Annotated in this window: 109 protein-coding genes, 1 tRNA gene and 3 rRNA genes (2 of these 113 running past the window's edge); 54 read left to right on the plus strand and 59 right to left on the minus strand. The window is 67.6% G+C overall.

Annotation, left to right across the window (positions count from 1 at the left end):
* A protein-coding gene (locus tag GV007_RS14010; RefSeq protein WP_236558505.1) for a phage regulatory protein/antirepressor Ant crosses the window boundary here: on the minus strand, positions 1 to 124 show its 5' end (the start). Its footprint begins 644 nt before the window's first position; only the first 124 of its 768 coding nucleotides appear in the window; it begins with the start codon at positions 122 to 124; the stop codon falls past the left edge of the window.
* A complete protein-coding gene (locus GV007_RS19415; protein WP_328809484.1) occupies positions 121 to 513 on the minus strand; it encodes a helix-turn-helix domain-containing protein in 393 nt (130 codons plus the stop codon). The genes GV007_RS14010 and GV007_RS19415 overlap by 4 nt, the downstream gene beginning before the upstream one ends.
* On the opposite strand from GV007_RS19415, the gene GV007_RS14020 reads away from it, so the two are divergent.
* The 5 genes from GV007_RS14020 (at position 470) to GV007_RS14040 (ending at position 4,062) form a co-directional block, all read left to right on the plus strand.
* The gene (locus tag GV007_RS14020) at positions 470 to 955 is read left to right on the plus strand and encodes a helix-turn-helix domain-containing protein (RefSeq protein WP_160073499.1); all 486 of its coding nucleotides are present in this window, start codon (positions 470 to 472) and stop codon (positions 953 to 955) included. The genes GV007_RS19415 and GV007_RS14020 overlap by 44 nt on opposite strands.
* A 28-nt stretch (positions 956 to 983) precedes the next feature.
* A complete protein-coding gene (locus tag GV007_RS14025; RefSeq protein WP_160073501.1) occupies positions 984 to 1,406 on the plus strand; it encodes an ImmA/IrrE family metallo-endopeptidase in 423 nt (140 codons plus the stop codon).
* A complete protein-coding gene (locus GV007_RS14030) occupies positions 1,360 to 2,463 on the plus strand; it encodes a site-specific integrase (protein WP_160073503.1) in 1,104 nt (367 codons plus the stop codon). The genes GV007_RS14025 and GV007_RS14030 overlap by 47 nt, the downstream gene beginning before the upstream one ends.
* Positions 2,464 to 2,616: 153 nt before the next feature.
* A complete protein-coding gene (locus GV007_RS14035) occupies positions 2,617 to 3,159 on the plus strand; it encodes a DinB family protein (protein WP_160073505.1) in 543 nt (180 codons plus the stop codon).
* A 75-nt stretch (positions 3,160 to 3,234) separates the two neighbouring features.
* Positions 3,235 to 4,062: an SDR family NAD(P)-dependent oxidoreductase gene (locus GV007_RS14040; RefSeq protein ID WP_236558506.1), complete on the plus strand. Its 828-nt coding sequence runs from the start codon at positions 3,235 to 3,237 to the stop codon at positions 4,060 to 4,062.
* Between the two features lie 59 nt (positions 4,063 to 4,121).
* Here GV007_RS14040 and GV007_RS14045 read toward each other — a convergent pair whose 3' ends face one another.
* Positions 4,122 to 5,156 carry an NADPH:quinone reductase gene (locus tag GV007_RS14045; RefSeq protein ID WP_160073507.1) on the minus strand — a complete coding sequence of 345 codons (1,035 nt, stop codon included), beginning with the start codon at positions 5,154 to 5,156 and terminating at the stop codon, positions 4,122 to 4,124.
* Positions 5,157 to 5,328: 172 nt separating this feature from the next.
* Between GV007_RS14045 and GV007_RS14050 the strand changes: the two genes are divergently transcribed.
* On the plus strand, positions 5,329 to 5,682 hold the full coding sequence (locus GV007_RS14050) for an MmcQ/YjbR family DNA-binding protein (RefSeq protein WP_160073509.1): 354 nt from the start codon (positions 5,329 to 5,331) through the stop codon (positions 5,680 to 5,682).
* Between the two features lie 95 nt (positions 5,683 to 5,777).
* A complete protein-coding gene (locus GV007_RS14055) occupies positions 5,778 to 5,921 on the plus strand; it encodes a hypothetical protein (protein WP_160073511.1) in 144 nt (47 codons plus the stop codon).
* A gap of 73 nt (positions 5,922 to 5,994) precedes the next feature.
* On the opposite strand, the gene GV007_RS14060 is transcribed toward GV007_RS14055, so the two are convergent.
* Positions 5,995 to 7,368, minus strand: a complete 1,374-nt coding sequence (locus GV007_RS14060; protein ID WP_160073513.1) for a hypothetical protein — start codon at positions 7,366 to 7,368, stop codon at positions 5,995 to 5,997.
* Between the two features lie 75 nt (positions 7,369 to 7,443).
* On the minus strand, positions 7,444 to 8,769 hold the full coding sequence (locus tag GV007_RS14065; protein ID WP_160073515.1) for a GNAT family N-acetyltransferase: 1,326 nt from the start codon (positions 8,767 to 8,769) through the stop codon (positions 7,444 to 7,446).
* Positions 8,770 to 8,849: 80 nt separating this feature from the next.
* Here GV007_RS14065 and GV007_RS14070 point away from each other — a divergent pair, with 80 nt between their 5' ends.
* A complete protein-coding gene (locus GV007_RS14070; protein ID WP_160073517.1) occupies positions 8,850 to 9,275 on the plus strand; it encodes an ArsR/SmtB family transcription factor in 426 nt (141 codons plus the stop codon).
* Complete coding sequence (locus GV007_RS14075) at positions 9,268 to 10,500, plus strand: MFS transporter (RefSeq protein WP_160073519.1); 1,233 nt, start codon at positions 9,268 to 9,270, stop codon at positions 10,498 to 10,500. The genes GV007_RS14070 and GV007_RS14075 overlap by 8 nt, the downstream gene beginning before the upstream one ends.
* On the opposite strand, the gene GV007_RS14080 is transcribed toward GV007_RS14075, so the two are convergent.
* From GV007_RS14080 to GV007_RS14120, 9 genes are all read right to left on the minus strand, one after another.
* Positions 10,491 to 12,404, minus strand: a complete 1,914-nt coding sequence (locus GV007_RS14080) for an FAD/NAD(P)-binding protein (RefSeq protein ID WP_160073521.1) — start codon at positions 12,402 to 12,404, stop codon at positions 10,491 to 10,493. The two genes, GV007_RS14075 and GV007_RS14080, sit on opposite strands and share 10 nt — an antisense overlap.
* Positions 12,404 to 13,189, minus strand: a complete 786-nt coding sequence (locus tag GV007_RS14085) for an ABC transporter ATP-binding protein (RefSeq protein ID WP_104241856.1) — start codon at positions 13,187 to 13,189, stop codon at positions 12,404 to 12,406. The genes GV007_RS14080 and GV007_RS14085 overlap by 1 nt, the downstream gene beginning before the upstream one ends.
* Positions 13,186 to 14,286, minus strand: a complete 1,101-nt coding sequence (locus GV007_RS14090) for a FecCD family ABC transporter permease (protein WP_160073523.1) — start codon at positions 14,284 to 14,286, stop codon at positions 13,186 to 13,188. Before GV007_RS14090 ends, GV007_RS14085 begins: the two co-directional genes overlap by 4 nt.
* Complete coding sequence (locus GV007_RS14095) at positions 14,286 to 15,359, minus strand: ABC transporter substrate-binding protein (RefSeq protein WP_160073525.1); 1,074 nt, start codon at positions 15,357 to 15,359, stop codon at positions 14,286 to 14,288. The genes GV007_RS14090 and GV007_RS14095 overlap by 1 nt, the downstream gene beginning before the upstream one ends.
* Positions 15,360 to 15,421: 62 nt before the next feature.
* A complete protein-coding gene (locus tag GV007_RS19265) occupies positions 15,422 to 16,567 on the minus strand; it encodes a peroxidase-related enzyme (protein ID WP_236558507.1) in 1,146 nt (381 codons plus the stop codon).
* A gap of 150 nt (positions 16,568 to 16,717) precedes the next feature.
* Positions 16,718 to 17,368, minus strand: a complete 651-nt coding sequence (locus GV007_RS14105) for a GNAT family N-acetyltransferase (RefSeq protein WP_328809487.1) — start codon at positions 17,366 to 17,368, stop codon at positions 16,718 to 16,720.
* Between the two features lie 10 nt (positions 17,369 to 17,378).
* Complete coding sequence (locus tag GV007_RS14110) at positions 17,379 to 17,834, minus strand: DoxX family protein (RefSeq protein ID WP_160073546.1); 456 nt, start codon at positions 17,832 to 17,834, stop codon at positions 17,379 to 17,381.
* 6 nt (positions 17,835 to 17,840) lie between these two features.
* Complete coding sequence (locus GV007_RS14115) at positions 17,841 to 18,425, minus strand: HdeD family acid-resistance protein (protein ID WP_160073548.1); 585 nt, start codon at positions 18,423 to 18,425, stop codon at positions 17,841 to 17,843.
* Between the two features lie 72 nt (positions 18,426 to 18,497).
* Positions 18,498 to 19,217, minus strand: coding sequence for a metal ABC transporter ATP-binding protein (locus GV007_RS14120; protein WP_160073550.1), 720 nt, complete (start codon positions 19,215 to 19,217; stop codon positions 18,498 to 18,500).
* Between the two features lie 37 nt (positions 19,218 to 19,254).
* Here GV007_RS14120 and aztB point away from each other — a divergent pair, with 37 nt between their 5' ends.
* From aztB to GV007_RS14145, 5 genes are all read left to right on the plus strand, one after another.
* Positions 19,255 to 20,148, plus strand: coding sequence for a zinc ABC transporter permease AztB (aztB, locus tag GV007_RS14125; protein ID WP_160073552.1), 894 nt, complete (start codon positions 19,255 to 19,257; stop codon positions 20,146 to 20,148).
* On the plus strand, positions 20,130 to 21,449 hold the full coding sequence (locus GV007_RS14130) for a hypothetical protein (protein ID WP_160073554.1): 1,320 nt from the start codon (positions 20,130 to 20,132) through the stop codon (positions 21,447 to 21,449). Before aztB ends, GV007_RS14130 begins: the two co-directional genes overlap by 19 nt.
* A gap of 2 nt (positions 21,450 to 21,451) precedes the next feature.
* On the plus strand, positions 21,452 to 22,393 hold the full coding sequence (gene aztC, locus GV007_RS14135) for a zinc ABC transporter substrate-binding protein AztC (RefSeq protein ID WP_160073556.1): 942 nt from the start codon (positions 21,452 to 21,454) through the stop codon (positions 22,391 to 22,393).
* Positions 22,394 to 22,453: 60 nt separating this feature from the next.
* A complete protein-coding gene (gene aztD, locus GV007_RS14140; RefSeq protein ID WP_160073558.1) occupies positions 22,454 to 23,635 on the plus strand; it encodes a zinc metallochaperone AztD in 1,182 nt (393 codons plus the stop codon).
* Positions 23,636 to 23,819: 184 nt separating this feature from the next.
* On the plus strand, positions 23,820 to 24,488 hold the full coding sequence (locus GV007_RS14145) for an AIM24 family protein (protein WP_160073560.1): 669 nt from the start codon (positions 23,820 to 23,822) through the stop codon (positions 24,486 to 24,488).
* Between the two features lie 163 nt (positions 24,489 to 24,651).
* On the opposite strand, the gene GV007_RS14150 is transcribed toward GV007_RS14145, so the two are convergent.
* Positions 24,652 to 26,442: a helicase HerA-like domain-containing protein gene (locus GV007_RS14150; protein ID WP_160073562.1), complete on the minus strand. Its 1,791-nt coding sequence runs from the start codon at positions 26,440 to 26,442 to the stop codon at positions 24,652 to 24,654.
* A 33-nt stretch (positions 26,443 to 26,475) separates the two neighbouring features.
* Here GV007_RS14150 and GV007_RS14155 point away from each other — a divergent pair, with 33 nt between their 5' ends.
* Positions 26,476 to 26,931 (plus strand): type II toxin-antitoxin system RatA family toxin, encoded by a 456-nt coding sequence (locus tag GV007_RS14155; RefSeq protein ID WP_160073564.1) that lies wholly within the window; start codon positions 26,476 to 26,478, stop codon positions 26,929 to 26,931.
* Between the two features lie 66 nt (positions 26,932 to 26,997).
* Here the strand turns inward: GV007_RS14155 and GV007_RS14160 are convergent, their stop codons facing one another.
* From GV007_RS14160 to GV007_RS14180, 5 genes are all read right to left on the minus strand, one after another.
* On the minus strand, positions 26,998 to 27,492 hold the full coding sequence (locus GV007_RS14160) for an HNH endonuclease (protein WP_104241887.1): 495 nt from the start codon (positions 27,490 to 27,492) through the stop codon (positions 26,998 to 27,000).
* Positions 27,493 to 27,827: 335 nt separating this feature from the next.
* Positions 27,828 to 28,856, minus strand: a complete 1,029-nt coding sequence (locus GV007_RS14165) for a C40 family peptidase (protein WP_160073566.1) — start codon at positions 28,854 to 28,856, stop codon at positions 27,828 to 27,830.
* Between the two features lie 196 nt (positions 28,857 to 29,052).
* Positions 29,053 to 30,225, minus strand: a complete 1,173-nt coding sequence (locus GV007_RS14170) for an NlpC/P60 family protein (RefSeq protein ID WP_160073568.1) — start codon at positions 30,223 to 30,225, stop codon at positions 29,053 to 29,055.
* Positions 30,226 to 30,405: 180 nt separating this feature from the next.
* A complete protein-coding gene (locus GV007_RS19270) occupies positions 30,406 to 31,518 on the minus strand; it encodes a C40 family peptidase (protein WP_228503333.1) in 1,113 nt (370 codons plus the stop codon).
* Between the two features lie 276 nt (positions 31,519 to 31,794).
* Positions 31,795 to 32,532, minus strand: coding sequence for a metal-dependent transcriptional regulator (locus GV007_RS14180; protein WP_104241893.1), 738 nt, complete (start codon positions 32,530 to 32,532; stop codon positions 31,795 to 31,797).
* 76 nt (positions 32,533 to 32,608) lie between these two features.
* On the opposite strand from GV007_RS14180, the gene serC reads away from it, so the two are divergent.
* Positions 32,609 to 33,724 carry a phosphoserine transaminase gene (gene serC, locus GV007_RS14185; RefSeq protein WP_160073570.1) on the plus strand — a complete coding sequence of 372 codons (1,116 nt, stop codon included), beginning with the start codon at positions 32,609 to 32,611 and terminating at the stop codon, positions 33,722 to 33,724.
* 225 nt (positions 33,725 to 33,949) lie between these two features.
* Here the strand turns inward: serC and GV007_RS14190 are convergent, their stop codons facing one another.
* Both GV007_RS14190 and GV007_RS14195 read right to left on the minus strand, forming a co-directional pair.
* Positions 33,950 to 35,200 carry a DUF3027 domain-containing protein gene (locus tag GV007_RS14190; protein WP_160073572.1) on the minus strand — a complete coding sequence of 417 codons (1,251 nt, stop codon included), beginning with the start codon at positions 35,198 to 35,200 and terminating at the stop codon, positions 33,950 to 33,952.
* Positions 35,200 to 35,583, minus strand: coding sequence for a cold-shock protein (locus GV007_RS14195; RefSeq protein WP_104241897.1), 384 nt, complete (start codon positions 35,581 to 35,583; stop codon positions 35,200 to 35,202). Before GV007_RS14195 ends, GV007_RS14190 begins: the two co-directional genes overlap by 1 nt.
* A 142-nt stretch (positions 35,584 to 35,725) precedes the next feature.
* On the opposite strand from GV007_RS14195, the gene GV007_RS14200 reads away from it, so the two are divergent.
* From GV007_RS14200 to GV007_RS14220, 5 genes are all read left to right on the plus strand, one after another.
* Positions 35,726 to 35,995 carry a hypothetical protein gene (locus GV007_RS14200; RefSeq protein WP_104241898.1) on the plus strand — a complete coding sequence of 90 codons (270 nt, stop codon included), beginning with the start codon at positions 35,726 to 35,728 and terminating at the stop codon, positions 35,993 to 35,995.
* Between the two features lie 95 nt (positions 35,996 to 36,090).
* Positions 36,091 to 37,680 (plus strand): helicase-associated domain-containing protein, encoded by a 1,590-nt coding sequence (locus tag GV007_RS14205; RefSeq protein ID WP_160073574.1) that lies wholly within the window; start codon positions 36,091 to 36,093, stop codon positions 37,678 to 37,680.
* Between the two features lie 60 nt (positions 37,681 to 37,740).
* Entirely contained in the window at positions 37,741 to 39,387 is a 1,647-nt protein-coding gene (locus GV007_RS14210) for a DNA repair helicase XPB (RefSeq protein WP_160073576.1), read from the plus strand.
* 61 nt (positions 39,388 to 39,448) lie between these two features.
* On the plus strand, positions 39,449 to 39,925 hold the full coding sequence (locus tag GV007_RS14215; RefSeq protein WP_160073578.1) for a hypothetical protein: 477 nt from the start codon (positions 39,449 to 39,451) through the stop codon (positions 39,923 to 39,925).
* Positions 39,912 to 40,355, plus strand: a complete 444-nt coding sequence (locus tag GV007_RS14220) for a MerR family transcriptional regulator (RefSeq protein ID WP_160073580.1) — start codon at positions 39,912 to 39,914, stop codon at positions 40,353 to 40,355. The genes GV007_RS14215 and GV007_RS14220 overlap by 14 nt, the downstream gene beginning before the upstream one ends.
* Here the strand turns inward: GV007_RS14220 and GV007_RS14225 are convergent.
* Complete coding sequence (locus GV007_RS14225) at positions 40,321 to 41,136, minus strand: methyltransferase domain-containing protein (protein WP_160073582.1); 816 nt, start codon at positions 41,134 to 41,136, stop codon at positions 40,321 to 40,323. The two genes, GV007_RS14220 and GV007_RS14225, sit on opposite strands and share 35 nt — an antisense overlap.
* Before the next feature lie 128 nt (positions 41,137 to 41,264).
* On the opposite strand from GV007_RS14225, the gene GV007_RS14230 reads away from it, so the two are divergent.
* The 3 genes from GV007_RS14230 (at position 41,265) to GV007_RS14240 (ending at position 44,111) form a co-directional block, all read left to right on the plus strand.
* Positions 41,265 to 41,963: a response regulator transcription factor gene (locus GV007_RS14230; RefSeq protein WP_068479813.1), complete on the plus strand. Its 699-nt coding sequence runs from the start codon at positions 41,265 to 41,267 to the stop codon at positions 41,961 to 41,963.
* 38 nt (positions 41,964 to 42,001) lie between these two features.
* The gene (locus GV007_RS14235; RefSeq protein WP_160073584.1) at positions 42,002 to 43,738 is read left to right on the plus strand and encodes a sensor histidine kinase; all 1,737 of its coding nucleotides are present in this window, start codon (positions 42,002 to 42,004) and stop codon (positions 43,736 to 43,738) included.
* A gap of 82 nt (positions 43,739 to 43,820) precedes the next feature.
* Positions 43,821 to 44,111 (plus strand): WXG100 family type VII secretion target, encoded by a 291-nt coding sequence (locus GV007_RS14240; RefSeq protein ID WP_104299345.1) that lies wholly within the window; start codon positions 43,821 to 43,823, stop codon positions 44,109 to 44,111.
* A 130-nt stretch (positions 44,112 to 44,241) separates the two neighbouring features.
* Here GV007_RS14240 and groL read toward each other — a convergent pair whose 3' ends face one another.
* From groL to GV007_RS14260, 4 genes are all read right to left on the minus strand, one after another.
* Positions 44,242 to 45,861: a chaperonin GroEL gene (groL, locus tag GV007_RS14245; RefSeq protein WP_068479821.1), complete on the minus strand. Its 1,620-nt coding sequence runs from the start codon at positions 45,859 to 45,861 to the stop codon at positions 44,242 to 44,244.
* 213 nt (positions 45,862 to 46,074) lie between these two features.
* On the minus strand, positions 46,075 to 46,290 hold the full coding sequence (locus GV007_RS14250; RefSeq protein WP_068479823.1) for a cold-shock protein: 216 nt from the start codon (positions 46,288 to 46,290) through the stop codon (positions 46,075 to 46,077).
* Positions 46,291 to 46,522: 232 nt separating this feature from the next.
* Positions 46,523 to 47,074 (minus strand): LytR C-terminal domain-containing protein, encoded by a 552-nt coding sequence (locus GV007_RS14255; RefSeq protein ID WP_160073586.1) that lies wholly within the window; start codon positions 47,072 to 47,074, stop codon positions 46,523 to 46,525.
* 4 nt (positions 47,075 to 47,078) lie between these two features.
* Complete coding sequence (locus tag GV007_RS14260; protein WP_160073588.1) at positions 47,079 to 47,372, minus strand: DUF3263 domain-containing protein; 294 nt, start codon at positions 47,370 to 47,372, stop codon at positions 47,079 to 47,081.
* A 105-nt stretch (positions 47,373 to 47,477) separates the two neighbouring features.
* On the opposite strand from GV007_RS14260, the gene msrB reads away from it, so the two are divergent.
* The 5 genes from msrB (at position 47,478) to GV007_RS14285 (ending at position 51,392) form a co-directional block, all read left to right on the plus strand.
* Entirely contained in the window at positions 47,478 to 47,894 is a 417-nt protein-coding gene (gene msrB, locus GV007_RS14265) for a peptide-methionine (R)-S-oxide reductase MsrB (protein ID WP_104241916.1), read from the plus strand.
* A gap of 80 nt (positions 47,895 to 47,974) precedes the next feature.
* Positions 47,975 to 48,050: transfer RNA gene (locus GV007_RS14270), tRNA-Thr, on the plus strand.
* 73 nt (positions 48,051 to 48,123) lie between these two features.
* Positions 48,124 to 49,176: a permease gene (locus tag GV007_RS14275; RefSeq protein WP_104241918.1), complete on the plus strand. Its 1,053-nt coding sequence runs from the start codon at positions 48,124 to 48,126 to the stop codon at positions 49,174 to 49,176.
* On the plus strand, positions 49,169 to 49,996 hold the full coding sequence (locus tag GV007_RS14280) for a TIGR03943 family putative permease subunit (RefSeq protein WP_160073590.1): 828 nt from the start codon (positions 49,169 to 49,171) through the stop codon (positions 49,994 to 49,996). The genes GV007_RS14275 and GV007_RS14280 overlap by 8 nt, the downstream gene beginning before the upstream one ends.
* On the plus strand, positions 49,986 to 51,392 hold the full coding sequence (locus tag GV007_RS14285) for a hypothetical protein (protein ID WP_160073592.1): 1,407 nt from the start codon (positions 49,986 to 49,988) through the stop codon (positions 51,390 to 51,392). Before GV007_RS14280 ends, GV007_RS14285 begins: the two co-directional genes overlap by 11 nt.
* A 116-nt stretch (positions 51,393 to 51,508) precedes the next feature.
* Here the strand turns inward: GV007_RS14285 and rlmB are convergent, their stop codons facing one another.
* The 3 genes from rlmB to GV007_RS14300 form a co-directional block, all read right to left on the minus strand.
* Positions 51,509 to 52,504, minus strand: a complete 996-nt coding sequence (gene rlmB, locus GV007_RS14290; RefSeq protein WP_104241924.1) for a 23S rRNA (guanosine(2251)-2'-O)-methyltransferase RlmB — start codon at positions 52,502 to 52,504, stop codon at positions 51,509 to 51,511.
* Positions 52,501 to 53,925: a cysteine--tRNA ligase gene (gene cysS, locus GV007_RS14295; protein ID WP_160073594.1), complete on the minus strand. Its 1,425-nt coding sequence runs from the start codon at positions 53,923 to 53,925 to the stop codon at positions 52,501 to 52,503. The genes rlmB and cysS overlap by 4 nt, the downstream gene beginning before the upstream one ends.
* 131 nt (positions 53,926 to 54,056) lie before the next feature.
* A complete protein-coding gene (locus GV007_RS14300) occupies positions 54,057 to 54,539 on the minus strand; it encodes a CarD family transcriptional regulator (protein ID WP_104332326.1) in 483 nt (160 codons plus the stop codon).
* A 177-nt stretch (positions 54,540 to 54,716) separates the two neighbouring features.
* On the opposite strand from GV007_RS14300, the gene GV007_RS14305 reads away from it, so the two are divergent.
* Complete coding sequence (locus GV007_RS14305; RefSeq protein WP_160073596.1) at positions 54,717 to 55,319, plus strand: DNA modification methylase; 603 nt, start codon at positions 54,717 to 54,719, stop codon at positions 55,317 to 55,319.
* 81 nt (positions 55,320 to 55,400) lie between these two features.
* Here GV007_RS14305 and GV007_RS14310 read toward each other — a convergent pair whose 3' ends face one another.
* Both GV007_RS14310 and GV007_RS14315 read right to left on the minus strand, forming a co-directional pair.
* The gene (locus GV007_RS14310) at positions 55,401 to 56,084 is read right to left on the minus strand and encodes a response regulator transcription factor (protein ID WP_068479999.1); all 684 of its coding nucleotides are present in this window, start codon (positions 56,082 to 56,084) and stop codon (positions 55,401 to 55,403) included.
* A 97-nt stretch (positions 56,085 to 56,181) separates the two neighbouring features.
* On the minus strand, positions 56,182 to 57,354 hold the full coding sequence (locus GV007_RS14315; RefSeq protein ID WP_160073598.1) for a sensor histidine kinase: 1,173 nt from the start codon (positions 57,352 to 57,354) through the stop codon (positions 56,182 to 56,184).
* Positions 57,355 to 57,527: 173 nt separating this feature from the next.
* Here GV007_RS14315 and phoU point away from each other — a divergent pair, with 173 nt between their 5' ends.
* Positions 57,528 to 58,229 (plus strand): phosphate signaling complex protein PhoU, encoded by a 702-nt coding sequence (gene phoU, locus GV007_RS14320; RefSeq protein ID WP_104332329.1) that lies wholly within the window; start codon positions 57,528 to 57,530, stop codon positions 58,227 to 58,229.
* 156 nt (positions 58,230 to 58,385) lie between these two features.
* Here the strand turns inward: phoU and GV007_RS14325 are convergent, their stop codons facing one another.
* Positions 58,386 to 59,135, minus strand: a complete 750-nt coding sequence (locus tag GV007_RS14325) for a phosphoglyceromutase (protein WP_104241936.1) — start codon at positions 59,133 to 59,135, stop codon at positions 58,386 to 58,388.
* Between the two features lie 72 nt (positions 59,136 to 59,207).
* On the opposite strand from GV007_RS14325, the gene GV007_RS14330 reads away from it, so the two are divergent.
* Positions 59,208 to 60,020, plus strand: coding sequence for a class I SAM-dependent methyltransferase (locus GV007_RS14330; RefSeq protein ID WP_160073600.1), 813 nt, complete (start codon positions 59,208 to 59,210; stop codon positions 60,018 to 60,020).
* Positions 60,021 to 60,048: 28 nt separating this feature from the next.
* On the opposite strand, the gene GV007_RS14335 is transcribed toward GV007_RS14330, so the two are convergent.
* From GV007_RS14335 to GV007_RS19275, 4 genes are all read right to left on the minus strand, one after another.
* Positions 60,049 to 61,119: an FUSC family protein gene (locus tag GV007_RS14335; protein WP_160073602.1), complete on the minus strand. Its 1,071-nt coding sequence runs from the start codon at positions 61,117 to 61,119 to the stop codon at positions 60,049 to 60,051.
* A gap of 2 nt (positions 61,120 to 61,121) precedes the next feature.
* Positions 61,122 to 62,327 carry a CAF17-like 4Fe-4S cluster assembly/insertion protein YgfZ gene (gene ygfZ / locus GV007_RS14340; protein ID WP_160073604.1) on the minus strand — a complete coding sequence of 402 codons (1,206 nt, stop codon included), beginning with the start codon at positions 62,325 to 62,327 and terminating at the stop codon, positions 61,122 to 61,124.
* Positions 62,320 to 62,931, minus strand: coding sequence for an FABP family protein (locus tag GV007_RS14345; RefSeq protein ID WP_104242161.1), 612 nt, complete (start codon positions 62,929 to 62,931; stop codon positions 62,320 to 62,322). Before GV007_RS14345 ends, ygfZ begins: the two co-directional genes overlap by 8 nt.
* A gap of 215 nt (positions 62,932 to 63,146) precedes the next feature.
* Complete coding sequence (locus tag GV007_RS19275) at positions 63,147 to 63,437, minus strand: hypothetical protein (RefSeq protein ID WP_228496617.1); 291 nt, start codon at positions 63,435 to 63,437, stop codon at positions 63,147 to 63,149.
* An 81-nt stretch (positions 63,438 to 63,518) separates the two neighbouring features.
* Here GV007_RS19275 and GV007_RS19280 point away from each other — a divergent pair, with 81 nt between their 5' ends.
* From GV007_RS19280 to pstB, 9 genes are all read left to right on the plus strand, one after another.
* Entirely contained in the window at positions 63,519 to 64,238 is a 720-nt protein-coding gene (locus GV007_RS19280; RefSeq protein ID WP_228496618.1) for a winged helix family transcriptional regulator, read from the plus strand.
* A gap of 8 nt (positions 64,239 to 64,246) precedes the next feature.
* Positions 64,247 to 65,110 carry a mycothiol synthase gene (gene mshD, locus GV007_RS14355; RefSeq protein WP_160073608.1) on the plus strand — a complete coding sequence of 288 codons (864 nt, stop codon included), beginning with the start codon at positions 64,247 to 64,249 and terminating at the stop codon, positions 65,108 to 65,110.
* A 127-nt stretch (positions 65,111 to 65,237) separates the two neighbouring features.
* Positions 65,238 to 67,367, plus strand: coding sequence for an RNA degradosome polyphosphate kinase (locus tag GV007_RS14360; RefSeq protein ID WP_228496619.1), 2,130 nt, complete (start codon positions 65,238 to 65,240; stop codon positions 67,365 to 67,367).
* 4 nt (positions 67,368 to 67,371) lie between these two features.
* On the plus strand, positions 67,372 to 68,331 hold the full coding sequence (locus tag GV007_RS14365; protein WP_160073610.1) for an NUDIX hydrolase: 960 nt from the start codon (positions 67,372 to 67,374) through the stop codon (positions 68,329 to 68,331).
* Between the two features lie 146 nt (positions 68,332 to 68,477).
* Positions 68,478 to 69,560 (plus strand): phosphate ABC transporter substrate-binding protein PstS, encoded by a 1,083-nt coding sequence (locus tag GV007_RS14370; RefSeq protein WP_160073612.1) that lies wholly within the window; start codon positions 68,478 to 68,480, stop codon positions 69,558 to 69,560.
* 149 nt (positions 69,561 to 69,709) lie between these two features.
* Complete coding sequence (locus GV007_RS14375) at positions 69,710 to 70,807, plus strand: phosphate ABC transporter substrate-binding protein PstS (RefSeq protein ID WP_160073614.1); 1,098 nt, start codon at positions 69,710 to 69,712, stop codon at positions 70,805 to 70,807.
* 124 nt (positions 70,808 to 70,931) lie between these two features.
* A complete protein-coding gene (gene pstC / locus GV007_RS14380; protein ID WP_104241953.1) occupies positions 70,932 to 71,921 on the plus strand; it encodes a phosphate ABC transporter permease subunit PstC in 990 nt (329 codons plus the stop codon).
* The gene (gene pstA / locus GV007_RS14385; protein ID WP_104241955.1) at positions 71,921 to 73,033 is read left to right on the plus strand and encodes a phosphate ABC transporter permease PstA; all 1,113 of its coding nucleotides are present in this window, start codon (positions 71,921 to 71,923) and stop codon (positions 73,031 to 73,033) included. The genes pstC and pstA overlap by 1 nt, the downstream gene beginning before the upstream one ends.
* Before the next feature lie 47 nt (positions 73,034 to 73,080).
* Positions 73,081 to 73,860, plus strand: coding sequence for a phosphate ABC transporter ATP-binding protein PstB (pstB, locus tag GV007_RS14390; protein WP_104241957.1), 780 nt, complete (start codon positions 73,081 to 73,083; stop codon positions 73,858 to 73,860).
* Between the two features lie 714 nt (positions 73,861 to 74,574).
* Here the strand turns inward: pstB and rrf are convergent.
* The 6 genes from rrf to GV007_RS14420 form a co-directional block, all read right to left on the minus strand.
* Positions 74,575 to 74,691: ribosomal RNA gene (rrf, locus tag GV007_RS14395) — 5S ribosomal RNA — on the minus strand.
* Positions 74,692 to 74,821: 130 nt separating this feature from the next.
* A 23S ribosomal RNA gene (locus GV007_RS14400) occupies positions 74,822 to 77,935 on the minus strand.
* 417 nt (positions 77,936 to 78,352) lie between these two features.
* A 16S ribosomal RNA gene (locus GV007_RS14405) occupies positions 78,353 to 79,872 on the minus strand.
* The 16S, 23S and 5S rRNA genes sit together here, the layout of an rRNA operon.
* A 257-nt stretch (positions 79,873 to 80,129) precedes the next feature.
* The gene (locus GV007_RS14410; RefSeq protein ID WP_160073616.1) at positions 80,130 to 82,631 is read right to left on the minus strand and encodes a glycoside hydrolase family 65 protein; all 2,502 of its coding nucleotides are present in this window, start codon (positions 82,629 to 82,631) and stop codon (positions 80,130 to 80,132) included.
* Positions 82,628 to 83,404 carry an HAD family hydrolase gene (locus GV007_RS14415; protein WP_104242832.1) on the minus strand — a complete coding sequence of 259 codons (777 nt, stop codon included), beginning with the start codon at positions 83,402 to 83,404 and terminating at the stop codon, positions 82,628 to 82,630. The genes GV007_RS14410 and GV007_RS14415 overlap by 4 nt, the downstream gene beginning before the upstream one ends.
* Positions 83,405 to 83,570: 166 nt before the next feature.
* Complete coding sequence (locus GV007_RS14420; RefSeq protein ID WP_236558508.1) at positions 83,571 to 84,212, minus strand: helix-turn-helix domain-containing protein; 642 nt, start codon at positions 84,210 to 84,212, stop codon at positions 83,571 to 83,573.
* A 58-nt stretch (positions 84,213 to 84,270) separates the two neighbouring features.
* Between GV007_RS14420 and GV007_RS14425 the strand changes: the two genes are divergently transcribed.
* The gene (locus tag GV007_RS14425; RefSeq protein ID WP_160073618.1) at positions 84,271 to 85,209 is read left to right on the plus strand and encodes an NAD(P)/FAD-dependent oxidoreductase; all 939 of its coding nucleotides are present in this window, start codon (positions 84,271 to 84,273) and stop codon (positions 85,207 to 85,209) included.
* Here the strand turns inward: GV007_RS14425 and GV007_RS14430 are convergent.
* The gene (locus GV007_RS14430) at positions 85,206 to 85,871 is read right to left on the minus strand and encodes a GntR family transcriptional regulator (RefSeq protein ID WP_160073620.1); all 666 of its coding nucleotides are present in this window, start codon (positions 85,869 to 85,871) and stop codon (positions 85,206 to 85,208) included. The two genes, GV007_RS14425 and GV007_RS14430, sit on opposite strands and share 4 nt — an antisense overlap.
* Before the next feature lie 341 nt (positions 85,872 to 86,212).
* Between GV007_RS14430 and GV007_RS14435 the strand changes: the two genes are divergently transcribed.
* From GV007_RS14435 to GV007_RS14445, 3 genes are all read left to right on the plus strand, one after another.
* Positions 86,213 to 87,247, plus strand: a complete 1,035-nt coding sequence (locus GV007_RS14435; protein WP_160073622.1) for an LLM class flavin-dependent oxidoreductase — start codon at positions 86,213 to 86,215, stop codon at positions 87,245 to 87,247.
* A gap of 153 nt (positions 87,248 to 87,400) precedes the next feature.
* Positions 87,401 to 88,870, plus strand: coding sequence for an NAD-dependent succinate-semialdehyde dehydrogenase (locus tag GV007_RS14440; protein WP_160073624.1), 1,470 nt, complete (start codon positions 87,401 to 87,403; stop codon positions 88,868 to 88,870).
* Between the two features lie 565 nt (positions 88,871 to 89,435).
* Positions 89,436 to 90,533 carry a hypothetical protein gene (locus GV007_RS14445; protein WP_160073626.1) on the plus strand — a complete coding sequence of 366 codons (1,098 nt, stop codon included), beginning with the start codon at positions 89,436 to 89,438 and terminating at the stop codon, positions 90,531 to 90,533.
* A gap of 402 nt (positions 90,534 to 90,935) precedes the next feature.
* Here GV007_RS14445 and ectB read toward each other — a convergent pair whose 3' ends face one another.
* The gene (gene ectB, locus GV007_RS14450) at positions 90,936 to 92,261 is read right to left on the minus strand and encodes a diaminobutyrate--2-oxoglutarate transaminase (protein WP_160073628.1); all 1,326 of its coding nucleotides are present in this window, start codon (positions 92,259 to 92,261) and stop codon (positions 90,936 to 90,938) included.
* Between the two features lie 202 nt (positions 92,262 to 92,463).
* Here ectB and GV007_RS14455 point away from each other — a divergent pair, with 202 nt between their 5' ends.
* The gene (locus tag GV007_RS14455) at positions 92,464 to 92,796 is read left to right on the plus strand and encodes a nuclear transport factor 2 family protein (protein WP_160073630.1); all 333 of its coding nucleotides are present in this window, start codon (positions 92,464 to 92,466) and stop codon (positions 92,794 to 92,796) included.
* 47 nt (positions 92,797 to 92,843) lie between these two features.
* Here the strand turns inward: GV007_RS14455 and GV007_RS14460 are convergent, their stop codons facing one another.
* Together GV007_RS14460 and GV007_RS14465 are read right to left on the minus strand one after the other, a co-directional pair.
* The gene (locus GV007_RS14460; RefSeq protein ID WP_160073632.1) at positions 92,844 to 93,629 is read right to left on the minus strand and encodes a hypothetical protein; all 786 of its coding nucleotides are present in this window, start codon (positions 93,627 to 93,629) and stop codon (positions 92,844 to 92,846) included.
* 347 nt (positions 93,630 to 93,976) lie between these two features.
* Positions 93,977 to 94,612, minus strand: a complete 636-nt coding sequence (locus tag GV007_RS14465; protein ID WP_160073634.1) for a DUF937 domain-containing protein — start codon at positions 94,610 to 94,612, stop codon at positions 93,977 to 93,979.
* A gap of 216 nt (positions 94,613 to 94,828) precedes the next feature.
* Here GV007_RS14465 and GV007_RS14470 point away from each other — a divergent pair, with 216 nt between their 5' ends.
* The 3 genes from GV007_RS14470 to GV007_RS14480 all read left to right on the plus strand — a co-directional run bounded on the left by GV007_RS14470 (position 94,829) and on the right by GV007_RS14480 (position 98,312).
* Positions 94,829 to 96,262 (plus strand): NAD(P)/FAD-dependent oxidoreductase, encoded by a 1,434-nt coding sequence (locus GV007_RS14470; protein WP_160073636.1) that lies wholly within the window; start codon positions 94,829 to 94,831, stop codon positions 96,260 to 96,262.
* Complete coding sequence (locus GV007_RS14475; protein ID WP_236558509.1) at positions 96,259 to 96,660, plus strand: cupin domain-containing protein; 402 nt, start codon at positions 96,259 to 96,261, stop codon at positions 96,658 to 96,660. Before GV007_RS14470 ends, GV007_RS14475 begins: the two co-directional genes overlap by 4 nt.
* Before the next feature lie 683 nt (positions 96,661 to 97,343).
* Positions 97,344 to 98,312 (plus strand): hypothetical protein, encoded by a 969-nt coding sequence (locus GV007_RS14480; RefSeq protein WP_160073638.1) that lies wholly within the window; start codon positions 97,344 to 97,346, stop codon positions 98,310 to 98,312.
* Between the two features lie 97 nt (positions 98,313 to 98,409).
* Here the strand turns inward: GV007_RS14480 and GV007_RS14485 are convergent, their stop codons facing one another.
* From GV007_RS14485 to GV007_RS14500, 4 genes are all read right to left on the minus strand, one after another.
* Positions 98,410 to 99,504, minus strand: coding sequence for a hypothetical protein (locus GV007_RS14485; protein ID WP_160073640.1), 1,095 nt, complete (start codon positions 99,502 to 99,504; stop codon positions 98,410 to 98,412).
* Between the two features lie 61 nt (positions 99,505 to 99,565).
* Complete coding sequence (locus GV007_RS14490; RefSeq protein WP_104244715.1) at positions 99,566 to 99,910, minus strand: hypothetical protein; 345 nt, start codon at positions 99,908 to 99,910, stop codon at positions 99,566 to 99,568.
* The gene (locus tag GV007_RS14495; protein ID WP_104244717.1) at positions 99,907 to 101,094 is read right to left on the minus strand and encodes an ATP/GTP-binding protein; all 1,188 of its coding nucleotides are present in this window, start codon (positions 101,092 to 101,094) and stop codon (positions 99,907 to 99,909) included. The genes GV007_RS14490 and GV007_RS14495 overlap by 4 nt, the downstream gene beginning before the upstream one ends.
* A 71-nt stretch (positions 101,095 to 101,165) precedes the next feature.
* Complete coding sequence (locus GV007_RS14500; RefSeq protein ID WP_160073642.1) at positions 101,166 to 102,596, minus strand: DUF2130 domain-containing protein; 1,431 nt, start codon at positions 102,594 to 102,596, stop codon at positions 101,166 to 101,168.
* A gap of 137 nt (positions 102,597 to 102,733) precedes the next feature.
* Here GV007_RS14500 and GV007_RS14505 point away from each other — a divergent pair, with 137 nt between their 5' ends.
* Positions 102,734 to 102,925, plus strand: a complete 192-nt coding sequence (locus tag GV007_RS14505; RefSeq protein ID WP_160073644.1) for a glycine zipper family protein — start codon at positions 102,734 to 102,736, stop codon at positions 102,923 to 102,925.
* Positions 102,926 to 102,931: 6 nt separating this feature from the next.
* On the opposite strand, the gene GV007_RS14510 is transcribed toward GV007_RS14505, so the two are convergent.
* From GV007_RS14510 to GV007_RS14520, 3 genes are read right to left on the minus strand one after another with little or no spacing between them, the layout of a single operon-like run.
* Positions 102,932 to 103,207, minus strand: coding sequence for a DUF1905 domain-containing protein (locus tag GV007_RS14510; protein WP_160073646.1), 276 nt, complete (start codon positions 103,205 to 103,207; stop codon positions 102,932 to 102,934).
* A gap of 23 nt (positions 103,208 to 103,230) precedes the next feature.
* Entirely contained in the window at positions 103,231 to 103,830 is a 600-nt protein-coding gene (locus tag GV007_RS14515; RefSeq protein WP_160073648.1) for an NAD(P)H-dependent oxidoreductase, read from the minus strand.
* Positions 103,831 to 103,864: 34 nt separating this feature from the next.
* Complete coding sequence (locus GV007_RS14520; protein ID WP_160073650.1) at positions 103,865 to 104,854, minus strand: helix-turn-helix transcriptional regulator; 990 nt, start codon at positions 104,852 to 104,854, stop codon at positions 103,865 to 103,867.
* Positions 104,855 to 104,964: 110 nt separating this feature from the next.
* Between GV007_RS14520 and GV007_RS14525 the strand changes: the two genes are divergently transcribed.
* Positions 104,965 to 105,426, plus strand: coding sequence for a VOC family protein (locus GV007_RS14525; RefSeq protein ID WP_160073652.1), 462 nt, complete (start codon positions 104,965 to 104,967; stop codon positions 105,424 to 105,426).
* A gap of 27 nt (positions 105,427 to 105,453) precedes the next feature.
* On the opposite strand, the gene GV007_RS14530 is transcribed toward GV007_RS14525, so the two are convergent.
* The 3 genes from GV007_RS14530 to GV007_RS14540 form a co-directional block, all read right to left on the minus strand.
* Positions 105,454 to 106,119 carry a hypothetical protein gene (locus GV007_RS14530; RefSeq protein WP_160073654.1) on the minus strand — a complete coding sequence of 222 codons (666 nt, stop codon included), beginning with the start codon at positions 106,117 to 106,119 and terminating at the stop codon, positions 105,454 to 105,456.
* A 137-nt stretch (positions 106,120 to 106,256) separates the two neighbouring features.
* Positions 106,257 to 106,922, minus strand: a complete 666-nt coding sequence (locus tag GV007_RS14535; RefSeq protein ID WP_160073656.1) for a VOC family protein — start codon at positions 106,920 to 106,922, stop codon at positions 106,257 to 106,259.
* Between the two features lie 28 nt (positions 106,923 to 106,950).
* Positions 106,951 to 107,409, minus strand: coding sequence for an Lrp/AsnC family transcriptional regulator (locus GV007_RS14540; RefSeq protein ID WP_104244735.1), 459 nt, complete (start codon positions 107,407 to 107,409; stop codon positions 106,951 to 106,953).
* Positions 107,410 to 107,530: 121 nt separating this feature from the next.
* On the opposite strand from GV007_RS14540, the gene GV007_RS14545 reads away from it, so the two are divergent.
* Positions 107,531 to 107,899 (plus strand): nuclear transport factor 2 family protein, encoded by a 369-nt coding sequence (locus GV007_RS14545; protein WP_160073658.1) that lies wholly within the window; start codon positions 107,531 to 107,533, stop codon positions 107,897 to 107,899.
* Here the strand turns inward: GV007_RS14545 and GV007_RS14550 are convergent.
* Positions 107,896 to 109,401 (minus strand): MFS transporter, encoded by a 1,506-nt coding sequence (locus tag GV007_RS14550; protein ID WP_328809495.1) that lies wholly within the window; start codon positions 109,399 to 109,401, stop codon positions 107,896 to 107,898. The genes GV007_RS14545 and GV007_RS14550 overlap by 4 nt on opposite strands.
* Before the next feature lie 142 nt (positions 109,402 to 109,543).
* Between GV007_RS14550 and GV007_RS14555 the strand changes: the two genes are divergently transcribed.
* Positions 109,544 to 110,521, plus strand: a complete 978-nt coding sequence (locus GV007_RS14555) for a helix-turn-helix transcriptional regulator (RefSeq protein ID WP_160073660.1) — start codon at positions 109,544 to 109,546, stop codon at positions 110,519 to 110,521.
* Positions 110,522 to 110,532: 11 nt separating this feature from the next.
* Here GV007_RS14555 and GV007_RS14560 read toward each other — a convergent pair whose 3' ends face one another.
* Positions 110,533 to 111,123, minus strand: a complete 591-nt coding sequence (locus tag GV007_RS14560; RefSeq protein WP_160073662.1) for a hypothetical protein — start codon at positions 111,121 to 111,123, stop codon at positions 110,533 to 110,535.
* Positions 111,124 to 111,491: 368 nt separating this feature from the next.
* Between GV007_RS14560 and GV007_RS14565 the strand changes: the two genes are divergently transcribed.
* Positions 111,492 to 111,786: the 5' portion of a GreA/GreB family elongation factor gene (locus GV007_RS14565; protein WP_236558510.1), read on the plus strand. The gene runs 101 nt beyond the window's last position; 295 of the gene's 396 nt are visible here — the first part of the coding sequence; the start codon lies at positions 111,492 to 111,494; its stop codon lies off the right edge, out of view.

Raw genomic sequence — 111,786 nt, forward strand, 5'->3', positions numbered from 1 at the left:
AGTCAGCGCGGTTGTTGTCGACGAGTTGGAGCACGGCGCGGTGTTCGACGCCTGCGCCTTCCGCGAGAGCCTGAGACGTGACGACGAGCTCGCCGTCACGTCGGGTGATGTCGAGCGTGCTCATGCCGCCATCTCCTCTCCGAAGAAGACCGACGCCTTGACGCCCAGAACGTCCGCGAGTCGAAAGATCTCGTCGACGGTGAAGGCGTTGAGGCCGCGGAGCTTGCGTGAGAGCGCCGACTGGCTGATGCCAAGCTGCTGCTCGATGGACGAACGGGAGATGTCACTGCGAGCCATGCATGCACGAACTTCTGCGGCTACCCGAGAGCGGCGTGCTATCACTCCCGAGGCTGGGGAAGCATGTCCCTGGAGGTTGATTACGTTCTTCATGTGCAGAACGCTAGGTCTCACGTGAGGCATTGTCAACGTGGAGTACCCAAATATGCAGAAGTGATCTAATGTTGTCCACATGAAGAACGGAAAGGCCGCCAACGCGCGCCTCATCGGCCCCATGACGGAAGCTGTCGCGAGCGAGCTGCGCGCCGAGCTTGGCCGCCAGAAACGAAGCGCTAAGAGCCTCGCGGAGTCCGCCGGGTTGACGCGCTCGACCTTGCACAAGACACTCAACGCGCAGCGCGCTATCGATGTTGACGACCTCTTCCACCTGGCCGACTTGCTGAACGTGAGTCCGAGCGAGCTATTCGAGAGAGCTGAGGTTCAGGCCCGCAGGCACCTGGACGACGGTCTCTTCCTCGCCGAGCGACTCGGCGTCACACAGGAGGAACTCGACGCCGCGCAGGAGGAGAACAACGCCTACCTCAAGCCCGACGAGTCCCTCGAGGACCTGATCGAAACCGTGACGCCGACCCCAGTGATCGACTTCCCACAGCACGAGCGGAAGTGGGCCGCCCACGGCCCTGACGTCGGTGGCGAGATTGACCCCGACACGGTCTGATGTCGGTGGTCGGTCGCATACTCGCCGCATGGCGAGATGGGACCCCTACCAGCAGGCGAGACGCCTCAAGATCGAAGTCGAGCACGTCGACGACGAACTCGACGGTGATCTCGGACGCTGGTACCCGCACGAACGGAAGATCGAACTCACCACCGGCCTCCTGCACCGCACGGAGAGGTCCGTGCTCGCCCACGAGCTCGCGCACGCAATGCTCGGACACCCAGCCGGCGACGACCCCAAGCGGGAGCGCCAAGCGGACCGGTGGGCGGCGCTGCGCCTCATTGACCACGACGAGCTCCTCGAGGCTGAGGTCGCTTCCCCGGACCCTGGTCAGTGGTGCGTGGACCTCGAAGTCACCCCGCGGCTACTCCACGTCGCTATGCACATCTACAAGGGACGACACCATGGCCACCATCTCCAAGTACACGACCGACGTCGGGCTGCGCTATAGGGTCCGCTATCGGAAGCCGGACGGCAAGCAGACCGACAAGCGCGGGTTTCGCACGAAGAAGGAAGCCGAGGCGTTCGCGAACACCGTCGAGGTGTCGAAGCTGCGCGGAGAGTTCGTCACCGAGGCGGCAGGGCGGGTCACGGTCGGCGAGCTCTGGCCGCGGTGGATCGCCACGAAGCAGGGCATGAAGGAGTCGTACAAGCGCACCCTCAACGTCGCGTACTCGACGCACGTCGAAGCGAAGTGGGGTGCCGTGCCGGTCGGCAAGGTGAAGCGCTCCGAGGTGCGCGAGTGGGTGCACGGCATGGCGAAGTCGGCGAGCGTCTCGCGCCGCGCGCACGGGATCCTCGCCGGGATCCTGGACCTCGCCGTCGACGACAAGGCGGTGCACGCGAACGTCGCTCGAGGCATCCCACTGCCGCGCAAGGTACGGCAGAAGCACGCCTACCTCACCGTCCCGCAGCTGGCGACCCTCGCCTCTCACGCGAAGGCCAACGCCGGCATGGTGTGGTTCCTCGGCACGACCGGCTTGCGGTGGGGTGAGGCGGTCGCGCTGCGTGGCAAGCATGTCGACCGCGAGCGGCGCCGCATTCGCGTGGAGGTGTCGGCGACGATGGTCGGTTCGACGCTCGTCCCGGACACCCCGAAGGGTGGTGTCGCTCGTGACGTGCCCGTGACGAAGTTCGCGCTCGAACGCGTCCCCAAGGCGCTCCCGGAGGCGGTCCTGCTGCCGGTGCCGAGCACGGGCCGTATGCGCACGTACTCCCCCGGCTCCGAGTCCTGGTTCTCCGGCGCGCTCACCCGAGCCCAGGCGGAGGATCCGAAGATCCCCGACCTCGTCATCCATGACCTGCGCCACACCGCGGCGTCCATCGCGATCTCGTCGGGCGCGAACGTGAAGGCCGTGCAGCGGATGCTCGGGCACACGTCCGCAGCGATGACTCTTGACGTCTACAGCGACCTCTTCGAGGCGGATCTCGACGCGGTGGCGGATGCGATCGAGGCGAAGCTCGCTGCAGAGTGTGGGCAGAATGTGGGCACTGGGGCTGCGTCCTAGCCTCTGAGGCCCCGTCTCGCTTGCTATTCCGGGGCAGTCCGTTCGGAACCCCGTAGGGTTCGAGTCCCTCCAGGGGCACTGTTCATTCCGTGCGGCAGTCTGCGCACCTGGCAGACCCGCGGATCGCCGGATGCCGGTGCCTAGACTCGAACGATGACGACGATCTTCGACGCGCAGAACCGCCCCGAGCCGCCCCTCGGCGAGGACGAGTGGTCGACGCTCAACGGCTTCCTCGAATTCCACCGGGCGACGCTCGCCTGGAAGCTCTCGGGCCTCGGCTCGGCCGAGCTGTCGAGCACGCTGCCGCCGAGCAGCATGACGCTCGGGGGCCTCGTCAAGCACCTCACCTACGTGGAGGACGACTGGTTCGGGGTTGTCCTCTTCGGAGAGGAGCAGCGCGAGCCGTGGGCTTCCGTCGACTGGACGAAGACCCCGGACTGGGAGTGGGACGCCGCGAGCGCGCAGGAGCCAGCCGAGCTGATCGCCGAGTGGGAGGCGTCGGTTGCACGCGCGCGAGCCGCTGCGGAGCGTGCGTTCCGCGACGGGGGCCTCGCCTACCCTGCCGCGAAGGGATTCTCGGACGGCCGGATCCCCCGCCTCCGGTGGATTCTCATCCACATGGTCGAGGAGTACTCCAGGCACAACGGCCACGCCGACCTGCTACGCGAGGCGATCGACGGGAGCGTCGGCGAGTAACGGGCCCGGCGCCGCGGCCCGGCTCGTGCTGCGTCGATACACCGTCCGGGGAGGATCATCGCCTAGCGTCGAGCTATGAGCACAGCGCAGACCTGGCTGATCACTGGCGCGAACCGCGGACTCGGACGCGCCCTGACGCTCGCCGCACTGGCCGCGTCGCACAACGTCGTCGCAACGGTGCGCGGCGAGCACTCACTCCCGGAGCACGACAGGCTGCTGGTCCTCCCCCTCGACGTCCGGGACCGAACGCCGGCCTTCGACGTCATCGAACGGGCCTCCTCGCACTTCGGCGCGGTCGACGTTCTCGTCAACAACGCCGGGTACGGCCTCATCGGCGCGGCGGAGGAGGTCACTGAGCCGGAAGCTCGCAGCATCATCGACACCGACCTCCTCGGACCGCTCTGGCTCAGCCAGGCGGTGCTGCCCGGGATGCGGGCACGTGGCGCCGGGCACATCGTGCAGATCTCGACGGTCGGCGCGGTCGGCACCGTGCCGACGCTCGGCCTCTACAACGCGGCCAAGTGGGGGCTCGAAGGCTTCAGCGAAGCGCTTGCAGCCGAAGTCGCCGGCTTCGGCATCCGCGCGACGATCGTGCAGCCGGGCGAGCTCGGCACCGACTGGGCCGGAGGCAGCATGCAGTTCAGCACGCCCAACGGCGCCTACGACGACCTGCGCACGCAGCTCTTCGGAACGCCGAGCGTCCCCTGGCCTGCGCCGCCGGCCGGCGTCGAGCCGAGCGGCACCTCCCCCGCGTCCGCGGCGGAGGCGATCCTCTCGCACGTCGGCGACCCCGGCGACACTCGACTGCGTGTGCTCATCGGCGACGACGCACCACCCCAGGTGCACGCCGCCCTGACCGCCCGCCTCGACGACTACGGCAAGGACGCTCGCTTCCCCCAGTGAGATTCGGCCCCACCGCAGCGATAGCTGAGGTGGGGCCGACGTCACTGCAACCGCTGCGATCAGGCGTGCTCGTCCGCGACGCGGATGAGCACCTTCCCCACAGCTCCACCCTCGACCGCGTCGTGCGCCTGGGCCGTCTCCTCGAGCGGGAACCACGTGATGGGCAGGCCAGCCGGCTCCCCTACGGGGAGCGCGCCGTCGACGAGCGCCGCCGTCACGTCCTCGGCCGCCGCGTGCAGCGCATCCGGGCCCACCGTGTAGAGCAGCAGCCCCTGCCAGCGGACGTTCTTCGCGAAGCTCGCGATGATGGGCACGGTGAAGTCGTCGCCGTTGTTGTTCGCGTAGTAGGCGATGCTGCCGTGGTTGGCGATGACCTCGACGTCGAGCGCCGCGTTCTGCGTGGGTGAGACCTCGACGATGTGGTCGACCCCGTTCGGAGCCAGTTCCTTGATGCGCTCGGCCAGCGAGGCGTCCGGGTAGCGGACCACGTGGTGCGCCCCGGCTGCGAGGGCCAGCGCTTCCTTCTCGTCGCTGCTCACCGACGTGATCACCGTCGCACCTGCCCACGCCGAGAGCTGGATGGCCGCGTGACCGACAGCTCCGGCGCCGCCGTGCACCAGCACCGTGCGGCCCGCGAGCGCCTCGGGCGAGAGACGGGCGGGGCCGTGCTCGTGCACCGTGAGCGCGCGGTGCGCCGTCATGGCGGGCACGCCGAGGCTCGCGGCGACGTCGAAGTCGATGCCCTCGGGCAGGCGCACGACACGGTCGGCCGGCAGCACCGAGAACTCCTGTGCCGTGCCCGTCGGCCGGTTGTGCGCCGCGAGGTACACCCAGACACGGTCGCCGACGGCGAGCGTGTCCACGCCTTCACCGAGGGCATCGACGACGCCCGCACCGTCCTGGTTCGGGACGACCTCCGGGAAGCCGAGCAGACTGCCCGCGCCACCGCCGTCGCGGGCCTTCCAATCGGTGGGATTCACGCCGGAGGCGACGACCCTCACGCGGACTTCGCCTGGGCCAGGCTGCGCGACCTCGCGCTCGACCTGGGAGAGGACGCTGGACGGACCGGTGGCTGAGTAGACGATTGCCTTCATACCCGGGTCCAGCGAGTGGGCGCCCCTCGCTATTCCCTCCCTGGCGCGTCCAAGGCGATGGCGGGCATCCTGGGCCACCGCCCACAGCACGGCCTGCTCGCTCGGGCGGCGACGCCGTCTCGTTCCGACAACGACCGGGCACGGGACGGCCGGACGGTGGCACGATGGCGTCATGAGCAGCGACGACGATGTGCGACGGCTGGCGCTCCGCCTCCCGGAGACCTCGGAGCGCACCGCGTACGGCACCCCGGCGTTCTACGTCGGCACGAAGATGTTCGCGCGCATCCACGACGAGCCCGGGGTGCTCGTCTGCTGGCGCGCCGACCTCGGCGAGCGCGAGGCGCTGCTCCAGGGCGAGCCGTCGGCGTTCTTCACCACACCCCACTACGACGGCCACCCGAGCGTGCTCGTGCAGCTTGCGAACATCACCCCGCCGAGGCTCGGCGAACTGCTCCAGGAGGCGTGGGAGGCCAGAGCCACCAAGCGCATCCTGCACGATGCGCGACCCTCAACCGAGCGGGACTAACCGACCTGGGGCACGCACCAACAGCCGAGGCGCGCAGGCGTCCGACGGGCCGCGTCGTGCCAGCCTGGGCAGCGCGTCCGCTCTATGATCAGCGGATGGTCAAGGTCATTGCAGTCATCCGTCCAGTAGCCAGCGAGACGATCGAGGCTGAAGCCGACTCCTACGAGGCGGCGAAGGCGAAGATCGAGGCGATGGTCCCTGAGGGCTACGAGCTGCTCTCCGTGCGCTCCGCCAAGTAGCGAGCGTCGCGGCGATCAACGACGGCCGGCGGGTGCCGCCGCAGCGAGGGCCCAACCCGGGGTGCCGGAGCCGCTAGTCGAACATCCCGTCGAGCAGCCCGCCGATCATGAGGCCGCCGAGCACACCGCCCACGACGTCGCCCATGTCTCCGCCGCGTCGGCCGCCGCGACCACCGTAGCCACCCTGGTAGCCGCCGCCCCGCGGCTGGCCCCACTCGTCGTATCCCTGCTGCTGCTGCGGACGTGACTGGTCGATGTCGCGCTGCGCGAGCTGCAGCGCCTCGCTCGCGAGCGAACCCGCCCGGCGCGCCAGCGCGAGCGCCTGCTCGCGTTCGTCCTCACCGCCCCGAAAGCTCACGAGCTCGTTGCGGATGCGCTCCGCCTCAGCCAGCCGGGTTCGCGGCGCCGAGCCGATCCAGCCCCGGTGGCCGGAGATGACGTCGTTGGCGACGGCGATCTGCCGGTCCGCGTCGTCGATGGCGGTCACGACCTGAGTCTGCGACGGGATAGGCCGCGCGGCCCTGTCCCTGGCCTTGGCGATCGCCTCGTCGAGCCCCGTGTTCGCGGCGCGGAGCCTCGAGAGCGACGCAAACGGGTCGGTTCGCTCGCCCGCGGGAGGGAGCGCGGCGAGCGCATCGGTGAGCCGTTTTGCCGCTTCCTCGACCTCCTGGCTGCGTGGCACGTCCCTCGCCGCGACGAGATCGCCCCTCGAGTCCGCGATCACGGCTGCGAGCGTCGATTCGGCGCGCAGCGCCTCGATCTCGTAGTTCTCGACGGCGTCAAGCAGCGTGTGCACGCGGCGCACGGCCTCCGTGGACGCCTCGAGGGCAAGCCGCGACTGCTCGTTCTGCCCGGCCTCGCGGCGGCGCAACGACACGTCGGCGCTGTGCTCCGCGAAGGTCAGGAGCTGGGCCGCCTCGGCGGGGTTGTCGCCCACCTGGTGCAGCGCGGCGTCCGAGTAGCGAAGCGCAAGCCGATCGATGCTGGCCTGTGCGTCGGGGATGCGCGCGCGCAGCCGCTCCGAGTCCCGCTTGACGCCATCGAGCACGGCGGGCGTCTGCCGCACCACCGCGACGTCCTCCTCGAGCACCGAGGACTTCTCCTCGAGCAGCCCCATCGCCCACTCGCAGATCTGCACGATCCGCGCGTTCCTGGTGCGCAGCTCGTCTGGCGTGTCCGGGATGTCATCGACGTTCAGCTGGTTCAGGTGGAACGCCTCGCCCATGTACTTGCGCACGTTGACGAGCGTGTCCTTCAGGTCCTGTGTCGCGCCGGAGCCCAGTTCGGCCTCCGCGAACGAGAGCTCGTCGTTCATGAGCCGGATGCGCTCATCGGCGTCGACGAGCGCAACACCCGCCTTCATCGCCAGGTCCTTGTCGTGGGCGTCGATCTCGGCCTGCTGCGCTTGCTTCGCGCGGCGAGCGCGCCCCCAGAATCCAGATGCCATGTCGCAGATTCTAGTTGCGCGCCGCCCCGCCAAGCTGGCGATGTTCACCGTCGGCGGAGCGGCGCACCGCGGAGCTCAGTACCAGATGCCCGGCGAGGGCTCCGGAGAGACCCGCAGCACGCGTCCCGCGAGCTCCGCCGCCCCGTCGCTCAGCTCGTGCAGGGAGCCTGCTGCGCGGAGCGCGGCGGGCGATACGCCGCCGAGGACAAGCGACCCGAGCGCGTCCACGCGCAGGCGCACGGCTGCCGAACCCTCGGGCAGGGCATCGACCGGCTCCGCCGTCCCAACGCCATCCGCATCGACCGTGAGCACGAACGAGCCGCCCGCGAAGCCGAGCGCATCCTCGATCTCGAGTCCGAGCACGCCGGGCGACGAATACCGTCGCGCGTCCAGCACGGCCTTCGTGTCGAGGATGCGCAGCCACTGGTGGTCGGAGGTCGTGACGGTCGCGGCCCGCTGGTCGCCGAGCATCCACCTGATGGGCTCGTCGATGGCGAGCTGCTCCGCCTTGACGGTCGCGACGAGATCGGCCTCGAGGAAGAAGCGCCACAGCGCGGCGTAGGCGTCGTCGCTGACGGCGCGGAGGAACTCGACGTTCAGCGTGTGGCTCGCGTAGTCGTGGTCGCCGCCCTCGAGCTTGAACAGCGCTGCCCCCTCGAGGTCACCGGCCTCCGAGGTGTAGGTGATGGCGCGGAGCTTTTTGCCATCGCCGTCCTCGTCGTGCACCGTTCCCGCGAGGCGGGGCCACATGCCGTCCCAGCCCTCGATCTCCCCGACCCTGGCCACCCTGACGCGGTCGAAGAGGCCGCCGATCTGCTCGGCCCACTTCTCCCGCCCCACGTAGTCGACGCGACCGCCCGGGGTCGGGCCGGCCCAGCGGACGCGGCGCGTGTCGATGCTGAAGCTCGCGGCGAAGGTCGCGGGCCCGAACCCGAACCGGCCGTAGATCGTCGACTCCGACACCGTGAGGGCCGCGAGCGGGAGGCCGAGGGCGACGGCCGTGCGCAGCTCCCCCTCGAGCAGGTTCCTGGCGATCCCGCGGCGGCGGCGAGCCTGGGAGACGGTCACCGAGCTGATCGCCCAGCTGGTCAATTGGCTTCCGCCCGGCAGCGTGAGGTCGGCGGGCCACGAGCTCACCGTGGCGATGGGTTCGTCCGCAAGAGGCGCCGAGTCGTCCCAGACGCCCGTCGTGCGGCGGTAGCCCAGAGAGGCGCGCATCCCCTCGAGCTGCTTCTCGCTCGGTTCGGCGGCGAGGAATCCGCGGAGGTCTGCTCGCGCCCATGCGTTGAAGGTGGCCGCGTCATCGGTATCGAGCGTCTCGTAGCGCAGGCCCGACTCGGCGAGCTTCGCCTGAGAGGTCGGATCGATGGGATGGCGCGCGAAGTCGTCGGCTGCAGTCATGCATCCAGGGTAGGGGCCAGGACAGCGCCGCGCTGGGCGCGACCTCGACACGACTCGCCCAACTATGCCATTATCTGCGTATGCATGCAGATACGCAGGAAGACGGCACGGGCTCACTCGGACACATCGAGCTCGACAACCCGACCGTCGAGCTCGCCGCCGAGGTCTTCGGCATGCTCGCCGACGCGACGCGCGTGCGCATCGTGCTCGTCCTCGACGACGGGGAGCACTCCGTGAACGACATCGCCGAGGCCGTCGGCAAGACGCCGGCGAGCGTCTCGCAGCACCTCGCCAAGCTGCGCCTCGCCCGCATCGTCGCGACCAGGCAGGAAGGCACACGCGTCTTCTACCGGCTCATCAACGGGCACGCAAAGCGACTCGTCGCCGACGCGCTGTTCCAGGCAGAGCACTCCGTCGCCGGGGTCGGCGGGACCGACGCCATCCCGCCCCACCACCGGCGAGACCCGCAGCCGGGTCGCGAGCTGCACGGAGACGTCGATGCGTGAGGTCCTCGCCAACCGCGCGTTCCGAAGGCTCTTCTCCGCCCAGGTCATCGCGCTCGTCGGCACGGGACTGCTCACGGTCGCGCTCGGCCTCCTCGCGTTCGACCTAGCGGGTGGCGACGCGGGCATCGTGCTCGGCACCGCACTGACGATCAAGATGATCGCCTACGTCGTGGTGTCCCCCGTCATGGCGGCAGTCACGAGCCGGTGGTCTCGACGCCGCGTCCTCATCTCGGCTGACCTCATCCGCGCCCTCATCGCACTCGGCCTCCCCTTCGTGGGCGAGGTCTGGCAGGTCTACGTGCTCGTCTTCGTCCTGCAGGCAGCGTCCGCGACCTTCACGCCAACCTTCCAGGCCGTCATCCCAGATGTGCTCCCGGATGAGCGCCTCTACACGCGGGCCCTCTCGCTCTCGCGCCTCGCCTACGACCTCGAGGCGCTCGTGAGCCCGCTGCTCGCGGCCCTGCTGCTCACCGTCGTCAGCTCCAACTCGCTGTTCGTCGGGACCGTCCTCGGCTTCGTCATCTCGGCGACGCTCGTCGGCACGACGACGTTCCCCACCCGCACGCTCGCAGCACCGAGCCCCTTCATCTCCCGGCTGACCTCCGGGCTGCGGGTCTTCTGGCGCACGCGCGACCTCAGGGCCCTTCTGGCCCTGAACCTGGCAGTGGCGGCCGGCACGGCCATGGTGATCGTGAACTCGGTCGTCTTCGTGCAGGCGCAGCTCGGGCGAGCGCAGTCGGACCTCGCGATCCTGCTCGCCTCCTACGGAGCCGGCTCCTTGCTCGTGGCGCTCGCGCTGCCGCGGGTGCTCGATCGCGTCTCCGACCGCCGAGTCATGCTTGCCGGCGCTGCCCTCATCCCGATCGGCCTTCTTGCGATGGCGGGCGTGCTCTCGACCGATGCAGCGTGGTCCTGGCCACTCGCCCTCCCCGTGTGGGGGCTGCTCGGCGCCGCGACCTCACTGATCCTGACGCCTTCCTCGAGGCTCCTCCGGAGGGCGGCAGCTGGCGAGCAGCGACCCGCGGTCTTCGCGGCCCAGTTCTCGCTCTCACACGCCTGCTTCATGCTCTGCTACCCGATCGCTGGCCTCGCGGGCGCGCAGCTCGGTCTCGCGCCGACGGGCCTGATCCTCGGCGCCGTGGCCCTCCTCGCCGTCATCGTGGCCGGACTGATGTGGGCACCTCAGGGCGCTCGCGAGCCAGCCCCGGACCGCGTTCAGCTCTGACGCTGCTTGCTCGCGAGCCGGACGATCTGCCTCGCGGCGACGTCAGCACCGGCGAGCAGCGGTGAGGGCTTGCGCGGCGTCGCTCCGATCGCGCTGCCCGGCTGCGTGCTGAGTGCCGGGATGCCGAGGACAACCACTCGATCGTCGACGGAGCCGTCGCGGCGCACGAGGTTGAGGCCGGGCTTCCCCTCCTCCAGGCTCGCACCCGTGGCCTCCATGCTGTCCGTCTCGACGGCCGCTCCGTCTCGCGCTCGTCTCGCATGCACTCGAGCGCGTCCGGAGTCCAGCAGCGCGCGCAGCAGCGGGTCGTCGGTCGCCGGCACCTTCCCCTTGGACATGCGGGGTTCGATGAGCGCGCGGGCGCGCACCTCGATGCCCGTGATCGCGGAGCGGGCGACGAACTCGCCGGCCTCGACATCGAGAGATACCGCCGTCTCAGGTCCGGTCAGCCGGAGCAAGCCCGCGTCGATGAGCGCGAGCACCTCACGAGTCCGCCCAGACGGTGGGCCGGATGCGAGGAACAGCCCGTCCGCGTTGAACCAGCCTTCGAAGTCGGTGACAGCCGAGCGGCCCTCGAGAACGCCGCTCACGGCAAGTCGTGCCGCCTGGCCCCGCAGAGCCCCCATCGCGCGGTTGACTGCGGCGCGAGGATGCTCGTCCGGCGAGGACATCGACCCGAGCTCGCTCTCGACGAGCTGCTCGACCTGACGCCGCCAGCGCTCGGGGCTCACCTGCTGTCCCCGCGTCGGGCGTCGCAGCGAGTCGATCGTGAACGCGTGGGCGCCGTCGTCGGCACGCTGATCGATGGATGCCGTGAGGACGTCGTCGATGGCGCTGACGCTCTCGGCATCGTCGAGGGCAGCAAGGGCCTCCGGGAGCGAGACGGTGAGGGCGTGAGGCGCCCAGCCCGAGAGCGCGGCGAGGTACGCAACAGCGAACTCGCGCGCGATGGATGGCCAGACGTCGCCTCGGAAGTCCAACGACTCCGGCTCGGCCGCGGCGAGCGCCCTGAACCAGTCTGGATTCGCCGTGCGCGCCACGAACGGCGACGCCTCAGCCCAGCCGTCCGCCTTCGCGCGGTACGGCACACCGCGGCGCGAACCGGCGTGGAGGATGGGCTCGTCTCCGGACGGCAGGTAGCGCAGCCGCCCTCGCGTATCGTCGGCGACGGGCTCGAACCGTCCGCCGCGCCCCGACGTGAGCACGGCGACGACGTCGAAGAAGTTCGCGCCGAGGCCGCGGACGATGACCTCCTCGCCCGCTGGCACCGCGCTCCAGTCCTGCTCGGCCGGCATCCCCGGGGCGATGTAGACGAGGCCAAGCTCTCGCGCTGCCCGCTCGAAGCGCTGCGTCTCGTCGCTCGGCAGGGTCTGCACCATGCCCTGGGCGAGCACGACGATCGGCGCCCGCAGCTCGGTGCCGTCGGCGAGCACAACGGTCCGTGCGTCTGGCCCGTCGTCGCGCACATCCACCGCGGTTCCCTGGATGCGGTCGAGCTCCACGTACCCGCTCGCTTCGGCCGCTGCCAGCTGCTCGCGGAAGTAGACCCCCTGCAGCCGCCGGGAGGGGAAGCTGCCGGGGCGCACCGCGCGCGCCTCCTCGAGGACCCACGGCATGGGGTGCTCGCCGCGGTCGACGATCGCGGCCGCCCAGTCGACGAGGTCAGGGCCCGGTACGATCGGCCCGGTCATCCTGGTCGACTCGTCAGCGTGGATGGTCGTCGAGCCGGAGGTCGTGTTGTTGAGGAACTCTGCCGGCTGGTCGATGCGCCAGGTCGCTCCGGCCCCCACGTCGATCGCGTCGACGATCGCTGTGCGAATGCGCGCGCCCGGGCGGCGCGCCACCACTCTGAGGACCGTGGCGACGGCGCGCGGACCGCCCCCGACGATGACGGCGTCGAACATCAGATGCGGTACTCCAGGTCGTCCTCGACGACCGGCCGCACCTCGACGAAGCCCTCGCGCTCCTCGACGGTCACGCGCAGCCCGTAGACCTGCTTGAGGGTGTCCTCCTGCAGCGCCTCAGCTGGCGTTCCGCTCTTGATGATCGTGCCCTGGTCGAGCATGACGATCTGGTCGCAGAAGCGGCCGGCATGGTTGAGGTCGTGGATCGCGATGAGGGCCGTGATGCCCTTCGTGCGGGTGATGCGACGCACGATCTGCAGCGTCTCGATCTGGTAGCGCAGGTCGAGCGCGCTCGTCGGCTCGTCGAGCAGGAGCACCTTCGGGTCCTGCGCGAGGGCCCTGGCCACGAGCACACGCTGCGCCTGGCCTCCGGAGAGCTCCGACATGTTCCTGTCCACGAGAGAGTCGAGGTTCAGGAGCGTGATGGCGTCCTGGACGTGCCGCCAGTCCTCGGCGCCTGGCGCCATCCCGTAGTGGGGCGTGCGACCGAGCAGCACCGCTTCCCGCACCGTGAGGTCGAAGGGCGCCTCTCCGGACTGCGGCACGTAGGCCACCGTTCGCGCGTGCTCGCGCCTGCCGAGGCCGAGCACGTCGGTGCCGTCGAACGTGACGGTCCCCACGCTCGGCTTGTGCACGCGCGCGATGATCTTCGTGAGCGTCGACTTGCCGGAGCCGTTCGGTCCGAGCAGCGCGCAGAAGGTGCCGTCCTGCACTTCGAGGCTCACGCCCTTCAGCACCTTGTGCTTGCCGTAGGCGAACTCGATGCCGTCGATCGTCAGGCTCATTTGAGGGCCGTCTTCCTCGTGAGGATGAGCTGGATGAAGATGGGCGCGCCGATGAAGGCGACCACGATGCCGACGGGGATGACGGCGGGTGCCAGGATCGTGCGCCCGACGGTGTCGGCGACGAGCAGCAGCAGCCCTCCCGTGAGCACCGAGAACGGGATGAGGTAGCGGTGATCCGCACCGATGATGAGGCGTGCGATGTGCGGGCCGACGAGTCCCACGAAGCCGATCACGCCGCAGAAGCTGACGATGACGGCGGCGAGCACGACCGCGACGACGATGAGTCCGACGCGGAGCGCCTGCACGTTGACGCCGAGGCTCTTGGCGGCGTCGTCGCCCGCGAAGGCGACGGCGTTGAGGTCCTTGGCGAACCACAGCACGAAGGGAATCGTGGCGAGGACGAGGATGCCGACCGTCTGCACGTCGCCCCACGTCGCGTCGTTCACGGAGCCGAAGGTCCAGCGCACGATGGCCTGCAGCGTGTTCTCGTTGGCCGTGAACTGGAGCGCCGCGGTGAGCGCCTCGAAGAGCTGCGTGATGGCGATGCCGAGGAGCAGGAGCGTGGCGATGGCCATGCCCTTGGCGGAGGCGAGCCCGAGCACAAGCGCCGATACGGCGAGCGAGACGACCAGCGCGCTCGCGATGATCGCCCACGAGGGCAGCGTCGTGCCACCCGCGATGGTGATCGCGAGGGCGGCGCCGAACGCGGCCGCCGGCGAGACGCCGAGCGTGAAGGGGCTCACGAGCGGGTTCCTGAGGAGCCCCTGCATGAGGACACCCGAGAGGGAGAGTCCTGCGCCGGCGGCGAAGGCCAGCAGCACGCGTGGGAGGCGCAGCTCGGTGACGATGGAGAACTTCTGCGCGAAGTCGTTCTCGAGCGTCCCGCCGAAGATCGAAAGGGTGACGGCCTTCCACACGTCGCCGAAGGTCACTCCGGCCGTGCCGATGGTGACGGCGGCGATGACGGCGAGGGTGCTCACGACCACGCCGCCGATGATGGCGAGCCGCTTGACGTTCGCGCGCTTGCGCTCGCTCGAGGCGACCGCGTTCTGCTCGCCCGGGGTATCGGTGCCGGTCTTCGGCGTCGTGATGGCCACTACGCGCCCGCCTGGTACTGCTGGATGTACTCGCTGGCGCCGGGGAAGTCGGTCTGCTGGAAGTCGACGACCCAGCGCTCGAGGAACTCGTCGGGGTTCACGTCGGCGAACTCCTCCGGGTGCAGCCACTTGGCGAGGTAGAGGGCGCCGATGGACTTCGCGACGGCACTGGTCGCCCAGCCGTTGGCGAGGTACACCTCCCCGTCCTGGATGGCGGTGATGTTCGACCAGCCGGGTCGGGACGTGATCTCGGCACCGAGGGTGTCGAAGCGCTCCTGGCCGGTCGGCGTCGCGCTCGGCTCGAACTCGTGGACGATGACGGCCGGGTTGCGGGTGACGACCTCGGCAGGGTCGACCGTGATCTCCTCCTGCTCGTCGCCGCCGCCTGCGGCGTTCTCGAAGACGTTCGTGCCGCCTGCCGCCTCGATGATGGCGTGGAAGCCGGATCCGGGCAGCACCGTCAGGTACGGGTCGACCGTCTCCCAGTACACGGGCACGGGCTCGACGCCCTCGGTGCGCTCGGCGACGACATCGAGGATCTCGTTCGAGAAGTCGGTGACGGCGCTTGCTCCCTCTTCCTTCTGGAAGACCTGGCCGAGGAGGGTGACGGTCTCGTCGAACACCGCGTAGTCCCAGGCGGTCGCGACGACGACGGGGATGCCGAACGACTCGAGCTGCTCGGCGGCCTCCTGCCATACGGCGTTGCGGGGCATGATGACGACGTCGGGGTCGAGCTCCGCGACCGCCTCGTAGTTGATCTGGTCGAGGCCCTCGGCGATGACGTCGCCCTCGTCGACAGGGAGGTACGGGAGGCGGTTGATGGATGCGCGGTCGACGCCCACGACCGTGTCGCCGGCTCCGATCGCCCGCACGAACTCGTTGCCGTAGCTGTTGAGCACCACGGCCCGCTCGACGGGTCCGTTGATCGTGACCTCGCGGTCCTGATCGTCGACGACGGTGATGGTCTCGGCGTCGGCTCCGCCCTCAGGGGTCACGGTGCCGCAGCCGGCGAGGAGCAGGGTGCTGGCGACGAGGGCCGCGATGGCGGCGGGCAGTCGGCGTGAGATGGGCATATCGGTACCTCTCGGTGGCAGGTCGTGCAGAACGTTCAGGGGCGGCGCAGTGGCGCGGATGCTCAGCTGCTGGCAGCTGCGGCGGGCCAGTTCGGCTCGCCGAGGCTCAGCATGAGCCGGTTCGCCCAAGCGAAGAACGCCGTCGACCCAACGAGGTCGAACAGCTCGGCGTCGTCGAGGCCGAGCGCGCGCAGCTCGTCGATCTGCGCAGGCGTGGCGCTCGGGCGCAGCGTCGACAGGCTCGCGGCGAAGCGGATGATGGCGCTCCAGCGTTCGTCCTGCCCGTCGCTGAGCGCGTCGAGCGAGGTCGGCTGCCAGTCGGCGTCGCGAGCGAGACCCGCGTCCAGCACGCGCTGCACGTCGTCGTGCCTCTTCGACTGGAAGGTCGCCTTCCTGGAGTGCACCGAGGCGCAGTAGATGCAGTCGTTGACCCTGCTGGCGACGGCCGCGGCGAGCTCCCGCTCGGCGCGAGGCAGCCCGCCCTTGCCGAGGAACACGGCGTTGTCGATGGCGCTGCGGGCCTTCAGCACCGCAGGCACCCGGGACAGGAGCCGGAAGTAGACGCTGTTGGTGGTCGCCTTCGCGGCGAACGAGTCGACCTGCTCGGCCGTCAGCTCCGCCTCGTCGGGGGCGGCCACCCACGGCGACCACTCGAGCTGCTCCTGCGTGTACTCGGTCGGCTTCGCCAGTCCGGCGATGGTGCGACCCGAGAGGTCCTTGGACCGACCGGCGGCGACCGTGGCGCGGGCAGGCGCATCCACCCGCTCCGGCGCGGTCCCGGCGAGCAGCGCGTCGCCGTCCAGCATGCGTGCCAGGTAGCTCTCGAAGGCCACGAGCTGGCTCAGCAGCACGATCTCGTCCGGAGTGACCCCTGCGACCGGCAGCACGTGCTGGTCTTCGTGGGTGGCCAGCGCGGGCGACACGGTGATGAGGTCCACGTGCTCCACGAGCGCGCGCAGCTTCGCATCGGCGGGCAGCTCGTCGCCGAGCAGTCGAGCATCGGCGCCCTGCGCCAGATGCCAGTCGGAGAGCTGCGCGTTGCCCTGCCAGCGCGCGACCGTCCTGGCGAAGCCGTGGAGCAGGGCGGGCTCGATCACCTGCGGGCTCTCGTAGAGCGCCGTGTAGGCGGCGAGCGTCTGCTCGACCACCTCGGGTTTCGCGGCCCTCAACGAGGCGATCGACTCGGGAACGGTCGGGGAGATGCGCACGTGGGAATCCTCAGCAGTCGAGATCGGGGAAATCAGATACCAACCTGCCATCCCGTGCGACGCCCCGCGGAATCGCGTTACCCCGCGTGAACTCCCCCGCCGAGGCGCAGCCCGGTCGAGCGGGTCCCGAGCTCGGCCGCACGCCTGGTCTCAGGCGAGGCCGAGGTCCGGTCGCGTGAGGTCCGGCTGCCGCGGTCCCGCCAGGGAGGCGGTGCGCGGGATGAGCTCGATGTCGGGGACCGGGTCGAGCGTCAGCCGCGCGTGCGTCTCGACGTCGAACCGCTGCTTCCCATAGCGGAGCTTCTGCCGCTCGATGCCCTCGGGCCTGAACCCGGCACGACTCGCGACGCGGCAGGACGCCGCGTTCCCGGTCCGGTGGCCGAGCTCAAGGCGGAAGAGGCCGAGCTCCGTGAACGCCAGGTCCGCGATCGTCGCGAGGCCGCGCGTCGCGAGGCCCCTGCCGCGAGCACCCTTCGCCAGCCAGTAGTAGGCCCACCCGGTCTGGTGCACGTGCTCGATGTTGCTCAGCCCGACGTTTCCGACCGCAATGCCATCGACGATGATCGCCAGGTCGTGCTTCGCGGTGCCGGAGACGAGATGCTGCGCCATGTAGGAGACGAAGTCGAGCTCTGTCGAGGGCACACCTCCCGGGAACTGCGCGGCGAGGTCGGGCGACGTTCGCATGGCATTCGCAAGTGCAGGGGCATCGTCGGCCACCCATGGTCGGAGGTGTGCATCCACCCCTGCAGTGTCGCACTCGCAGATGTGCTGGACCTTGTCCTGCGACACGACACGACACACGCGTGCGCCGCTACTTCACTCGGCGGCGCCAGGCTCCGGTCGAGTACAGCGACCACGCGATGAGCACGGGCTGGAAGAAGAGACGCAGGAAGCGCTTCTTGTCGGTGTCTAGCCCGAACGCGTCGCGGCGACGCGCGAACTGCGCGAGGTTGCCCGGGAAGACGGCTGTGAAGAATCCGGCTGCGATCCAGCCCACCGTCGGACGGGCTGCGCGGCGCGCGAACAGGAGCGACAGGCCGAGCGCGATCTCGGCGACGCCGGAGGCGAGCACAACCTGATCGGTCGTGAGGGGCGTGTGCTTTGTCACCGATTTCGGCACCTGCGCCGTGAACTCCTCGCGGGCAACGGTGAGGTGCGTGACCCCCGCGAAGACGAGGAAGCCGCCGAGCAGGATGCGCGTGAAGGTGCGCAGGCGCGACGAGGGCGCGTCGTCGACGAGACGGATCTCGGTGGTGGTGGTTGCCATGTCGGGTCAGGCCTTCTTCGCGTGCTTGCCGAAGCGGTACGCCATGACGAGCTGCGTGATCCCGCCGATGACGAGGATGATCGCCACGATCCACAGCGCGACGACGACGACGCCGGCAGGCCAGAGGAGGATGAGGAGGCCGGCGACGATGCTGAGCACGCCGGAGAGGATCGCGAACCCGCGGGACTGGCCGGGGGATCCATCCGCGAGCGCCGCGATGCCCTCGATGATCCAGGTGATCGCGATGAGGATGCCGAGCGCGTCGATGAGTGCCACGGGCTGGACGAGGGCGATGATGCCACCCGCGATGAGCAGCAGTCCGACGACGCCGTTGAAGACCCGCCAGCCGGTGGGGACGCCCTTGGAGACGATGGCGCGGATGAGGCGCAGGGCGCCCGAGAAGATGAAGAACAGCCCGAAGATCCAGGCGATGGCCGTGAGGGCCTTGATGGGGAAGGCGAGCGCCACGATGCCGAGGATGATCGCCACGGCTCCGCCGATGCCGAAGATCCAGCGCAGCGTGCTCACCTGCCTCTGGCTGAGGAGACTCGGGTCGAGGTTGAAACGCACGATGGGGGTGGACTGGCTCATTGCGGGCTCCTTCGACGGGGATGCGCCTTGCACGGCGCCGACGCTCCTCGTCCGGAGAGCGAGGGGTAGTCGTCATCCTAGTGATGAAGCGCTTCGCGCAGTCATCCGCGATTCCCCGGGGATCACGTGTCCGTCGCGGAGCGCGACGACGGCGTCCGCCGCTGCGATCTCTCCGGCGTCATGGCTGGCGACGACGATGGTCTTGCCCTGTTCGGCGAGCGCGGCGAGGCACGCCGCGATGCGTGCACTGGATTCCGCGTCGACCCCTGCGGTCGGCTCGTCGAAGAGCAGCGCCTCCGTGTCCTGCGCGATGCCCTGAGCGACGAGGGCCCGCTGCCGCTGCCCGCCGGAGAGCTGGCTGAGGAGTCGTCCGCGAAGCTCGCCGAGGCCGAGCTGCTCGATGGCGGCGTCGACGAGCTCGGCGTCGCGAACGCGGGCCCGCGCGCCTCGCCCCCAGTGCCAGCTCGAGGCGCTCGGCCGGCCTCCCGTTCTGCCCCAGCGGCCCATCGCGACGGCGGCGCCGACCGTCAGGGGGAAAGCCTCGGGCAGCCGAGCATGCTGGGGCACGTAGGCCACGCTGCCGGGCCTGGCGTCGAAGTCGTGCCATTCGAGGGTCCCCGAGGTGAGCGGGGTGGTCCCGGCGAGCACGCCGAGGAGCGTGCTCTTGCCTGAGCCGTTGTGCCCGACGATGACGGTGATCGCGGAGCGTCTGACCTCGAGCGAGACGTCGGACAGTGCGGCGTGTGCGTCGTAGCGGACAGTGGCGTTCGCGAGCGTGATGAGGGCAGCCATGCACGTCACACTATCGGTAATGAGAAGCGTTTTCATTATGCTACGGTCCTTCCTCGTGCCCTTCCTCACCGATCCCCTCGAAGCGAGCTTCTTCGCCAGAGCCCTCCTCGGCGGCTCCCTCGCCGCCGTGCTGTGCGCCTGCGTCGGCACCTGGGTGGTCCTGCGTGGCATGGCCTTCCTCGGCGAGGCGCTCGCCCACGGCATCCTGCCGGGCGTCGCCGTCTCAGTCCTCCTCGGCCTCCCGCCGGTCGCCGGCGCGTCCGTCTCGGCCGCCGTCATGGCCGTCGGCGTGCGCACCCTCACGAAGCGGACACGGCTCTCCAACGACACGGCCATCGGCATCCTCTTCGTCGGGATGCTCGCGCTCGGCATCGCGATCGTGTCCAGGTCGGGGAGCTTCGCCGTCGACGTCACGGCGATGCTGTTCGGCGATGTGCTCGCGATCGGGCCAGGCGAGCTCTGGCTCATCGCTGCGGCGCTCGCGCTCGCCGCCGTCGGACTCGCCCTCTGCCACCGGCCCTTCACCGCGCTCGCCTTCGACGAGCGCAAGGCGTTCACGCTCGGGCTGCGGCCAGAGCGCGCGAGCCTCGCCCTCATCGCCCTCGTGGCGGTCGCGGTCATCGCCTCCTACCAGACCATCGGAACGCTCCTCGTGACCGCCCTCCTTCTCGCTCCCCCGGCCGCCGCATCCCTCAGCCGGAAGAGCGTCGTCGGCATCATGACGCTCGGCAGCGCGATCGGCATCGCCTCCGTCGTGGTCGGCCTCTACGCCTCGTGGCATCTCGCCATCGCCGCTGGTCCTGCCATCGCGCTGACCGCCGTCATCTCCGTCGGCGTCGCCTCGGTGCTGCGTGCACCGCGCTCCAGCCGCACCCTCCCCCGATCCACCGCTCCAGCAGAAAGCGACCAGTCTTGCCCCGCACACGCCTGATCTCCCCGCTCCCCCGAGTCTCCGCCCGAGGACTCGCGCCACGCGCATCCCTCGCCCTCGTCGGCATGCTCACCCTCGCCGGATGCACGTCACCGTCGCCGGGCCCCGAGACCGCACCGCCCGCGAGCGCGCCGACCACCGAAGAGCAGGCTCACGGCTTCGTGGCGGGTGCCGAAGAGCTCGCCGAAGCCCAGACGAGCATCGGCAGCATCGGCGCGGACGGCGCCGTGAGCGTCCTGAACCTGCTGACCGGCGAGAGCACCGCACTCGATGCCGTGGCGCCCGCGTCGTGGGCCGTCAGCGACGGCCGGTTCATCTTCTCGGGCGCCGACGCCGCCGATGGGAAGACGGAGATCATCGACACCGGGGTGTGGACGGTGCCCCACGGGGATCACGTCCACTACTACCGTGCGACTCCTGGCCTCGTCGGCGAACTCACCGAGACGGGAGCTGCGCGGGTCTCCTCGAACGAGGGCATCGCCGCCCTGAGCTTCGAGACCTCCGGCACGACGGTGGTGCTCGACCGGCACGCCCTCGGCCAGGGTGAGACCGTCGAGCTCACTCGCATCGAGTCGGCGGCCCACTCCGCCGCGGCCGCGCCGGTGGGCGACGCCGTGGTCGCGAGCAGCGTCGCGTCGGCGGGTGCCTCCCCCGTCCTCACCGCCTACTCGTCTGACGGCACGAAGCTCGGCGAGGGAGTCGACTGCCCTGGGCTGAGCGATGTGCAGCAGACGAGCCTCGGCGCGACGTTCGCCTGCGCGGATGGGCTCGTGTTCGCCGCGGCCGCCGAGGGCGAGGACACGGCTGCCGCACCGTCGATCACGAAGGTCGCCTACCCGGACGCCGCGTCCGCAGACACGGCTGGAACCGCAGCACCCGGCCAGGCAACCTCGCTCGACAGCCGACCCCACCGCCCGGCCGTGGCCGGTCCCGCTGGAGACGTCGGCATCTGGCTCGCCTCCTCCCGCTCGCAGGAGGTGACCTTCCTGCCAACAACACGCCCCATCCTGACGGCCGTGGCCGTCGGCGACGACAGCGACCGAGTCGTCGCCGTGGACGACGAGGGGACCCTGCTGGTCATCGATGGTGAGAGCGGCGAGGTGACCGGGTCGCAGGCTGAGCTGATCGGCGCTCCGGAGACCGCCTCGGGCATCCATCTCTCCGTCGACACGAGCCGCGCCTACCTGAGCACGCCGGCCTCCGCCGAGCTGCACGAGATCGACTACAAGGACGGCGCGCGCGTCGCCCGCACCCTCGAGCTGCCGACGGCCCCTGCCTTCGCCTTCGAGACGGGAAACTGAGCATGCGCGCATCGATCGCCTCACACTTCACACGCACCGGACTCGGCGTCCTCGCCTCGCTCGCGCTCGCGGCAGGCCTCGTGTCCTGCAGCACGAGCGCAGCAGATGACCGACCCGAGATCGTCGTCACCACCAACATCCTCGGCGACGTGGTCACCGAGCTCGTCGGCGACCAGGCGAGCGTCGTCACCCTCATGAAGCCCGGCGCCGACCCGCACTCCTTCAGCCTCACCGCCCAGGAAGCCGCCTCGATCGAGAACGCCGACTTCGTCGTCTCCAACGGACTCGGACTGGAAGAGGGCGTCGCGCAGCATCTCGAACAGGTCGATGCGGCCGGCATCCCGCACTTCGTGGCAAGCGACGCCTTCGAGCCCCTCTCCTACACGGAAGGCGACGCGGAAGGCATGGACGATCCGCACTTCTGGACCGACCCCGCCCGGATGTCCGCGGTCGTCGACGCGCTCGGCACCCGACTCGCGACCGACCTCGACGGGCTCGACGCGGCGGCCCTCGACGCCTCCGTCGCCGCCTACGAGAGCGAGCTCGACGAACTCGACGAGTGGATGCAGGGCGAGTTCGACACCATCCCGAGCGAGTCGAAGAGCCTTGTCACCAACCACCACGTGTTCGGCTACCTCGCCCAGCGCTTCGGCTTCACGGTCGTCGGCACCGTGATCCCTGGCGGGACCACGCTCGCGGCGCCAAGCGCCGCCGACTTCGCCGAGCTCAGCGCCGACATCACCGCCGCCCGCGTGCCCACGATCTTCGCCGACTCCTCCAGCCCCGACGACCTCGCCCGCGCTCTCGCGGACGAGGCCGGCATCGACGTCCGCGTCGAGCAGCTCTTCACCGAGTCGCTCACCCCCGCGGGCGGCGGCGCAGAGACCTACCTCGAGATGATGCGCGCCAACACGGAGCGCATCACCACCGGCCTCACCTCGTAGCCCGCTCGACAGCGAGCCCCAACACCCCAAGTAGCAAGCCCGAACACAGAAAGAGTCTCCATGACCCTCGCCTCCCCCACCAGGACCCGCGGCGCCATCGCCGTGACGGCCCTCGGCATCCTCGCCCTCACCGGCTGCACCCAGACCGGTCCCGCCGCGACGGGAGAAGCTGCGGCGACCCCCGGCGCAGCGGCCACCGCCCAACGCGTGACGCTCACGTACGACGGCGGGCTCGTCGTCCTCGACGCGACGACCCTCGAGGTCGTCGGCGACGTCCCCATCGACGGGTTCACCCGCGTCAACCCCGTCGGCGATGGCCGCAACGTGCTCGTCACGACCGACGCCGGCTTCCAGGTACTCGACACTCAGGAGCCGGCGCTCACAGGCGTCACCTTCGAAGGCTCGAAGGCGGGCCACGCGGTCGCGCACGCCGGCAAGACGGTGCTGTTCTTCGACGGCAGCGGCGACTCCGTGATCTTCGACACGGATGCGCTCCTCGACGACAGCACGAAGCTGCCGGAGACCGAGACGGTTGCGAGCGACGCCGCCCACCACGGCGTCTCGATCGAGCTCTCGGACGGCACCTTCGTCACGACGCTGAGCGACCGCACCGGCATCGTCGCGACCGACGCCGACGGCACCGAGCTCGCTCGCTCCACCGACTGCCCCGGCGTGCACGGCGAAGGCACGGTGAAGGACGAGGTCGTGGTCGTGGGCTGCGAGAACGGCGCGCTCGCCTACTCGGACGGCACGATCACGAAGCTGTCCTCGCCGGACGAGTTCGGTCGCATCGGCAACATGCTGACGACCGAGGACTCGGCCATCGCCCTCGGCGACTACAAGACCGACCCGGACGCCGAGGGCTACCTCCTGCAGGCCTTCGCGCTCGTCGACACGACGAGCGGCAAGATCTCGATCACCGAGCTGCCCGATGGCGTCGGCTACACGTTCCGCGACCTCGCCCGCGGCTCCGACAACGAGGCGATCATCCTCGGCTCCGACGGCTCGCTGCACCTCTTCTCAGAGGAGAACGGCTCGCCCATCACCTCGATCCCCGTGATCGACGCGTGGGAGGGGCCGGCCGAATGGCAGGACGCACACCCCGCGCTCAAGGTGCAGGACGGCGTCGCCTACGTCACCGACCCGGCGACGAGCACGGTCCACGCCGTCAACCTGGAGACCGAGGAGATCACGACCTCCGCGACGCTCCCCGGCGCACCCAACGAGATCGCGTTGAGCTAACAGGCCGAGCAAACCGCGAGGCCCCGGCACTACAGCACGAGCCTGAACGGCTCCAGTGGCGCATGGGGAGCACTCCCCATGCGCCACGCCAGCGAACGGCAATAGGATGCCGAACAGCGGGGCCACGGGCCCTGCGAATACAGCCATCGGACGTCCGAGAAACCACAGATCAGGGAGACTCAGCATGCGCAGCGAGCTATTCGCGGAAGCGAACCGGGAGAGCCAGAGCACCGAGCGTTGGGTGCTGCAATCGAAGAAGATGCTCCGCGTCGGCTTCGGACCTGAGGTTCTCGCAGCCAAGGGCGCGATGGTCGCCTACCAGGGCCAGTTCGAGTTCAAGCACGAGGGCTCAGGCGGCCTCGGCAAGTTCATGAAGAAGATGGTCTCCGGCGAGGGCGGCTCGCTCATGCGCGTCGGGGGGCAGGGTGAGGTGTTCTTCGCCCGCCAGGCCGCTGACGTCTTCACACTGGTCCTCGAAGGTGAGGGCATCACCATCAACACCGCCAACCTGCTCGCCTTCGACGCGAACCTGCAGTGGGACATCAAGATGCTCGCGAACGCGGGCATGATGACGGGCGGCCTCTTCAACCTCGAGGTCGGTGGCCACGGCACCGTGGCCGTCTCGAGCGACGGCCCACCTATGGTCCTCGACTGCTCGGTGCAGCCGACCTTCGTCGACCCCCAGGCTGCGATCTGCTGGTCGCAGAACCTGCAGCCGACCATCAAGAACGACTTCAAGATGGGCTCGCTCATCGGCCGCGGCTCCGGCGAGTCGTTCCAGCTCGCGTTCCACGGGCCCGGCTTCGTCGTCGTGCAGCCGAGCGAGGGTGTCCCCATCGTCGCCACGGCCTGAGGGCGTCACGCCGGTTCCGCCCTCAAAGGCGGGACCGAGTTCGCTGTGGATGTCGGCTCGAGTGCGCTCAGCTAGCGACCAGACCGCAGCCTGAGGCGGGTGGCGGATCGAAGAGATCCGTCACCCGCCTTCGTCGTACTCCGCCTGGGTCTCGCCCGCCGAGCTAGCGGCGCTTCTTGAAGAGCGTGCCGAACACGCCGCGCACCACCTCGCGGACGATCGTCTGGCCGGTCCGGGACCCGAGCATGTCGCTCACGACGTTGCCACTGCCCGCATCCGGCCGTGACCTGGTGGTCGTGCGAGTCTGCGTGCGCGAGCGGGCCGCCTTCTCCGCGCGCTCCCGCTCCTTCGCGTCCTTCGCCGCCTGCTTCTCCGCTTCGATCGCCGCGGCCTCGGCCCGTTCACGCTCCGCCGCGGCGTTCATCTTGGCCGTCAGCACCTCGTGCGCCGACTGCGGATCGAGCACCTGCGAGTAGCGCGGGTACAGCGACGACGAGGCGACGAGCTGGCGGAGGCCGTCCTCCGGCGTCGGCGACATGGAGGCCTGCGGGGCGCGGAGGCGAGTCCACGCCACCGGCGACGGGGCGCCCTTCTCGTTCATGACGGTGACGATCGCCTCGCCCGTCGCGAGCTGCGTGAGCACTTCCTCGAGGTCGTACCCGCTCTTCGGGTAGGTGCGCACGGTCTGGCGCAGCGCGGTCGCGTCGTCGGGGGTATGCGCACGCAGCTGGTGCTGGATGCGCGAGCCGAGCTGCGCGAGCACGTCGTCAGGAACGTCCTTCGGCGTCTGCGTGACGAAGAAGATTCCGACCCCCTTGGAGCGGATGAGCCGCACCGTCTGCGTGATCTGCTCGATGAACGCCTTGGAGGCGCCCGAGAACAGGAGGTGCGCCTCATCGAAGAAGAAGACCAGCTTCGGCTTGTCGAGGTCCCCGACCTCGGGCAGCTCGTTGAACAGGTCGGCGAGCAGCCACATGAGGAACGTCGAGAAGAGCGCGGGGTTGCTGGCGACGCCGGGCAGCTCGAGGAGGCTGACGACGCCGCGCCCCTCGTTCGTCACCCGCAGGAACTCGCGGGTGTCGATCTCGGTCTCTCCGAAGAAGATGTCGGCGCCCTGCTCCGAGAAGTTCACGAGCTCGCGCAGGATGACACCTGCCGTCTGCTTCGAGAGCCCGCCGATCCCCTCGAGTTCAAGCTTGCCCTCGGTGCTCGTGAGGTACTGCAGCACGGTCCGCAGGTCGGAGAGGTCGACGAGCGCAAGGCCCTGCTCGTCGGCGAAATGGAAGACGAGGCCGAGGCTCGACTCCTGCGTCTTGTTGAGCCCCAGCACCTTCGAGAGCATGAGCGGCCCGAAGCTCGAGACGGTCGCTCGGATGGGGACGCCGATGCCTCGCCCGCCGAGCGAGAACACCTCGGTGGGTGCGGCCGCCGGAACCCAGTCCTGCCCGATGCCCTTCGTACGCGCCAGGAGCTTGTCGCTCGACTCGCCTGGCGTCGCGATCCCGGAGAGGTCGCCCTTGATATCGGCCGCGAACACGGGCACGCCGGCGGCGGAGAGCTGCTCGGCGAGCACCTGCAGGGTCTTCGTCTTGCCAGTGCCCGTTGCGCCGGCGACGAGGCCGTGACGGTTGGTCATGGCGAGCGGGATACGCACGGGAACGTCTGCGAGCGCCTCACCGTTGACGATCGCTCCGATCTCGAGCGCGGCGCCCTCGAACGCGTAGCCGGCGCGAACCGTCTCGAGCTGCTGCGCGTCCAACGGGCCGGCGGACTCGGCGGGAGCTGGCGGCTCGGCCTGCGCCGCGGGCAATGCCGGGTCGGGCGCTCCGGCCGGGTCTGTCTGCGCGGCAGTCGCGCTCTCGGTCTTCGCTTCGGCCTCGGCGGCCGCGAGCGCAGCTGTGGCCTCCTCGAGGGCTCTGCGTGCGGCTTCGATACGGGCGTCGGCATCAGTCATGGCACCAGGCTAGTCACTCCTAGACTTGGTGCCATGCCTCAGTTGGAAGCGTCCGTGGTCGTGCCCCTCTCCGTCGAAGCGGCCTTCGCGCTCGCGCACACCGTCGGCGAGGCTCGGAGCTGGGATCCGGGCGTCATCCGCAGCGAGTTCATCCGCGGCGCCGCGGCACCCGTCTCCGGAGCGCACTTCTTCACGAAGACCCCGGGAGGGCGGCGCATGATCCTCGAGCTTCGAGTGGTGCACGCCCCGCTCGTGAGCTCCGCCGAGATGGTGAAGGGGCCGGCATGGCTGACCTCGTTCGGCGAGGGCTGGCGATTCGAGGCCGTCGAGGGCGGCACGAAGGCCACGTGGAAGTTCACGTACAAGCTCGCGTCGCCCGTCTTCGCGTCCACGCTCGGAGCCGCCACCAAGCCAGCATTCGACCGCGAGCTGCACCAGCGTGCCGCTGCGTTCAAGGAGAGGGCAGTGGAGCTCTCGGAAACCGGCTAGGAGAGCCTGACAGCAGATCGCGCGATCCAGGACGAGCGGAGCAGGCGAGACGCTGTCAGAAACGTGCTACGCGGCGGGGAGGTACGCCGCCCACTCGGGCAGCTCTCGTTCGACGCTCCGCGGCGACCAGCCGGTTGCCCGTGGGGGTCTCGGTGTGAGGCGAAGCCGCCACCCCATCTCCCCCGGCGTCTTGTCGCCCTTGACGTTGTTGCACCTGAGGCAGCAGGCGACGAGGTTCTCCCAGCTGTCGCGCCCGCCCCTCGACCGCGGCAGGATGTGATCGATCGTGTTCGCGAAGCCATCGCAGTAGCCGCAGCGGTTCGCGTCCCTGCGCAGCACGCCCTTGCGACTCACCGGCTGCATGCGAGCCATGGGAACGCGCACGTACCTGGTCAGCAGGATGACGCGCGGCCGCTCCCAGACACCGCTTGAGGCCAGCACCGGGTGGTCCTCATCGACGTCGATGACACTGGCCTTGCCGTGCAGCACGAGCACGAGTGCCCTCCTGTCGGAGACCACCCCGAGCGGTTCGTAGCCTGCGTTCAGGACGAGGGTTCGCATGCTGGACCTGCTTTCGCATCCGTACGAAAAAAGGGCACCGCCCGGATCGGCGGCACCCTTGAATCGAGTAGGTAGATGGACGGACGAGACTCGTCGGCCTGTATTCGAACGGTCTGACAGGCTTCACCGCTCTGGTAGACGTCGAGGGCTGAGCACGCGCGCGCATCCTTGGCGTGGATGCCGCTGCGTGCCCTCATTGACGCTCCCGAGTGTCGTCGATCTGGCAACAGCGTAGACCACGGATGCAGAATGCGGGAGGGGCAGCTTTCCCTGTTCACCGGCCAGAAAGACCGAAGACAGGGAGCTGCCCCTCCCGCATGTGGGAGACGCGTCGCTCAGAGGCGGACGAAGTAGTAGCTTCCGCCAGCGTCGAGGCCACCGAGCTCGACCATGCGGCCCTCGGTGGGAGCGTCGATCATCTGGCCGTTGCCGGCGTAGATGCCGACGTGGAAGTTCGGGAAGATGACGAGGTCACCCGGCTGCGGGTCGGAGACGCGTGTGCCCGCCGCCGCCTGTGCGCTGACGCCGTGTGCCACGTCGATGCCGTGGAGGCCGAACACGTACTTCACGAGACCCGAGCAGTCGAAGCCGTCTGGGGTGGCCCCGCCGAACACGTACGGCGAGACGCCGATGAACTGCGATGCGGTCTCGACGACGCTCGAGCCGGCGACGCTCTGGCCGGCGGAGCTGCTCGCGCCGCTCGTGTCGGCTGCGGCGGCGTCTGCGGTTGCAGTGGGTTCTGGCGTCGCGACGGCGGCGACCTGATCCGCACTCATGCTCACGACCGCGGTCTCCGTGCGATCGGTCACGGTCTCCGGTGCCGCGACGGCGGGGGTGGCATCGGCGACGGCGTCGGCGATGGCCGCTTCGACGCTCGCCTGCTCGGTCTGCGCATCTACGTTGGTGTCACCCGATGCGGCCACTGCGTTCGAGAGGCTGGCTTCGCTGGCGGGCGCAGGCGCTGCCATGGTGCTCGGCACGACGGCTCCGACCGCGGTGACCGCGGCGAGCGAGGCGGCTGCGGCCAGTGTTCCGGCGACGCGGCGGCGGACGACGAGCTGCCTGGGGCGTGGAGCGCGAACCGTCATGGCCCGCTCCCCGGTGAAGGCCGCGGGCACGCTGGGCGCCTCGACTTCGGTCGCCGCGGTCGCGACTCGATCTGCGGGGACTACGGAGAGGAGCGAGGTCATCGCGTTTCGCTCGATACGGCCCGTCTCTTCGGGCTGCAGCAGGACGGGGGCTTGGGTGCCGGCGACGGAGGCGAGCGCGACTGCGCTCAGCGACTGCGTGGCGTCTGCGACTGGGCGCACACCGGTCTGGCGTTCGATGGCGCGGGCCTCGCGACGAGTCAGCGTGGTGCTCATGGATTTCCTTCGGGTGGAGCTGAGCACCCGTTGGTGCCCTGGACTTCCACGAGCGTAACCGTTTATAACGAAAATGTCACGCTCAGGTCACAGTCAGGTCGCAAATCATCACATTTTGATCACAACGACAGAACGCCGCGCGCAGCAGAAGCTGCGCGCGGCGTTGCAGGTCAGAAGGAGCCGGAGCTCGAGATGCCTAGTTGAAGGTGTAGTACACCGGGTTGCCCCACCAGATGGAGCGGTACTGGACGACCTTGCCGCCGTACCCGGGAGAGTCGATGACCATGCCGTCGCCGGCGTAGATGCCGATGTGCGCGCCTGGCTGCACGACGAGGTCACCCGGCTGCGGGTTCGAGGTCTGGCGTGCGCCAGCGATCTGGTTGCTGACGGACCCCGAGAGCGAGATGCCCTGCGTCGCGTAGACCGCCTTGGTGAGGTCGGTGCAGGCCGGGAAGTAGGACCCGACGTAGCTGTGCGCCGCCGCGATGAGGCTCGAGGTGTCGACATTGCCGGACCCAGCACTCGGTGCCGCGGACCCCGAAGACGAGGACGAGGACGTCTGGCTGCTCGTGCTGCCACCGGAGGACGTGTTGCTCGAGGTCGACGAGCTCGACTCCGCAGGAGCCTGGGTCTCCTCTGGCGTCGGAGTTGGCGTCGGCGTCTCGGCGACGGCAGCGAGATCATCGCTGGAGATCGAGACGACCGTGGAGTCCGTGCGGTCGACGGCAACCTCAGGTGCAGCGACGAGGGCCACTTCTTCCACGGCGGCTTCCTCGGCAGCTGGCACTGGGTCTGATGTGGGTGCCGTCGCGGCAGCGTCTGGCGACGTGGCTGCAACCAGGTTGGCCTGGGACTGCACCTCGCTCTGCCCGTCTGCGACGGCCGCTGGGACGACCATCCCGGCAGTCGCGGCCGCAGCGACGGTTGCCGCAGCGGCGAAGCTGGCGGCGGTGCGACGGCGGGTCCGCGCGACGAGGGCGGCCGGCTTTGCGGCGCGGATGCTTACGGAGCGCCCGGTGAAGGCCTCGGAGATGTCCGTGACGGCGGCGGGCTCAGAGTGCTCGATGAGCCCCTGCGACTCCGAGGTCGCGTCGGCCGCGAGCTGCGAGAACGGCAGGACCGAGACGAGGGCGCCTTGGCCGTTTCGCTCGATGCGAGCCGTGTCATGCACCGAGGGCGCAGAGGCGACGGCAGGAGTGGAGGCGGCGGAGGCGATCTCGGCGACGGAGGCCTCGATGACGGGGGCAGAGACCCCGGCCACGGCCGACGTGACGACGGGACGGACTCCGGTCTGCCGCTCGATCGCGCGGGCTTCGCGGCGGGTCAGCACGGTGGTGCTGTCCGTACGCGGCGTGCTCGATGTGCTCAAGACTTCTCCTCGGTGCTTTCGAACACCGTTGGAACCGGCATCCTCGACGCGTCCGAGCCTACACAAAGGTCACGGAATTGTCACGGTCAGATCACAAATGGATGCATGAGCGGTCACGCCGGAGTAACGACGAAACGCGCCCAGCCGAAGCTGAGCGCGTTTGTCGAGGTGGTTCGTTCCTTAGCGGAGCGACACGTAGTAGGGGCTGCCCCACGAGATCGAGCGGTACTGCACGGAGCGTCCGCCGTAGCCCGGGTCATCGATGACCATGCCGTTGCCGGCGTAGATGCCGATGTGCTCGCCCGGCCAGACGACGAGGTCGCCGGGCTGCGGGTTGGAGGTGGGCGTGCCCATTGCCGCCTGAGCGGAGACGCCACGCGGCAGCGAGATGCCAACTGCTGCGTAGGCGGCCTGGGTGAGCAGGTCGCACGAGCCGAAGTAGCTGCCGACGTAGCTCATGGCCGCGGCGGAGACGCTCGACGAGTCGACGCTCTGTCCGCCGGTCGATGCGGTGTTGGTCTTGCCCGAGGTGCTGCCGCCGGTCGACGTCGTGCCGCCCGTGGAGGCGCTCGAGTCTGCTGTTGCCGTGGGCTCAGGCGTTGCGACGACCTCGGCGACCTGGTCGCTCGAGAGGGTCACGACGCTGGTCTCGGTGCGGTCGACCGCAACCTCTGGAGCGGCGACGAGGTCGACGGAGGCCTGCTCGACAACTTCTTCTGCCGGAGCCTCAGCGGTTGCGTCGGCCTCAGCCGCCGGCGCCTCGGTCTCGACCGTGGTGGCGGCGAGGAGGTTGGCCTGCGCCTGGCTGGCGTTGTTACCATCGGCGACTGCCGCCGGCACGACGACGCCCGCCGTGGCGATGGCCGCGACGGTTGCTGCAGCGGCGAAGCCACCAGCCGTGCGGCGACGCTGACGAGCGACGAGCGACGCCGGCTTCGCAGCGCGGATGCTCACGGAGCGGCCCGTGAACGCCTCGGGGATGTCGATGACCTCTGCGAGCTGCTCGACGGCTTCATCGCCGGCGACCTGCGGGAGCGCAGTGGTCGTGGGGAGCACCGACACAAGTGCGCCGAGCTCGTTGCGCTGGATGTGCGCGGTGTCGTGCACGAAGGATGCTGACGCAGAGGGCGTCGGCACGGATGCCGAGTTGATCTCTGCGACCGAAGCCTCGATCACCGGCGCGGACACACCCGCGACACCGACAGTCGCCACTGGGCGCTGGCCCGTGCGGCGCTCGATCTCACGAGCCTGGCGTCGCGTCAGCGGTGCCGTGGCGTTCGTCAAGTTTTCCAAGTCGTTCCTCCAGCGCCTGACTCCTGGGAGCCGATCCCGCTCTTGCCTGTTACCAGGGGGAGCTAGGTCGAGGAGCGGGATACGGCGCCTCGGCCTGCCAGCTATGCAGACTGCATAGCTCATGACTCGGACAACACTAGTGGAAAAGCTGTGAATTGTCACGCTTCGGTGTCAGAACCCTAACGCCGAGGTAACGAACCCTGAGTTTCCGGGAAAGTCAGGCGCTTGAAGGCCCGCAGAATGCGGAGGAGATCTTCAGCTGGCCGTGACCAGATCTCAGCCTAGCGCACCTTCGGGGCTCAGGATCGCATCCACGTACACGTGCTCGGCGGTTTCGAGCGACACCTCGACGCCGATGCCGCCAGAAGCAGGCAGCAGGCCGATCCACGCGCCGCGGCGCTGCAGGGTGACCTCGGTGCCAGGAAGCACACCAGCCTCGCGGAGGAGCGTGAGCGTCTGGAGGTCGGACTGGACGGGCTCGCCGAGGCGACGCACCTTCGCGAGCACGGGCTCCGTGGAGGTGGCTCCGCGCGCAGACTCCTCGAGGAGCGCCGAGACGCTCACGACGCCGGCGAGGAACTCCTCGGCAGGCTCGGCGCCGAACTCGACGAGTCCCGGGATCGGCGTGCCGTACGGCGATTCGCTGGGGCGGCCGAGCATCTCGAAGATCCGCTGTTCAGCCTCGTCGCTCATGACGTGCTCCCAGCGGCAGGCCTCTTCGTGCACCTGGGCGAGGTCGAGACCGATGACGTTGGCAAGGAGGCCTTCGGCGATGCGGTGCTTGCGCAGCACGCGCGTCGCCTTGGCGCGCCCGTCGGTCGTGAGCACGAGCCTGCGGTCACCTGCGACCGAGACGAGTCCGTCGCGCTCCATGCGCGCGATCGTCTGCGACACCGTGGGACCCGAGTGGCCGAGCCGCTCAGAGATGCGAGCTCGAAGCGGGGTGATGCCCTCTTCCTCGAGGTCGAGAATGGTGCGGAGATACATCTCCGTGGTGTCCACCAGATTGGTCACGCCCCGCCACCCTCCGTTGCATTGGTCCGCCAAGCCTAGCGGCGAGCGAGCCCGCTTGCGCGCATAGGCTTGCAGCATGCCTGACATTCGCATCCCGACAGAGTTCATTCCGCTCGACGGCCGATTCGGCTGCGGCCCGTCGGTTGTACGGCCCGCGCAGATCGACCATCTCGTCGCAGGAGCCACCAGCATCCTCGGCACCTCCCACCGCCAAGCACCCGTCAAGGACCTCGTGGGCCGCGTGCGCGCGGGCCTCTCCTCGCTCTACCGTCTCCCCGACGGCTACGAGGTGCTGCTCGGCAACGGCGGGTCCACGGCATTCTGGGATTCCGCGGCCTTCGGCCTCATCTCGGAGCGGGCGCAGAACCTGACCTTCGGCGAGTTCGGCGGGAAGTTCGCCAAGGCAGCAGCTGCCCCGTGGCTCACGGCCCCGGACGTGCGCTCCGCCGAGCCGGGCACGATCGCCTCACCGGAGGCAGTCGCCGGCATCGATGTGTACGCGTGGCCGCACAACGAGACCTCGACGGGAGCCATGGCCCCCATCCGTCGCGTCCACGGCGATGAGGGCGCCCTGACGGTCATCGACGCGACCAGTGCCGCGGGCGGCGTCGACATCGACATCAGCGAGACCGACGTGTACTACTTCGCCCCGCAGAAGAACTTCGGCGCCGACGGTGGCCTCTGGCTCGCGATCGCATCCCCGGCTGCGATCGAGCGGATCGAGCGCATCGCCGCCTCAGAGCGGTACATCCCCGACTTCCTGAAGCTCAGCCACGTCGTCGAGAACTCGCGCAAGAACCAGACGCTCAACACGCCAGCCATCTCGACGCTGCTCCTCCTCGAGGCGCAGCTCGACTGGATCAACGGCAACGGCGGAATCGCCTGGGCAGACAACCGCACCCGGACCTCCTCCGGCATCATCTACGACTGGGCGGAGGCCTCCGAGTACGCGACTCCGTTCGTCGCGAACCCAGCAGAGCGCTCGCAGGTGGTCACGACGATCGACTTCGACGAGAAGGTGGATGCAGCTGCCGTCGCGGCAGCGCTGCGCGCCAACGCCATCGTCGACACCGAGCCGTACCGGAAGCTCGGCCGCAACCAGCTGCGGGTCGCGACGTTCACGTCGGTCGACCCGGATGACGTGCGCCGCCTCACGGGCGCGATCGACTACGTCGTCGAGCACCTGGGCTGATCCCAGCGGGCACCCCACCCCGATCGAAGCGCAGACGAGAGGAGCGTCACCAGCAGCTGCTGGTGACGCTCCTCTCGTCTGTCTTGCGTGCTTTGCGTGTCTTGCTTGTCTTGCTTCGCGATCCAGCGTGCCGGGTTTCCGCGCGAGCCGAGAGCTGACTTGTGGACGCTTCCGGTGGGCTATGACGACCACAACTCGGCCCTCGGCCACCGGACATCCGACGGATTAGCTCTGAGCGTCGCCTTCCGGCGCCGACACCTCGGAGTCGGGCTCGAAGTCGACCCCGTCGAAGACGTCGTCCATGTCGTCGGCGAACTCGCGGATATCGGCGGCCTCACCGAACTCGGCGGCCTCCTGCGCTGGGAGCTCGTCCTCGCTGCGAGGGACCACGACAACCCGGCGGCGCTTGCCGCGTGAGCTGCTCTTCTCTGGCTGCACGTCGTCCGCGAGCGCGGCAGGTGTCTTGGCGGCCCGCTTTGCCTTCGGCGCGCTCGGCTCCGGAGCAACGTCGTCGCTCCCGACCGCGCCCGCCTTGGGCTCCTGGCCCGAGGCATCGTCGGCAGCGGATTCGCCGTCGACGGCCTTGCCCGCCTTCTTGCGCTTCCGACGCTCGGGCTTCTTCGGGGCTGCCTCGTCATCGGCGTCGCCGTGTGCGTCCGGAGTCGTCTCCTCCGCGACGGCGTCAGGCTTCGCCTGGTCGACGCGCTTGCGGCGCGACCGCTTGGGCTTCTCGGCGGGCGGCGTCTCCGTTTCAGTCACGTCGACGGATGCTTCGCCGACAGCCGTGTCGCTCGGAGTGCCGTCGGTCTCGGCGTCGGGCTTCGACTTCTTGGCCGACTTCTCCTTCTTGCGCTTCTTCTTCTTGGGCTTCTCGGCTTCCGCAGCTTCGTCGGCGGCAGGCTCTGAGCCAGCACCTGCTGCGACGTGCTCACTCGCGGGCACCTGAGCCGACTCGTCGTCCGCAGAGCCGTCTGCGGACGACTCGGCCTCGGTCGCACCGTCTGCGCCGATGCGACGTCGTGTCCGCGTGCGCCGGATGCGCTTGCTCGACTTGGGCGCAGCCTCCGCGCCCGCGGCCTCTGCGTTCTCGCCGTCGACGTCAACGACCTCGCCGGCCTCGAGCAGCTGCGCCGCTTCGTAATCGGCGAGCCGATCGGACCACGGCACCCACGAAGGTGCCAGCAGGGCCCCGTCGCCGGGCAGCAGCTCGGCCTCGAGGACCGTCGGCTCCGCCTGGTCGACAAGGCGGACGAGGGAGACATTCCATCGCCAGTCCGGGTAGCCAGGCAGACGGGTCGTGTACTGGAGCGTGTAGACGCCCTCGTCCTCCTCGGGGACGACGGCGACGAGCTCGCCGAGCTCGGAGGCCGGCGTCACGTCCAGCAGAGCCGACCAGGCCAGCCTCCGCGAAGACTCGAGCTCGACGGCATCAAGGGCGACCCCGAGCGGGGCTGCAAGCACGGCCTCGTTCGTCATCAGGCGTCCAGGTCGTCCGCGACGCGACGGAGCATCGCTGCGATCTTCGCGCCCTGCGGCTTCTCGGGGTAGCGACCGCGACGCATCGCGCCGCCAACGGAGTCGAGCAGCTTCACGAGGTCCTCGATGATGACTGCCATGTCATCAGGCGACTTGCGCTGGATGCGCGCGACGCTGGGCGGGGCCTCGAGGACGCGGACCGACAGCGCCTGCGCACCGCGTCGTCCGTCGGCGATGCCGAACTCGAGCTTCGTTCCCGGGCGCACCGACGAGGTTCCTGCTGGCAGCGCTGTCGCGTGCAGGAAGATCTCCTGACCGTCGTCGGCCGCAATGAAGCCGAATCCCTTGTCCTCGTCGTAGAACTTCACCTTGCCGGTGGGCATGGCCATCTCCTTGTTCGGCGCACGAAGCACCAGATCGAACTTTCACAGGCGGGGCGGCGAACTTCGCTTCCCCTGGTCGGCCGCGGCGTGCGGCTGATCCGAACCAGTCTACGGTGGCGCGCATGTCGATTAGTCTGGTTCGGTGACCTCTTCCAACGGCGCCCCCATCGCGAAGGGCGAACGCATCCTCGCTTTCATGTCCCTCGGCATCGCGGCGATCTCCTTCATCGCGCTGCTCGTGCTGCTCGCGACGCCACTCCTCGGCATCGAGGTCGACGCGAGCAACCCGATCTGGCCGACGCTGCTGTTCGTCACCTACATCGGCTTCCCCGTCGCGTTCCTCCTCATCCTGTCGCTCATCATCTGGCGCGTCGTCGCGAACCGACGCTCGCGGGGCAGGTCCGAGAGCTGATAGACGCCTCCCCGAGCGCGCTGCGGATCCTCCAACTCCTCCGCAGCCTGGATCGCACCGACCTCGCCAGCCTCGCCGCCTGGCGCAGGCTGTCGATGCGCGGCTCGAGCGGCGCCATGGACATCGCCGAGGCGCTCGCAGAAGAGAGCGCCCTGAGCGAAGCCGTCGCGCGGCTCGGCTGGCGAGACGCCTCGCGCCTCGCCGCAGGTTCACCGCAGGCGCTGCAGACGGCTCGGCTGCGCGGCCTCGCTGTCGGAACGCGGGAGGCGCCCGAGCTTCTCTCGACCACCGCGACCGCATTGTCCGAGCTCCTCGCAGCGTCACCCGACGCCGCCGAGTTCGATGCGTCGAGCCTCGCACCGCTCCCCCAGGCCACCGAGCGCGCCCACAGCGCCGCGCAGCTCGCGGCCGACGCGATCGCCTCCCTCGACCTCGCCCCACGCGCCTACCGCGACGGACGAGGCGGACTCCAGCTGGGCGCGACGACGGTCCGTCGCATCGCGGCAGAGCTGCACACCGAGCAGGCGGTGCTGTCGCCCCTCTTCGAGTGGATGCTGGACCTCGGCCTCTGCAGCCCGGTCTCCGACGCCATGCGCCCCACCTCGCTCGGGCGCGTGTTCCGCCTCAGCGCCCCGCTATCGCGGTGGCGCCAGCTCGCCGACTGCTGGCTCGCGGAGCTCCGCGTCGCAGACAGGACGGGCCTGCTCGTTGACGCGAAGTCGCACGCGACGCCGCAGACAGAGCTGCTCGGAATCACCGTCGAGGGCCAGCTCAGCCAGCTCGGCCTCCTGCTCGCGCAGGATGACCTCGACGGCGCGGCTGACCTCCTCGAAGCCTCCCTGCCAGACGAGGTCCCCGGCGTCTACCTCCAGCCCGATCTCTCGATCATCGCGCCTGGCCCGCTCGCCCCCGCCGACGAGCAGGAACTACAGTCGGTCGCATCCCTCGAGCGACGCGGCCTGGCCTCGAGCTACCGGCTCTCCGAGGCGTCGGTCACGCACGCGCTCGGCACCGGACTCTCGATCGACGAGATCAAGGCCACGCTCACTCGGCTCTCGCTCACCGGCATCCCCCAGCCCGTCGAGTACCTGCTCCGCGAGGCCTCGAACCGGCACGGCCGGGTGCGAGTTCGCGAGCACCCCGTCCGCCCCGGCACCATCGTGACGAGTCAGGACCCGGCACTCATGGATGCGCTGAGGGTCGACGCAGCCGTCGCGCCGCTCGGGCTTCGCCAGTCCGGAGAAGGCGCGCTCGTCTCCTCTGCATCGCGCGACACGGTCGTGCTCATGCTGCTCGACGCGCGCTACCCGGCAAGCGCAGAGAACGCAACGGGCCAGCTCGTGCCGCTCCGCCCCCGGGAGACCGCCCCGGCACGAGACCAGCGTCCGAGCGAGGCCGCGCTGAGGTTCGCGGACGCCCTCCACGACGAGGCCACACGCCTGGACGCGGGAGACGACGCGCAGACGTGGGTGCAGCGTCAGCTCGAGGTAGCTCGACGCGCGAAGAGTGAGGTCACGGTGCGCGTCGACCTGGGAGGCGGCAAGGAGACCACGCTGCGCCTCGTGCCGATGAGCGTCGCGGCGGGTCGCCTCCGAGCGAGGGACCTCGCGGCCGACGTCGAACGGACCCTCCCGATCCGCGCGATCCTCGAGGTGCAGCTCTCCGAGGCGCCGGAAGACCACTAGCGCTGCGAGAAGTCGCCGACACCGCTGACGCGCAGGACCTGGCGGGTATGATTGACCGCTATGGCACTTGGACCGTTGATCGTACAGAGCGACAGAACTGTCCTGCTCGAAGTGGCGCATCCCGACGCCGACGCCGCACGCCACGCGTTGGCGGTCTTCGCCGAACTCGAGCGAGCACCGGAGCACATCCACACGTATCGCATCACGCGGCTCGGTCTCTGGAACGCCCGCGCGGCCGGCCACGAGGCGGACGAGATGCTCGACGTCCTCGAGCGCTTCGCGAAGTTCCCCGTCCCCGCCTCCGTCTCCGGTGAGATCCGCGAGACCGTCGCCCGCTACGGCAAGCTCGTGATCTCCCGTGATGAGGAGGGCGAGCTGGTCGTCTCGAGCGACGACCCGGCCGTGCTCCTCCAGATCTCCAGGGCCAAGCACGTCGCACCGCTCCTCGAGGGGCCGACCGGCGAGTCCGGATTCCGCGTGCAGGCCTGGGCCAGAGGTGAGCTCAAGCAGCAGCTCGTGAAGCTCGGCTGGCCCGCGGAGGACCTCGCGGGGTACACGCCGGGCACGCCGCATGCCATCGAGCTCGACGAGTCCGAATGGCAGCTGCGCGATTACCAGCGGTCGGCCGTCGACCACTTCTTCAAGGGCGGGTCCGGGGTCGTCGTGCTCCCCTGCGGCGCTGGCAAGACGCTCGTGGGCGCCGGTGCCATGGCGACCGCGTCGACGAGCACGCTCATCCTCGTCACGAACACCGTATCCGCACGGCAGTGGCGCGACGAGCTGCTCCGCCGCACCACGCTCACGGAAGACGAGATCGGCGAGTACTCGGGCGAGGTCAAGGAGATCAAGCCCGTCACGATCGCGACCTACCAGATCCTCACCGCGCGCCGGAAGGGCGTCTACACGCACCTCTCGCTGCTCGACGCCCTCGACTGGGGCCTCATCGTCTACGACGAGGTGCATCTGCTGCCCGCCCCCGTCTTCAAGCTGACGGCTGAGCTGCAAGCCCGACGACGGCTGGGCCTCACGGCGACCCTCGTGCGAGAAGATGGCCGCGAGGGTGACGTCTTCAGCCTCATCGGCCCCAAGCGCTTCGACGCTCCGTGGAAGGACATCGAGGCGCAGGGGTACATCTCGCCCGCCAAGTGCTACGAAGTCCGGGTCGACCTGCCGTACGAGACGCGCATGGAGTACGCGGCCGCGAGCGACGACGAGCGCTACCGCATCGCCGCGACGGCGCCGGCGAAGCACGAGCTCGTCAAGGCCCTCATCCGCAAGCATCGAGGCGAGAACATCCTCGTCATCGCCCAGTACCTCGATCAGATCGACAGCATCGCCGAAGAGCTCGGAGTGCCGAAGCTCACGGGCCAGACGCCCGTCGCGGAGCGCGAAGAGCTCTTCCAGGCGTTCAGGGAGGGGCGGGAGAAGGTGCTCGTCGTCTCGAAGGTCGCCAACTTCTCGGTCGATCTGCCGGATGCGTCCGTCGCCGTGCAGATCTCCGGCTCGTACGGTTCACGGCAGGAAGAGGCGCAGCGCCTCGGCCGGCTGCTGCGCCCGAGCTCGAGCGGCGTGACCGCGTCGTTCTACACGCTCGTCTCGCGAGAGACCGTCGACCAGGACTTCGCGCAGAACCGGCAGCGCTTCCTCGCGGAGCAGGGGTACTCCTACGAGATCCTCGACGCCGACGCGATCCTCGAACCGGCCTAGCTCGACTCCGGCAGTTCTCCGGCTTGACTCTGCACCACGGTGCAGGGTCCACGCTGGCGTCATGCAACACACGAAGCACAGCCGACTCGCCCAGGCGCACGGCCTCATCCGCCTGTCCGCCATCTACGACCTCATCGTCACGATCGGGTTCGCCTTCCTACCGACCGCGTCCCTGATCTTCGTCGGGCTGCAGGCCCTGCACGCCGAGCTCGGACTCAGCGGCGAGCTCCCCTCCGCGAGCTCTTCTTCGACCATGATGTTCGTGAACCTGATGGGCAGCGTCGTGACGGCGTGGGCGCTCTTCCGGATCTTCCGTCCGTCCCTCGCGGCGGGAGCTGCGGACACGCTCGCACGAGTGCTGTTCTCGCTCGCGATGATCACGGCGCTGGCCCAGGGCGCGAGCCCGCTCATCGTGGTCATGCTGGCTCTCGAAATCGCCTGGGGCGTCGCACAGGCAGCCGTCCTCGTCCGAGCGCGACCACGTCCGGCTCCGGCAGCTGCGGCCCAGCCCGTAGTCTCCTCAGATGCGCATCGCTGAGCTCGCCGAGCGGGCAGACGTCAAGGTCTCCACCGTCCGCTTCTACGAGCGGCGTGGGGTGCTCGACAGCCCGCCCCGCACGCCGGGTGGCTACCGCGACTACGACGACCGGGCACTCACCCGTCTGCGCTTCCTGCGCCGTGGCCAGGAACTCGGGTTCACGCTCCGAGAGCTCACCGACTTCGTGCTGCTCTCGGCGGATGCACGGGCGGGGACCGCCCAGCCGGAAGCCGTGCAGCGCGCCGCGAACGACAAGCTCCTCGAGATCGACAGCCGCATCCGCGACCTGGACCGGACGCGCGCCGCCATCGTCGGGCTCCTCGCCGCTCCGTGCCTCGACCCGACGGCCGAGTGCCCGATCGTCGACGCGCTCGGCCGCGAACCGCGACCGGAGGTCACACGCGGGCGAGGAGCTCCACGTGCGTCATGACGAACTCGGCGTCCTCGTCGTCCGCCCACTCCGACCAGGCATCGGCGATGCGCTGAAGGTCGCCTGACGACGCGATCCCCCGTGCCCGCGCATCCTCGGCGAACCGCGACCTCGTGGCGCGTTCCGCCCACGTCGACCCCCACCAGGCGCGCTCCTCCGGTGTCGTGAAGATCCAAGCACTCGCCGAGAGACGAACATCCTCCAGCCCCGCCGAGCGTGCCCAGCGCCGCAGGATCCTGCCCGCGTTGGGCTCCCCGTCGTTCGAGCGCGCGACCTTGTCGTACACGGCGAGCCAGTGGTCGAGTTCCGGAAGCTGCGGCGACCACACGCACGTTCCGTAGTCGACGTCGCGCACCGCGACCAGTCCACCCGGCTTCGTCACGCGGCGCATCTCCCGCAGCGCCGCGACCGGGTCGGAGAGGTGCTGCAGCACCTGATGTGCGTGCACCACGTCGAACTCGCCATCGGCGAAGTCGAGCGCGTAGACATCGCCGAGCAGGAACTCCGACTGCGTGTCCCCCGCCTCGAGTGCGGAGGCACGAGCCACCTCGAGGGGCTCATCTACGACCTCGATGCCGACCACGCGGCCGGCGGTGCCGACCCGCCGGGCGAGATCCAGGGTGATCGAGCCCGGCCCGCAGCCGACATCTAGCACGTGCATGCCCGCTCGCAGCTCCGGGAGGAGGTAGCCGGCGGAGTTCTCGGCCGTGCGCCGCCCGTGCGAGCGGAGCACGCTCGCGTGGTGGCCATGGGTGTACCTCGGGGCTGCGGAGTCGTCCATGTCGGCACAGTAGCGCACCGCGCGGGCCCGGACCCGCGTGAGGACGACCCAGAAGATTAGCGCATCCGCGCTGCCGCGACACCGCGCGCCGTCAGACTTCACTCAGACGGCGTCAAGATACTTAGTCCATGACTGATGGCCCCAAGATTCTCGTTGTTGACGACGAGCCAAACATCCGCGAACTCCTGTCGACCAGCCTGCGCTTCGCAGGGTTCATGGTGCGTGCCGTCGGCAACGGCGCCGCCGCGATCTCCGCTGTCATCGAGGAGGAGCCCGACCTCATCGTCCTGGACGTCATGCTCCCCGACATGAACGGCTTCGGCGTCACGAAGCGCCTCCGCGCATCTGGCTACACGAGCCCCATCCTGTTCCTCACCGCCAAGGACGACACCGACGACAAGATCGAGGGCCTCAACGCGGGTGGCGACGACTACGTCACCAAGCCGTTCAGCCTCGACGAGATCGTCGCCCGCATCAAGGCCATCCTCCGCCGCACCATGCAGGCCGAGGAGGAGGCGGTCATCCGCACGGGCGAGCTCACGATGGATCAGGACACCCACGAGGTGTTCATCGGCGACGAGCCGATCGAGCTCTCCCCCACCGAGTTCAAGCTGCTGCGCTACCTCATGCTCAACCCCAATCGGGTGCTCTCAAAGGCGCAGATCCTCGACCACGTCTGGGAGTACGACTTCAACGGCGACGCCGGCATCGTCGAGTCCTACATCTCCTACCTGCGCCGCAAGCTCGACCAGTTCACCGAGGAGCCGCTCATCCAGACCAAGCGCGGCTTCGGCTACATGCTGAAGGTCTCCGGGGCCAAGGCATAGCAGAGGTGACCAAGCCTGACCACGAGGGGAAGTAGGCGGTGCCGTTCAGGGCATGGCGCTGGGATCGGCTCTCGCTCCGCAACAAGCTGACGATCGTCAACATCACCCTGCTGACGTTCGGCATCGTCGTCGCCGGAATCGGCACGACGCTGCTGCTGCGGCCGACGCTCGTCTCGCAGACCGACTCGCAGTTGAGCGTGTACGCGAGTGACCCGACCCAGTTCCTCGCCGCCGACCCCTCGTCAAGGCTCATCACCTACGACGCGATCCGCATCGCGCCGTCCACGATCTACGTGGCCGTCCTCGATGCGGACGGCAAGGTCGTCGTCGACAACTGGGGACAGTGGCAGCGGCCGCAGGCGATCGCGCCCGAGGTGCCAGCAGATGCCGCGGTCCGCGGCAGCCAGAGCCTGTTCGACATGGAGGACCCACTCGGGGCGACCTGGCGAACCATCACCGTGCCAGAGGGAGAATACGCCGCCGATCAGGTGCGGGGCACGCTGCTCATCGCGGCCCCGCTGACGAGCGTCAACGCGACGATGGTGAACTTCCTCGCCATCTTCTTCGGCTTCGGGCTGACAGTCGTCATCTTCGGCGCGGCCCTCACGAGAGTGCTCGTCTCCGCGACGCTGCTCCCCCTGAGGCAGGTCGAGGCCACGGCCATGCAGTTCGCGTCTGGCGACTACTCCCAGCGCCTGCCCGCAGGCACCCCGAACACCGAGGTGGGGCGCCTCTCTCGGTCGCTCAACACCATGCTCGTCCGCATCGATCACGCCTTCGACGAGCGGACCCGCACCATCGCGCAGATGCGCCGTTTCGTCGGCGACGCGAGCCACGAGCTTCGCACGCCGCTCGTCACGGTCCGCGGATACGCCGAGCTCTACCGCATGGGCGCGCTCAACGATCCCGAGAAGGTCGGCCAGGCGATGGAGCGGATCGAGAAGGAGGCGCTCCGCATGGGGGGCCTCGTCGAGGACCTCCTGCAGCTCGCTCGACTCGACGAGACGCGTGAGCTCGTCAAGGACGTCATCGACCTCGAGCCGATTGCCGAGGACGCGGCGATGGACGCCCACGCAACCGCCAAGGACCGCGTTGTGCGGGCCCTACCCGTGAACATCATCCAGGAGCCCCGCGACGACGCGGAGCCCCTCGGATCCGAGACGACCGGTGAGCTTCCTGTCGCGGTCGATGAGGACGCCGTCTCGACCGAGGAACCGGCCAGCGCTCCGGAAGGTGCGGCCGCTAAGCGCGCGCTGTGGCGACGGCGCCCGCTACCGCGTCCAGCGCTGCGAGGCTTCCCCATCAGACGCAAGGGCTCCGAGCCGAGTGAGATCGAGTCCGCCGGCTCCGACGAAGACCTGGGGGACGTGCCCGCCATGGTGCACGCGAACGAGGACAAGGTCCGGCAGGCGATCTCCAACCTGCTCGGCAACGCCATGCGGTACACGCCGGAGGGCTCTCCCCTCGAAGTCGGAGTGACGGTGGACCTGCCGAACCAGCTCGCCATCGTCGATATCATCGACCACGGTGAGGGCATCCCCCCGCAGATCCGGCAGAAGATCTTCGAACGGTTCTGGCGCGCGGACACCTCCCGCGCACGCGAGACCGGCGGTTCCGGGCTCGGCCTCTCGATCGTCTCGGCGATCATGAAGGCGCACGATGGCGAGGTCGACGTGCTCGAGACTCCCGGAGGCGGGGCGACGTTCCGCCTCAAGTTCCCGCTGCTCATCTCAGCACCTGTGGATAGCCCGCTCTCCACAGCCCCGAACACCTGATCCCTCGCTCGCTGTTCCCTCTCTTAGCCTTCTCGCGAGGTGCCGCCGGAACCACCCGGCGGCCGGAGAAGGGGGAACACCCATGGCCGTCTACATGGTCGACAGCGAGCAGCTGCAGCTCGCCGTCACGAACACGCAGTCGTCGATCGGACGAGTGCAGGCAGAGGTCGCCGCGCTGCTCGGCAACCTGACCGCACTCGAGGGATCGTGGAGCGGGGAAGCCGCAGCAGCCTTCCAGGGTCTGGTGCAGCAGTGGCGCTCGACGCAGGCTCAGGTGGAGTCGAGCATCTCTGCCATCAATAGCGCCCTGGGCAGCGCAAGCGCCAGCTACGGCACCGTGGAAGGCGACGTTCGACGGCTCTTCAGCGTCTGACCGGCACTGCTCTCGGCGGCCTGGCCTGGCCTGGCCTGTAGCTCGACCGATCTCGACGAGGAGCGAGGCGGAAACGACGAAGCGGGCGGCTCCGTGAGGAGCCGCCCGCCTGTTGTCGTGCGCGTGGTGCTTAGAAGTCCATTCCAGCGCCCGGGTCCATCGCCGGTGCGCCAGCCTTCTCGGGCTTGTCGGCGACGACGACCTCGGTCGTGAGGAAGAGACCAGCGATCGAAGCTGCGTTGAGCAGCGCGGAGCGCGTGACCTTCACCGGGTCGAGCACTCCAGCCTCGATGAGGTTGACGTACTCGCCGGTTGCGGCGTTGAGGCCCCAGCCGTCTTCGAGTCCAGCGACCTTCTCGGCGACGACGCCGGGCTCGAGGCCAGCGTTCGTCGCGATCTGCTTGAGCGGTGCGAGGATGCCGACCTTGACGATGTTGACGCCGGTCGCTTCGTCGCCCTTGAGCTCGAGCTTGTCGAGAACGCGTGCGCCAGCCTGGATGAGGGCGACGCCACCACCGGCGACGATGCCCTCTTCGACGGCAGCCTTCGCGTTGCGGACTGCGTCCTCGATGCGGTGCTTGCGCTCCTTGAGCTCGACCTCGGTCGCAGCTCCGGCCTTGATGACGGCGACGCCACCGGCGAGCTTCGCGAGGCGCTCCTGGAGCTTCTCGCGGTCGTAGTCGCTGTCGCTGTTCTCGATCTCGGCGCGGATCTGTGCAACGCGGCCGGCGATCTGCTCGGGCGAGCCAGCGCCCTCGACGATCGTCGTCTCGTCCTTCGTCACGACGACCTTGCGGGCCGTGCCGAGGAGGTCGAGCGTCGTGTTCTCGAGCTTGAGGCCGACTTCCTCGCTGATGACCTGTCCACCGGTGAGGATGGCGATGTCCTGCAGCTGGGCCTTGCGGCGGTCGCCGAAGCCGGGAGCCTTGACGGCAACCGACTTGAAGATGCCGCGGACCTTGTTGACGATGAGCGTCGCGAGAGCTTCGCCCTCGACGTCCTCGGCGATGATGAGGAGCTGCTTGCCGGCCTGGATGACCTTGTCGACAACAGGAAGGAGGTCCTTGATGTTGGAGATCTTGCCGTTGACGATCAGGATGTAGGCGTCCTCGAAGACGGCTTCCTGGCGCTCGGGGTCGGTCACGAAGTACTGCGAGAGGTAGCCCTTGTCGAAGCGCATGCCCTCGGTCAGCTCGAGCGTGGTGCCGAACGTGTTCGACTCCTCGACGGTGACGACGCCTTCCTTGCCGACCTTGTCGATCGCCTCGGCGATGATCTCGCCGATCTGGGCGTCAGCAGCCGAGATCGATGCGGTGGCAGCGATCTGCTCCTTGGTCTCGACCTCCTTGGCGGATGCGAGCAGCTCGGCGACGACGGCCTCGACAGCCTTCTCGATGCCGCGCTTGAGCGAGATCGGGTCTGCTCCTGCTGCGACGTTGCGGAGGCCCTCGCGGACGAGCGCCTGAGCGAGGACGGTGGCCGTCGTCGTGCCGTCACCGGCGACGTCGTCGGTCTTCTTCGCGACCTCCTTGACGAGCTCGGCACCGATCTTCTCGAACGGGTCGTCCAGCTCGATCTCCTTGGCGATGGACACGCCGTCGTTCGTGATCGTGGGCGCGCCCCACTTCTTCTCGAGCACGACATTGCGGCCGCGTGGGCCGAGCGTGACCTTCACCGCGTCGGCGAGCGTGTTCAGTCCACGCTCAAGCCCGCGACGGGCCTCTTCGTCAAAAGCAATGATCTTCGACATATGTGTACTGCGTCCTTTCCGGACGTGGTTCGTGAGGTTCGTGGTTGGCACTCGAACGAGGCGAGTGCAAGTCCATATTGGCACTCGGCCCTGTCGAGTGCAAGCCGCCCCGACGCCTTCTCGCTGCGGGCGAACGAGGACGGGAGATCCCGCGCCTGGCACGGAAAACGACGCCGACCCCCAGAGGGGGTCGACGCCGCTTGTCGTCGAGGATCAGAGTGCGCGGACGGACTCCGCCTGGGGGCCCTTGTCGCCGGCCCCGATCTCGAATTCGACCTTCTGTCCCTCTTCGAGAACGCGGTAGCCCTGCATCTCGATGGCCTTGTAGTGCACGAACACATCCTGTGCAGCAGCGCCGTCGAGCGCGTCCACAGTGATGAAGCCGTAGCCCTTGTCAGCGTTGAACCACTTCACGGTTCCGTTCGCCATGTTTGTCTCCATTGCTCAGTAGTACTCGCCAGCACCAGCCGGCGGAGCCCTGCATGCGTGCGAGGGGGACGAACGATGGTGCCCAGGACTCGAGCAAGATACTAGGTCGCGACCTGTTGAGCGTGGAAGCCGAAAACCGTGATCACGTCACCTGGCGACGTTTTGTTTCCAGATGTTCACATTCGTGGAACACAAGGCGCGCATTCCCCGGTGAAAGCCCGGGGCTTTTGCCCTACCCGGCGAGGTCGAGCCCGACGATGACCACGATCGTGCCAGCGGCAGCGACGTTCGGATCCAGCACCGCGGTGCCCCCGCCGAGCGACTGCACGAGCGCCAGGGCAGCAGCCTCCTGAGCGGGGTCATTGTAGGAGACGGTGGTCGTCGCGTAGTCGGAGGTCGGTGCATCCGCCGTCTCCGTCACATTCCAGCCAGCGGCAGCGAGCTCGGTGGTCGTTCCACCGGCGACGCCAGCCAGCTCGGTGCCGTTGAGCACGCGGACGGCGACGTTCGGGTCGAGCTGCGGCACGACCTCGGCCGGCGCTTCCTCGACCGGGGCAGCCTCGGCCGGCGTCTCGCTGGTCTCAGGCTCGGCGGACGGGCTGAACGAGACGGCGCCATTGATGATCTGCATGGCGACCGCCGCGACGGCGACGATGACGACGACGGCCAGCAGGCCCCAGAGCCACGAGGCGAGCTTGGCGAGACGGGTTCGGGGCGCACGATGCGCGCCGCGCCTGTCGAGGCCGGGTGGGATGTCGTCGAAGCGATCCTTGGGGTAATTCACGTGTCTACCGAATCCGTCCTGAGGTGGGAGAGGCGCTGGACATGCGCTGCTCGCGCCGCAGCTGGCGCTCATCCGCCCGCCGCTCGCGCGCACGCCGCAGGCGGCCGACGAGCATCGGCTGATGAGCGAGCGCAGCTGGTGTCTCGATGAGCGTAGCGAGATTTCGGTAGTACTGCGTCGTCGACCAGCCGAAGCGATCCCTGATCGCCGCCGCCTTCGCTGCGTTCTGCCGCGGATTCAGGTCTTCGAAATCCAGCAGGGCGCGCTCGAGGTCGCTGAGCTCCACGTCCCGTTCCATGGAGGAAGTGTACGAGCAAGGCTCACGGACTGGACTCACGCAACGCGCGTATGCTCGTTCCTCCCTGACCGCTCCCAGCGGTCTCGTCGATCTCCAGGAGGCACGGTGTCCTACGCCGTCAACAAGCCCGATTCCGAGTGGCGCGCTGAGCTCACGCCGCAGGAGTACCACGTGCTGCGCGAGGCAGGCACTGAGCGGGCCTACACGGGAGAGCTCCTTGAGGAGGGACGCGCCGGACTGTACACCTGCCGTGCATGCGGCTCCGAGCTCTTCAAGGCCGGAACGAAGTTCGACTCCGGATGCGGGTGGCCGAGCTTCTACGAGTCGGTCCGCCCCGACGCAGTCCAGCTGCTCGAGGACCGCTCGCTCGGCATGGTGCGCACCGAGGTGCGCTGCGCGAACTGCGGGTCCCACCTCGGGCACGTCTTCCCCGACGGCTTCGGCACCCCGACGGGCGACCGCTACTGCATGAACTCGCTCTCGCTCTCCTTCACACCGGACGACGAGACGCCCTCCGAGTAGGGAGAGCATCACCCGAGTGGCCATGCGGTGCGCACCTCGCGCACCGCATGGCTATGATGGTGCCGCTGCGATTGCAGCAGGCCGACTTAGCTCAGCTGGTAGAGCACCGCTCTTGTAAAGCGGATGTCGCGAGTTCGAACCTCGCAGTCGGCTCCAGAATCCTCACCGCCCCGCGCGAGTCCCTCGTTGCCTCCGTGTTCCGAAAGCGGCCCGAACTATACTCGGCTGGATGCACGAGCACACGACTGCGCAGCGCGCACCGCGCCCTCAGCGCACGACCGCAAGTCGCGGTGTGCTCGGACTGACCATCGGCGCAGGCCTGATCCTCACGCTCATCGCGATCAGGACGTTCACGGCTTCGCTCGACGACGCACCGGCCCTCGGCCCGATCAGCGACTTCGTGACGCTCTCTTTGAGCGTCGTCATCGAGTCCATGCCGTTCATCGTGCTCGGCATCCTGCTCTCGATCGTCGTCCAGCATTGGCTCCCGCCGGGCTTCCTGATGCGCATCCTGCCGCAGAGCCCCTGGCTCCGCCGCGCCGTGATCTCCCTGTTCGGCATCGCTCTGCCCGTCTGCGAATGCGGCAACGTGCCCCTCGCCCGCGGCCTCGTGCTCCGAGGCTTCACCCCAGCAGAGTCGATCACGTTCCTGCTCGCGGCGCCCATCCTGAACCCCATCACGATCGTCACGACGTACCAGGCATTCGGCTGGGACCACGGGATCCTGGCGGCCCGTATCATCGGCGGCTTCGTCATCGCCAACGTCATCGGCTTCCTGTTCAGCCGCCACCCGAGACCGCAGGAGCTGCTCACGCCGAGCTTCGCCGCCACCTGCGAGCTGGAAGCGAAGCACGGGCACGGGGGCCGCTCCGGCGTCCGCGACCGCTTGCGGGCGAGCGCGTCGATGTTCGGCGCCGAGACCTCCACGATGCTCCCCGCGCTCTTCATCGGCTCCGCCATCGCGGGGGCCATCCAGGTCGGCGTCTCGCGCGATCTCCTCACGACGCTCGGCGAGCATCCCGTGCTCTCGGTGCTCGTGCTCATGACGCTCGGCTTCGTCATCTCGATCTGCGCGAACGTCGACGCGTTCTTCGCGCTGTCATTCGTCGGGACGTTCATGCCCGGCGGGATCGTGGCCTTCCTCGTGATGGGGCCCATGATCGACGTCAAGATGCTCGCGCTCATGCGCACGACCTACACGAGCGCGGTCCTCGCGCGCATCACCCTCATCGTCGCGCTGTCGGCCTTCACCCTCGGACTCGGAGTGAACCTCATTGCTTGAACGACTGCTCTCCAGATGGCGCGGGGTCGCGCTCACGCTCTTCACCGTCGTCGCGACGGTCTGGCTCTCCATGACGGGCGGGCTCTCGCTCTACATCCACCCCCGCTACTTCGTGTTCACCTCGATCATGGCCGTCATCGGCGGCATCCTCGCGATCGCGGCCATCGCCGTGACGCCGGGTCGCGACGACCACGACCACGACCACGACCACTCGCATGAGTCGGATGCCCTCGGCACGTCGACCACACGGAGAGGCAACCGCCGCCCGCGGCTCGGCGCACGTCAGCGCATCGCCGTGATCGCCTCGACGACCGTCACGCTCGTCGTCGTCGCGACGGCGTTCGTTGCGCTCATCATCGCGCCGCCGGTGACGCTGAGCTCCGCAGCGGTCGAGAACCGCTCCCTCAACGCCAACGCGCAGACCGTGGACTCCCCGATCTCGGAGGGCGAGACGCTCCGGGGCCGCGACACCAGCTCCTTCACCGTCAAGGACTGGGCCGCGATGCTCCGCCAGGGCGACGGAGAGCAGCAGGTGCTCGGCGAGCGCGCGAAGCTCGTCGGTTTCGTGACCGAGGACCCGGACGCACCGGATGCCTTCATCCTGGCGCGCTTCGTCGTGAACTGCTGCGCGATCGACGCAGCCCCGGTCGGTGTCGCCGTGCACCAGCCCGGTTGGCAGGGCACCTACCCCGTCGATTCCTGGGTCGAGGTCGACGGCGCGTTCGTCACGAACCCCAGCGCGTCCAGCGCCGAGCGTGTCGCGCTCATGCCGACGACCATCACCGCGATCGACCAGCCGAGCGATCCCTATGTCTACTGATCTCGCCTCGGGCGGACGCCGCTTCCGGAGGACGTTCATCCTGGCGGTGATCGTGCTCGCCCTGCTCGCCGCTGGGCTCGCCGTCGGCAACATCCTGCAGGGCCCGCGAGTCGCGTCGACGGCGGTCAACGCCATCGGCACGGTCGAGCAGCAGGGCACCCGCCTCGTGCTGACACCCAACCAGCGCCTCCGCGAGATCGACCCCGCGCAGGTCGTCCTCGAACCAGCCGCCGCCTACAGCCTCACGGAGGAGAACGGCACGATCACGGTGACGTTCGAGCAGCTGCTCGCCTATGACACGAACTACACCCTCACGGTGGCGGATGCCGTGAGTTCCTCGACGGGCGTCGCGTCGACCCTCGAGACCGAGTTCACGACCCCGCCCCTCGAGGTGTCGACGCTCGTTCGCGGGGCGATCTCGACCAGCGGGACACTCGAGGACCGCGTCATCGAGACGAACGTCTCCGGCGGGGGTGAGCCGAGCATCCTGTTCAGCGCCCCGCGCATCCAGGAGTACGCCCTCACTGACGCGTTCGTCGCGGTCATCGAACAGGACTCCGCCGGCCTCGGCACGGTCGGCGTCGCACCTCGCGCTGAGCCCGGGCCGGCTGTCCCGCTGAACGTGGACGCGACTGGGAGCTTCTCGAGCCTCGCCGCCGACGCGGCGAGCGGCCTCATCGGCTTCGTCATCGACGGTGTGCACGCTGACGGGCAGACCGAGCTGGTGCGCTCGCTGTTCGTCTTCGACACGAGCGACACGTCGTTCCGGCCCACGCAGGTGGCCGGAACGGACGGCACCCCGCTGATGGTCTCGACGTGGGCGTTCGCGCCGCGCACGGGGGCCCTCATCGCGCAGACCCTCGACGAGCAGCTGTACCTCGTGAACGTGCTCGCCGGCACTCCAGCCGAGCCGATCGGCCAGGCGCAGCACTTCCATGGCTTCGTTCCCGGCACGGCCACCGCGGTAACCTCGGGTGTCGGCGGCTACACCCTCTTCGATCTGAGCTCGGGGACCGCCGAGCAGCTCACCCCAGCGCCGATGACGCTCAGCGAGACGCAGTACCTCACGCAGACGAGCGTGCTCGACCCGGAGGGAACCCAGATCTCGGCGGTCGCGGATGCGGCTGCCGGGCTCGCCGACGTCACTGTCGAGTTCGCCGACGGCGACGGCCAGCGGACGCTCTTCGATCCGGGCGACAGCGGCGAGTGGCTGCGCGACATCTGCGTCTCCCCCAACGGCCAGTACCTCGCCGTCGAGACTGGCCTCGGCGCGCAGGGGCCGGACGGCTACGCTGTGCTTCCCGGCATGAAGCAGTCGACGACCACCGTCATCGACATCGCCACGGGCGAGGAGCTGCGCCGTCTCACCGGCTTCCTGACCTCCTGGTGCCGCTGACCCACCTCCACGACGATGGGCCTCAGACACGACATGGGCCCGAGACACGACATGGGCCCGAGATACGACGATGGGCCCCACCCGCAGGTGAGGCCCATCTGATCGCAGTGAGGCGCCTACTTGGCGGCGCGCTTGGCAGCCCGCAGCTTCGAGACCTCGTACATCGTGATGCTCGTCGCGATGCCCGCGTTGAGGGATTCCGTCGCCCCGTCGATCGGGATGGAGACGATCGCGTCGCAGTGCTCGGTGACGAGCCTCGAGAGGCCCTTGCCCTCGCTGCCGACGACGACGAGGAGCGGAGAGGTCGCGAGCTCGAGCGACGGCAGCGAGACGTCGCCGTCGCCGTCGAGGCCGATGACGAAGACGCCGGCCTTCTTGTACGCCTTGATGGTCGCCGTCAGGTTCGAGGCCATGGAGACGGGCAGACGCGCTGCGGCGCCGGCAGAGGTCTTCCACGCGGAAGCCGTCATGCCGACCGAGCGTCGCTGCGGCACGATGATGCCATCGCCGCCGAACGCCGCCACGGAACGCACGATGGCGCCGAGGTTGCGAGGGTCCGTGATGCCGTCGAGCGCGACGAACAGCGGGTTCCGGCGACGCTGGATGGCGCGGTCGAGCTCCTCCATCGGGTCGGCGTACGTGTACGCGGGCACCTTGATGATGACGCCCTGGTGGACCGCGTCGCGCCCCGCCATGCGGTCGAGCTCGGGACGCATGACCTCGAGGATCGGGATCTTGCGCTCGGTGGCGATCTTGAAGATCTCCTTGACGCGCTCATCCATCTCACCGCGCGCGGCGACGTAGAGCGTCGTCGCGGGGATGCCGGCGCGCAGGGCTTCGACCACCGAGTTGCGCCCAGTCACGAGTTCCGTGCTGTCGTCGGTCCGCGCCCGGCGAGGGGCACCGCCCTCGCGCTGCGCCGGACGCGGCTTGGAGCCACCTCGGGCGGCTTCCAGGCGTTCCTTCGCGGCCTTGCGCTTGCCGGCCACGTGCCAGGAACGGTCCTCGGCGCGCGGCGTGTTGCCGCGGCCTTCGAGGGACTTGCGGCCGTTGCCGCCCGTGCCCTTCGTGGGGCCCTTCTTGCTGCGGTTGCCGCGCGAATTCGTGCTCATGCCTTCTCCAACGTCCAGAAGCTGCCGTTCGGCGAGTCTTCAATCTGCACGCCGGCTGCTGCCAGCGTGTCTCGAATCTGATCTGCGCGGGCGAAGTCCTTCGCACCGCGGGCCTGCTTGCGCTCCACGAGCAGCGAGTCGATGAGCGCAGCGAGGGCCGTGTCGCCGGCCGCATCCGCTCCCCCGCTCCACTGCTCAGCGCGTGGGTTGATGCCGAGGATGTCGAGCATCGAGGTGACCTCGCGTGCTGCTCGGGCCGCCGCATCCGCTGCGCCCGTGTCGAACGCCTGGTTGCCGGCGGTCACCGTCTCGTGCAGCGACGCTATGGCCTGCGGGACCGCGAAATCGTCGTTCATCGCGGCGACGAAAGCAGCGGGGAGGCCGTCGAGTCCCCCAGCGCCTGCCGTCTCTGCGGGAACCAGGAGGCCGGCACGCTCCGCACGCTCGAGGAACGACTCGATGCGCGCGAACGACGCGGCCGCCTCCTCGAGCGAGGTGTCGCCGATCTCGATGGTCGAGCGGTAGTGCGCCGACCCGAGGAAGTAGCGGACCACGACGGGGCGAGCGGAGGACAGGAGGTCGAGTGCCGAGACCGTGTTGCCGATCGACTTGGACATCTTCTGCCCTGCCACCGAGACGAGGCCGTTGTGCACCCAGGTGCGCGCGAACTCGAGGCCCGCGGCGCGCGACTGCGCCAGCTCGTTCTCATGGTGGGGGAAGCGGAGGTCACGGCCGCCGCCGTGGATGTCGAAGGTCGGCCCGAGGTACTTGGTCGACATCGCCGAGCACTCGATGTGCCAGCCCGGCCGACCCGAGCCCCAGGGCGACGCCCAGGCGGCCGACTCCGGCTCACCGGGTTTGCGCCCCTTCCAGAGCGCGAAGTCGGCGGCGCTGCGCTTGCCGCGACTCGGCGCCTCGCCCTCGGCCATGTCCTCGGGGCGCTGGTGCGTGAGCTCGCCGTAGCTCGGCCAGCTGCCGGTATCGAACCACACGTCGCCGCTCTCGTCGGCGGCCGGATACGCGTGGCCGCGCTCGATGAGCAGCGCGATGAGCTCCTGCATCTCAGGGATGGACCCCGTCGCGCGAGGCTCGTACGTGGGTGAGCGAATGCCGAGCGCCGCATAGGCGGCATTGAACTCGCGTTCCACGCGGTACGCGAGCGCCCACCACGGCTCGCCCGCTGTCGCTCCCGCGAGAGTCTTGTCATCGATGTCGGTGACGTTGCGCACGAGCGTCACCCGGAGGCCACTCGCCTCGAACCACGACCGGAACTGGTCGTAGACGAGCGCCGAACGCAGGTGACCAGCGTGGGGCGCTGACTGCACCGTCGGCCCGCAGACGTACATCGAGACCTCGCCTGGCACCATCGGCGTGAAGTCGCCGAGTGCTTGCGTCTGCGTGTCGTAGATGCGCTGATTCACTGCACCAGCATACGCGTCAGGGCCGCGCGGACGAATGGACGTCCGCGCGGCCCTGACGGCGAAGCGCATGGTGTGCGTCGAACGGCCCTCACGAGCCGGAGAGCCAACCGGAGAGCAGACCGGAGTGCTGACTAGGAAGCGAGGACCTTGTCGAGGACGTCGCCGGCCTTGTCCTCGTCGGTCTTCTCCGCGAGTGCGAGCTCCGAGACGAGGATCTGCCTGGCCTTCGCGAGCATTCGCTTCTCACCCGCAGACAGGCCCCGGTCCTGGTCGCGTCGCCAGAGGTCGCGCACGACCTCCGACACCTTGATGACGTCGCCGGAGGCGAGCTTCTCAAGATTCGACTTGTACCTGCGGGACCAGTTCGTCGGCTCCTCGGTGATGGGGGCGCGCAGGACCTCGAACACACGGTCGAGACCGTCTTGCCCGATGACGTCGCGTACTCCTACCAGGTCGACGTTGTCAGCAGGAACCTCGATGACGAGGTCTCCCTGTGCAACGTTCAACTTGAGGAACATCTTCTCTTCGCCCTTGATGACTCGGATCTTCACCTCTGAAATGGTGGCCGCGCCGTGATGGGGATAGACGACTGTCTCCCCGACCTCAAACTGCATAAATACAAGCCCCTTTCGGCACCTAAGAGTACCATGTCAAAACGGCTCATTCGAGGACTGGGGTGGTAGAGTCCGCCGCCGCGTCGTCCAGGAGGGGCACCTGGATCAGATAGGCTTCCTGCATCCTGTGAATTCGTGCGGCGACAGTCGCACGGTCCGAACCTGGAGGCTCCAGACGTGAAGATCCGCGCCGTCGCGTCCGTCACCCTTGCCGCCGCAGTCGCGGTTGGGCTTGCCGGCTGCAACTACATCTCCCCCCAGCGAACCACGACGCAGTACTCGGCGAGCGACGGTACGAACGCCAACGTCGGCGACCTCGAGGTCCGCAACGCCATCCTCATCACCGACACGCTTGTCGGCACCGATGTGACCGACCGAGCGAACCTCATCTTCTCGGTCGTCAACCACACGGGCAGCGCCGGCTCGCTGGACATCACGTACATGGGACTCATCAACGGCGTCGAGCAGGAGGTCGTCGTGACGGTTCCCGTCGACGCATCCGCAGGCGTCACGCAGGTGGGCTTCGGCGAGGGAGCGACCGTGCTCCTCGAAGGCATGGACTTCACCCCGGGCTCCACGCACGACGTCGACTTCACGGCGACCCTCGACGGGGTCCAGACCATGCAGGCGGTGACCGTTCCCGTCCTCGACGGCACGCTGCCGGAGTACTCGACGCTCGTGCCCGGCCCCGCCCAGACCGAGCCGCCCGCGGCACCGCCGAGCATCGCACCGACGACGGCGCCTACCGAGGCACCGGAAGAAGAAGGCGGCACGGCCTAGCCGGCGTACGCAGACTGCCGAGAAGGGCGCATCCACTCAAAGTGGATGCGCCCTTCTCGCGTTGCGTCGTCTGGGTGTCGCTCAACCCTCGTAGCGGTAGCCGAGCCCGCGCACCGTCACGAGGCGCACGGGGGTCGACGGCTTCTCCTCGATACGGCTGCGGATGCGCTTGATGTGCACGTCGAGCGTCTTGGTGTCGCCGTAGTAGTCCGGCCCCCAGACGCGGTCGATGAGCTGCCCACGCGTGAGCACCCGGCCGGAGTTCCGCATCAGGTACTCGAGCAGCTCGTACTCCTTCAACGGCATCGGGGTCACCTTGCCCGAGACCTGCAGGGTGTGACGGTCGAGGTCCATGCGCACCTCGCCGACCTCGATGATGCTGTCGTCCTCGCCCTCGTCCTCCTGCTCATTGCGGCGGAGCACGGCGCGCACGCGGGCCAGCAGCTCGCGCGTGGAGTATGGCTTCGTGACGTAGTCATCGGCACCCAGCTCGAGACCTACGACGATGTCGACCTCGCTGTCCTTGGCCGTGAGCATGATGATGGGCACCTTCGACGTGAGGCGGATCTGCTTGCACACCTCGGTCCCGGGGACGCCAGGGAGCATGAGGTCGAGGAGCACCAGGTCGGCGCCATCCCGGTCGAACAGGTCGAGGGCATCGAGGCCGGTCTCGGCGACGGCGACCTCGTATCCCTCCCGTCCGAGGAGGAAGGAGAGCGGCTCATGCAGTGCGGATTCGTCTTCGACGAGGAGGATGCGGGTCACGGAGGCCATTGTGCATATCTTTCGTGAACATTGAGTGACGCGCCAAGGGTCGCGCCCGTCCGACGGCGCGCCGTCGGTCGGGGACGTCCGGCGCGACTCAGGCTGAGCGACGCTCGGTGAAGCGCTGCAGGTCGATCTCCGCGACGACGGAATCTGCGGAGGGTAGGCGAACCGTGAACGTCGATCCCTTTCCTGGCTGCGACCAGACGCGCACGTCGCCGCCGTGGTTCTCGGCCACATGCCGCACGATGCTCAGGCCGAGGCCCGTCCCGCCCGTGCGTCGGGAACGAGCCTGGTCGACGCGGAAGAAGCGCTCGAAGATGCGCCCCTGATCCTCCGGGGCGATGCCGATGCCCTGGTCCGAGATGGCGACCTCGACGGTGTCGTCGACGAGTCGCGTGCCGATCCCCACCCGCGAGTTCGGCGACGAGTACTGGACCGCGTTGGACACGAGGTTCGTGAAGCACATGAGGAGGTGAGCCCGCTCGCCGTAGACGAACGCATCCACGTCGTCGCCGAGCACGATGTCGACGCCGCCCACCTCGGCGGGCACGCGCGATTGGTCGACGGCGAGCGAGAGGATCTCGTGGATCGAGATGAGCTCCGGGTCTGCGAGGGAGTCGCTCGACTGCAGCCTGGACAGCTCGATGAGCTCGTTGGTGATCGAGGCCAGGCGCAGGCTCTCCTTGCTGAGCCGCCCCGTGAAGTACTTGACCTGCTCCACGTCACCCGCAGACTCCGCGATGGCCTCCGCGAGCAGCGTGACCGCGCCGATGGGGGTCTTGAGCTCGTGACTCACATTGGCCACGAAGTCTCGGCGCACGCTCTCGACGCGAAGCGCCTCCGTGCGATCCTCCGCCAGCACCAGGAAGAACCGCGTCGAGAGGGGCGCCGCACGCACCCGGACATGGATTTCCGAGCGCCCGAAGGGACCTCGGGCGATCTCGAGGTCCTTAGTGACCGCCTCGCCCTGACGCCTCGCCTCATCCACAACGGCCCCGACGCGCTCGTCGAGGCGCCCGCCGGCACGGACGAGCCCCTTCGACGTGGCTCCCGGGGAGGACTGGTAGACGTTCCTGGACGGGTCGGTGACGATCACGATCGAGTCGAGGGCGCCGAGCAGATGCTCGATGCCCTCGGGGAGGCGGGGGGAGAATGCAGCTCTTGCCTTTGCCTGCCGTACCGAGGCGACGTGGAGCAGCCAGACAAAACCTGCACCCAAGAGGAAGCCGAGTACGATCGCAAGGACCACTGCGACGGACGAGTCCATGTGCCCAGCATATGGGCCAGCGGACTCGACACCCGTCGTACACGAGTCGGTTACCTTGGCTCCGTAGAATCGCCCGTGAGAGCAGAGTCACTCCCAGAGGGACTGGGCGACCGGTCTGCCCAGAAATGCGGGCAGCGGCACATCGCCCGTTGCCACGAAACAAGAGGATAAACATGCGCGAAGTTTTCCAGCAGGAACTCGCTGAGGTCAGCAACGGCCTCGTGGAGATCGCCCGCCACGTCGAGTCCGCCATGCAGCGCGCCGCCGTTGCGTTCACCACCTCCGATGTCGCCCTCGCCGAGCAGGTCATCTCCGACGATGCCCGCATCGACGAGCTTGCCATCGCCCTCGATGAGCACACCATCGAGATCATCGCCCGCCAGTCACCCGTCGCCCGCGACCTGCGCCTCGTCGTGAGCGCGCTGCGCATCAGCTCCTCGCTCGAGCGCATGGGCGACCTTGCAGCGCACATCGCGGCGCTCGCTCGCTACCGCTTCCCCGGCGGTGTCGGCCCGAACACGCTTCGTCCGGTGTTCGCCGAGATGAGCCGCCTCGACGTGGCCGTCGCCCGTCAGCTCGTCGCCCTGCTCGACGCGGGCAACGACGAGGAGACCAACCGCATCGCCGACGAGATCAAGGCGAGCGACACGCAGATCGACGACCTGCACCGCAGCACGTTCGACGCGCTCCTGTCCGACGACATCCAGGCGCAGAGCGTCGAGGTCGTCGACGCGACGCTCGCGAGCCGCTACTTCGAGCGCTTCGCCGACCACGCGGTCTCGATCGCCCAGAAGGTGCAGTACCTGACCAGCGGCGAGTGGATGCAGGAGAAGGAGCCCTCCACTCCGGTCGCCCCGGTCACCCCCGGCGTCTAGGCGTCTCGGGTCCTCAAATCCGGGCGTGACAGCCCGGGGTTGAAGAACGGCCCAGCTCTGAGCAACAGCAGAACGTCAGAGCAACAGCAGAACGGCGGATGCTCCAGGAGATTCTCCTGGAGCATCCGCCGTTCTGGCGTGCAGCGAGGGCTGGTGCTACTTGCCCTGCGACGCGACCGCGGCAGCTCCTGCGGCTGCTGCCTCCGGGTCGAGGTACTCGCCCTTGCCGAGGACTTCGTGCGTCTCGGGGTCGAAACGGTAGACGAGGGGCATGCCGGTCGGGATGTTCACGGCGGCGATGTCGTCATCGCTGATGCCCTCGAGGTGCTTTACGAGCGCACGCAGGCTGTTGCCGTGGGCGGCCACCATGACGGTGCCGCGCTTGACGAGCGTCGGCAGCACCTCCTCTTCCCAGTACGGGAGGAAGCGCACGAGAACGTCCTTCAGGCACTCCGTGCGGGGCAGCTCATCGCCGAGGTCCGCGTAGCGCTCGTCGTGGGCCTGCGAGAACTCGCTGCTGTCGTCGAGGGCAGGCGGCGGCGTGTCGTATGAGCGACGCCACTCCATGAACTGCTCCTCGCCGTACTGGTCGCGAACCTGGGCCTTGTCCTTGCCCTGCAGGTCGCCGTAGTGGCGCTCGTTGAGGCGCCACGTGCGCTCGACGTCGATCCAGCCGCGGCCGGCTTCCTTCAGGGCGAGGTTCGCGGTGTCGATCGCGCGCGTGAGCAGCGACGTGTAGAGCACGTTGGGCTTGAGGCCGGACTCGCGGATGAGGCGGCCCGCGCGGGCACCCTCTTCGCGGCCCTGCTCGGTGAGCTCAACATCCACCCAGCCGGTAAAGAGGTTCTTCTCGTTCCATTCGCTCTGTCCGTGACGGACCAGGATGAGGGTCAGCGCTTCAGTCATGGTCCAAGCGTACCGAGTGGGGGTGGCCCGCGTGCGACGGCGAGGAGGCGGAAGCTGAAATAGTCTCGTCGCATGCCATTGGGTCGACTCACACGCGGAACGACGGGAACGAACCGCCTGCGGAGAGTCGACCGATGGATCGCGCAGCACCCCGCGCTGCAGGCCGAGCAGCGCCCGCTCGTCGTGGACCTGGGGTACGGGGCAAGCGGTGCGACGGCATTCGAGCTGGCGGATCGCCTCCGACGGGGCGCGCCCGAGGTGCGAGTGCACGGCCTCGAGATCGACCCGGGCCGCGTGGCGCTCGCCAGAGCGCAGCTCGCCGATCGGCCAGAGCTCGCGGGCCGAGTGAGCTTCGCCGTCGGTGGCTTCGAGGTGCCGACTCCTGGCGGCGAGCAGCCGAGCGTCATCCGAGCCATGAACGTGCTGCGGCAGTACGACGAGTCGGAAGTGGCCGAGGCCTGGGCCCGGATGACCGGTCGACTCGCGCCCGGCGGTCTGCTCGTCGAGGGAACGTGCAACGAGGTCGGCCGCGTGTCGTCCTGGATCGGCATCGACACGGCCGGGCCTCGGACCTTCACGGTCTCGCTGCACACCGCGAGTCTCGAGTCTCCGCTCGTGGTGGCCGAGCGGCTGCCGAAGGCCCTCATCCACCGCAACGTGCCAGGCGAAGGGGTGCACGAGTACCTGAAGGCCCTCGATGACGCGTGGCAGCGGGAGGCCCCACGACAGACGTTCGGCGCGAGACAGCGCTTCATCGCCGTGTGCGGGCGGATGCGTGCGGCCGGCTGGCCGCTCACCGACTCGCGAAAGCGCTGGCGCCTCGGCGAGATCACGGTCTCGTGGGACGCCGTCGCCCCAGCCTCCGGCGCGCTCGCACCCTCGTAGTCCGCGCGTCGGGGCCACGGCGCGGCGGCTAGTGGACCTCGGGGAGGGCCGTGCGTGCGGCCTCGGGCTCCATACCGCTCGCGATGAGCAGGTCGACGACGAGGGGCCTGCACTGCATGAGCAGGACCGAGTCGCCGAGCTGCGCCCCATGAAGGTGCTCCGGCTCCAGCCTGGCCGCCGCGATGAGCAGCGTCTGGCGAGACTGGTGGAGCATCGCGTCGTCATCGAGACCGAGCTGCAGCTCGAGCATCCCCGACTGGATGTCGCCGAGGAGATCGGCGAGCTCTTCGCGGTGGCGACCATCCCACGACAGCGACCAGGCACGCCGCGCGACCACCCGGAGGTTGCGCGTGGCGAGGTCGATGCTCGTGCGCAGCTCCGCGATCCGCTCGACCCTCCCCCGATGGTGACGCATGAACGGCGAGATCCGGGCGATGGATGCGGCGCTCTCGAGCTCGGTCGACCAGGCGTCGAGCGTGGCCTGCGTCATGCGCAGCTCCTCGAGTGCTGCGAGCCCCGCGTCGCTGTCTCCCCTGCGCAGGGCCTGCGAGATATCGCCGAGGGCCTGGGCGAGCGCGCCGATGAGCCCCTTCGCCTCGTTCTTCGCGAGCGCAGAAGCGTTGCGCGGGATGAGCGCGGTCGCCGCGATGGCCACCGCTCCCCCGATGACCGCGTCGAGGAGGCGCGTGTACTCGCCGACGCCCTGGACCGGGATGAGCTGCACCAGCGACGCCTGCACGGCGGCGCCGATCGCGAACCCGGGACTCGGGTGCACGAGCCGCGCGAGCAGGAGCACGACCGCGAGCACCACGGTCACCTGCCACACGCCGCGCCCGAAGAGCAGGAGCGAGAGATTGGAGAGCAGCACACCGAACGTGATGCCCAGGGCGGTGTCGAAGACACGACGCGGGCGAGCGTCGCGCTGCAGGCCGAGGCTCGTGATCGCGACCGTCACGGCGAGGAACGGGATGGGATGCCCGAGACCCCAGTGCGCGATCGCGTACGCGGCGAAGGCCGCCGCCGTGATCTGCAGCACCGCCGGGAGCGAGGCCCGCAGGCGGGCGAATGCGGCCCCGACGCCAGCCGCCGGAGCCGACACGTCTACTGCCCGCGACGCTCGAGGCGCGGCAGGCGGGGCACGTCCGCCGCACGACCTGCTGTCGGCGACACGATGGTCGTCGCGCTCGCCGAGACCTGCTGCCCGTCGGCGAGCTCCACGACCAGCGAGGCGTCTTCCGCGAGCGAGCGCTTCACGAGCGCCAGGGCGATGGGGCCGTCCTCGTGATGGATGGCGACCGAGCTGATGCGTCCGACCGTCTGCGCCTTGGCATCGCCCTCGACCGACAGCGTGCTGCCGGCCACGGGAAGCTCGCCGAGCGAGCCGTCGAGGTCGAGGAGGACGATCCTTCGCGGCGGACGACCGAGGAAGTGGACCTTCGCGACCGTCTCCTGCCCGCGGTAGCAGCCCTTCTCGAGGTGGACGGCACTGCGGAGCCAGTCGAACTCGTGCGGGATCGCCCTCGAGTCGACCTCAGCCCCCAGGCGGGGACGGAGCGCCGCGATGCGGAGCGCCTCGAACGCGTGCATGCCGGCGACGGGCAGCTCGCCCGCCAGTGCGCGGTCGACGAGCCCCTGCAGGCTGGCGCGCTCGAGGACATGGAGCTTCACGGGGAAGTCGGCGCCGGGGTGCGCGTCGACCGCGCCGTCGGCGGGGACGACCGGGAACTGCGAGTAGCTCCAGCCGTGTGCGGGAGGAGTGGCCCAGGGGTCGTTCCAGACGAGCGGCGTGCCGTTGGGGGCCGCCGCACCGAGGTCGAGTTGGCCGAGCGTCGCGACGACCGCGAACTGGTCGGTGACCTCGACGACCTGCACGTCGAGGAGGAACCGCATCCGGTTCAGCCAGGCCGCGAATTCCGGAGCCGACTCGTGCTCGGTGATGAGCCAGGTCGCCGTGCCGTCATCGAGCACGGCAGCGCCGTGCTCGATGTGCCCCTGGATGTCGAGGAGCAGCGTCTCAGCGCTCTGCCCGGGCTCCAGGGTCGTGAGGCGCTGCGAGGTGAGCGAGTCGAGCCAGGTGAGCCGGTCGGCACCCGTGAGGCGGATGACGCCGAGGTGCGAGGCATCCACGATGGAGCGGCCCGCTGCGAGGTCACGCTGGTCGGCCGTCACCTGCCCGTAGTGCCAGGCGACGCCCGCGTCGATGCCGACGCCCTCCACCGCGCCGGGGAGCGCGAGGAAGGGCGAACGATACGGCTGAGGCTCGTCGGCGGTCGGCGCCGGCTCGGTCGAGACGGGCTGCTCAGTCAAGCTTGGCCAGCTTCGCCGACGCGTGGGTCGCGAGCTCCTGGCCGAGGGCGGCGATGTCCCAGGCCCACAGCAGCTCCCCCGCCACGTAGCCGTACATGCGAGTGGATGCGGTGAACTCCTTCGCGCCGGGCGCGAGCAGGACTTCCTCGGTCTTCAGGTCGATTCGCGGCCCGCGCGCGCTGCCGCTGTAGCGCTCGAGGAGTCCTGTCGGATGCACGATGGAGACCTCGAGCGGGAACGCCTGCTCGTCGTCGCGGAGCCCCTCGACGCCGTCCGCATCGGTGATCGTCGCGGGGGCCGTCGGCGGCAGGTAGCCGGGGCCGACATCGCCGTCGTCCCTCGTGCGCGCCAGACGCCAGAATCCGGTCTCGCCTGTGAGCGGCACCTGCACGGGCTCGTCGCCCGTGCCCTCCTCGAGCCACAGCTGCGCGGAGTAGTTGAGGTAGGGAAGCCCGTCGTGGCTGAAGCTCACACGCTGGCGGAAGGCCTGCTCGCGGACTTCCTCGCCCACCTTGTACTCGACGTGGCCAGTGCCCTCCCACACGCCGAGCAGCCAGGAGAGCGGCACGATCTCGGGAGGGAGGTCAGTTGGGATGTCGTACACCATCGGGGGTTTCCTCTCGATCCAGCAGCTGCGGCGCCCTACGGCGGGTTGGCTAGTTCTGACCCTTGAAGAGGTTCTTCAGCACAACCACGGAGACGAAGCTGATGGCGATGAGCGCGAGCACCAGCAAGCCGGTGAAGATGATTTCGATAACAAGCACGGTGTCCATGCCGTCCATCCTAGCCATTGCGGCCGCGCGCGAAGGGCGGCTCGGTTCAGCTGTGACTCGGTGTTCCGACCACCGCGTCGCCGCCGAGCATCGCGAAGCCGAGCGAGGCGACGCCCAGCACGACCAGGGCGCCGACCAGGCTGAGACTCATCCGCATGATGAACCCGTCACTCTCCTGCAGGCGCAGCTGCAGGAGGCAGGTCAGGCAGATGAGCGTGAGCATGAGGATGCTCACCCAGACCAGGTGCCGCGAGGGATCCGCGAGGATCGCAACGCCGAACACTCCGACCACTGCGGCCAGCCAGACGATGCCGATGCTCACTCGTTCGCGGGTCATTGCCCCATTGTGCACGCTGGAGCTGTCCCGAGGGTGCGTAGACTAGCCAGCGAGTCCGACCAAACATCGAGGAGGCCACATTTGGCAGACGTCCTCTTGTTCAGCGCCGGCGGCGTCGAGCACGCTCTCCCTTCCCTCACACTTCTGGCGCACCGCGTCCGGGTGCTCCCACCGACCGCGTCAGCCCTCGCATCCGCTCCCCAGGCGGACGCGAACATCATCGACGGCACGAGCGACCTCCCGAGCGCGAAGCGCCTGTGCGGCGTGCTCAACACGATCGAGTCGTCCGTTCCCGTGCTGCTGGCCATCACGGAAGGCGGCCTCCCCGCCATCTCCTCCGACTGGGGCATCGGCGACGTCATCCTGCGAACGGCCGGGCCGGCCGAGGTGGATGCGCGCATCCGTCTCCTCCGCCCCCAGGCAGCAGTCGAGGAGCCGAGCGGCACGATCGCCATCGGTCCCTTGACGATCGACGAGCACAGCTACACGGCTAGGTATCGAGGGCGCACCCTCGACCTGACGTTCAAGGAGTTCGAGCTGCTGCGGTATCTCGCCTCGCACCCCGACCACGTGTTCACGCGTGAGCGGCTGCTCAGCGAGGTGTGGGGCTACGACTACTTCGGCGGCACGCGCACGGTCGACGTGCACGTGCGACGACTGCGCGCCAAGCTCGGCGATCAGGAGAGCGTCATCGGCACGGTTCGCAACGTCGGCTACCGGCTCCTGCGCAACGGCGAAGCGGCACGGGACGAGCCTGTCCCCACCGGCGGGTCATCGCTCGACGACGCCACCACCCCCTAGGAGCACCGATGCCCGATCTCTCCACTGCCGCGTCGGCTGCGCCTCGAAGTGCGGAGGTCCGCGAACTCGCAGACGCCGCAACCGCGGCTGACGGTGTCGCTCCGTTCAACGAGGACACGCTGCTCTCGCTCGGCGAGCGGCGACTGACGGCGATCAACGATTCCGGCAGGCTCATCGCCGCGGCCCTCACGCGGGACCTCGACGACGGAACCGTCGAGGGAGAGCTCGTCGTGCATCCGGAGCACCGGCGGCGAGGCCTGGGCGGCGAGCTCTCCGACGCCGTCACCGGTGAGGCCGCGCCGGTCTTCTGGGCCCACGGCAACCTGGCAGGCGCCGTCGCGCTCGCCTCCTCCCGTGGCCTCGACGCCGTGCGGACACTCCTGAAGCTCGGTCGCCCGCTCACCGCGGCGGACGCCGAGACGGTGTCGGCCCCTGACGGATACTCGATCTCGCCCTTCACCCCCGACGACGCCGACGACTTCCTGGCCCTCAACGCCATCGTCTTCCGCAGCCACCCAGAGCAGGGCGCACTCGACTCATCCGGCCTCCAAGCGCGGCAGTCGACCGACTGGTTCGACGCCGACGACTTCCTCCTGCTGCGCGACGCCGACGGCACGCTCCTCGGCTACAACTGGCTCAAGCGCGAAGGCGATGAGGTCGAGATCTACGTCGTCGGCATCGCTCCTCAAGCCGCCGGCCGCGGGCTCGGCCGGGCACTCATGCAGGCAGGCCTCGAGCGGATGCACTCGACAGGTGCCAAGCGCACCTCCCTCTACGTCGAAGGCGACAACGACGCCGCTCTCTCCCTCTACCGCTCTCTCGGCTACGAGCAGCTCTCGATCGACGTGCAGTACCGACGCAACCGTTCATGATCCGTTCGCGTGACTCTGCTGATCTTCACCGGCAGGAACCCCCGATTCCTGCAGGACAGGGACGAACTCCCGCGAGACTCGGACGACAAGACGCCGTTCCTCTCCGCACACCTGGAAGGATGACCGCATGACTATCGAACTCCGCGCCCCCGAGGCCGGTGCAGACTCGCAGGAGATGCCGCGCAGCCGCTTCGTCGACCGCGAGCTGAGCTGGCTCGCGTTCAACCAGCGCGTGCTCGAACTCGGCGAGGACCCCTCGACGCCCCTTCTGGAGCGCGCGAACTTCCTCGCCATCTTCTCGTCGAACCTCGACGAGTTCTTCATGGTGCGAGTCGCTGGCCTCAAGCGCCGCATCGCGACCGGCCTCGCCGTCCCGACCCCCGCGGGAGTTCCGCCGCAGGAGGCGCTCGACACGATCCGCTCGAAGGCCTACGAGCTGCAGAAGCGGCACGCCGCGATCTTCAACGGCAGCGTGCGCCCGGAGCTCGCCGACCAGGGCATCCACATCGTCAGCTGGGACGAGCTCTCCGACGCCGAGCGCGTCGAGCTCGGCGACCTCTTCGACGAGCAGATCTTCCCCGTGCTGATGCCGCTCGCCGTCGACCCCGTGCATCCGTTCCCCTACATCTCGGGGCTCTCCCTGAACATCTCCGTGCGGGTCTACAACCCCCGCAGTGAGAAAGAGGAGTTCGCCCGCCTCAAGGTGCCCCCCGTGCTGCCGCGCTTCTACCCGCTGCAGTCCGACCACGGCAAGGCCAGGTTCATCCTCCTCGAGGACCTCATCGCGCAGCACCTCGGGCACGTCTTCCCCGGCATGAAGATCCTCGACCACCACGCGTTCCGCCTCACCCGCAACGAGGACATGACGATCGAGGAGGATGAGACCGAGAACCTCCTGCAGGCCCTCGAGAAGGAGCTCCTGCGCCGCCGGTTCGGCCCGCCCATCCGCCTCGAGGTCTCCAACGACATGGACGACGAGACCCTCGAGCTGCTCATGACGGAGCTCGACATCACCCACAACGAGGTGTACGTCCTCCCCGGCCCCCTCGACCTCGGCGGCCTCTTCGCGCTCGGCGCGATCAACCGGCCCGACCTCAAGTACCGGACGCACGTGCCCGTCACCGCGGCAGCCTTCCGGACGTCCGAGAGCGACGAGAAGGCCGACATGTTCGGTGCCATCGCCCGCCGCGACGTGCTCGTGCAGCACCCATACGAGGCGTTCTCGACGAGCGTGCAGGCGTTCCTCGAGGTCGCCGCCGCCGACCCGAACGTGCTCGCCATCAAGCAGACTCTGTACCGCACCTCCGGCGACAGCCCCATCGTCAACGCCCTCATCAAGGCCGCAGAATCCGGCAAGCAGGTGCTGGTCCTCGTCGAGATCAAGGCGCGCTTCGACGAGCAGAACAACATCGTCTGGGCTCGCAAGCTCGAGAAGGCCGGCGTGCACGTCGTCTACGGCACCGTCGGGCTCAAGACCCACTGCAAGCTGCTGCAGGTCATCCGCAAGGAAGACAACGAGCTCAAGATGTACAACCACATCGGCACGGGCAACTACAACCCGAAGACGAGCCGCATCTACGAGGACCTCGGGCTCTTCACGTGCAACGAGAAGATCTCCCGCGACATCACGCGCCTCTTCAACCAGCTCTCCGGCTACGCCATCGAGCGCAAGTTCACGCGCCTCCTCGTCGCCCCCATGCACCTCCGCCCCGGACTCCTCAACCTCATCGACAAGGAGCGCAAGAACGCGCTCGACGGCAAGCCGAGCCGCATCCGCATCAAGGTCAACTCCATGGTCGACGAGGAGATCATCGACGCGCTCTACCGCGCCAGCCAGGCTGGCGTTCCCGTCGACATCTGGGTGCGCGGCATCTGCGGCCTCCGCCCCGGCGTCCCCGGCCTCAGCGAGACCATCCGAGTGCGCTCCGTCGTCGGGCGCTACCTCGAGCACTCCCGCATCTTCTGCTTCGCGAACGACGGCGACGAGCGCGTGTTCATCGGCTCAGCCGACATGATGCACCGCAACCTCGACCGCCGCATCGAAGCGCTCGTGCGCATCACCGACGAGAACCACGCGGCAGACATCGGCGGCATGTTCGACCTCGCGATGGCCGACACCACGGCGACCTGGCACCTCGGCTCCGACGCCGAGTGGATTCGTCACGCCCGAGACGAGAACGGCGACCGGCTCACCGACCTGCACGACGAGATGATGCGACGCATCAGCAAGCGTCGCAGGCCGACGACGCTGGCCTAGCCGCATGACGATCGATACCCCTGCCGCCTCGCGCACCGTCTACGCGGCAGGCGCTGTGCTGTGGCACGAAGACATCGCCGACGACAAGCTCAAGGTGCTCATCATCCACCGCGGGCGGCATGGCGACTACTCCCTCCCCAAGGGCAAGGTCGACCCCGGCGAGACGCTCCCGGAGACGGCCGCCCGAGAGGTGGAAGAGGAGACCGGCTACCGGGCGACCCTCGGCGCACCCCTCGGGTACGTCGAGTACGTCATGCCGAATGGCCGGCCCAAGGAGGTGCACTACTGGACCGCCGAGGTCGACGACGCCGCGTACGAAGGGCACGTGTTCGAGCCGAACGACGAGGTCGATGGCATCGAATGGGTGTCGCTCAAGAAGGCCAAGAAGCTCCTCAGCTACGACCGAGACCGCGAAGTGCTCGAGATCTTCGCCGACCGGTACCGGCGCGGGCTGCACCGCACCTTCGCGATCCTCGTGCTCCGCCACGCGACGGCCGTCCCCCCGCAGTCCTGGCCGGGCGACGACGACTCGCGCCCCATCACGGCCCGAGGACTCGAGCAGGCAGAGACGGTCGTCCCCATCCTCCGCTCGTTCGGCCCAGAAGCGGTCATCACCTCGAATGCCGTCCGCTGCCGCTCGACCGTGGCCCCCATCAGCTCACTGCTCGACCTGACCCCCCAGGTCGAGCGCAGCATCGCCCAAGGCTCGTACACGAAAGACGAGGAAGAGCTCGACGAGGTGGTGCGCAAGCTCATCTCGGGACGACGCAGCACGGTCATCTGCAGCCACTCACCCGTCATGCCCGCCATCATCCGCTCCATCGCCCTGCACACGGCGACGCGCCCGAGCTCACTTGCGCGCCACGCCATGCTGTCGACCGGCGAGTGCTCCGTCATCCACGTGCCCGTCAACCACCCGCGAGCGGGCGTCGTCGCGGCGGAGACGCACGGGCCGATCACCTGAGCCGCGGTGGCGGATGCGAGTCCTCGCACCCGCCACCGTTCACCTGCGCGTCACGTCGCGTCCACTTCTCGTCCATACTGATTCAGGCCCTAGTTCGATCCCGGTCGACCCGGGCTCGCCTGACCCCTGATGGCAGAAGGATCTCGATGCACCACTCCCGAGCACTCGCCGCCCTGGCGCTCCTCGCAACCACCGCCCTCGTGACCAGCGGATGCGCGCTGAACGAGATCTCGGTCAGCAAGGATCCGCGGTCGCAGCACCTCGACGGCGTGCTGAGCGCATCCGGTGCGTCATCGCAGGGCGTCGCGCAGACAGCCTGGATCGCGGGCTTCTACCCCATCGAGCCGGATGTGCGCGTCAACTACGCGGGCGGCGGCTCCGGCGCGGGCCGCTCCGACTTCCAGAACGGCACCTCGGCCTTCATCGGCTCTGACCGCGCGTTCGACATCGACGAGATCGAGGAAGGCCCGTTCCGCGCCTGCGCCGACGGTAGCGACCTCGTCGAGATCCCCGCCTACATCTCGCCCATCGCCGTCGCGTTCGCGCTCGAGGGCGTCGACGAGCTGCGACTGGACGCGGCGGCCATCGCCGGCATCTTCTCCGGCGACATCGATTCGTGGGATGCACCGGAGATCGCGGCCCTCAACCCGGACGCGGCCCTCCCCTCGCTCGCCATCACGCCCGTGCATCGTTCCGACAAGTCGGGCACGACCGGCAACTTCACGGCCTACCTCGACGAGGCAGCCGGCGACGCCTGGAGCTACGGCGAGGTCGACGAGTGGCCCGTGAACAGCGGTGAGGCCGCCCAGGAGAGCGCAGGCATGCAGCAGGCCCTGCGCGCCAACGGCACGATCGGCTACATGGATGCGTCCGCAGCCGACGGACTCACGACCGCCTCCGTCGAGACGGGCGGCGAGTTCGTGCCGTTCTCGCCGGAAGCGGCCGCCGCGGTCGTCGACAACTCGACCATCGAAACGGGACGCGCCCCGACCGACCTCGCATTCGAGCTCAACCGAACGACGCCTGGCGTCTACCCGATCGTGCTCGTCTCGTACCTCATCGGCTGCGCCGAGTACGCCGACAGCTCAGTCGGCACCAACGCCAAGGCCTACTTCAGCTTCGTCGTGAGCGAAGAAGGTCAGACAGCCTCGGCAGAGGCCGCAGGCTCCGCTCCCATCTCGGATGCGCTCCGGACGCAGATCGAGCCTGTCCTGGAGCAGATGAAGTAAGCGGGAGCGGCAAGAAATCTGCGCGCATTCCCAGCCCGTTCACCCCCCGTTCACTTTCCCCGCCCCTCCTCGTCACCCTTCGCGCATAGCGTCACCGACGGATCGCAACTGATCCAAAGGAATGTCACCTGTCCCCGAAGGGAAACTCCATGAAGTTCACGCGAGTAGGCGCATCGGTCGCCATGGCCGCAATCGCCGCACTCACGCTTGCGGCTTGCGCCAGCAACGAGCCAACCGCAGCAGAGCCGGGAACCGCAGTTGAAGGTGAAGCGCAGCTCACGGGCACCCTCGCCGCGTCCGGCGCATCGTCGCAGGGCACCGCACAGACCTCCTGGATCGCCGGCTTCGCAGCCGTCCAGCCGAACATCCAGATCAACTACGCCGGCGGCGGCTCCGGCGCCGGCCGCACCGACTTCACGAACGGCACCTCGGCCTTCATCGGCTCCGACCGTGCCTTCAAGATGGAAGAGATCGAGGCAGGCGGCTTCGGCAACTGCGTCGACGGCACCGACCTCGTCGAGATCCCCGCCTACATCTCCCCCATCGCCGTCGCGTTCAACGTCGAGGGCGTCGACTCGCTCAACCTCGACCCCGCGACCCTCGCCAAGATCTTCAAGGGCGAGATCACCAACTGGAACGCCCCCGAGATCGCCGCGCTCAACGCAGGCGTCACGTTCCCCGACCTCGCCATCACGCCGGTCCACCGCTCCGACACCTCCGGCACGACGGGCAACTTCACGTCGTACCTCGTCGAAGCTGCCCCCGACGTGTGGACCTTCGAGGACAGCGACGACTGGCCCATCTCGGGCGGCGAAGGCGCCCAGGAGACCCCAGGTGTCCAGCAGGCGCTGACCTCCGGCAACGGCACCATCGGCTACCTCGACGCATCCGCCGCCGGTGACCTCAGCACGGCAGCGATCCAGACGGGCTCCGAGTTCGTCGAGCTCTCCCCCGAGGCGGCAGCCGCCGTCGTCGACAACTCCACGCTCGAGGAAGGCCGCGCCGCGACCGACCTCTCGTTCGAGCTCGACCGCTCCGCCGAAGGCGTCTACCCGATCGTCCTCGTCTCGTACCTCATCGGCTGCTCCGAGTACACCGACCCGACCGTCGGTGCCAACGTCAAGGCCTACTTCGACTACGTGATCAGCCCTGAAGCACAGGATGCGGCCGCCGAGAACGCGGGCTCCGCGCCCATCTCGGACGACCTCCGCACCCAGGCCCAGGCCGCGGTCGACGCCATCAAGTAGTCCGCGAGCACCGAAGATCCGTTTCAGCCCGGTGCCGTGCTGTGAAAGCATGGCACCGGGCGATTCGGCTCTCATCAGCCGCTCGCCTCGTTCCACCCAATTGACTTAGGGAAACCCTCAGCAGATGACTGCAGAACTCGCCCCAGACGCGGGCACATCGGTGAAGGCGAAGTCGCGCCCGGGCGACCGCGTCTTCAGCTTCCTCTCGACGTTCTCCGGATCGCTCATCCTCGCGATCCTCGCCGCCGTGTTCTTCTTCCTGCTCTTCCAGGGGCTCCCAGCTTTCTTCCCTGATGCGGCCGAGAACAGCCACTTCGTCGCCGGAGCGACCAACCTCGCCGAGCCGGAAGCCGAAGGCAACTTCTTCTGGTACGTGCTGCCGCTCATCTTCGGAACGCTCTGGGCCTCGCTGCTCGCGCTCCTCATGGCCGTGCCAGTCGCCATCGGCGTCGCGCTCTTCATCACGCACTACGCGTCGCGCAAGCTCGCCGCCCCCCTCGGCTACGTCATCGACCTCCTCGCCGCCGTCCCCTCGGTCGTCTTCGGTCTCTGGGGCGCAACCGTGCTCGGGCCGTTCGTGCAGCCGTTCTACGTGTGGCTCAACGAGAACCTCTCCTGGCTCCCCTTCTTCCAGGGCCAGGTGTCAGCCACGGGCCGCACCATCCTGACCGCCGCCATCGTGCTCGCCGTCATGGTGCTCCCCATCGTCACCGCCCTCACCCGCGAGGTCTTCCTCCAGACGCCGCGACTCCACGAAGAGGCATCACTCGCACTCGGCGCAACGCGCTGGGAGATGGTCAAGATGGCCGTCCTGCCCTTCGCACGCGGCGGCATGGTCTCCTCCATCATGCTCGGCCTCGGCCGCGCCCTCGGCGAGACCATGGCCGTCGCCATGGTCCTCTCCGCGACCGGCGTGATCACCTTCCAGCTGACGTCGAACACCAACCCGTCGACGATCGCCGCCAACATCGCCCTCTCCTTCCCGGAAGCGTCGAACCTCGACATCAACGTGCTCATCGCATCCGGTCTCGTGCTCTTCGCCATCACCCTCCTCGTGAATTCCCTCGCACGATGGATCGTGAGCCGCCGCAAGGAATTCTCAGGAGCCAACTGATGACGTCAACATTGCAGAAACCAGCCCAGAACCAGACGTCTCCCGAGATGATCAACCCGCTCACGCACGGCCGCCTCCCCAAGTGGGGCCCGTACGCGATCCTCGTCGGCGGCTTCGCGCTCTCCGCAGTGATCACCCTGCTCCTCGCGGCAGGCGGCGGCGAGTTCAACTGGACCGGCTTCGCCGTCCTCGGCGCGATCTTCTACATCGCCGGCCAGTGGATCATCGCCCGCATCATCGAAGGCCCCCGCCAGGCCACGAACCGCTTCGTCACCTCGCTCGTCACGGCCGCGTTCGTGCTCGCCCTCGTGCCGCTGCTCTCCCTGCTCTTCACCCTCGTCGCGAACGGCCTCGCCCGCTTCGACATGACGTTCTTCACCTCCTCGATGGTCGGCGTCGTGACGGAAGGCGGCGGAGGCATCCACGCCATCGTCGGAACCCTCCTCATCACCCTCGTCGCGACCCTCATCTCGGTGCCGATCGGACTCTTCACCTCGATCTACCTCGTCGAATACGGCAAGGGACGCCTCTCCAAGGCCATCAACTTCTTCGTGGATGTCATGACCGGCGTCCCGTCGATCGTCGCCGGCCTGTTCGCCTACACGATGATCATGCTCATCCTGCAGACGCTCGGCATCCCGCTCACCAACGTGCGCACCGGACTCGCGGGCTCCATCGCCCTCACCGTGCTCATGATCCCCACCGTCGTGCGCTCCTCGGAGGAGATGATCCGCCTCGTCCCGAACGAGCTCCGCGAAGCCTCCTACGCGCTCGGCGTTCCGAAGTGGCTCACGATCTCCAAGGTCGTGCTCCCCACCGCACTCGCCGGCATCACGACAGGCGTCATGCTCGCCATCTCCCGCGTCATCGGCGAGAGCGCGCCGCTGCTCATCGCAGCCGGCTTCAACATCTACATGAACTACAACATGACGCAGGGCGCCATGATGAGCCTCCCCGTCTTCGTCTACCGCTCCTACACGCAGCAGGTCGGAGCCGGTGCCGAGAACATGCTCAACCTGGCCTGGACAGGCGCACTTGTCCTCCTCATCATCGTCATGCTGCTCAACCTCGTCGCACGCATGATCACCAAGCTCTTCGCCCCCAAGGGCTAACCGGTCAGACTGACCAGGCCGACCAGCCAGGAAGTTAGGGAAACACAGTGTCCAAGCGCATCGAAGTCAACGACCTCAACGTCTACTACGACAAGTTCAAGGCCGTCGAAGACGTCTCCATGGTCATCGAACCCCGCAGCGTCACCGCCTTCATCGGCCCATCGGGCTGCGGCAAGTCGACGTTCCTCCGCACGCTCAACCGCATGCACGAGGTCATCCCGAAGGCGTGGGTCGACGGTGAGGTCCTCATCGACGGCAACAACCTCTACGGCCCCGGCGTCGACCCCGTCCTCGTTCGCCGCCAGGTCGGCATGGTCTTCCAGCGCCCGAACCCGTTCCCGACGATGTCGATCCGCGAGAACGTGCTCGCCGGCGTGAAGCTCAACAACACGAAGATCTCCAAGAGCGACGCCGACGCCCTCGTCGAGAAGTCGCTGCAGGGTGCCAACCTGTGGAAGGAGGTCAAGGACCGCCTCGACCTCCCCGGCTCCGGCCTCTCCGGCGGACAGCAGCAGCGTCTCTGCATCGCCCGCGCCATCGCTGTCTCCCCCGACGTGCTGCTCATGGACGAGCCCTGCTCGGCCCTCGACCCGATCTCGACGCTCGCGATCGAGGACCTCATCGAGGACCTCAAGACCGAGTACACGATCGTCATCGTGACCCACAACATGCAGCAGGCATCGCGCGTCTCCGACAAGACCGCGTTCTTCAACATCGCTGGCACCGGGATGCCGGGCAAGCTCATCGAGTACGACACGACGAAGACGATCTTCGAGAACCCGTCCGTCCAGGCGACGGAGGACTACGTGTCGGGCCGCTTCGGCTAGACCCGCACTCCCCCGATCCACGACTGCGGCCCCGGCGTTCATCGCCGGGGCCGCAGTCGTCGCTCACGCCCGCGCCGCCCTCCCACCCGACTCGGGATGGAGAAGTCCCTCTGGGATGGGAAAGTTCCCAGCACGAAGTGACTTTTCCATCCCGAGCAACAATGAATGGCCGAAGACAACCAGGGACCGCCCCGCCCAGCGAGTCACGAGCCATGCCGACGCGAGCCGCCAGCGGGCCTGGACACCAGACCGCAGCCCAGCCGAGACGCCGGCATCCGGACCCATGGACTCACCCGGCCACCGTCCCACCGTCCCAAAACTCGGGATGGGGAAGTCCCTCTGGGATGGGAAAGTTCCCAGCACGAAGTGACCTTTCCATCCCGAGCAACAACGAATGGCCGACGACAACCAGGGAACGCCCCGCCCAGCGAGTCACGAGCCACGTCGACGCGAGCCGCCAGCGGGCCTGGACGCCAGACCGCCGCCCAGCCGAGCCGCTGACACCCGGCTCCGTGGGCTCACCCGGGCCACCGTCCCACCCTCCCAAGAACTCAGGATGGAGAAGTCCCTCTGGGACGGGAATGTTCCCAGCACGAAGTGACTTTTCCATCCCGAGACCTGTCCCTTATACCCATCTGACGCTTCAAAAAAGCCGGGGTTGGTCATCGAGGAGCATCTCTGCTCACTCAACAACCAACCCCGGCTTATGAAGAAGTCCGGCGGTGACCTACTCTCCCACAGGGTCCCCCCTGCAGTACCATCGGCGCTGAGAGTCTTAGCTTCCGGGTTCGGAATGTAACCGGGCGTTTCCCTCTCGCTATGACCGCCGAAACACTATGGATAACCAATCATGTTCCGAACCACACACCACACCCAAACAGGTGCGACACATGGTCGATCCTCGATCGTCTATCGAGAACCACAAAGTGGACGCGAACAGCAACAACATTCATGTGCATGTTTTATCAAATCATCAGCTTATTAGTACCGGTCAGCTCCACACATTTCTGTGCTTCCACATCCGGCCTATCAACCCAGTCGTCTACTGGGAGCTTCTCCCCCGAAGGGATGGAAATCTCATCTTGAAGCCGGCTTCCCGCTTAGATGCTTTCAGCGGTTATCCGTTCCGAACGTAGCCAATCAGCGGTGCTCCTGGCGGAACAACTGACACACCAGAGGTTCGTCCATCTCGGTCCTCTCGTACTAAAGATAGATCTTCTCAAATTTCCTACGCGCGCAGCGGATAGAGACCGAACTGTCTCACGACGTTCTGAACCCAGCTCGCGTGCCGCTTTAATGGGCGAACAGCCCAACCCTTGGGACCTACTCCAGCCCCAGGATGCGACGAGCCGACATCGAGGTGCCAAACCATGCCGTCGATATGGACTCTTGGGCAAGATCAGCCTGTTATCCCCGAGGTACCTTTTATCCGTTGAGCGACAGCGCTTCCACAAGCCACTGCCGGATCACTAGTCCCGACTTTCGTCCCTGCTCGACTTGTCAGTCTCACAGTCAAGCTCCCTTGTGCACTTACACTCGCCACCTGATTGCCAACCAGGTTGAGGGAACCTTTGGGCGCCTCCGTTACTCTTTAGGAGGCAACCGCCCCAGTTAAACTACCCACCAGGCACTGTCCCTGAACCGGATTACGGTTCGAAGTTAGATATCCAGAATGACCAGAGTGGTATTTCAACAACGACTCCACGAACACTAGCGTGCCCGCTTCACAGTCTCCCACCTATCCTACACAAGCCACACCGAACACCAATACCAAGCTGTAGTAAAGGTCACGGGGTCTTTTCGTCCTGCTGCGCGTAACGAGCATCTTTACTCGTAATGCAATTTCGCCGAGTTCGCGGTTGAGACAGCTGGGAAGTCGTTACGCCATTCGTGCAGGTCGGAACTTACCCGACAAGGAATTTCGCTACCTTAGGATGGTTATAGTTACCACCGCCGTTTACTGGGGCTTAAATTCAGAGCTTCGCCGAAGCTAACCCTTCCTCTTAACCTTCCAGCACCGGGCAGGCGTCAGTCCGTATACATCGTCTTGCGACTTCGCACGGACCTGTGTTTTTGATAAACAGTCGCTTCCCACTGGTCTCTGCGGCCATCAATGCGCTTTCAGGAGTAAATCCCTATACGCCTCAGGCCCCCCTTCTCCCGAAGTTACGGGGGCATTTTGCCGAGTTCCTTAACCACGATTCTCTCGATCTCCTTGGTATTCTCTACCTGATCACCTGTGTCGGTTTGGGGTACGGGCGACTAAAACCTCGCGTCGATGCTTTTCTTGGCAGCAGAGGATCACCGACTACCTCACCGAAGTGAGTTCCGCGTCAGATCTCAGGCTTCACGAGTGACGGATTTGCCTATCACTCACCCTACGTCCTTGCCCGGATTCAACCAATCACCCGGTTCGGCTACCTTTCTGCGTCACACCTGTTAATACGCTAACCGCACCAGAACGGGGTCGAGCGCTAGGCTCCCCACCCACCCGAAGGCGGACGAAGAGATTCAGACTCTTAGCACTACTGGATTAGCTTGGGCGGTTTTTCGCCGGCCACGGGAATATCAACCCGTTGTCCATCGACTACGCCTGTCGGCCTCGCCTTAGGTCCCGGCTTACCCAGGGCAGATTAGCTTGACCCTGGAACCCTTGATCATTCGGAGGACGGGTTTCTCACCCGTCTTTCGCTACTCATGCCTGCATTCTCACTCGTGTAGCGTCCACGGCTGGTTTCCACCGCCGCTTCACTCGCCACACGACGCTCTCCTACCCATCCACACGACTGGACCACGAAGGCCTGTCTATAAATATGAATGCCACAACTTCGGTGGCGTGCTTGAGCCCCGTTACATTGTCGGCGCGGAATCACTTGACCAGTGAGCTATTACGCACTCTTTCAAGGGTGGCTGCTTCTAAGCCAACCTCCTGGTTGTCTGTGCAACTCCACATCCTTTTCCACTTAGCACGCGCTTTGGGACCTTAGTTGGTGGTCTGGGTTGTTTCCCTCTCGACTATGAAGCTTATCCCCCACAGTCTCACTGCTGCGCTCTCACTTACCGGCATTCGGAGTTTGGCTGACGTCAGTAAGCTTTTGGGCCCCATCGGCCATCCAGTAGCTCTACCTCCGGTAAGAAACACGCAACGCTGCACCTAAATGCATTTCGGAGAGAACCAGCTATCACGAAGTTTGATTGGCCTTTCACCCCTAACCACAGCTCATCCCCCCAGTTTTCAACCTAGGTGGGTTCGGTCCTCCACGAAGTCTTACCTTCGCTTCAACCTGGCCATGGATAGATCACTTCGCTTCGGGTCTAGGACATGCGACTGAATCGCCCTATTCAGACTCGCTTTCGCTACGGCTGCCCCACACGGGTTAACCTCGCCACATATCACTAACTCGCAGGCTCATTCTTCAAAAGGCACGCCGTCACAGCTACAAGGCTGCTCCGACGGATTGTAAGCAAACGGTTTCAGGTACTATTTCACTCCCCTCCCGGGGTACTTTTCACCTTTCCCTCACGGTACTTGTCCGCTATCGGTCATCTGGGAGTATTTAGGCTTATCAGGTGGTCCTGACAGATTCACACGGGATTTCTCGGGCCCCGTGCTACTTGGGATACTCTTCAACGTCAATACACGCATTTCGACTACGGGACTCGCACCCCCTCTGGTCAGCCATTCAAAGCTGTTCGTCTATACGCTATTGTCACGCCCACTGCCTGGTAGAGCAGCATGAAAAGTCCCACAACCCCGACCGTGCAACCCCTACCAGGTATCACACACGACCGGTTTAGCCTGATCCGCGTTCGCTCGCCACTACTAACGGAATCACTGTTGTTTTCTCTTCCTGTGGGTACTGAGATGTTTCACTTCCCCACGTTCCCTCTACCCGCCCTATATATTCAGGCGGGAGTCACCAGGTCACCACAAGGGGCCTGGCGGGGTTTCCCCATTCGGAAATCCTCGGATCAAAGTTCGATTATCAACTCCCCGAGGCTTATCGCAGATTTCTACGTCCTTCTTCGGCTCCAGATGCCAAGGCATCCACCGTTTGCTCTTAAAGATTTGATTTACACATGAGTAGCCAATCATTTCATTCTCAGAAACTCTTGACTAAAATTGCTGAACACCACAAACACCACCCGAAGGCACCATTCGCAGCATTCAAGATGCTCGCGTCCACTGTGTAGTTCTCAACATACGATCGGTACCAACACCCACCAACACAAAGCCGGCGAACGAAGGCCCAAGAGTCCGATCCACCACCATCCGAAGACGACAGCAGGCCCGGTCCCTCAGGACCCAACAGCGTGCACACCAATACCCATCACCACCCACATGTTTCCAACCCCGAAAGGCGTACTCCACACGAACAACAACAAGCACCGAATAGTCAAATGTTCCACCCATGAGCGCCACCGATCGACATTCGCGACCGAAATGACTTCAGCTCCACACCCAAACGGATGCGTGCTAAGTGCTCCTTAGAAAGGAGGTGATCCAGCCGCACCTTCCGGTACGGCTACCTTGTTACGACTTAGTCCTAATTACCGATCCCACCTTCGACGGCTCCCTCCAAAAGGTTAGGCCACCGGCTTCGGGTGTTACCGACTTTCATGACTTGACGGGCGGTGTGTACAAGGCCCGGGAACGTATTCACCGCAGCGTTGCTGATCTGCGATTACTAGCGACTCCGACTTCATGGGGTCGAGTTGCAGACCCCAATCCGAACTGAGACTGGCTTTTTGGGATTCGCTCCACCTCGCGGTATTGCAGCCCATTGTACCAGCCATTGTAGCATGCGTGAAGCCCAAAACATAAGGGGCATGATGATTTGACGTCATCCCCACCTTCCTCCGAGTTGACCCCGGCAGTCTCATATGAGTTCCCACCATTACGTGCTGGCAACATACGACGAGGGTTGCGCTCGTTGCGGGACTTAACCCAACATCTCACGACACGAGCTGACGACAACCATGCACCACCTGTATACCGACCTTGCGGGGCGAACATTTCTGAACGTTTCCGGTATATGTCAAGCCTTGGTAAGGTTCTTCGCGTTGCATCGAATTAATCCGCATGCTCCGCCGCTTGTGCGGGCCCCCGTCAATTCCTTTGAGTTTTAGCCTTGCGGCCGTACTCCCCAGGCGGGGCGCTTAATGCGTTAGCTACGACACGGAAACCGTGGAATGGTCCCCACATCTAGCGCCCAACGTTTACGGCATGGACTACCAGGGTATCTAATCCTGTTCGCTCCCCATGCTTTCGCTCCTCAGCGTCAGTAATGGCCCAGAGATCTGCCTTCGCCATCGGTGTTCCTCCTGATATCTGCGCATTCCACCGCTACACCAGGAATTCCAATCTCCCCTACCACACTCTAGTCTGCCCGTACCCACTGCAGACCCGAGGTTGAGCCTCGGGATTTCACAGCAGACGCGACAAACCGCCTACGAGCTCTTTACGCCCAATAATTCCGGACAACGCTTGCACCCTACGTATTACCGCGGCTGCTGGCACGTAGTTAGCCGGTGCTTTTTCTGCAGGTACCGTCACTTTCGCTTCTTCCCTACTAAAAGAGGTTTACAACCCGAAGGCCGTCATCCCTCACGCGGCGTTGCTGCATCAGGCTTTCGCCCATTGTGCAATATTCCCCACTGCTGCCTCCCGTAGGAGTCTGGGCCGTGTCTCAGTCCCAGTGTGGCCGGTCACCCTCTCAGGCCGGCTACCCGTCGTCGCCTTGGTGAGCCATTACCTCACCAACAAGCTGATAGGCCGTGAGCCGATCCATAACCAAAAAATCTTTCCAAACACAGACCATGCGATCGTGTTAGATATCCAGTATTAGCCACCGTTTCCGGAGGTTATCCCAGAGTTATGGGCACGTTGCTCACGTGTTACTCACCCGTTCGCCACTAATCCACCCAGCAAGCTGGGCTTCATCGTTCGACTTGCATGTGTTAAGCACGCCGCCAGCGTTCGTCCTGAGCCAGGATCAAACTCTCCGTAAATGAATAACAACCAAACAAACCCAAAGGCTCGCCGGTAAACATCACGCCACCACACCGAAGTGCAATGACAAGTTTGAAACTGACAAAAAACAAAACAACACCAAACCCGAAAGTTCAGTACTGACTTGTATTGTCCAAATATGTTTCCAAAAGGAATCCTTACNGGGCGGAAGCGGGCGCGGGGCGGGCCTGCGCGAAAACGACGACGCCGCCTGCAGGAGCAGACGGCGTCGCCGTTCGTGGATGCGCGGCTCGCGTCAGTCGAGACCTCCGTCGAGCACCGCGTGGTCGACGGAGATCGTCGGGATCGAGGCCGTGATGACGGACCCGTCCTCGCGGATCGAGCCCTCGATGTCGCTCAGCGTCGGGTAGCCGGCGAGCTCCTCCACGGCGCCCAGCTTGACGGTCGTCGGCTCACCCGGGGCGACCGCGACGCGGCGTCCGCGCACGAAGACCTCGGCGCCCGAGCCGGTCTCCGCCGTGAACGTCATGGAGTCCTGCTCGAGATCGACGCGGATGCGCGAATCCCGCAGGGTGATGCGGAACTCGAGGTGCGGCCAGTCGGCGGGGAGGCGCGGATCGAAGGTGATTCTGCCCCCGTGGTCGCGCATGCCGCCGAAGCCGTAGACGAGCGCGCTCCAGATGCCGCCCGTGGACGCGATGTGGATGCCGTCGCTCGTGTTGTGGTGCAGGTTCGCGATGTCGACGAACAGCGCCGTCGAGAAGTAGTGCTCGGCGAGGTCCGCGTACCCGACCTCGGCCGCGATGATCGACTGGACGACCGCGGAGAGCGACGAGTCTCCCGTGGTGAGGGCGTCGTAGTACTCGAAGTCCTTGCGCTTCTGCTCCGGCGTGAACTCGTTGCCCTGCAGGAGCAGCGCCAGCACCACGTCGGCCTGCTTGAGGACCTGGAAGCGGTAGATGACGAGCGGGTGGAAGTGGAGCAGCAGCGGGCGCTGCGATGACGGCGTGTTCTCGAGGTCCCACAGCTCCTTCTCGAGGAACTGCGCGTCCTGCGGGTGGATGCCGAGCTTCTCGTCGAAGGGCAGGAACATCGCCTCTGCGGCAGCCGCCCACTCGACGAGCTCCTCTTCTGCCAGGTGGAGGCGCATCGTGAGGCGCTCGAACGAGGCGGGGTCGGTCTCGCGGAGGCGCTCGCACGCGTCGTACGCCGCTCGCAGGTTCGCCTTGGCCATGACGTTCGTGTACAGGTTGTCGTTGACGACGGTCGTGTACTCGTCGGGGCCGGTGACGCCGTGGATGTGGAAGTGGTCGTCGCCTCCCGTGCGCCAGAAGCCGAGGTCGGCCCAGAGTCGGGCGGTCTCGACGAGGATGTCGATGGCGCCCTGTGCGAGCAGCTCGTCGTCACCGGTTGCCGCGACGTACTGCACGAGCGCGTGGGAGATATCGGCGTCGATGTGGTACTGCGCCGTGCCTGCGGCGTAGTAGGCGGAGGACTCCTGGCCGTTGATGGTGCGCCACGGGAAGAGGGCGCCCTTCTGGTTCATCTCGTGAGCGCGCTGGCGTGCTGCGTCGAGCATCTGGTGACGGAAGCGGAGCGCGTTGCGGGCGACGTTCGGCGCCGTGTAGCTCAGGAACGGGAGGACGTAGACCTCGGTGTCCCAGAAGTAGTGCCCGCCGTAGCCGGAGCCTGAGACGCCCTTCGCCGCGACACCGCCGCCGTCGGTGCGGGCCGTTGCCTGGGCGAGCTGGAACAGGTTCCAGCGAGTCGCCTGCTGGTACACGGGGTGGCCGTGGATGACGATGTCGCTGCGGTCCCAGAAGTCATCGAGCCATTCGCGCTGCCAGCGGTACACGTCCTCGACGGGGACTTCGCGCATGCGGTCGAGGGTGCGGTCGGCGCGGTCCGCGAGTTCGCGAGTGGGGACGCTCTTGGACGTGTGGTAGGCCACGTGCTTGATGATGCGCACGGGGACACCTGGCTCGGCGCGAACCCGGAAGGCGGTCTCTGCGAAGTCGGCGTCGACGCGCGTGGTGGCGTCCCACTCGTTGTCGGTGATGATGTCGTGGTCGGCTGCGACGGCGATCGTCATGCCGGAGTGGGTCGTGCGGTAGGCGAGCATCGAGCGCAGGCCCTCTTCGCGCGCGATGCGCGACTGGAGCACCCGGTCGGTGAACGACTCCGCCTTGCGCGGGTCGAAGGCGACCTCGGTCTCCTTCTTGCCGCGCTGGAACTCGTCCCCGCCGTCCTGGCGGTTGATGATCTGGCTTGAGAGGAGGATGGATGCGCCGCGGTCGACCATCTCGACCTCGTAGTCGAGGAGGACGTAGTGGCGGTCCGTGAAGGAGACGAGGCGGTGCGAGCGGATGCGCACGTGCTTGCCGGAGGGCGTGCGCCAGTCGAGCTCGCGCGTCAGGATGCCGTCCTTGAAGCTGAGGACGCGAGAGTAGGAGAGCAGGTCTGCCTCGCTGATGACGAGGGGCTCGTCGTCGACGAAGAGGCGGATGATCTTCGCGTCCGGCACGTTGACGATCGTCTGGCCGACCTGAGCGAACCCGAACGCGTCCTCCGCGTGGCGGATGGGCCACGTCTCGTGGAAGCCGTTGATGAAGGTTCCGTACATGTAGCCGTCGCGGCTCTCCTCGAGGTTGCCGCGCATGCCGAGGTAGCCGTTGCCGGTCGCGAAGAGCGTCTCGACGAGACCCTGCGAGTTGGCGTCGAATTCGTGCTCGACGAGCGCCCACTCGTCGAGGGGGAACCGGTGGCGGTCCAGGGGGTCTTCCGTGGAGAGGTTCATGCGTGATCTTCCTTGAGGTCTGAGTGCGGGAACACCGGCACGAGTTCGGCGAGGTCGTCGACGACGGTGTCCGCGCCTGAGGACATGAGCTCTTCGTGGCTCGCCTCTCGGGAGACGCCGATGACGAGGCCGAAGTCGCCGTCACGGCCGGCTTGGACGCCGGAGTGGGCGTCTTCGACGACCACGCATTCTGCGGCCGTGAGTCCGAGGAGCTGCGCTGCGTACAGGTAGGTGTCTGGGGCAGGCTTGCCGGCGATGCCGTTCTCGGCGGCGACAAGGCCGTCGACCACGGTCTCGAAGCGGTCGAGCAGCCCGGCCGCGGTGAGCACGGGGACTGCGTTGCGGGAGCTGGAGACGACGGCGACGCGAAGGCCGTGCCGGACGGCGGCGTCGAGGAACTCGAGCGACCCCGGGTAGGCCTGCACGCCGGTCTCGGCGAGCTCCGCGTTGAAGGTGTCGTTCTTGCGGTTTCCGAGACCGCAGACGGTCTCGAGCTCCGGGGAGTCCTCGGGCGTGCCGTCCTCGAGCGTGATGCCGCGGGAGGCGAGGAACGAGCGGACGCCGTCGTAGCGGGGCTTGCCGTCGACGTAGCGGAGGTAGTCGTCGTCGGTGTAGGCGGGACCGGCGCCCTTGGCTGCGAGGTAGTCGGTGAAGAGCCGCGCCCATGCGCGCATGTGGACCTCGGCAGTTGGCGTTATGACGCCGTCGAGGTCGAAGAGTATGGCCTTTGAACTGGTGAGCTGTGTCACGTCTCGGAGACGAGGAGCGATCATTGCATCCAACCTTGCATCGTTGGGTGGCGCCGTGACGCCGTTCTATGGTGCACGGCGGAATTCCCCGGTGCGCTCCGCCCTCGATACGCACCGCAGAGCCCCACCGCGATGTTCAATATCGTAGGGGTTCCCGGGTATTCGGTGCGCCGATATTCGGACGATCCGTTCAGCCGGTTTCGTGGATGTGGCTGCGCTCGGCCTGCCGGCTGAAGAGCGAGAGGATCTCGAGCGTCGTCTCGCCGTCGTTGGTCATGGAGTGGGGGCGAGTGGTGTCGAATTCCGCGGCTTCGCCTGGTTCGAGGATCGTGACGTCGTCGTCGAGCTGCAGGCGGAGTCTTCCGGCGAGGACGTAGCACCATTCGGTGCCTTCGTGCACGCGCAGGGTGACCGGCTTATCTCGGTCCGAGGGTTTCTGCGGTGCGACGAGCACCTTGAAGGCCTGCATGCCGTCCGTGGCGCGGGAGAGCGCGAGGTAGACGCGGTCGCCGCGCTTCACAGGTTTCGGGTGGATGCGCGGGTCGCCGGTCGAGGGTGCGCCCACGAGGTCGTCGAGCGGCACCCGGTAGCAGCGGGCGAGTGGCAGGAGCACGTCGAGGGAGGGGCGCCTGCCGCCTGATTCGAGCCGTGAGAGCGTGCTAACGCTGAGGCTCGTCTCCTCGGCGACGTCGTTGAGCGTCATCCCTCGGGCCTGTCTGATCTCGCGGAGCCGGGGTGCGACGCGGCTGAGCGCTTCGGTGATTCCAGTGGTCGGTTCGTCCAGGTTGTCTGGGCCGTTCGACGCAGCATCCGTCATATTCACATCCCTCATGTTGCGAAACTAGCAAACTCAGTTGCTAAACGCGAGAGTCTCGCCGGAGACTCGAGCCATGACACAACTGGATGCGCCGCAGCACGCGGCAGAGAACGAGAACCCGCTCTGGGACACGATCGTGATCGGCGCCGGCCCCGCCGGTCTGAGCGCTGCGCTCATGCTCACGCGGGGGCGCAGGCGGGTGCTCGTGCTGGATCACGGAGTTCCCCGCAATCGATTCACCGACCACATGCACGGCGTCCTCGGCCATGAGGGCCTCGCGCCCGGCGAGCTGCGGCGGCTGGGCCGCGCCGAGGTCGAAGCCCATGAGGGGGTCTTCGACGAGGCTGAGGTGGTGAGCGTCACGCCCATCGGCGGCGACGATGGCGCACGCGTGCACGTGGCGACGAAGGACGGACGTGCCTTCCGGGCGCGCACGGTCGTCGTGGCGACGGGGCTGCGCGATGAGCTGCCCAACGTGCCAGGGCTCCGTGCGCTCTGGGGTCGAGGTGTCTACGCCTGCCCCTTCTGTGACGGCTACGAGTACCGCGATCGACCCATTGCCGTGCTTGCCGCTGGCGAGCACTCGGACCTGAAGGCGCACCTGCTGCGGCAGTGGAGCGGCGACCTCGTGCTCCTCGTCAACGGCTCCTTCACGCTCGGCGAGGCGGAGGCGAGGTCACTCGCTGCCCGCGGGGTGAGGGTCGAGCGGTCCGGGGTTGACGAAGTGCTCGCCGGTACCGACGGGCGTGTTCGCGGAGTCCGTCTCGCCAACGGCAGCGAGCTGGAGCTCGAGGCGATCTTCACGAACCCGACCTTCGTGCCCCTGACCGGGATGCTCGACGGTGTGGATATCCGCGGCCCGGAGCATCCGGAGTCCCGGGTCTGGGTCGTCGGCAACGCGGGGGACCCTCGCGCCAACGTGCCGGTCTCGATCGGGCAGGGTGCAGCGGCCGGCGGCGATGTCGCCTTCGCGCTGCTCATGGACGAGATCGCAGCGGCCGGCAGGGTCTAGGCCGTCGCGGTCACCTCGCTCGTGTCGGACCGCGACGCCGCCCGGTGGTGGTCGCGGACCGTCTTTTCGATCACGCTGCTCGGCGCGCCGATCTCGAGGAGGGAGAGGAGGTGATCATGCTCGGCGATCGTGGTGGTGGTGTTGCGGGTGCTGGATTCCGGTGCCATGGATCGCAGACGCTCGAGGTGTCCCCAGGTTCGTTCGACGAGGTCGACGAGGTGTCCGTTGGGGCTCCGGCGGAAGAGGAGATGGTGGAATCTCGAATGCAGCTCGCGCAAGGCCTCGGAGTCGACGAGCGTGTGCGCCATCTCGGCGTTTGTGCTGCGGGCCTCGCTGATCACCTCGTCCGTGACGTATCGGGCGGCGCTCGCGGTCGCGTAGCCGTCGAGCACGGCGAGTGATTCCAGGGCCTGCCAGTAGCGCTCGGGGTCGAGTCCGGTCACGTGAGCGCCGACGTAGCGCTCGTAGGTGACTGCGCCTTCCGCCTCCAGCATCCGGAGGGCCTCGCGCACGGGGAGCGTGCTGACGCCGATCTTTCCTGCGATAGTGCCGAGGACAAGTCGGCGGCCCGGGGCGAAGGTGCCGTCCGAGATCCGCTGTTCGATGAACTCGTAGGCCAGTTGGGTCTTGCCGGATGAGCTCGGGTCAAGGGGCTCCGCCACGCCTGTCATGCTCGACCTCTCGGTGTCTCGGGTGGGCTATTCGGGTGGGGGATACGGGCGACGATATACGTTTTCGCGCACATCCGCTGGCCGCCGACAAGTGAACCTCGGAACTTGTCCATCTGGCGCGGCGAGGGGTGGCTGAGTTGACGTGTCATGGCATTTTTGGCACGATCATCGAACTTCATTCGATTGCATGGAACGACGCCTTCGACCTCGTGTCACCCGTTGTTGCACTCGACCACAAGCTGCGCCGCCTCGGGGATGCCGTGTTCCCCCGGGGTGGCGCTTTTTCTTGCGACTAGAGTTCATGTAAACGCATTGAAATGGATGGAGCTGCCATGACCGGCACGATCGAGTTCGGCCTCAACACCTTCGGAGACGCGACCAACGACCTCGACGGCACCCCGCGCTCACACGCGCAGGTCATCCGCGACGTCGTCGAGGAGGGCGTCCTGGCTGAAGAGGTCGGCATCGACGCCTTCGCCGTCGGCGAGCATCACCGAGACGACTTCGCGATCTCCACGCCGGAGACCGTGCTCGCCGCAATCGCCGCCCGCACGGAGCGCATCCGTCTCGGCAGCGCGGTCACGGTCCTCAGCTCCGATGACCCCGTCCGGGTCTTCCAGCGGTTCTCCACCGTCGACGCCATCTCGAGCGGGCGCGCAGAGGTCATGCTCGGGCGAGGCTCCTTCACCGAGTCGTTCCCGCTCTTCGGGCTCAACCTCCAGGATTACGAGGTGCTCTTCGACGAGAAGCTCGACCTCTTCATGAAGATCGCGGCGGGTGGGCCCGTCAGTTGGAGCGGAACCGTGCGGGGTGCGCTCAACGACGTCACCGTGCATCCGCAGCTCGAGGAGGGCCGCCTGCGCACGTGGGCTGCCGTCGGGGGCACGCCCCAGTCCGTCGTGCGCGCCGCCCAGTACTCGATGCCGCTCATGCTCGCCATCATCGGCGGCGAATCAGCGCGCTTCGCGCCGTTCGCGAAGCTCTACCGCCAGGCCAACGAGCAGTTCGGCCACCCGAACGGCCAGATCGGCGCGCACTCGCCAGGCCACATCGCGGACACCGACGAGCAGGCGCGTGAAGAGCACTGGCTGAACTACCGCACCATGATGATGCGCATCGGCAAGGAACGCGGCTGGTCGCCCATGCAGTACGCACAGTACGAGCAGGAAGCCGGCGAGCGCGGGGCGCTCTACGTCGGCTCGCCAGAGACCGTCGCGCGCAAGATCGCTGCCACGGTCAAGGTGCTCGGCCTGCAGCGCTTCGACCTCAAGTACAGCGCAGGCACGCTCCCACACGAGCACAGCATGAAGGCGATCGAGCTGTACGGCACGAAGGTCATCCCGATGGTCAGGGACCTGCTGTCCTAATTGTGCGGATGCACTACCTCGGCTCCCCGGGCTGGGCGAGATGTTCGTGAAGCGCCCAGCCCGCCCGAGTAGCGTTGGAGCATCCATCGCCACCGCGCCCGAGACTCAGGGCCCGGGAAGCGCGAGCTCGCCAACAACCGAGGAGTTTGCACAATGACGTACCCCAACGAAGCGGAACTGCTTGCGAAGGTCCCCGGCCAGCTGTTCATCGGCGGCGAATGGATCGACGGTGCGGACGAGCCGTTCGCGGTCAACGACCCGTCGACGGGCAAGCCGCTCAAGCACATCGCCAACGCGAACCCCGAGCAGGGCATCCAGGCGCTCGACGCCGCTGTCGCTGCGCAAGAAGACTTCGCCCGGATGGCACCGCGCGAGCGCGGGGAGATCCTCCGACGCGCGTTCGACATCCTGCAGGAGCGCCGCGACGAGATGGCGCTCATCATGACCCTCGAGATGGGCAAGCCCCTCGCAGAGGCTCAGGGTGAGGTCACCTACGGCGGCGAGTTCCTGCGCTGGTTCAGCGAGGAGGCCGTCCGTGTGCACGGCCGCTACGGCACGCAGCCCGAGGGGACGGGGCGCATGATCGTCTCGAAGCACCCCGTTGGCCCCGCGTTCCTCATCACGCCCTGGAACTTCCCCCTCGCCATGGCGACCCGCAAGATCGCGCCCGCGATCGCCGCAGGCTGCACCTCGGTCGTGAAGCCGGCGTCGCTCACGCCGCTCACGACCCTCTACTTCGTGAGGATCCTCGAAGAGGCTGGCCTGCCCAAGGGAGTCGTCAACGTCATCACGACCCGCAGCACCGCCGCGGTCTCGTCGCCGATCATCGCCGACCCGCGCCTGCGCAAGATCTCGTTCACCGGTTCGACGGGTGTCGGGCAGGGCCTCATGAAGGAGGCCACGAAGAACGTGCTCCGCACGTCAATGGAGCTCGGCGGAAATGCCCCGTTCGTCGTGTTCGAGGACGCTGACCTCGATAAGGCCGTCGAAGGTGTCATCGCGGCGAAGTTCCGCAACATCGGACAGGCCTGCACGGCTGCGAACCGCATCCTCGTGCACACGGATGTCGCGGACGAGTTCGCGCGTCGGGTCACCGAGAAGGTCGCCGGCTTCAAGATCGGCCGCGGCACCGAAGACGGCGTCATCATCGGCCCACTGGTCGAGGACAAGGCCGTCGACAAGGTCGCCTCGCTGGTCGACTCCGCAGTGGCGGCGGGAGCTGAGCTCCTGCACGGAGGCAAGCGCGTGGAGGGCGACGGCTCCTTCTACGAGCCGACCGTGCTCAACCGCACCCCCTCGTCGAGCGAGATCTTCCGCGAGGAGATCTTCGGACCGGTGCTCTCCATCACGACGTTCGATGACGAGGAAGAGGCGATCCGCCTCGCCAACGACACCGAGTACGGCCTCGTCTCGTACGTCTTCACGGAGGACCTCAAGCGCGGCCAGCGCCTCATCGACCGCATCGAGACGGGCATGATGGGCCTCAACATCGGTGTCCTCTCCAACGCGGCGGCGCCGTTCGGCGGCGTGAAGATGTCCGGCATCGGTCGTGAGGGCGGCTTTGAGGGCATCGAGGAGTACCTGTACACGAAGTACACGCTCACGCCGAACCCCTACGCGTAAGCGCACGCACGCACGCACGTCGATCCCGTCGCCAGCCCAGAGCTTGCGGCGGGATCTTCGTCTGCCGTCTGCCGTCTGCCCCACCCTCGCGCCGTTCGCCCCGCCCTCGCGCCGTTCGCCCCGCCCTCGCGCCGTTCGCCCCGCCCCCTCCCTCGGCGCAGAGTTGTGGGTCGGTGCGGTCGGGAGCGGGTCTGGTCGCACTTGGCCACAACTTTCCTCCTGGTTTCGACGTTGACCCCTCCCGCGCGGTTCGCCCCTCCCGCACCGTGCACTCCCTCCCGTGAGGTTCGCCCCGCTCATGGCGCAGCGTTGTGGGTTGGTGCGGTTGGGGATCGGTCTGGTGGCACTTCGCCACAACTTTCCCCCGGGGCGGAGAGAGGCTGGAGCGAGCCTCCGGCAGAGCACGCTGCCGACCTGTGACCAGGATCGCGGTGCGGATGCGCTTGGTGCGTCCCTCAACCGCGGTTGGCCACAATGCTCGTGTTCTGGACCTTGCTCTGGCCCAGCTGTCCACAGCTTTCGCCGGTGATCGTCGTGGCGCTCGCGACGCGTCTACGTTCGAGCAATGGGACAAGGTGGCGGCGCGGATGATGCTGACCTGCGTGGAGTCTCGGGTGCGGGCCGATCAGGCAGTGCAGGCCGCGGGGGCCGGCGGGAGCCGCGCATCCAGCTGCCCATCGACTTGAGGTTCGCGGCGTTCAGCGTGGCCGAGGCTCGAGCTGCAGGTATCTCGAAGTCCCGGCTGCGCAACAGAGCTGAGGCGCGGCCCTTCCGCGGAGTGCGGGTGCCGCAGCCGATGCCGGAACCGCAGACTGCCGAAGGCCTTGTCGGGGTGCGCGGGGCCAGCGACGAGTTCGCTGCGTTGGCCGCCCGGATGCAGGAGCTCGATCGCAGCTACTGGCCGGTCATGTCTCCGAACCAGGCGTTCGGCGGTGTCTCGGCTGCCCGGCTCTATGGGCTGCCCCTTCCGTTGCGACTCCTCGCCGACACGTTGGTCCATGTCATCGTGCCCAAGGGAAGGAACCCGTCTCGCGCGAAGGGTGTGGCGGCGAGGTCCATCCCGCCGCGCTTCTGGCGAATCGGCCGTCTTGGGGGTCTCCCGGTGGCCTCGCCGGAGCTCACCTACTGTCTCCTCGCCCGCCACCTGGACGTGCTTGAGCTCGTGCAGGTCGGCGACGCCCTCATCTCGGACGCGGACAACTATCCAGGGCGCGCTCGGCCTCGTGCGCTGACGACGCGGGATCGTCTGGAATCCGCGGCTCATGCCTGGTCGGGATGCGCGGGTGCAGCCGTGCTGCGGTCTGCCACGCTGCGCATTCGCGAGCGCGTCGAGTCGCCTTGGGAGTCGACGACGCGGATCGCCTTGGTGGATTCCGGCTATCCCGAACCAGACATCAACGTCCCGCTCATGTCGGGAGCGCGTCAGGTGGCCCGAATCGACCTCGTTGATCGCGAGGCTCGCATCGGATACGACTACGAGGGCGACGGGCACCGCACAAGTCAGCGTCAGTGGCGCCTGGACATCACACGCAGCAGGGAGATCGAGAGCGTGGGGATGCGGCATGTGCGCCTCACCGTCGCTGACCTCCTGCCTGCCGCTGGCCTGCAGAACTTCACCGACTACGCGAAACGGCTTCGCGCCGAGCGTCTCGGCCGGGGCTGAAGGTGCCGGGCGCTCTGCATGAGGCGTTCCTGGCGACAGTGTTGTGGCGTGGTGTCGTTGGCGAGGGGTTGTGCAGCGCCGAGCCACAACTCTGAGTGCTGGGGGCGGGGCAGCGGCGGGGCTGAATGTGCGGAATGCGAGTGCGGGACCCCGAGCCCCGCGCCCCGCGCCCCTGCCGCGTCCGCATCTGCGTCCGGAGGAGTGAGGCAGAAGCATGTTGTCGGCGCGCGGAGGGTGTTTCTGGGTGACTTCTGTGCGCAGGGGACACAGGTAAGCGCGGAGGAGCACCACCGGCAGAGGATGCTTCAGCGTGGATGCGTGCCGGGGCGCAGAGACGGAGACGCGCCCCCGGCGACCGTGAATGGTCGGGCCGGGGGCGCGTCTGTCGAGCGCTGCGAGAAGCTACGCGTGCGAGGCGGCGTGGTCTTCGACGGCGTGCTCAGCCTCGGAGTCATCACCGGAGAGGACCGCGTCGAGGCTCTCGCGCACGATGCGGAGACCCGTCTGCAGTTCATCGCTCGTGAGCGTGAGCGCCGGGAGGAACTTGAGGACCTCTTCGAAAGCGCCCGCGGTCTCGATGACGAGCCCACGCTGGAACGCCTCGGCGGAGATGCGCGAAGGCAGGTCGCGGTCGTCGAGGCTGACGATGCCGTACATGAGGCCGCGGCCGCGCACCGTGAGGCCGAGCTGCGGGTAGTCGGCGGCGATGCTCTCGAGGCCAGCGCGCAGTTCGGCGGAACGCTCCGCGACCGTCGTCATGAACACGTCGTCAGCCCAGTACTGCTCGAGCGCGACCCGTGCCGTGACGAATGCGAGGTTGTTGCCGCGGAAGGTGCCCGTGTGGGCGCCCGGCTTCCACACATCCACTGCGGGGCGGAGGAGGACCAGCGACATGGGCAGACCGGATGCGGAGATCGACTTCGACACCGTGACGAGGTCGGGGACGATGCCCGACTCCTCGAACGCGAAGAAGGATCCGCTGCGGCCGATGCCGGCCTGGATCTCGTCGAGGATCAGCAGGATACCCCGCTCTTTCGTGATCGTGCGGAGGCGCCGCAGCCATTCGGGGCTCGCGACGTTGATGCCACCCTCGCCCTGGATGGCTTCGACGATGACGGCTGCGGGCAGGTCGAGGCCGCTGCCGGTGTCGTCGAGCATCTTCTCGAACAGGTCGAGCGTGTCGAGCTTGTCGCCCAGGTATCCCTCGAAGGGGAGGCGGGTGACGTCGCCGAGGGTCGTCCCGGCGGCGTCCCGATACTTCTTGTTGCCGGTGACGGCCACCGCGCCGAGACTGAGGCCATGGAAGCCGTTCGTGAACGCGACCACGTTCGTGCGCCCCGTCGCCTGGCGCGCGACCTTGAGGGCCGCCTCGACGGCGTTGGCGCCGGTGGGGCCCGTGAACTGGATCTTGTAGTCGTAGCCGCGCGGCTCGAGCACGTACTGCTCGAACGCTTCGATGAACGCGCGCTTCGCGGAGGTCGCCATGTCGAGGCCGTGGAGGATGCCGCCGTGCTCGATGTACTCGACGAGCGCCTTCGTGAACAGCGGGTTGTTGTGCCCGTAGTTGAGCACGCCCGCGCCAGCGAAGAAGTCGAGGTACTCGTCGCCGTCTGCCGTCACGAGGGTCGAACCGGATGCGCGGTCGAACACCACGGGGAATGAGCGGATGTATCCGCGGACTTCTGACTCGCGACGGTCAAATACTTCAAGGGGCGAGAAGTCGCTCATGCTCAGTTCACCTTCTGCTTGTTGACGGGGCCCGTTTTTGACGAGCCGGGCTTGCCTTTATGGAGCCGCAGGGCGGATGCGTGGGGCTGGTCGCCGCGCATCCCGAGATTCCGAGCTTACGGCTATGCCCGGGAATCCGGAGGCTGGCTTGCTACATTGTGGCCGTTCGGGCGGCGATCGTCCGCGACGAGATGGGGGTTCCATGACTGAGACCACAGTGCCTGCGCCGGTGCAGGCCCTTGTCGATGCGATCAACGACGCGGACGAGCAGGCATTCGTCGACGCGTTCGCCGAAGACGGCTGCGTCGATGACTGGGGCCGCGTGCTCGAGGGACGAGAGGGTGTCAGCAGCTGGGCGCAGAGTGACGCCATCGGTCAGAGCGCTCAGATGGTCATCAAGGAGGCGACGACTGAAGGCGACACGACTGAGTTGTTCTTCGACTGGCGCAGCAACCGCTTCAACGGCACGTCGCGCGCATTCGTGACCGTCGAGGGCGACAAGATCAAGCGGTTCAGCATCCCGTCGCACCGGTAGTCGGCGGATGCGCGGCCTGGCGGTGCAGATCCGGCGGGAGGCAGCGCTCAGCGCACGGTGAAGAGGAATCCGTCGACGAGATCGGTGAGCTGACTCGGCGTGACCTGTCGGCGCTGAGGGACCAGCCAGACTGGCTGGATGCTCTCCAGCAGCCCTTCTCGCACCATGATGTCGGCTTGCTGCGCGTATCCGCGGGCCACATCCTCTGACAGGCCGTACAGGACGACGTCCGCGAAGCCGAGGTTCTCGGCGAACGTGTCGAGGTAGACGACTCTCGTGGGCCCCGCGCCGCGCTCGCCGAGCGGCAGCTCGTGGAGGTACTGGCTCTCCTCCCGGTATCGGTCCCAGAGCTTCGACCAGCGGCGTTGCAAGGGAGACCGCACGAAGGTGAGTGCGACGACCATGGCGAGCGCCGCGATATAGATGGGTGCCGCCCAGGCGGGGAGCAGAGGGGCCAGCAGCAGCAAGCCGATCGGCACCACCAGGAGGCCCGTGAAGGCGCGGCTGTATGGGCTCCCGAGGAGCCGTGACACCCAGGTGCCGCGGGCCGACGTGTCGACGCGGCGGCGGTCGAGTTCGGCGATGATGTTCGATTTCAGCGCGGCTCTGCGAGCCGGATCGTCGCTGCCGGTGCGGTCTACTCGTGCCCGGTCCGCTGGCCTGCGTGTCTCCGATGGGAAGTAGACGTCCATGACGGCCTGCGACCAGGCGGGCAGCAGTGGGTCGTCGCGGAGGAACTCGACCTCCCACCCCGTTGCGCCCGGGGGTCGGTAGCCCGCCTCGGTGATTCTCGCCCCGGCGCCCGCATCATCGACCTCGTGGATGCGCAGCACCCCGCGGTGCGCCAGCCAGAGCAGCTCGCCCGCGAAGGCTGTCTCCCAGCCGCGGCCGTCGTCGTCGAGTCGTTTGAGACGGTGCTGCGCGGCGAGCGGCGTCAGCGGCAGCCTCGAGCTCGGAGAGATCGGCAGCTTCGTCAGGAGAAGCGCGATCGCGGACGCGGCGATGATCAGGAAGGCAGCGAGCGCAAGCGCTGCCCAGAGGCTGTCGGTACTGGCGTCGGTGATAGCGGTCTCGTTTCGAAGCAGCGGTCGGATCGGAACGTGCCTGGCGTCAGGCTGCGGGCACGCGGGAGGGCGAATCGAGCTCGCGGGCCCTCCCGCGCATCCGGGTCTCTCCTCGCCTAGCGCTTGCCGCCGCCCAGCAGTCCGCCGAGGATGTCGCCGAGCCCGCCGCCTGCCGCGCTGCCCGAGCCGCTTGCGCCGCCCGCGCCGCCGAGGATTCCGCCCAGGATGTCGCCGAGTCCGCCGCCGCCCGCCTTGCTGCCTGACGCCGAACCGCCGCCGAGGATCCCACCGAGGAGATCCTCGAGGCCGCCGCCAGAGCTCGCACTTGCCGTGGTGGATGCGCCCTGCTGGCCGCCGAGGAACTTCTTCGCGAGCCACGCGAGCACGATGGGCGCGAGGATCGGGAGCAGCTTCTGCACGAGGCCGGACGTCTGGCCACCTGGTGCCGAACCGAGGGCGGCGGCGACCTGGTCGGTGTTGCTGCCGAACACGTTGTCCACGATCTTCTGGCCGTCGTTCGTGTCGATGTCGGCGAGCGAGACACGACCGTCAACGAGGGTCGTGTCCTTCTTCGCCAGCGCATGCTCGAGCGATGCGGCCCCGGCGGGGTCAGCCGCGTTGGCCTGCAGTCCGCCGATGAGAGTCGGCAACGCTGCCTGGATTCCCTGCTGTGCGGTCTGCTTGTCGACGCCGAGCTTGCCGGCGATGTCGTCCACCGGGATGAGTGCGAGCAGTTCAGTGATGTCGGTCATGAGTTCCCCTTGATCAATGGCGCGGCACCAATCGCGGGACCGCGTGAGCCCGAGGGTAGCGGTGGGGGTGGTGGATCCGCCGTGCATCGTGCTGAGCTTGTCGGACGGTTCGTCGAAGGTCGCAGCCACGAACCGACACAGCGTCCACCCAAACGGTAGGTCTGCAAGGTAGACACGAACAAGCAGATGGCCAACACCCCCACCCGGAGGACATCAATGACCACGTTCGATCGAGCAGAAGCCGAGATCAGCCAGGAGCGCATCGCCGCGGCACTCGCTGGCGCGAAGGCCGCGACGTACTGGCTCGACGACCCCGGCCGCCCAGTGGCGCTGCCCCCGTTGCGGGGGAAGATCACCGCAGACCTCGTCATCGTGGGCGGCGGATACACGGGGCTGTGGACCGCACTGCTCGCGAAGGAACGCGACCCGAAGCGAAAGGTCGTGCTGCTCGAGGGCAAGCGAGTCGGCTGGGCGGCGTCTGGCCGCAACGGCGGGTTCTGCGAGGCGAGCCTCACGCACGGCGAATCGAACGGCAAGGAACGCCTACCGCACGAGTACCCGAAGCTCGAGGCTCTCGGCCTGGAGAACCTGCGCGAGATCGGCGAGGCCGTGAAGCGCTACAGCATGGACTGCGATTACGAGGAGACGGGTGTGCTCAACGTCGCCACCGAATCGCATCAGGTGCCGGAGCTCGAACACGATGCCGCCGGCGACTCGGGGCTCGAGTTCCTCGACCGGCAGACGCTGCAGGCAGAAGTCGCCTCTCCGCTGTTTCTCGCGGCGAACTACGAGCGCGAGGGCACCTCGCTCGTGAACCCCGCGAAGCTCGTGTGGGAGCTGCGGCGCGTGGTGCTCGGGATGGGTGTCGCGATTTTCGAGAACACCCCGGTCCGTTCGCTCGACGCCGACGGGGGCGGGATCACGGTCGGGACCGAAGAGGGCAGTGTCTACGCGCAGCGCGTGGCGCTCGGCACGAACGCGTTCCCCGCGCTCATCAAACGCGACCGCTTCTACACGGTCCCCGTCTACGACTACGTGCTCATGACGAACCCGTTGAGCGACGAGCAGCTCGAGTCGATCGGCTGGAAGCGGCGGCAGGGCATCACCGACCTCAACAACCGCTTCCACTATTCGCGACTGGTGACGGATGCGGATGGCCGCACCCGCATCCTCTACGGCGGGTACGACGCCGTATACAACTACGGCGGGCGCATCAAGAAGGAGTACGACCAGCGCCCCGAGACGTTCGAGAAGCTCGCGGCGCACTTCATCGCCACCTACCCGCAGCTGGAGGGGCTCGGCTTCTCCCACAAGTGGGGCGGCGTCATCGACACGTGCACGCGCTTCTTCTCGTTCTTCGACACCGAGTACGACGGACGCGTCGCGCATGCCGCCGGCTTCACAGGCCTCGGCGTCGGCGCGACCAGGTACGCGGCGAACGTGCTCCTCGACCTGCTGAGCGGCGAGGAGACCGAGCGCACGCGCATGGACTTCGTGAAGAAGAAGCCGCTGCCGTTCCCGCCGGAGCCGTTCGCGTCGTTCGGTGCGAAGGTGTCGCTCGCCGAGATGGCGCGCGCCGACCGCAACGAAGGCAGGCGCGGACTGTGGCTGAAGACGATGGACGCAGTCGGACTGGGGTTCGACTCGTGAGCGTCGACGGTGCCGGTGAAGCCGAGTCGGCAGACGTGAGCGGGATGCTCCCCGGTTCGGTCGTGCACGCGCGGGGTGCATCCCTGTCGCACGACCCCGTCGAGGGCTGGCAGAAGGTGAGCGGCGAGCCGACAACCGCCGCCGTCGACCTCGGTGCCTTCGCGGGCGCAGAGTTCGGGCTGTGGGAGATGTCTGCCGGGTCGATGCTCGACGTCGAGGCCGACGAGGTGTTCCTCGTCATCAGCGGCACGGCGACGGTCGAGTTCCTCGAGCCGGAGCTGCCCTCGATTGACCTCGAGCCGGGCTCCATCGTGCGACTCGGCGAAGGGATGCGCACCCGGTGGACCGTCACGGGCGCGCCCCTGCGCAAGCTGTACCTCGTGGAAAGCGGCAGCTAGGGGCCCTGCAGCTGCCGTGGCGCTGCGGCTGGGGCCCCGCGGCTCCTGCTGGGGCCCTGCGGCTGCTGCCGCGGCCCCTGCTCCTGCCGCGGCGGGCGCGGGTGCCGCGCCCGCCCCGTCCCGCGCCCGCCCGCGTCTTTCGCCCGGCTTCCCGACCCGCGCCTGCCGCTGCCGCCGCCGAGCGCGTGATGGCTTTCGGTGACCGTGATGGGGTTTTACCCACCACCGGTCGCTAAAACCCATCACGTGCATCCGAGAAACCCATCAGCGTCGCGAAAACCCATCAGCGCGCTGCCAAGGGCGGATCTCAGGCAGCGGCACGAGGCGCCGGCACCCGCCCCGCCCCGCTCCGCGCCTCCCCTTTTGTCCTGTGCCGCGCCTGCCTCTGATGCCGGGTTCGTGATGACTTTCGGTGACTGTGATGGGTTTTTACCCATCACCGGTCGCTAAAACCCATCACGTGCATCCGAGAAACCCATCAGCGTCGCGAAAACCCCGCACGAGCCTTTGCTGAGCCGGCACCGAGGCACCGAGGCACCGAGCCACCGAATCACCGAGGCACCGAACCACCGAGCCACCGGGGACGGAGACACCGGGGCGGCTGGGCGGCGGTGCGACGCAGGCGGCATCCTGACTGTTGTGGATAACGCGGAGGAGGCGGCGCGCGTCCGTACTCTGGCCGCATGTATGGACCCGAGAACCTGCCGGAAGGCGCCGCGGCCGGTCCATTCAGTGTCGGGGACGGGCGTCGCGCCGGGCTGACGGCGGGCCAGCTGAACTCAGCGGAGTTCACGAGCCCGCACCGAGGCGTGCGGATGCGCGGGATCGCAACCACGCCCCTCGAGATCGCGCAGGCGTTCGTGCCGCGCCTCAGGGAACGCAGCGTCCTCGGCGGCGTGACCGCTGCACGCGTCTGGGGTCTCCCCGTCCCGCGTCGTCTCGACGGGGACTCCACGGTGCACGTCCTCGTTCCGGCGGGCCGGAACCGGCCGGTGGGTCGCGGGATCCGGTCGCGAAGCATCCATGAACGGTTGTGGGATGCCCGCGATCTGCACGGCGTGCCAGTCGCCTCGCCGGCGCTGACCTGGGCGACGGCGGCGAGGCATCTCGAGGTCTCCGAGCTGGTCGTGCTCGGCGATGCACTCGTCGCGACTTCCACGAACTACGAGCGGCTGGTCCGGCCGAACACGCCGTCCGACGGCGCGCGGACAGCGCCGCCACTTGCTTCACTCGAAGAGCTGGCGGGCATTGCGAACGCCTGGGGCAATCGGGAAGGGGGAGCGTCGCTGAGGATCGCCGCCGCGCGGATTCGCCTCGGAGTGGAATCGCCGATGGAGACCTGGACTCGGCTGGTGATCGTCGCTGCTGGCTTGCCGGAGCCGGAAGTCGGCGTCGAGGTGTGGAATGGTCCTGAATTCGTGGGACGGGTCGACCTCGCCTATCGGGCGCAGAGAATCGCCATCGAATACGAGGGTGATCATCATCGGACCGACAAGCGACAGTGGCGGAAGGACATCGGGCGCGTCAACCGCCTGCAGGAAATCGACTGGTTCGCCATCCGGGCCACCACGGCGCAGCTCTGGCCGACGCCGACACGCTTCGTGGACCAGGTGCGCGCCGCGCTGCAAAGAGCTGAGGCACGTGGCGCGTAGCGGGCTGCGGCTCCGCCCGGCGCCAGTAGCCACGACGTCGAAAGTGACGCTGGTGGCAGCTCGCAGCTCGCAGCTCGCAGCCCTCAGCCCGCAGTCCTCAGCCCTTCCGGCCGAGCATCACCGACCGCGGCGAGTAGTCCTTGCCTCTCCAGTACAGCATCACGCGTTGGCGGCCGATTCGGTACTCGTCGCGGCTGCGCTCGGCTTCGTCCGGAGGGAGGGCCTCCTTCGGGGCACCGAGGTGCTCGAGGACTCCTTCGCGCGTGAACGGGGAGAGCCCCGTGATCAGGTGCGACGTGCGCGGGTAGTTGGCTTGCGGGGCGTTGCGGTGAGGGTGGAAGACGAGCTCGACGCATTTCACCGCGCCGCCCTTCATCCCCACGATGAGGGAACGGTCGGTGCTCCGGTAGGCGCACTGGTACGCGCCCGAGCGGTTGATCTCGATCGGTCCGTCGACGAGTCGGAGCAGAGCGAGGGCGGCAGGGTCCTCGATCTTCTTGCCCAGCGCGGCCGCCGCAAGCGTGAGGTCTCCGGCCACCGTGCGCTTCGCGTCGCCGTTCACGCGCATCGTCGGCGGAGTGGATGCGGTTGCGTCGAGCGCGTCGACGAGAGCGGTGAGGCGAGCGACTTCCCAGGCATCGTCGTCGGCCTCGGAATTCTGCGCGGCTTGCTCGCGGAGCAGCGCGGCTGCTCGTGCTTCCTCGCGGAGCAGCGCGGCTGCTCGTGCTTCCTCGCGGTGCTGCGCGAACCGCGATGCTTCGGCGGTCTCTCCTACCGCCGCGAGCTGCGCTTCGACGATGCGGTGCTCGTTGAGGAGCGCGAGTGCTCGCTCGCTGACCAGCAGCATCCCATCTCGCTGGGCGAAGTCGTCGTCTGTGTCCGGACGGCCGGTGGGCGCGAGCCGCTCCCAGCACTCCGGGAACGCGCCGGCGTACGAGACGAACTCCGGCGACTTCGTGACGATCGCCTCGCGCAGCTCGAACCCAGTGAGTTCCGAGGCGCGCAAGGCGTCGGCGAGTGCGCCGGTAACGACGAAGTCCGGAAGCACGCTGACGAGTTCATCGCCCAGCCAGCCCGCGAACTCGCAGCGCAGCGGGTCTGCCTGCGAGCGCGCGCCATTCGCATCGTGCATCCACTCGGCTCCGGCGCCGACGGTTCCGGTCGCTTCAGGTTCCAAAGCGTGGTGCTGCATCGTGGCTCCTTCTCCTCGAGTTCTTCTCGGGATCAGCTTCGGTCGATCCCGGCGTTCGCGGTCATGCGCGGGGCGGGGCGGGCAGGTCCCAGATGTCTGCGAACCGGGCCGCGATCACGGGCTGCGTCCAGATCAGCGACAGGCCGGTCGCCGCGGAGGAGATGTTGTTAAGCTCGGGGGCGAAGACCACGAACTCGTGGGAGATGGGTCGGCCAGCGCGGTCAGTGCGTCCTTCGGGATCGGGGAAGCGCAGCGCCGCCCGGTCGTCCCCGAGATGCCAGAGTTCGGAGTCGTCGCCGAGGCTCGAGAACGCCTTGTCGTACTCGGGCAGGGGGTCGGCGTAGCCGCCGTCGAGGAGGAAGCGATGCCCCCAGGTGCGGCCCCTGGTGGCCCAGATGAGCTTCACTTCTTGCTCCGGAGGAGGACGCCCTTGCGTTCGGCGTCTTCGAGGTCGAGCTTGAAGCGGGTGAGCATGGCCGTGAGGTAGTCGCGTTTGGCGAGCGCCTCCGCGTTCACCGCCTTGAGCTTGTCGCCCGCGAGCGAGGCTCCGCGTTCGATGGCATCCTTCGAGACGAAGGATGCGGCGAGCCCGGCGAGCAGGCCGAGCGGTCCCGGCAGCTTGACCTTCTTGATGACGAACAGGGCTCCCATCGCCGCAACGCCGGCAACGTCGCCGGCCTTGCCGAAGATCTTCTCGGCCACCTTGCCGCCGTCGTGCAGCGTCTTGGCCCACTTGACGTGGCGTTCGAAGGGGAGGATGGCGGCCAGAGGGAGGACGGCGTCGACTCCGACGCGCTGGGTCACTTCGATCTTGCCCGGCTCGAACTTCGCGGAGGAGAGCAGGATGAAGTCCTCGGCGAACGACATCGCCTCGGGTGCTTCCACGAAGCCGCGCAGCTCCTGGCGCAGCTGGTCGAGCTCGTCGCTGACCTTCTCGACGAGGAGCGCCTTGAACCTGTGCGCATCCATTCCGGGAAGCAGGTCGGACTTGGACAGCGCCAGCACCCAGATGCGCGGGAACTGCGTCAGGGGCTTGCCGTCCTTGAGGAGCTCGGGCTTGAGGCGGAGCAGCTCGGAGCGGATGTTGGTGAGGAGCGATTTCAGGTACAGCTCCTCAGAGCCCTCGTTCTCGAGGAGCAGCTGTCCGTCGACGAGCAGCAGCGCGACGTCTGAGCTGAGCAGCGCCGTGAAGGTCTCCACCCGCCGACGGGTCTCCTCGGCGCCGACTGCGGATTCCTCGAACCACTCGCCCGGGTAGTCGTGCCAGACGAGGCGCAGCGCGTCGAACGGCTTCGATTGCTTCGCCCGCTGCTGGGACCAGGCCTTCGGCCGAACCATGAACGAGTAGGCGGTGTGCGAGAAGCGAGTGGATGCGGGCACCTTCGCTGCGTTCTTCATGCCGAGGTAGCTCTGGTACAGCTTGTCGCTCTGCCCCGTGTCGTCGGCGACGACCTCGTACAGGTTGTCCTTCGCGAACTGCGGCTCCTGCGTCGGCCCGTAGAACGAGGAGACGAGCACCGTCTTCCCGCTTCCGCTGCCACCGAAGACAGCGATGTGCTGCTCTCGCGTCCTGCTCTTCGCTGATGCCATGGGCGCGTCTCCTGCGGGTCGGGGGCGGGGGTCCGCGGGGTCTCGCGGAAGTGGTGCGCGGAGCGTCGAGCCTAGGCGTTCGCCTCTGCGGCGTCCTGGGAACTGTCGCTGTCGCCGCCTCCCAGCTCCGCGAACTTCTGCGTCATCGTGGGGTTGCCGCGAGTGAGCTTCTTGATGGTGACGTCCTGCGCCTTGTCGTTCGCGAGGCGCAGGTTGCGTTCGGAGCCGAGGAGCGCATCCTTCACCTTCTGGAGCCGGGCGATGGCCTTGTCGATTTCGTCGATCGCCTCCCCGAATCGTCGGGATGCGAGCTCGTAGTTGCGGCCGAAGGCGTGCTGGAACTCGTCGAGTCGCTCCTCGAAGTTCGTGACGTCGACGTTCTGCGCCTTCACCGACGCGAGCTCCGCCTTGTACTTGAGGGCGCCAGTGGCCGCCGTGCGCAGGAGGCTGATGAGGGGGATGAAGAACTGCGGCCGAACGACGTACATCTTCGGGTAGCGGTGGGAGACGTCGACGATGCCCGTGTTGTAGAGCTCGCTGTCCGGTTCGAGGAGGGAGACGAGGACGGCGTACTCGCAGCCCTTCTCGGTGCGGTCCTTGTCGAGCTCCTTGAGGAAGTCCTCGTTGCGCTTCTTCGTGGCGGTGCCGTCTGCCTCGTTCTTCATCTCGAACATGATGGACACGATCTCCGTGCCGTCGGTGTCGGAGTCGCGGAAGATGTAGTCGCCCTTGCTGCCGCTGCGAGCGTCGTTGTCCTTCTCGAAGTACGCGTTCGGGAAGGCGGTGGCGCGGAGTTGGTTGAAGAGCGTCTCGCAGTGCTGCTCGAGGGTCTCGCCGAGCATCTTCGTGGACAGGCGCGCCTTCATGTCCTTGAGGCGCTCGATGGCGTCGTCGCGGTCGCGCAGCTGCGTCTCGTACTTGTCCTTGAGGGAGTTCTCGACGAGCTGGCGTTCGAGCTCCGCCCGCTGCAGGCCGTTCTTCAGCTCGTCGCGTTCCTTCTCGACGCGTCCCACGGCTTCGTTCACGGCGAGCTTCTTCTGCGTCTCGAGCGCGCCGAGCTTCGCCTTCAGCTCCTGGACCTCGGTCTCCTTGGCGGATGCTGCCTGCTGCAGTTCGCTGGCACGCCGCGCCTCCGCGAGCTGCTCCGCGGCCTTGCGCTCCTGTCTGGCCGTCGCGAGCTCGTTCGTGAGCGTGTCGCGCTCCTTCTCGATCTTCTGCAGCGCTTCGGCGATCGCCAGCTTCTGCGAGACCTCACCCGCCTCGAGCTTCGCCTTCAGCTCCTGCAGCTCGGCGTTCTTCTTCGCGGCGGCCGCCTCGAACTCCTGCACGACCCTCGACTCGGCCAGTTCGATCTCGGCGCGCTTCGCCTGCTCGGCGAGCTCGAGCCGCTCGTGGAGGTCCTTCTCGAATTCGCCGTCGCGGACCTGCTTCGCGATATCCGCGTATCCGGCTTCGTCGACCTTGAACGCCTTGTGGCAGTGGGGGCAGGTGATCTCGTGCACGTCAGTTCTCCTTGCAGTGCGTCGTCGGCGATGCTCCGTGTGGTCATCGTAAAGTGCGTCAGCCTCGGGAACGCTCCCCGGGTGTCCGAATGCGACCCGACCGGCGTCTGTAGAGATGGGGCCCCTAGCCTGGGCGCATGACGGAACCGGAACGCTCGGAAGGCTCAGGCAGGAAGTCTGCGAACGCGGTTGGCATCGGGATCGCGCTCGGCCTGCCGTTCGGCGCGGCGATCGGGATGCTGCTGTTCGACAACCTCGCGCTCGGCGCAGGCCTCGGGATGCTCGTCGGCATCGTCATCGGCGCCGCTTACCAGGCGAGATCGAAGTAGCGGGGACTACTTCGCCGTGAGGCGCCCGATCACCACGTCGACGCGGTCGCCGACGTCCTTCTTGAGTTTCTTCCTGAGAGCCGCACTCACCGAGATGAAATGGTCGCCCTGACCGGTCGGCATGAGCGCGGAGGTCACGGCCACCCCGTCGACCGTCGTGTCGGCCTTCACCGACTTGCCGGTGCCGAAGAACTCCTTGGATCCGGGCACCTCGATGACGGACCACGAGGGCATCCATTCCGGATTCACGATTTCACCGCTGAAGACGAGGCTGTCGGTCATGGGGTGAGCGTAGCCCGCTGGTGTCAGACCTTGCTCGGTGCTCCAACCGCCGCGGCTACCTTGGCGACGGCGGCCTCGAGGCCCAGCTTCACCGAAGCCGCATCCTCCGACTCGCGGATGAACGCCTTCGCCCCGCGCGGCATGCCGCAGTAGTCGAAGACACCGTGCTCGATCTGCGTGCTGAACGACTCCTCATAGCCGTGCCGCGCGAAGGACGCCTCCGAGAAGCCGGAGACCGGCAGCAGGTGCGCCGTCAGATGCCCGAGCTTCCCCAGCACGCGGCCGTCGTCACCCAGCTCGAAGGCCCACCCGGTGATGAAGACACGGTCGATCCACCCCTTCAGCAGCGCCGGCATCGACCACCAGAAGACGGGGAACACGAGGACGACATCGCTCGCGCGGCCCAGTCGCGCCTGCTCGGCGAGCACGTCGGGGCCTGTGATCGTCCCGCCCTTGTAATCTGCGCGGTCGCGCGCGGTGAATCGCGGGTCGAAGCCCTCCTGCGAGAGGTGCGCGAGCTCCACCTCGACACCGGCTGCTTCGAGGCGTTCGCGCAGCTGCAGCGCAGCGGCGTGGGTCAGGGAATCTTCGTCCGGATGCGCGGTGACGATGAGCGTAGGCATCCGATCATTCTCGGGGTCCCACCTCCGACCGCGCTCAGGGACGCCGGCTCGCCGCTGCAAGACGCTCGGCGAGAGCCGTGGATGCTTCGGCGAGCTGCTGCGGGCCGAGCACCGTGAAGTCGGCGTCGAACCTCGTGATCGACGCGAGGATGCCGATCCACGACCACGAGCCGAGCAGCAGCCGACAGGAGGAGTCGTCGACTTCGGTGACCACCGCATCCGGCAACCACTTCGTGGCTTCGCGCGCTGGAACACGGAGGAGCAGGTCGCCCGTGCACGGCCACTGGTCTTCCTCGCTCGAGCCTTTGAACCGCGCCGCGAGGAAGGCAGCGGCGTCGCCGCTCGGCAGCTGCCGCTCCTCGAAGTTGGCGCCAAGCTGGCTCCGCGGCACGATCCGGTCCACTCGGTAGACGCGCCACTCACTCCGGTCGAGGTTCCATGCGACGAGGTACCAGCGACCGTTCCGCGCGAGCACCGTGTGCGGTTCGACCCGCCGAGGGGGCGTCGGGGTCGCCGCGTCGACGGAGGCGCGTGACGATCCGCCTGCGTAGTCGAACCGAAGCGTGCGGTGCTCCTGGGCTGCTCGGCTCACGAGCTCGAGCACGACTGGGTCGACGAGCTCCCCGGCCTGCGCGCCGGCCGACCCCGTGAAGCGGATGCCATCGACACGGTGCCGCAACCTCGACGGCATGACCTGTCGCACCGTCTCGAGGGCACGCGCGGCAGCATCGTCTATTTCGACTCCCAGCGCGGGCGCACCGCGGAGTGCCACCGCGATCGCGACGGCCTGCTCGTCGTCGAACCGCAGCGATGGCAGCTCCGAGCCGGCCGCGAGGCGGTAGCCGCCCGCGGGCCCCTTCCAAGCCTCGATCCGATAGTCGAGCTCGCGCAGCCGGTCGATGTCGCGTCGAACGGTGCGCGGAGTCACGTCCAGACGTTCGGCGAGCGCCAGGCCCGACCATTCGCGCCGAGTCTGCAACAGCGACAGCAGGGTGAGGATGCGCGAGGAGGTTGCCGAGGTCATGCGATCAGTGTCCCCCGAGTAGAGGACCGAACCCGTCCGCTACTGCTGTCATCGTCTCCACCGCGGCACGAGCCGCGCACCTTGGAATCCAGTCAGGAAGCGGGAACACCATGAGCATCACCACGACAACCCACCTCAACTTCGCCGGCACCGCGCGCGAGGCGCTCGAGTTCTACGCGGGCGTCTTCGGCGGCGAGGTCTCGATCGCCACCTACGCGCAGTTCGGGATGCCCGCCGAGCTGCCGGGCGCATCCAGTGTCGTGTTCGGAAGAGTGGATGCCCCCAACGGCTTCCGCGTGCTCGCCTACGACACCCTCGGCCAGGCCGCGAGGGGGCTTGCGGGCGCGGTGGGGGAGACGCGGCGGGAGCAGGGCACCACCGTGACGAGCCAGCCCTTCTTCCTCGCGGCGAGCGGCGACACGCTCGACGAGATCACCGCCTACTGGGATGCCCTGTCCGTGGGCGCCGTGGTCATCGAGCCGCTTGCGGCCTCGGCATGGTCAGCGGGCTTCGGGATGCTCCGCGACCGCTTCGGGGTGACCTGGGTGCTCGATGTCGCGGCTGCCGTCTGAGCGACGGCCCGGCGTCTCGGCCTCGGCTCACGGTGACATGTCGCCGTGGGTGACGACGCGGCAGAGCTCCACTCGCCCGTCCGGCAGGTGCCAGGCGTGCAGGCGCCTGGCACCTGCCGCCTTGAAGCCGACGGAGTAGCGGAAGCATCTCGCGTCATCGTCGTCGCGGACGACGTCGTGGGCGTGCGCCCCGTTGCCGCTGCGCAGCGGATGCGCGCCCCTCGAGTGCAGGTGCCGACCGCGTCCGGTCACGACGTCGACGGCCGCACGCCACACTTTCGCCTGCAGTTGCGGCGGGAGCGATCTGATCGAGGCGGGGAAGGCGGGGCCCACGAGGTACTCGCCGAGCGGATGCGCGGCCCGGTCGATCGCGGGGGAGTTCTGCAGCCAGCTGACGTGGATCTGGTGGCGAGCCCATTCCTCCTGGTCGGCGAAGTCGATGCTCGGCACGCCCTCATCTCGGGCCTTCTGGAGGACTCGGCGGCGCTTCTGAACGCCTCGGAGTCGCGCTTCAGTCTCGTGGAGTCTCTCGGCGAGGTCGGCGTTCTCCCCGCGGAGTGCGCGCAGCTCCTGGAGGAGCTGCGCGTCGGTCCTGGCGTGCGCGAGCCTCCGCGGCTCGATCTGCTCGCCCGTCTCCACGAGTCGGAGCGTGCCCATCGACATCACTGCGGAGGGTTTGGGTTGCGCGAACATCGGGACTCCTCACCTCGCTGGTACTTGGCGTATTCGGGCCAAGCTATGCGGGCGTCGTCAGCTGCGAAACGGCCGCTGACTCGGGGCGTCTCGGGTCTGAACTTTCCGTCGCACTGCGCTGCGGCGGCGGATGCGCGCTACTCGGGCTTCCACGAACTGTCGTCGCGCCACGGGGCGACGTCGACTTCGTTGCCCTCCGGGTCGGCGAGGGTCCAGTGCTCCGGGGCGTTGGTGTCGTCGACGATGCGCCCGCCAGCGGCGAGGGCCGCCGCGACGCGAGCGTCAGCCTGGTCGCGCGGAACGTACACGTCGACGTGCATCGTGTTCCGCTCGGCGCGGGGCGCATCGATCTGCTGCAGCCAGACGTTCGGTCCGACGGCGATCGGGTCGGCGAGGTCTTCGCTACCGCGCCGCTCGTACGCGAGGACGGCCTCCCAGAAGGGGAGCGCAGCGTCGAGGTCGATCACGTCGATCGCGATCTGGATGCTCTGTACGGAGTCCGGGCTCGCCTCGATGCCCAGCCCGCGGGCGATCTCGGAGATGCGCGCGGCGAGGGCGGTGTCTCGTGCGCTGACGTCGCCCACGTCGTGGCTGATGAGGCGCACCATGACCGAGCCGTAGCGGAGGTCCACGTCCGGGTGATGATCGGCCTCGTCGGCGGCGCGAGCGATCTCAGCCACGAACGCGGCACCTTTCGCGAACCCGCCGGTCGTGAAGTTCGCGCGGGCGCCGTCACCCACGACCCGCCAGTCGGCGGTGCCGTCAGCTTGCCGAAATTCCTTTGGGGAGACTCGATCGCTCATGACGGTGATTCTCGCCGAAGCGGGTGAGTTATGCCGGTGAGATGTGGCGAGCGGGGAGCGGGCTGGAGTAGACGACGTTCGTCGTGATGCCGCCGAGCGTCGCCAGGCGGCCCGTGATCCGCTCGAGGTCGCGCATCGACCTGGCGAGCACCTTGATGATGAAGCAGTCGGCCCCGGTCACGTGGTGGGCTTCCACGATCTCCGGCGTCGTCGCGACGAGGTCGTGGAACGGCTTGTAGTTGCCGGAGGGGTAGGCAAGTCGCACGAACGCCATGACCGTGTACCCGAGCGCCTCTGCGTCGACGGTGACCGCGTAGCCGGTGATCACGCCGGTGTCCGTGAGGCGGCGCACCCGCTCCGCCGTCGCGCTGGGCGACAGCAGGACTGACCTGGCGACGTCGGCGATGCTGGCGCGACCGTCCGATTGCAGGTGCGCGAGGATCGCATGATCGGTGCCGTCGAGGCTGGACCGTTGATCAGGTGGCATGGGCCCGAAACTACCGTGGAATCCGTTCCCTCGTCAGCGGAGGGCCGTTGAGTGAGCCTTCATTCTCTGCCAAGTCCTGGCTTGAATAGAGAGCACGCCAACAACCGAAGGATCCGCACTCATGTCACTCCACGCAGTCCCCGCCGTGACCGCCGCCGTCGACCTCTACTTCCAAGCGCTGCACGAGTGCGATGTCACCAAGCTCGACCGGGTCTTCGACGGCTCCGCGAGCCTGTTCGACGTCACCGACGGGACGCTCACCGCCATGCCGTTCGCCGAGTGGCGCGAGATCGTCGCCAATCGACCGTCGCCGCAGTCGGTCGGGCAGGCGCGCGAGGACGAGCTGCTGTCGCTCGACTTCCTCTCCGCCGACCTGGTCGTCGCGAAGGTGCGGCTGAGGATCCTCGACCAGGTCTTCGAGGACCACCTGTCGCTCGCCAACATCGACGGTGATTTTCGGGTCGTGGCGAAGACCTGGCGCGACGCCTAGCGCTGCCGCTCGGCCTCCTCGGCTGCCGCCGCCGCCTCCGCCGCCTTCGGTGCCTCCGCGGCGACAGCCCCCTCAGCCGCCCCCGCTGCCTCCGAGTTCGGCGGCGGAGTCTCCGCGTACGACTTCGAGAGGAGACGGTACTGCGGGGATGCGAACGCGACGATGACGAGGCCGAGCAGCAGGACACTCGCGACCAGGAACACCAGCGCGATGCCGCGGGCATCGCCGTCGCCGAGCATCCACCCGAGCGACTCCTGGCCCTCGCGGGACTCCATGTAGGGGATGAGCCAGAACTCGGCGATGGGGCCGATCATGAACGCGCTGATGGGCGTCGAGGCCGACTCGACGGTGGCTGCGAAGCCGAACACGCGGCCCTGCTTCTCGAACGGCACCACGCGTTGGATGACGGTCTGCTCTGCCGCCTCCGCGATGGGCATGATCGCCATGAAGATGAACATGCCGATGATGAATAGCCAGCCGTACTCGCGGATGGTGAACGTCGCGCCGAGCAGGGCGACGCCGATGTTGACGATGAGGAGGGTGCGGACGGGGTTCTTCCCGAGGCCGAACTTCGCGACGAGGCCGCCGCCCACGATGAAGCCGATGCTCGTGACGCCGAGCCAGACTCCCCACATCTCGACCGAGAACAAGGTGAGGCCGTACGGGTCCATGAGCGCCATGAAGACGCCGCCGACGAGGTTGTTGAGCGTCGTGAAGAGGATGAGCGCGAGCAGGCCGGGCACGAGCATGACGGCGGGGATCGCGCCGCGGAAGTTGACCTTCGCCGCGCCTGATTCTGGGTCGTGGGCGATGCCGCGTTCGGGAATCGACACCAGGAGGAGGTGCGCGAACGAGACTGCGGTCGCGACGATCGCGATGAGCACGGTCGGCCCCATGCCGAGCAGGCCGATCGACAGGCCGGAGAACACGCTGGTGACCATGAACGCGATGCCCTGCACGGTGCCGACCAGGCCGTTCGCCCGGTCGCGCCGGTCGGCAGGCACGAGCAGCGTGACGGTGGTCGACAGCGCGATGTTGCGCAGGTTCTCGACGACCCCGCCGATCAGGATGACGCCGGCGAAGAGCCAGAACCAGATGCCGTTCCAGTCGACGAGCGCCTCCTCAGGGAAACTCAGGTAGAGCACACCGGCGAGCAGGTAGGTGATGAGGGTCACCGCGCTCGAGATGAGCATGACGGCCTTCTTCTTCATGTGATCGACGATCGCGCCGAAGATCATGCCGAAGACCGCCACGAGCAGCATGTAGCTGCCGCCGATGATCGACGTCGCCAGCACCGAACCCGTCTCGAGGTACGCCCAGAAGGTGAGCGCGAACCACAGGTAACTCGTCGTGACATTGGCGATGAGCGTGTTGACGAGCACCTGGTAGAAGCTGCGCAGGGTCGCCAGCGTCGGCACGTCCTGATGCGGCAGCGCTCGCGGAGAGGCCTCGGGAGCTGAGGTGCGTTCTTCAGGTGTGGATGGAGGTGAGGTGTCGGCCATGCGTATCCCTGATTTCCTGAATCGGTGTTCTCATCATCCACCCGTCCTCCGACATTCGAAAGCGGATCGGGTGGTGCTTGCAGGAATCAAGATGGCACCCATTGCGGACGGATACTGACCGCTATCTCCCTACGATGGAGTCATGTCCACCGGATCGCGCATGCTCACGCTCCTCACGCTCCTCCAGAACCACCGGTTCTGGACCGGCGATGAGCTCTCCGCGAAGCTCCAGGTGAGCTCGCGCACGCTGCGTCGTGACGTCGAGCAGCTCCGGGAGCTCGGCTACCCGGTCGAGACGACGCGCGGCGTCGGGGGTGGGTATCGGCTGAGCGCGGGCGGTTCGCTGCCGCCCCTCATGGTCAGCGACGAGGAGGCCCTGGCGATCGTGCTCGGACTGAGGGCCGTGACTGCCAGTGGGGTCCAAGGGGTGCAGGATGCGGCGGTCGGCGCGCTCGCGAAGATCGTGCCAGTGCTGCCGATGCACGTGCGCAAGCTCGCTGCTGGTATCGGTTCGACGGTTGGCGCCGGGCAGGCGCGCGAGGGGGCGCCCCAGGTCGAGGTCGCCGTGCTCGCCAGCGTCGCGACGGCCTGCCGGGACCGCACGATGCTGAGGTTCGACTACGAGAAGCGCGATGGTGCCCTCTCGAGTCGGCTCGTCGAGCCGCACGCGCTCGTTCCGGTCGCCCGGCGCTGGTACCTCGTCGCGTTCGACGAGGGCCCGGGTGCCTGGCGCACGTTCCGCCTCGACCGGATGCGCGGCGTCGAGTCGCTGCCGAAGAGCTACGGCTCGCGGCCCATTCCGGGAGGCGATGCTGATGCGTTCGTGCAGTCGAGCATCCGCAACCTGCCCGCCCGCTACGAGGCGGTCGTGCGAGTCGAGGTGCCAGCTGAGCAGGCGCGGGCCGAGGTCGGTCAGTGGGGCGTGGTCATCGAGCTCGAAATCGGGTGGAGCGAGGTGCGGATGCGCACAGACGACCTCGACTACGTCATCTACCTCCTCGCCAGGCTCGATGCCCGGTGCGAGGTCGTCGGACCACCTGAACTCGTCGACGCGCTGCGAGCCTGGGGTCGCCGGCTGCTGCGCGTCGGCCTCCCAGAGGAGGCGGACGCCCCTGAGTGACTGAGCCGGTGTCAGACGTAGCGATTCATGGCCGCGAACTCGATGGAGACGGCCCTGATGTCGTCCCAGGTGAGCGCACAGGTGGAATCGGTCGCCTGTGGCTGCGCGGCCCGGTCGCGGATGCGTCGGGCGAGCAGCTCAGGGTCGTCGCAATCGGCGACGAGGAGGAAGGTCGTGACCAGATAGTCGCCATGTTCTCTCGCGACCCGTTCGCAGAGTCGCGAGGCGGCCTGCTCGCAGGCGGTGAGAACGATCGAATCACTGAGGCCCGGGTCCGCGATCACCACGATGACGTGGCGCAGCTTCGGCAGCTTCGAGGAGAGTGCGACGCACTCGAGTGTGACCTCCTGCAGGAGGGTGGACAAGCTTCGGCGCTTCTCTGTTCGAGAAGCGTCTCTCCCGATAATCAGAGAAACAGGAGAATCCGCCAGTTCCTCGAATGTCGAGGCTCCGCTTTCATCGGGCCGAAAATGTGGGTCAAGGGTGGCAAGGCACGGTAAGGCGTCGCCCCGAAGAATCAGCTTGGGTGCGATCTTCTTGGGTTCTTTTCCTGCGTGACGATGCCCCGGCGCCGAAAAGGCGCCGGGGTTCGACGAAAACATGGCTTGATACCTCGTTCAGAGCTGCAAAGGAGGCGCGTGGGGGCGGGCCTCCGGTGGTCTCAGGTGTCCCAGTGTGGCCTGTCGTTCTAGCTCTTTCGCTTGAACGGGTCTTCTGCCTGGGTCTTGTCTCGCTTGAGTGCGCGTCGCTCCTTCAGTGTGAGCTGGGGTGCCTTCTTCGCGTTTTCCTTGGACTTTCTGTCTGCCATTTTCTTACTCGCTTCCCTTTTCTCAGCTGGCGGGTATCCGGACGACCATAGTCCATTTCCTGCGCTTTCTCACCCTTGGGGAAAATGGCTTTTCTGGGGGTTCTCGGGCTATCATGATCGTTTACCCTTTTGTCGCCTCGCGACATGAAAGAGGAGGTTCCCGTGGAAACGGTCTGGATGACGCCGACGGCATTGCGTGCTCTGCAGGACGAGCTCGAGGCGCTGCTGCGCGTGGGCGCCGACTCGTCGGCGCGCGGCAGGGAGCTTCGAAAGCTCATCGATCATGCCGAGGTCGCCGCCAAGCCCGACGATGGGCTCGTCGAGGCGGGTATGCAGGTCACGGTTCGCTTCGACGGCGCCGGGCGCGAGGCGACCTTCCTGCTCGGAAGCAGGGTGCTCGCCGGGTTGGACCCTAGCGTCGCGATCGACGTCTACTCGTCGGACTCACCCCTCGGGG

The sequence above is a fragment of the Pseudoclavibacter sp. 8L genome (assembly GCF_902506465.1).
Classification (GTDB): domain Bacteria; phylum Actinomycetota; class Actinomycetes; order Actinomycetales; family Microbacteriaceae; genus Pseudoclavibacter.

Coding starts and splice junctions, on each gene's coding strand:
- GV007_RS14525 (WP_160073652.1), top strand. CDS start 104,965: ATGAGCATCACCACGACAACCCACCTCAACTTCGCCGGCACCGCGCGC.
- GV007_RS14515 (WP_160073648.1), bottom strand. CDS start 103,830: ATGCCTACGCTCATCGTCACCGCGCATCCGGACGAAGATTCCCTGACC.
- GV007_RS14435 (WP_160073622.1), top strand. CDS start 86,213: ATGACCGGCACGATCGAGTTCGGCCTCAACACCTTCGGAGACGCGACC.
- GV007_RS14095 (WP_160073525.1), bottom strand. CDS start 15,359: ATGCCCATCTCACGCCGACTGCCCGCCGCCATCGCGGCCCTCGTCGCC.
- GV007_RS14190 (WP_160073572.1), bottom strand. CDS start 35,200: ATGACGAACGAGGCCGTGCTTGCAGCCCCGCTCGGGGTCGCCCTTGAT.
- GV007_RS14165 (WP_160073566.1), bottom strand. CDS start 28,856: ATGAGCACCACGCTGACTCGTCGCGAGGCCCGCGCCATCGAACGCCAG.
- serC (WP_160073570.1), top strand. CDS start 32,609: ATGCCTGACATTCGCATCCCGACAGAGTTCATTCCGCTCGACGGCCGA.
- aztC (WP_160073556.1), top strand. CDS start 21,452: ATGCGCGCATCGATCGCCTCACACTTCACACGCACCGGACTCGGCGTC.
- GV007_RS14555 (WP_160073660.1), top strand. CDS start 109,544: ATGTCCACCGGATCGCGCATGCTCACGCTCCTCACGCTCCTCCAGAAC.
- GV007_RS14495 (WP_104244717.1), bottom strand. CDS start 101,094: ATGGCATCAGCGAAGAGCAGGACGCGAGAGCAGCACATCGCTGTCTTC.
- GV007_RS14230 (WP_068479813.1), top strand. CDS start 41,265: ATGACTGATGGCCCCAAGATTCTCGTTGTTGACGACGAGCCAAACATC.
- GV007_RS14330 (WP_160073600.1), top strand. CDS start 59,208: ATGCCATTGGGTCGACTCACACGCGGAACGACGGGAACGAACCGCCTG.
- GV007_RS14365 (WP_160073610.1), top strand. CDS start 67,372: ATGACGATCGATACCCCTGCCGCCTCGCGCACCGTCTACGCGGCAGGC.
- GV007_RS14325 (WP_104241936.1), bottom strand. CDS start 59,135: ATGACTGAAGCGCTGACCCTCATCCTGGTCCGTCACGGACAGAGCGAA.
- GV007_RS14300 (WP_104332326.1), bottom strand. CDS start 54,539: ATGCAGTTTGAGGTCGGGGAGACAGTCGTCTATCCCCATCACGGCGCG.
- GV007_RS14370 (WP_160073612.1), top strand. CDS start 68,478: ATGCACCACTCCCGAGCACTCGCCGCCCTGGCGCTCCTCGCAACCACC.
- GV007_RS14025 (WP_160073501.1), top strand. CDS start 984: ATGGCGAGATGGGACCCCTACCAGCAGGCGAGACGCCTCAAGATCGAA.
- GV007_RS14205 (WP_160073574.1), top strand. CDS start 36,091: ATGCGCGGCTCGAGCGGCGCCATGGACATCGCCGAGGCGCTCGCAGAA.
- GV007_RS14260 (WP_160073588.1), bottom strand. CDS start 47,372: ATGGAACGGGACGTGGAGCTCAGCGACCTCGAGCGCGCCCTGCTGGAT.
- GV007_RS14520 (WP_160073650.1), bottom strand. CDS start 104,854: ATGACCTCGGCAACCTCCTCGCGCATCCTCACCCTGCTGTCGCTGTTG.
- GV007_RS14375 (WP_160073614.1), top strand. CDS start 69,710: ATGAAGTTCACGCGAGTAGGCGCATCGGTCGCCATGGCCGCAATCGCC.
- GV007_RS14410 (WP_160073616.1), bottom strand. CDS start 82,631: ATGAACCTCTCCACGGAAGACCCCCTGGACCGCCACCGGTTCCCCCTC.
- GV007_RS14215 (WP_160073578.1), top strand. CDS start 39,449: ATGCAACACACGAAGCACAGCCGACTCGCCCAGGCGCACGGCCTCATC.
- GV007_RS14560 (WP_160073662.1), bottom strand. CDS start 111,123: ATGTTTTCGTCGAACCCCGGCGCCTTTTCGGCGCCGGGGCATCGTCAC.
- GV007_RS14240 (WP_104299345.1), top strand. CDS start 43,821: ATGGCCGTCTACATGGTCGACAGCGAGCAGCTGCAGCTCGCCGTCACG.
- GV007_RS14055 (WP_160073511.1), top strand. CDS start 5,778: ATGGTCAAGGTCATTGCAGTCATCCGTCCAGTAGCCAGCGAGACGATC.
- GV007_RS14210 (WP_160073576.1), top strand. CDS start 37,741: ATGGCACTTGGACCGTTGATCGTACAGAGCGACAGAACTGTCCTGCTC.
- GV007_RS14440 (WP_160073624.1), top strand. CDS start 87,401: ATGACGTACCCCAACGAAGCGGAACTGCTTGCGAAGGTCCCCGGCCAG.
- GV007_RS14060 (WP_160073513.1), bottom strand. CDS start 7,368: ATGGCATCTGGATTCTGGGGGCGCGCTCGCCGCGCGAAGCAAGCGCAG.
- GV007_RS14040 (WP_236558506.1), top strand. CDS start 3,235: ATGAGCACAGCGCAGACCTGGCTGATCACTGGCGCGAACCGCGGACTC.
- GV007_RS14315 (WP_160073598.1), bottom strand. CDS start 57,354: ATGGACTCGTCCGTCGCAGTGGTCCTTGCGATCGTACTCGGCTTCCTC.
- GV007_RS14155 (WP_160073564.1), top strand. CDS start 26,476: ATGCCTCAGTTGGAAGCGTCCGTGGTCGTGCCCCTCTCCGTCGAAGCG.
- GV007_RS14070 (WP_160073517.1), top strand. CDS start 8,850: ATGCATGCAGATACGCAGGAAGACGGCACGGGCTCACTCGGACACATC.
- GV007_RS19415 (WP_328809484.1), bottom strand. CDS start 513: ATGGGGCCGATGAGGCGCGCGTTGGCGGCCTTTCCGTTCTTCATGTGG.
- GV007_RS14085 (WP_104241856.1), bottom strand. CDS start 13,189: ATGAGCCTGACGATCGACGGCATCGAGTTCGCCTACGGCAAGCACAAG.
- GV007_RS14065 (WP_160073515.1), bottom strand. CDS start 8,769: ATGACTGCAGCCGACGACTTCGCGCGCCATCCCATCGATCCGACCTCT.
- pstC (WP_104241953.1), top strand. CDS start 70,932: ATGACTGCAGAACTCGCCCCAGACGCGGGCACATCGGTGAAGGCGAAG.
- GV007_RS14510 (WP_160073646.1), bottom strand. CDS start 103,207: ATGACCGACAGCCTCGTCTTCAGCGGTGAAATCGTGAATCCGGAATGG.
- GV007_RS14145 (WP_160073560.1), top strand. CDS start 23,820: ATGCGCAGCGAGCTATTCGCGGAAGCGAACCGGGAGAGCCAGAGCACC.
- aztD (WP_160073558.1), top strand. CDS start 22,454: ATGACCCTCGCCTCCCCCACCAGGACCCGCGGCGCCATCGCCGTGACG.
- GV007_RS14505 (WP_160073644.1), top strand. CDS start 102,734: ATGACGGAACCGGAACGCTCGGAAGGCTCAGGCAGGAAGTCTGCGAAC.
- GV007_RS14425 (WP_160073618.1), top strand. CDS start 84,271: ATGACACAACTGGATGCGCCGCAGCACGCGGCAGAGAACGAGAACCCG.
- GV007_RS19275 (WP_228496617.1), bottom strand. CDS start 63,437: ATGACCCGCGAACGAGTGAGCATCGGCATCGTCTGGCTGGCCGCAGTG.
- GV007_RS14360 (WP_228496619.1), top strand. CDS start 65,238: ATGACTATCGAACTCCGCGCCCCCGAGGCCGGTGCAGACTCGCAGGAG.
- rlmB (WP_104241924.1), bottom strand. CDS start 52,504: ATGAGCACGAATTCGCGCGGCAACCGCAGCAAGAAGGGCCCCACGAAG.
- GV007_RS14075 (WP_160073519.1), top strand. CDS start 9,268: ATGCGTGAGGTCCTCGCCAACCGCGCGTTCCGAAGGCTCTTCTCCGCC.
- GV007_RS14535 (WP_160073656.1), bottom strand. CDS start 106,922: ATGAGCGATCGAGTCTCCCCAAAGGAATTTCGGCAAGCTGACGGCACC.
- GV007_RS14220 (WP_160073580.1), top strand. CDS start 39,912: ATGCGCATCGCTGAGCTCGCCGAGCGGGCAGACGTCAAGGTCTCCACC.
- GV007_RS14050 (WP_160073509.1), top strand. CDS start 5,329: ATGAGCAGCGACGACGATGTGCGACGGCTGGCGCTCCGCCTCCCGGAG.
- groL (WP_068479821.1), bottom strand. CDS start 45,861: ATGTCGAAGATCATTGCTTTTGACGAAGAGGCCCGTCGCGGGCTTGAG.
- GV007_RS14045 (WP_160073507.1), bottom strand. CDS start 5,156: ATGAAGGCAATCGTCTACTCAGCCACCGGTCCGTCCAGCGTCCTCTCC.
- GV007_RS14150 (WP_160073562.1), bottom strand. CDS start 26,442: ATGACTGATGCCGACGCCCGTATCGAAGCCGCACGCAGAGCCCTCGAG.
- GV007_RS14110 (WP_160073546.1), bottom strand. CDS start 17,834: ATGGCAACCACCACCACCGAGATCCGTCTCGTCGACGACGCGCCCTCG.
- GV007_RS14415 (WP_104242832.1), bottom strand. CDS start 83,404: ATGATCGCTCCTCGTCTCCGAGACGTGACACAGCTCACCAGTTCAAAG.
- GV007_RS14530 (WP_160073654.1), bottom strand. CDS start 106,119: ATGTTCGCGCAACCCAAACCCTCCGCAGTGATGTCGATGGGCACGCTC.
- GV007_RS14445 (WP_160073626.1), top strand. CDS start 89,436: ATGGGACAAGGTGGCGGCGCGGATGATGCTGACCTGCGTGGAGTCTCG.
- GV007_RS14080 (WP_160073521.1), bottom strand. CDS start 12,404: ATGTTCGACGCCGTCATCGTCGGGGGCGGTCCGCGCGCCGTCGCCACG.
- ectB (WP_160073628.1), bottom strand. CDS start 92,261: ATGAGCGACTTCTCGCCCCTTGAAGTATTTGACCGTCGCGAGTCAGAA.
- GV007_RS14285 (WP_160073592.1), top strand. CDS start 49,986: ATGTCTACTGATCTCGCCTCGGGCGGACGCCGCTTCCGGAGGACGTTC.
- GV007_RS14030 (WP_160073503.1), top strand. CDS start 1,360: ATGGCCACCATCTCCAAGTACACGACCGACGTCGGGCTGCGCTATAGG.
- GV007_RS14485 (WP_160073640.1), bottom strand. CDS start 99,504: ATGCAGCACCACGCTTTGGAACCTGAAGCGACCGGAACCGTCGGCGCC.
- GV007_RS14225 (WP_160073582.1), bottom strand. CDS start 41,136: ATGGACGACTCCGCAGCCCCGAGGTACACCCATGGCCACCACGCGAGC.
- GV007_RS14550 (WP_328809495.1), bottom strand. CDS start 109,401: ATGGCCGACACCTCACCTCCATCCACACCTGAAGAACGCACCTCAGCT.
- GV007_RS14020 (WP_160073499.1), top strand. CDS start 470: ATGAAGAACGGAAAGGCCGCCAACGCGCGCCTCATCGGCCCCATGACG.
- GV007_RS14470 (WP_160073636.1), top strand. CDS start 94,829: ATGACCACGTTCGATCGAGCAGAAGCCGAGATCAGCCAGGAGCGCATC.
- GV007_RS14120 (WP_160073550.1), bottom strand. CDS start 19,217: ATGGCTGCCCTCATCACGCTCGCGAACGCCACTGTCCGCTACGACGCA.
- GV007_RS14465 (WP_160073634.1), bottom strand. CDS start 94,612: ATGACCGACATCACTGAACTGCTCGCACTCATCCCGGTGGACGACATC.
- GV007_RS14480 (WP_160073638.1), top strand. CDS start 97,344: ATGTATGGACCCGAGAACCTGCCGGAAGGCGCCGCGGCCGGTCCATTC.
- GV007_RS14195 (WP_104241897.1), bottom strand. CDS start 35,583: ATGCCCACCGGCAAGGTGAAGTTCTACGACGAGGACAAGGGATTCGGC.
- GV007_RS14275 (WP_104241918.1), top strand. CDS start 48,124: ATGCACGAGCACACGACTGCGCAGCGCGCACCGCGCCCTCAGCGCACG.
- GV007_RS14115 (WP_160073548.1), bottom strand. CDS start 18,425: ATGAGCCAGTCCACCCCCATCGTGCGTTTCAACCTCGACCCGAGTCTC.
- GV007_RS14540 (WP_104244735.1), bottom strand. CDS start 107,409: ATGCCACCTGATCAACGGTCCAGCCTCGACGGCACCGATCATGCGATC.
- GV007_RS14160 (WP_104241887.1), bottom strand. CDS start 27,492: ATGCGAACCCTCGTCCTGAACGCAGGCTACGAACCGCTCGGGGTGGTC.
- GV007_RS14545 (WP_160073658.1), top strand. CDS start 107,531: ATGTCACTCCACGCAGTCCCCGCCGTGACCGCCGCCGTCGACCTCTAC.
- phoU (WP_104332329.1), top strand. CDS start 57,528: ATGCGCGAAGTTTTCCAGCAGGAACTCGCTGAGGTCAGCAACGGCCTC.
- GV007_RS14420 (WP_236558508.1), bottom strand. CDS start 84,212: ATGAGGGATGTGAATATGACGGATGCTGCGTCGAACGGCCCAGACAAC.
- GV007_RS14455 (WP_160073630.1), top strand. CDS start 92,464: ATGACTGAGACCACAGTGCCTGCGCCGGTGCAGGCCCTTGTCGATGCG.
- GV007_RS14035 (WP_160073505.1), top strand. CDS start 2,617: ATGACGACGATCTTCGACGCGCAGAACCGCCCCGAGCCGCCCCTCGGC.
- pstA (WP_104241955.1), top strand. CDS start 71,921: ATGACGTCAACATTGCAGAAACCAGCCCAGAACCAGACGTCTCCCGAG.
- aztB (WP_160073552.1), top strand. CDS start 19,255: ATGCTACGGTCCTTCCTCGTGCCCTTCCTCACCGATCCCCTCGAAGCG.
- GV007_RS14250 (WP_068479823.1), bottom strand. CDS start 46,290: ATGGCGAACGGAACCGTGAAGTGGTTCAACGCTGACAAGGGCTACGGC.
- mshD (WP_160073608.1), top strand. CDS start 64,247: ATGCCCGATCTCTCCACTGCCGCGTCGGCTGCGCCTCGAAGTGCGGAG.